The sequence below is a fragment of the Glycomyces niveus genome (genome assembly GCF_017592475.1).
Lineage (GTDB): Bacteria > Actinomycetota > Actinomycetes > Mycobacteriales > Micromonosporaceae > Glycomyces > Glycomyces niveus.
On record NZ_JAGFNP010000013.1, the window covers coordinates 1 to 115,343 of the forward strand.

The 115,343-nt window shown below is 70.3% G+C and carries 96 protein-coding genes, 2 tRNA genes, 1 other RNA gene, 5 pseudogenes and 2 riboswitches (1 of these 106 running past the window's edge); of the genes and pseudogenes, 66 read left to right on the forward strand and 38 right to left on the reverse strand.

The features are described from left to right. The 5 genes and pseudogenes from J5V16_RS19860 to J5V16_RS19875 form a co-directional block, all read left to right on the forward strand. A partial coding sequence (locus tag J5V16_RS19860) for a non-reducing end alpha-L-arabinofuranosidase family hydrolase (protein WP_208498724.1) occupies positions 1–1,054 on the forward strand: 1,054 nt, incomplete at its 5' end. A 508-nt stretch (positions 1,055–1,562) separates the two neighbouring features. Then, positions 1,563–3,770: pseudogene (locus J5V16_RS19865) on the forward strand (beta-xylosidase family glycoside hydrolase); the annotation flags it as partial. Positions 3,771–3,902: 132 nt separating this feature from the next. After that, positions 3,903–4,451, forward strand: a pseudogene (locus tag J5V16_RS25895) (RICIN domain-containing protein); the annotation flags it as partial. A 137-nt stretch (positions 4,452–4,588) separates the two neighbouring features. After that, positions 4,589–5,521, forward strand: a complete 933-nt coding sequence (locus tag J5V16_RS19870; protein WP_208498726.1) for a hypothetical protein — start codon at positions 4,589–4,591, stop codon at positions 5,519–5,521. 209 nt (positions 5,522–5,730) lie between these two features. Next, a complete protein-coding gene (locus J5V16_RS19875) occupies positions 5,731–6,957 on the forward strand; it encodes a PP2C family protein-serine/threonine phosphatase (protein ID WP_208498727.1) in 1,227 nt (408 codons plus the stop codon). 6 nt (positions 6,958–6,963) lie between these two features. Here J5V16_RS19875 and J5V16_RS19880 read toward each other — a convergent pair whose 3' ends face one another. Then, positions 6,964–7,689, reverse strand: a complete 726-nt coding sequence (locus J5V16_RS19880; protein WP_208498728.1) for an SDR family oxidoreductase — start codon at positions 7,687–7,689, stop codon at positions 6,964–6,966. 75 nt (positions 7,690–7,764) lie between these two features. Here J5V16_RS19880 and J5V16_RS19885 point away from each other — a divergent pair, with 75 nt between their 5' ends. The 6 genes from J5V16_RS19885 to J5V16_RS19910 all read left to right on the forward strand — a co-directional run bounded on the left by J5V16_RS19885 (position 7,765) and on the right by J5V16_RS19910 (position 14,059). Next, positions 7,765–8,121, forward strand: coding sequence for a MerR family transcriptional regulator (locus J5V16_RS19885; RefSeq protein ID WP_243901488.1), 357 nt, complete (start codon positions 7,765–7,767; stop codon positions 8,119–8,121). A gap of 39 nt (positions 8,122–8,160) precedes the next feature. Beyond that, entirely contained in the window at positions 8,161–8,847 is a 687-nt protein-coding gene (locus J5V16_RS19890; RefSeq protein ID WP_208498729.1) for a TetR/AcrR family transcriptional regulator, read from the forward strand. A gap of 154 nt (positions 8,848–9,001) precedes the next feature. Beyond that, positions 9,002–10,198, forward strand: a complete 1,197-nt coding sequence (locus tag J5V16_RS19895) for an alpha/beta hydrolase (RefSeq protein WP_208498730.1) — start codon at positions 9,002–9,004, stop codon at positions 10,196–10,198. Between the two features lie 31 nt (positions 10,199–10,229). Next, positions 10,230–10,919: an aspartate/glutamate racemase family protein gene (locus J5V16_RS19900; protein ID WP_208498731.1), complete on the forward strand. Its 690-nt coding sequence runs from the start codon at positions 10,230–10,232 to the stop codon at positions 10,917–10,919. A gap of 196 nt (positions 10,920–11,115) precedes the next feature. Further along, positions 11,116–12,678, forward strand: a complete 1,563-nt coding sequence (locus tag J5V16_RS19905) for a pectate lyase family protein (RefSeq protein WP_208498732.1) — start codon at positions 11,116–11,118, stop codon at positions 12,676–12,678. A 97-nt stretch (positions 12,679–12,775) separates the two neighbouring features. Further along, positions 12,776–14,059: a DUF2786 domain-containing protein gene (locus J5V16_RS19910; RefSeq protein ID WP_208498733.1), complete on the forward strand. Its 1,284-nt coding sequence runs from the start codon at positions 12,776–12,778 to the stop codon at positions 14,057–14,059. A 10-nt stretch (positions 14,060–14,069) separates the two neighbouring features. Here J5V16_RS19910 and J5V16_RS19915 read toward each other — a convergent pair whose 3' ends face one another. From J5V16_RS19915 to J5V16_RS25620, 6 genes are all read right to left on the reverse strand, one after another. Next, complete coding sequence (locus J5V16_RS19915; RefSeq protein ID WP_208498734.1) at positions 14,070–15,005, reverse strand: aminoglycoside phosphotransferase family protein; 936 nt, start codon at positions 15,003–15,005, stop codon at positions 14,070–14,072. Positions 15,006–15,101: 96 nt separating this feature from the next. Continuing rightward, the gene (locus J5V16_RS19920; RefSeq protein WP_208498735.1) at positions 15,102–15,443 is read right to left on the reverse strand and encodes a hypothetical protein; all 342 of its coding nucleotides are present in this window, start codon (positions 15,441–15,443) and stop codon (positions 15,102–15,104) included. A gap of 336 nt (positions 15,444–15,779) precedes the next feature. Further along, complete coding sequence (locus tag J5V16_RS19925) at positions 15,780–16,679, reverse strand: carbohydrate ABC transporter permease (RefSeq protein ID WP_208498736.1); 900 nt, start codon at positions 16,677–16,679, stop codon at positions 15,780–15,782. 2 nt (positions 16,680–16,681) lie between these two features. Beyond that, on the reverse strand, positions 16,682–17,656 hold the full coding sequence (locus J5V16_RS19930; RefSeq protein ID WP_208498737.1) for an ABC transporter permease: 975 nt from the start codon (positions 17,654–17,656) through the stop codon (positions 16,682–16,684). Further along, positions 17,653–19,320: a twin-arginine translocation signal domain-containing protein gene (locus tag J5V16_RS19935; protein WP_208498738.1), complete on the reverse strand. Its 1,668-nt coding sequence runs from the start codon at positions 19,318–19,320 to the stop codon at positions 17,653–17,655. Before J5V16_RS19935 ends, J5V16_RS19930 begins: the two co-directional genes overlap by 4 nt. Positions 19,321–19,622: 302 nt before the next feature. After that, on the reverse strand, positions 19,623–20,630 hold the full coding sequence (locus J5V16_RS25620; RefSeq protein ID WP_208498739.1) for a hydroxyacid dehydrogenase: 1,008 nt from the start codon (positions 20,628–20,630) through the stop codon (positions 19,623–19,625). A 372-nt stretch (positions 20,631–21,002) separates the two neighbouring features. Here J5V16_RS25620 and J5V16_RS19945 point away from each other — a divergent pair, with 372 nt between their 5' ends. The 3 genes from J5V16_RS19945 (at position 21,003) to J5V16_RS19955 (ending at position 26,388) form a co-directional block, all read left to right on the forward strand. Next, positions 21,003–25,268: a putative Ig domain-containing protein gene (locus tag J5V16_RS19945; RefSeq protein ID WP_208498740.1), complete on the forward strand. Its 4,266-nt coding sequence runs from the start codon at positions 21,003–21,005 to the stop codon at positions 25,266–25,268. A gap of 105 nt (positions 25,269–25,373) precedes the next feature. Then, a complete protein-coding gene (locus J5V16_RS19950) occupies positions 25,374–25,769 on the forward strand; it encodes a VOC family protein (protein WP_208498741.1) in 396 nt (131 codons plus the stop codon). A gap of 151 nt (positions 25,770–25,920) precedes the next feature. Next, the gene (locus J5V16_RS19955; RefSeq protein ID WP_208498742.1) at positions 25,921–26,388 is read left to right on the forward strand and encodes a low temperature requirement protein A; all 468 of its coding nucleotides are present in this window, start codon (positions 25,921–25,923) and stop codon (positions 26,386–26,388) included. Positions 26,389–26,533: 145 nt separating this feature from the next. Here J5V16_RS19955 and J5V16_RS19960 read toward each other — a convergent pair whose 3' ends face one another. Continuing rightward, positions 26,534–27,007 carry a GNAT family N-acetyltransferase gene (locus J5V16_RS19960; RefSeq protein WP_208498743.1) on the reverse strand — a complete coding sequence of 158 codons (474 nt, stop codon included), beginning with the start codon at positions 27,005–27,007 and terminating at the stop codon, positions 26,534–26,536. An 86-nt stretch (positions 27,008–27,093) separates the two neighbouring features. On the opposite strand from J5V16_RS19960, the gene J5V16_RS19965 reads away from it, so the two are divergent. After that, complete coding sequence (locus tag J5V16_RS19965) at positions 27,094–28,773, forward strand: metallophosphoesterase (RefSeq protein WP_208498744.1); 1,680 nt, start codon at positions 27,094–27,096, stop codon at positions 28,771–28,773. Here the strand turns inward: J5V16_RS19965 and J5V16_RS19970 are convergent. Next, positions 28,770–30,338 (reverse strand): peptide MFS transporter, encoded by a 1,569-nt coding sequence (locus J5V16_RS19970; protein ID WP_208498745.1) that lies wholly within the window; start codon positions 30,336–30,338, stop codon positions 28,770–28,772. The two genes, J5V16_RS19965 and J5V16_RS19970, sit on opposite strands and share 4 nt — an antisense overlap. 181 nt (positions 30,339–30,519) lie before the next feature. Between J5V16_RS19970 and J5V16_RS19975 the strand changes: the two genes are divergently transcribed. From J5V16_RS19975 to J5V16_RS20000, 6 genes are all read left to right on the forward strand, one after another. Further along, complete coding sequence (locus J5V16_RS19975) at positions 30,520–31,455, forward strand: hypothetical protein (RefSeq protein WP_208498746.1); 936 nt, start codon at positions 30,520–30,522, stop codon at positions 31,453–31,455. Positions 31,456–31,681: 226 nt separating this feature from the next. Beyond that, positions 31,682–33,307 (forward strand): chaperonin GroEL, encoded by a 1,626-nt coding sequence (gene groL, locus J5V16_RS19980; RefSeq protein WP_208498747.1) that lies wholly within the window; start codon positions 31,682–31,684, stop codon positions 33,305–33,307. 378 nt (positions 33,308–33,685) lie between these two features. Continuing rightward, positions 33,686–35,563, forward strand: a complete 1,878-nt coding sequence (locus J5V16_RS19985) for a right-handed parallel beta-helix repeat-containing protein (RefSeq protein ID WP_208498748.1) — start codon at positions 33,686–33,688, stop codon at positions 35,561–35,563. A gap of 24 nt (positions 35,564–35,587) precedes the next feature. After that, a complete protein-coding gene (locus tag J5V16_RS19990) occupies positions 35,588–35,788 on the forward strand; it encodes a hypothetical protein (protein ID WP_208498749.1) in 201 nt (66 codons plus the stop codon). 69 nt (positions 35,789–35,857) lie between these two features. Then, positions 35,858–38,155, forward strand: a complete 2,298-nt coding sequence (locus J5V16_RS19995) for an AAA family ATPase (RefSeq protein WP_208498750.1) — start codon at positions 35,858–35,860, stop codon at positions 38,153–38,155. Positions 38,156–38,461: 306 nt separating this feature from the next. Continuing rightward, complete coding sequence (locus tag J5V16_RS20000) at positions 38,462–39,511, forward strand: glycosyltransferase (protein ID WP_208498751.1); 1,050 nt, start codon at positions 38,462–38,464, stop codon at positions 39,509–39,511. Between the two features lies 1 nt (position 39,512). Here the strand turns inward: J5V16_RS20000 and J5V16_RS20005 are convergent, their stop codons facing one another. From J5V16_RS20005 to J5V16_RS20035, 7 genes are all read right to left on the reverse strand, one after another. Continuing rightward, positions 39,513–40,535, reverse strand: coding sequence for a GNAT family N-acetyltransferase (locus J5V16_RS20005; protein ID WP_208498752.1), 1,023 nt, complete (start codon positions 40,533–40,535; stop codon positions 39,513–39,515). A gap of 424 nt (positions 40,536–40,959) precedes the next feature. Then, complete coding sequence (thrC, locus tag J5V16_RS20010) at positions 40,960–42,222, reverse strand: threonine synthase (RefSeq protein WP_243901490.1); 1,263 nt, start codon at positions 42,220–42,222, stop codon at positions 40,960–40,962. A gap of 14 nt (positions 42,223–42,236) precedes the next feature. After that, positions 42,237–42,352, reverse strand: a riboswitch (SAM riboswitch). A gap of 154 nt (positions 42,353–42,506) precedes the next feature. After that, the gene (folP, locus tag J5V16_RS20015; RefSeq protein WP_243901504.1) at positions 42,507–43,304 is read right to left on the reverse strand and encodes a dihydropteroate synthase; all 798 of its coding nucleotides are present in this window, start codon (positions 43,302–43,304) and stop codon (positions 42,507–42,509) included. Between the two features lie 95 nt (positions 43,305–43,399). Next, positions 43,400–44,509 carry a hypothetical protein gene (locus J5V16_RS20020; RefSeq protein ID WP_208498755.1) on the reverse strand — a complete coding sequence of 370 codons (1,110 nt, stop codon included), beginning with the start codon at positions 44,507–44,509 and terminating at the stop codon, positions 43,400–43,402. 37 nt (positions 44,510–44,546) lie between these two features. Beyond that, a complete protein-coding gene (locus J5V16_RS20025; RefSeq protein ID WP_208498756.1) occupies positions 44,547–45,437 on the reverse strand; it encodes an HAD family hydrolase in 891 nt (296 codons plus the stop codon). A gap of 451 nt (positions 45,438–45,888) precedes the next feature. Beyond that, a complete protein-coding gene (locus J5V16_RS20030; RefSeq protein WP_208498757.1) occupies positions 45,889–47,064 on the reverse strand; it encodes a DUF5667 domain-containing protein in 1,176 nt (391 codons plus the stop codon). A 319-nt stretch (positions 47,065–47,383) separates the two neighbouring features. Beyond that, complete coding sequence (locus tag J5V16_RS20035) at positions 47,384–48,178, reverse strand: ECF subfamily RNA polymerase sigma factor, BldN family (protein WP_208498758.1); 795 nt, start codon at positions 48,176–48,178, stop codon at positions 47,384–47,386. 412 nt (positions 48,179–48,590) lie between these two features. On the opposite strand from J5V16_RS20035, the gene J5V16_RS20040 reads away from it, so the two are divergent. The 6 genes from J5V16_RS20040 (at position 48,591) to hemB (ending at position 54,914) form a co-directional block, all read left to right on the forward strand. Further along, entirely contained in the window at positions 48,591–48,839 is a 249-nt protein-coding gene (locus J5V16_RS20040) for a glutaredoxin family protein (RefSeq protein ID WP_208498759.1), read from the forward strand. A 327-nt stretch (positions 48,840–49,166) separates the two neighbouring features. Beyond that, positions 49,167–49,889: a redox-sensing transcriptional repressor Rex gene (locus J5V16_RS20045; protein WP_208498760.1), complete on the forward strand. Its 723-nt coding sequence runs from the start codon at positions 49,167–49,169 to the stop codon at positions 49,887–49,889. 30 nt (positions 49,890–49,919) lie between these two features. After that, positions 49,920–51,326 (forward strand): glutamyl-tRNA reductase, encoded by a 1,407-nt coding sequence (locus tag J5V16_RS20050; RefSeq protein ID WP_208498761.1) that lies wholly within the window; start codon positions 49,920–49,922, stop codon positions 51,324–51,326. A gap of 14 nt (positions 51,327–51,340) precedes the next feature. After that, positions 51,341–52,282, forward strand: coding sequence for a hydroxymethylbilane synthase (hemC, locus tag J5V16_RS20055; protein ID WP_208498762.1), 942 nt, complete (start codon positions 51,341–51,343; stop codon positions 52,280–52,282). 33 nt (positions 52,283–52,315) lie between these two features. Further along, positions 52,316–53,896: a bifunctional uroporphyrinogen-III C-methyltransferase/uroporphyrinogen-III synthase gene (locus J5V16_RS20060; RefSeq protein ID WP_208498763.1), complete on the forward strand. Its 1,581-nt coding sequence runs from the start codon at positions 52,316–52,318 to the stop codon at positions 53,894–53,896. A gap of 31 nt (positions 53,897–53,927) precedes the next feature. Next, complete coding sequence (hemB, locus tag J5V16_RS20065) at positions 53,928–54,914, forward strand: porphobilinogen synthase (protein WP_208498764.1); 987 nt, start codon at positions 53,928–53,930, stop codon at positions 54,912–54,914. A gap of 57 nt (positions 54,915–54,971) precedes the next feature. Here hemB and J5V16_RS20070 read toward each other — a convergent pair whose 3' ends face one another. After that, positions 54,972–56,036 (reverse strand): UDP-N-acetylmuramate dehydrogenase, encoded by a 1,065-nt coding sequence (locus tag J5V16_RS20070; RefSeq protein ID WP_307793025.1) that lies wholly within the window; start codon positions 56,034–56,036, stop codon positions 54,972–54,974. A 47-nt stretch (positions 56,037–56,083) separates the two neighbouring features. On the opposite strand from J5V16_RS20070, the gene J5V16_RS20075 reads away from it, so the two are divergent. From J5V16_RS20075 to J5V16_RS20105, 7 genes and pseudogenes are all read left to right on the forward strand, one after another. Continuing rightward, complete coding sequence (locus tag J5V16_RS20075) at positions 56,084–56,830, forward strand: hypothetical protein (protein WP_208498765.1); 747 nt, start codon at positions 56,084–56,086, stop codon at positions 56,828–56,830. Between the two features lie 229 nt (positions 56,831–57,059). Continuing rightward, positions 57,060–58,154, forward strand: coding sequence for an ABC transporter ATP-binding protein (locus J5V16_RS20080; RefSeq protein WP_208498766.1), 1,095 nt, complete (start codon positions 57,060–57,062; stop codon positions 58,152–58,154). A gap of 137 nt (positions 58,155–58,291) precedes the next feature. Then, a complete protein-coding gene (gene amrS / locus J5V16_RS20085) occupies positions 58,292–59,473 on the forward strand; it encodes an AmmeMemoRadiSam system radical SAM enzyme (protein ID WP_208498767.1) in 1,182 nt (393 codons plus the stop codon). 23 nt (positions 59,474–59,496) lie between these two features. After that, positions 59,497–60,303 carry an AmmeMemoRadiSam system protein B gene (gene amrB, locus J5V16_RS20090; protein ID WP_208498768.1) on the forward strand — a complete coding sequence of 269 codons (807 nt, stop codon included), beginning with the start codon at positions 59,497–59,499 and terminating at the stop codon, positions 60,301–60,303. Between the two features lie 291 nt (positions 60,304–60,594). Continuing rightward, positions 60,595–62,052 (forward strand): lysine--tRNA ligase, encoded by a 1,458-nt coding sequence (lysS, locus tag J5V16_RS20095; protein ID WP_208498867.1) that lies wholly within the window; start codon positions 60,595–60,597, stop codon positions 62,050–62,052. A 252-nt stretch (positions 62,053–62,304) separates the two neighbouring features. Next, the gene (locus J5V16_RS20100; RefSeq protein ID WP_208498769.1) at positions 62,305–62,661 is read left to right on the forward strand and encodes a histone-like nucleoid-structuring protein Lsr2; all 357 of its coding nucleotides are present in this window, start codon (positions 62,305–62,307) and stop codon (positions 62,659–62,661) included. 391 nt (positions 62,662–63,052) lie between these two features. Beyond that, positions 63,053–65,563, forward strand: a pseudogene (locus tag J5V16_RS20105) (ATP-dependent Clp protease ATP-binding subunit); the annotation flags it as partial. Between the two features lie 248 nt (positions 65,564–65,811). On the opposite strand, the gene J5V16_RS20110 reads toward J5V16_RS20105, so the two are convergent. After that, positions 65,812–65,899: transfer RNA gene (locus J5V16_RS20110), tRNA-Ser, on the reverse strand. A 125-nt stretch (positions 65,900–66,024) separates the two neighbouring features. On the opposite strand from J5V16_RS20110, the gene ffs reads away from it, so the two are divergent. Further along, positions 66,025–66,118: signal recognition particle sRNA small type (ffs, locus tag J5V16_RS20115), an RNA gene on the forward strand. Further along, positions 66,116–66,188 (forward strand) — tRNA-Thr (locus tag J5V16_RS20120). Before ffs ends, J5V16_RS20120 begins: the two co-directional genes overlap by 3 nt. A 50-nt stretch (positions 66,189–66,238) precedes the next feature. Here J5V16_RS20120 and J5V16_RS20125 read toward each other — a convergent pair. After that, on the reverse strand, positions 66,239–67,405 hold the full coding sequence (locus J5V16_RS20125) for a sensor histidine kinase (protein ID WP_307793027.1): 1,167 nt from the start codon (positions 67,403–67,405) through the stop codon (positions 66,239–66,241). Between the two features lie 11 nt (positions 67,406–67,416). Continuing rightward, a complete protein-coding gene (locus J5V16_RS20130) occupies positions 67,417–68,073 on the reverse strand; it encodes a response regulator transcription factor (RefSeq protein ID WP_208498772.1) in 657 nt (218 codons plus the stop codon). Between the two features lie 129 nt (positions 68,074–68,202). Here J5V16_RS20130 and J5V16_RS20135 point away from each other — a divergent pair, with 129 nt between their 5' ends. The 4 genes from J5V16_RS20135 (at position 68,203) to J5V16_RS20150 (ending at position 71,842) form a co-directional block, all read left to right on the forward strand. After that, a complete protein-coding gene (locus J5V16_RS20135) occupies positions 68,203–68,733 on the forward strand; it encodes a hypothetical protein (protein WP_208498773.1) in 531 nt (176 codons plus the stop codon). Beyond that, positions 68,733–69,815 (forward strand): peptidoglycan-binding protein, encoded by a 1,083-nt coding sequence (locus tag J5V16_RS20140; protein ID WP_208498774.1) that lies wholly within the window; start codon positions 68,733–68,735, stop codon positions 69,813–69,815. Before J5V16_RS20135 ends, J5V16_RS20140 begins: the two co-directional genes overlap by 1 nt. Further along, a complete protein-coding gene (locus tag J5V16_RS20145) occupies positions 69,812–70,516 on the forward strand; it encodes an ABC transporter ATP-binding protein (protein ID WP_208498775.1) in 705 nt (234 codons plus the stop codon). The genes J5V16_RS20140 and J5V16_RS20145 overlap by 4 nt, the downstream gene beginning before the upstream one ends. Before the next feature lie 96 nt (positions 70,517–70,612). Further along, positions 70,613–71,842, forward strand: coding sequence for an ABC transporter permease (locus tag J5V16_RS20150; protein ID WP_208498776.1), 1,230 nt, complete (start codon positions 70,613–70,615; stop codon positions 71,840–71,842). A gap of 47 nt (positions 71,843–71,889) precedes the next feature. Here the strand turns inward: J5V16_RS20150 and J5V16_RS20155 are convergent, their stop codons facing one another. Continuing rightward, positions 71,890–73,359, reverse strand: a complete 1,470-nt coding sequence (locus J5V16_RS20155; protein WP_208498777.1) for an RICIN domain-containing protein — start codon at positions 73,357–73,359, stop codon at positions 71,890–71,892. A 282-nt stretch (positions 73,360–73,641) separates the two neighbouring features. Here J5V16_RS20155 and J5V16_RS20160 point away from each other — a divergent pair, with 282 nt between their 5' ends. The 8 genes from J5V16_RS20160 (at position 73,642) to J5V16_RS20195 (ending at position 83,190) form a co-directional block, all read left to right on the forward strand. Beyond that, positions 73,642–75,606, forward strand: coding sequence for a DNA polymerase III subunit gamma and tau (locus J5V16_RS20160; protein WP_208498778.1), 1,965 nt, complete (start codon positions 73,642–73,644; stop codon positions 75,604–75,606). A gap of 480 nt (positions 75,607–76,086) precedes the next feature. After that, entirely contained in the window at positions 76,087–76,425 is a 339-nt protein-coding gene (locus J5V16_RS20165) for a YbaB/EbfC family nucleoid-associated protein (RefSeq protein ID WP_208498779.1), read from the forward strand. A 42-nt stretch (positions 76,426–76,467) separates the two neighbouring features. Beyond that, a complete protein-coding gene (gene recR / locus J5V16_RS20170) occupies positions 76,468–77,064 on the forward strand; it encodes a recombination mediator RecR (protein ID WP_208498780.1) in 597 nt (198 codons plus the stop codon). A gap of 264 nt (positions 77,065–77,328) precedes the next feature. Beyond that, positions 77,329–79,071 (forward strand): ABC transporter substrate-binding protein, encoded by a 1,743-nt coding sequence (locus J5V16_RS20175; protein ID WP_408612502.1) that lies wholly within the window; start codon positions 77,329–77,331, stop codon positions 79,069–79,071. A 21-nt stretch (positions 79,072–79,092) separates the two neighbouring features. Beyond that, complete coding sequence (locus tag J5V16_RS20180; RefSeq protein WP_208498782.1) at positions 79,093–80,100, forward strand: ABC transporter permease; 1,008 nt, start codon at positions 79,093–79,095, stop codon at positions 80,098–80,100. Next, positions 80,097–81,059, forward strand: coding sequence for an ABC transporter permease (locus J5V16_RS20185; RefSeq protein ID WP_208498783.1), 963 nt, complete (start codon positions 80,097–80,099; stop codon positions 81,057–81,059). The genes J5V16_RS20180 and J5V16_RS20185 overlap by 4 nt, the downstream gene beginning before the upstream one ends. Next, positions 81,059–82,135, forward strand: coding sequence for an ABC transporter ATP-binding protein (locus tag J5V16_RS20190; RefSeq protein ID WP_208498784.1), 1,077 nt, complete (start codon positions 81,059–81,061; stop codon positions 82,133–82,135). The genes J5V16_RS20185 and J5V16_RS20190 overlap by 1 nt, the downstream gene beginning before the upstream one ends. After that, on the forward strand, positions 82,132–83,190 hold the full coding sequence (locus J5V16_RS20195) for an ABC transporter ATP-binding protein (protein ID WP_208498785.1): 1,059 nt from the start codon (positions 82,132–82,134) through the stop codon (positions 83,188–83,190). Before J5V16_RS20190 ends, J5V16_RS20195 begins: the two co-directional genes overlap by 4 nt. A gap of 273 nt (positions 83,191–83,463) precedes the next feature. Here J5V16_RS20195 and J5V16_RS20200 read toward each other — a convergent pair whose 3' ends face one another. The 7 genes from J5V16_RS20200 to J5V16_RS20230 all read right to left on the reverse strand — a co-directional run bounded on the left by J5V16_RS20200 (position 83,464) and on the right by J5V16_RS20230 (position 90,821). After that, entirely contained in the window at positions 83,464–84,696 is a 1,233-nt protein-coding gene (locus J5V16_RS20200; RefSeq protein WP_208498786.1) for a metal-dependent hydrolase family protein, read from the reverse strand. A gap of 99 nt (positions 84,697–84,795) precedes the next feature. Continuing rightward, a complete protein-coding gene (locus J5V16_RS20205) occupies positions 84,796–85,524 on the reverse strand; it encodes a ComEA family DNA-binding protein (RefSeq protein WP_208498787.1) in 729 nt (242 codons plus the stop codon). Positions 85,525–86,074: 550 nt separating this feature from the next. After that, complete coding sequence (gene sucD / locus J5V16_RS20210; RefSeq protein ID WP_208498788.1) at positions 86,075–86,962, reverse strand: succinate--CoA ligase subunit alpha; 888 nt, start codon at positions 86,960–86,962, stop codon at positions 86,075–86,077. A 4-nt stretch (positions 86,963–86,966) separates the two neighbouring features. Continuing rightward, positions 86,967–88,145 carry an ADP-forming succinate--CoA ligase subunit beta gene (gene sucC, locus J5V16_RS20215; RefSeq protein ID WP_208498789.1) on the reverse strand — a complete coding sequence of 393 codons (1,179 nt, stop codon included), beginning with the start codon at positions 88,143–88,145 and terminating at the stop codon, positions 86,967–86,969. A 579-nt stretch (positions 88,146–88,724) separates the two neighbouring features. Beyond that, complete coding sequence (locus J5V16_RS20220) at positions 88,725–89,156, reverse strand: cobalamin B12-binding domain-containing protein (protein WP_208498790.1); 432 nt, start codon at positions 89,154–89,156, stop codon at positions 88,725–88,727. Between the two features lie 115 nt (positions 89,157–89,271). Further along, positions 89,272–90,264 (reverse strand): hypothetical protein, encoded by a 993-nt coding sequence (locus tag J5V16_RS20225; RefSeq protein WP_208498791.1) that lies wholly within the window; start codon positions 90,262–90,264, stop codon positions 89,272–89,274. Between the two features lie 128 nt (positions 90,265–90,392). Continuing rightward, positions 90,393–90,821: a MarR family winged helix-turn-helix transcriptional regulator gene (locus J5V16_RS20230; RefSeq protein WP_208498792.1), complete on the reverse strand. Its 429-nt coding sequence runs from the start codon at positions 90,819–90,821 to the stop codon at positions 90,393–90,395. An 86-nt stretch (positions 90,822–90,907) separates the two neighbouring features. Between J5V16_RS20230 and J5V16_RS20235 the strand changes: the two genes are divergently transcribed. Beyond that, complete coding sequence (locus tag J5V16_RS20235; protein WP_208498793.1) at positions 90,908–92,356, forward strand: MFS transporter; 1,449 nt, start codon at positions 90,908–90,910, stop codon at positions 92,354–92,356. Between the two features lie 77 nt (positions 92,357–92,433). Here J5V16_RS20235 and J5V16_RS20240 read toward each other — a convergent pair whose 3' ends face one another. From J5V16_RS20240 to J5V16_RS20250, 3 genes are all read right to left on the reverse strand, one after another. After that, positions 92,434–94,887: an FtsX-like permease family protein gene (locus tag J5V16_RS20240; protein WP_208498794.1), complete on the reverse strand. Its 2,454-nt coding sequence runs from the start codon at positions 94,885–94,887 to the stop codon at positions 92,434–92,436. 157 nt (positions 94,888–95,044) lie between these two features. After that, on the reverse strand, positions 95,045–95,812 hold the full coding sequence (locus tag J5V16_RS20245) for an ABC transporter ATP-binding protein (RefSeq protein WP_243901491.1): 768 nt from the start codon (positions 95,810–95,812) through the stop codon (positions 95,045–95,047). Further along, positions 95,809–96,033, reverse strand: coding sequence for a hypothetical protein (locus tag J5V16_RS20250; protein WP_208498795.1), 225 nt, complete (start codon positions 96,031–96,033; stop codon positions 95,809–95,811). Before J5V16_RS20250 ends, J5V16_RS20245 begins: the two co-directional genes overlap by 4 nt. Positions 96,034–96,225: 192 nt before the next feature. On the opposite strand from J5V16_RS20250, the gene J5V16_RS20255 reads away from it, so the two are divergent. Genes J5V16_RS20255 through J5V16_RS20270 form a run of 4 tightly spaced genes read left to right on the forward strand, consistent with a single transcriptional unit; the run spans position 96,226 to position 98,744 of the window. Beyond that, positions 96,226–97,533, forward strand: a complete 1,308-nt coding sequence (locus J5V16_RS20255) for a sensor histidine kinase (RefSeq protein WP_208498796.1) — start codon at positions 96,226–96,228, stop codon at positions 97,531–97,533. Next, positions 97,521–98,168, forward strand: coding sequence for a response regulator transcription factor (locus tag J5V16_RS20260; RefSeq protein ID WP_208498797.1), 648 nt, complete (start codon positions 97,521–97,523; stop codon positions 98,166–98,168). Before J5V16_RS20255 ends, J5V16_RS20260 begins: the two co-directional genes overlap by 13 nt. Positions 98,169–98,202: 34 nt before the next feature. Then, complete coding sequence (locus J5V16_RS20265; protein ID WP_208498798.1) at positions 98,203–98,424, forward strand: hypothetical protein; 222 nt, start codon at positions 98,203–98,205, stop codon at positions 98,422–98,424. After that, complete coding sequence (locus J5V16_RS20270) at positions 98,424–98,744, forward strand: type II toxin-antitoxin system PemK/MazF family toxin (RefSeq protein ID WP_208498799.1); 321 nt, start codon at positions 98,424–98,426, stop codon at positions 98,742–98,744. The genes J5V16_RS20265 and J5V16_RS20270 overlap by 1 nt, the downstream gene beginning before the upstream one ends. A gap of 51 nt (positions 98,745–98,795) precedes the next feature. Here J5V16_RS20270 and J5V16_RS20275 read toward each other — a convergent pair whose 3' ends face one another. After that, complete coding sequence (locus J5V16_RS20275) at positions 98,796–99,233, reverse strand: thermonuclease family protein (protein WP_208498800.1); 438 nt, start codon at positions 99,231–99,233, stop codon at positions 98,796–98,798. A gap of 115 nt (positions 99,234–99,348) precedes the next feature. On the opposite strand from J5V16_RS20275, the gene J5V16_RS20280 reads away from it, so the two are divergent. Next, positions 99,349–100,734: a cell division protein PerM gene (locus J5V16_RS20280; protein ID WP_208498801.1), complete on the forward strand. Its 1,386-nt coding sequence runs from the start codon at positions 99,349–99,351 to the stop codon at positions 100,732–100,734. Continuing rightward, positions 100,721–101,332, forward strand: a complete 612-nt coding sequence (gene purN, locus J5V16_RS20285; RefSeq protein ID WP_208498802.1) for a phosphoribosylglycinamide formyltransferase — start codon at positions 100,721–100,723, stop codon at positions 101,330–101,332. The genes J5V16_RS20280 and purN overlap by 14 nt, the downstream gene beginning before the upstream one ends. A gap of 104 nt (positions 101,333–101,436) precedes the next feature. Here purN and J5V16_RS20290 read toward each other — a convergent pair. The 3 genes and pseudogenes from J5V16_RS20290 to J5V16_RS20300 form a co-directional block, all read right to left on the reverse strand. Beyond that, a pseudogene (locus J5V16_RS20290) lies at positions 101,437–101,889 on the reverse strand (aminotransferase class III-fold pyridoxal phosphate-dependent enzyme); the annotation flags it as partial. A gap of 63 nt (positions 101,890–101,952) precedes the next feature. Then, the gene (locus tag J5V16_RS20295) at positions 101,953–102,396 is read right to left on the reverse strand and encodes a PIN domain-containing protein (protein WP_208498803.1); all 444 of its coding nucleotides are present in this window, start codon (positions 102,394–102,396) and stop codon (positions 101,953–101,955) included. After that, entirely contained in the window at positions 102,393–102,620 is a 228-nt protein-coding gene (locus J5V16_RS20300; RefSeq protein ID WP_208498804.1) for a hypothetical protein, read from the reverse strand. The genes J5V16_RS20295 and J5V16_RS20300 overlap by 4 nt, the downstream gene beginning before the upstream one ends. Positions 102,621–102,679: 59 nt before the next feature. Between J5V16_RS20300 and J5V16_RS20305 the strand changes: the two are divergent. The 3 genes and pseudogenes from J5V16_RS20305 to J5V16_RS20315 all read left to right on the forward strand — a co-directional run. Further along, positions 102,680–103,168, forward strand: a pseudogene (locus J5V16_RS20305) (VanZ family protein); the annotation flags it as partial. A 78-nt stretch (positions 103,169–103,246) separates the two neighbouring features. After that, positions 103,247–103,411: riboswitch (ZMP/ZTP riboswitch) on the forward strand. A gap of 26 nt (positions 103,412–103,437) precedes the next feature. Then, positions 103,438–104,979, forward strand: coding sequence for a bifunctional phosphoribosylaminoimidazolecarboxamide formyltransferase/IMP cyclohydrolase (gene purH / locus J5V16_RS20310; RefSeq protein ID WP_208498806.1), 1,542 nt, complete (start codon positions 103,438–103,440; stop codon positions 104,977–104,979). Positions 104,980–105,151: 172 nt separating this feature from the next. After that, complete coding sequence (locus J5V16_RS20315; RefSeq protein WP_208498807.1) at positions 105,152–105,616, forward strand: hypothetical protein; 465 nt, start codon at positions 105,152–105,154, stop codon at positions 105,614–105,616. Positions 105,617–105,658: 42 nt separating this feature from the next. Here the strand turns inward: J5V16_RS20315 and J5V16_RS20320 are convergent, their stop codons facing one another. Continuing rightward, positions 105,659–105,991 carry a hypothetical protein gene (locus J5V16_RS20320; RefSeq protein ID WP_208498808.1) on the reverse strand — a complete coding sequence of 111 codons (333 nt, stop codon included), beginning with the start codon at positions 105,989–105,991 and terminating at the stop codon, positions 105,659–105,661. 193 nt (positions 105,992–106,184) lie between these two features. Between J5V16_RS20320 and J5V16_RS20325 the strand changes: the two genes are divergently transcribed. Beyond that, a complete protein-coding gene (locus tag J5V16_RS20325) occupies positions 106,185–106,550 on the forward strand; it encodes a TFIIB-type zinc ribbon-containing protein (RefSeq protein ID WP_243901493.1) in 366 nt (121 codons plus the stop codon). A 62-nt stretch (positions 106,551–106,612) separates the two neighbouring features. Here the strand turns inward: J5V16_RS20325 and J5V16_RS20330 are convergent, their stop codons facing one another. Then, positions 106,613–107,185 (reverse strand): 2'-5' RNA ligase family protein, encoded by a 573-nt coding sequence (locus J5V16_RS20330; protein ID WP_208498809.1) that lies wholly within the window; start codon positions 107,183–107,185, stop codon positions 106,613–106,615. A 2-nt stretch (positions 107,186–107,187) separates the two neighbouring features. Beyond that, positions 107,188–108,204: a tryptophan--tRNA ligase gene (gene trpS, locus J5V16_RS20335; protein WP_208498810.1), complete on the reverse strand. Its 1,017-nt coding sequence runs from the start codon at positions 108,202–108,204 to the stop codon at positions 107,188–107,190. A 118-nt stretch (positions 108,205–108,322) separates the two neighbouring features. Here trpS and J5V16_RS20340 point away from each other — a divergent pair, with 118 nt between their 5' ends. The 7 genes from J5V16_RS20340 to J5V16_RS20370 all read left to right on the forward strand — a co-directional run. After that, the gene (locus tag J5V16_RS20340; RefSeq protein ID WP_208498811.1) at positions 108,323–109,144 is read left to right on the forward strand and encodes a DeoR/GlpR family DNA-binding transcription regulator; all 822 of its coding nucleotides are present in this window, start codon (positions 108,323–108,325) and stop codon (positions 109,142–109,144) included. Next, the gene (gene galT, locus J5V16_RS20345) at positions 109,141–110,238 is read left to right on the forward strand and encodes a galactose-1-phosphate uridylyltransferase (protein WP_208498812.1); all 1,098 of its coding nucleotides are present in this window, start codon (positions 109,141–109,143) and stop codon (positions 110,236–110,238) included. The genes J5V16_RS20340 and galT overlap by 4 nt, the downstream gene beginning before the upstream one ends. Then, positions 110,235–111,206, forward strand: a complete 972-nt coding sequence (gene galE / locus J5V16_RS20350) for a UDP-glucose 4-epimerase GalE (RefSeq protein WP_307793028.1) — start codon at positions 110,235–110,237, stop codon at positions 111,204–111,206. Before galT ends, galE begins: the two co-directional genes overlap by 4 nt. After that, positions 111,193–112,350, forward strand: coding sequence for a galactokinase (gene galK / locus J5V16_RS20355; RefSeq protein WP_208498814.1), 1,158 nt, complete (start codon positions 111,193–111,195; stop codon positions 112,348–112,350). The genes galE and galK overlap by 14 nt, the downstream gene beginning before the upstream one ends. Positions 112,351–112,449: 99 nt before the next feature. Beyond that, a complete protein-coding gene (locus tag J5V16_RS20360; RefSeq protein ID WP_208498815.1) occupies positions 112,450–112,797 on the forward strand; it encodes a hypothetical protein in 348 nt (115 codons plus the stop codon). 243 nt (positions 112,798–113,040) lie between these two features. Next, positions 113,041–114,108, forward strand: a complete 1,068-nt coding sequence (locus J5V16_RS20365) for a BMP family lipoprotein (RefSeq protein WP_408612505.1) — start codon at positions 113,041–113,043, stop codon at positions 114,106–114,108. Positions 114,109–114,136: 28 nt separating this feature from the next. After that, positions 114,137–115,343: the 5' portion of an ABC transporter ATP-binding protein gene (locus J5V16_RS20370; RefSeq protein ID WP_208498817.1), read on the forward strand. It continues 425 nt past the right edge of the window; only the first 1,207 of its 1,632 coding nucleotides appear in the window; its start codon is at positions 114,137–114,139; its stop codon lies off the right edge, out of view.

Below are 115,343 nucleotides of genomic sequence, written 5' to 3' on the forward strand. Positions count from 1 at the left end.
CCAGAACGCGGCGACCAACGACGGCGCGGCCGTTGTGCAGTTCAGCGATTGGGGCGGGGCCAACCAGCAGTGGCAGCTCGTCCGCGTCGACGGCGGCGGCGCCGCCTGCGGCCTTCCGTCGACGTACCGCTGGACATCGACCGGCCCCCTGGCGCAACCGAAGGCGGGGTGGGCATCGCTCAAGGACTTCACCGCCGTCGTCCACAACGGCCAGAAGGTCGTCTACGCCACGACGCACGGCGCGTTGCCCTATCCTGACGGCAACTGGGGTCTGATGTCCTTCAGCCCCTTCACGAACTGGTCCGACATGGCCAACGCCACGCAGAACACGATGCCCTTCGGTGCCATCGCACCGACGCTGTTCTACTTCGCCCCGAAGAACATCTGGGTGCTCGCCTACAACGGGGGCGGGCAAGGCACCTTCTCCTACCGCACCTCGAGCGACCCCACCAACCTCAACGGCTGGTCCACGCAGCAGGAGCTGTTCACCGCGTCCCTTCCCCCCACGGACGACGGGAGACCCCGGGGCGGGTACGACGTGACCCTCATCGGCGACGACACGAATATGCACATGTTCTTCGTCGACGGCGAAGGCAGTGTCTACCGGGCCAGTATGCCCCTCGGGAACTTCCCGGGCAGCTTTGGTTCGTCGTACACGGAGATCATGCGCGACACGGCGCTCAACCTGTTCGAGGCGGTCGAGGTCTACAAGGTCCAGGGGCAGAACCAGTACCTCATGATCGTCGAGGCCCAGAACTACACAGGGTTCGGTCGCTACTTCCGCTCGTTCACGGCCACCAGTCTCGACGGCACGTGGACCCCGCAGGCCGGGGCCGAGACCGTGAACAGCCCCTTCGCCGGGAGTGCCAACAGCGGCGCGACCTGGACCCGGGACATCAGTCACGGCGATCTGGTTCGCACCAACCCCGACCAGACCAAGACCATCGACCCCTGCAACCTGCAGTTCCTCTACCAGGGGCGCGACCCCAGCACTGACGGTGGGGAGTACGGCACGCTGCCCTATCGGCCGGGTCTGCTGACCCTGCAACGTTAGCGGCCCTACGCAGGTCCGGCTCGGGTGTTCCTGAGGTAGCGGGCGGGCTCGGTGCGAGAACCGAGCCCGCCCGGATCTGATCACTACGGCCACCTGTCCCGCTGGACCCGAGGCATGGCCGCGCTCGCGGCGGCCTCCGTCGACTGACCGATCCGGGATCGGACCGCGGCGCAGCAGCCAGTCGGTCCGCCCCACCCCTAGCAATGAACCCGCATCTCCATGACCCGACGCATCAGCAAGGTCTGGGGAGCGAACCTCGACTAAGGAGACCAGCATGGCCTGGATGGAAATCCCGAAGAGCCGCAGGCGGATGCTCATCGGCGGCGCCGGCGTGTTCGCCGGTACCGCCGCCGCGACCGCACTCGACCCGTTCACCGCAGCCGCCCAAGCCCAGCAGATGCGTGTCGACGTGTCCGGGTCGACCGGCGCCGCCCAGGCCGGGGAAGCATGGAATCCCGATTCGTCGTATACGACGACGGACACCGGCGACGGCTCCTACACGGTTCCCATGCTGAACTCCGACGTGCCGGATGTCAGTGTCGAGCGCGTCCCCGCCTCGCAGAACGATGAGAGGCGCGACATCTACTACATGGTCAGCACGACGATGCATCTCAGCCCGGGCGCACCGATCATGAAGTCGTACGACCTCGTCAACTGGGAGATCGTGAGCTACGCGTTCGACCGCCTCGACATCAGTGATGCCGCGTCCTTGCGCAACGGCTCGAACTCCTACGGGCAGGGGCAGTGGGCGTCGTCGATCCGCTTCCACGAAGGCACCTTCTACGTGCTCATCAATTCGCTGAACCTCGGCGGCGCCTTCCTCTACCGCACCGACGACATCGAGAACGGAGCGTGGACGAAGACTGCGTTCGGTCGCGGCTTCCACGACCCATCGCTCTTCTTCGACGACGCCAACGGCGGAACGCCGTACATCATCTACGGTGGCGTCAGCGCGGTGCGGCTCAACCCGACGCTGACAGCGGTCGAGCAGGATTTCGCTGACTTCATCCGGCGCAGCGACTACGCAAGCGAGCCGTACGTCGGCAGCGATGGGATCTTCGAGGGCGCCCAAGTGTGGTTTATCGACGGCTATTACTACGTGGTGATGATCACCTGGCGCAGCAACGGTCGACAGGTCGTCATGTTCCGCTCGACCGAACTGCTCGGACGCCTCGCGGACACCCCAGTGGCTTACGAGTCCTATGGAGCGCTGGCCTCGAACGGATTCGCGCAAGGCAGCCTGGTGCCCATCTCGAATGAAGCGGGCGACGACGACTGGTACGGCTTCTTCTTCCGCGACTCGTATCCGGTGGGTCGCATCCCTGCGCTGATCCCGGCGACCTGGAGCGACGGGTGGCCGACCTTCGGCGACAACGGCGTCGTGCCGGTCGACGGCGCCTTCGAGAAGCCGATCAGGCTCACCCCGGAGCAGGAGCGCTTCGAGCGGCTCAAGAGCATCGTCGTGTCCGACGACTTCGACAACGATGCACCGCACCGCGCCTACCAGGACGAGCAGTGGACGCTGCCGACACCGCCCGACATCGATGAGGAACTGGTCGGGGTCGAACTCTTCGGCAATCCCGGCGTCGAGTCCGGCAACACCGAGGGCTGGATCGCCAACGACGGTGCGACGCTCTCGACGACGACGGACGCGCACAGCGGCTCGACGGCTATCGCGGTCACCGGGAGGAGCGCCACGGGATCAGGGCCGGCGCAAGACGTCACCGGCAAGGTGCAGCACGGCGTCACGTACGACATCTCGGCTTGGGTCAAATACGAGAACCCCGCAAGCCCGGCGACCAAGCCGTTCATCATCACCGCCCGGTACGGCGGCGGCAGCACGACCTACGCCAACCTCACGCCCCAGACGGTGGTCCCCCGCGGGACCTGGGGCAAGGTGTCCGGGTCGTTCACGATTCCTGCATCCCAGGCGCTCTCCGACGTGCGCATCTTTATCGAGACTCCCTGGGTGAGCAATCCGTCGACCGACCCCGACACGCACCTCATGGACTACAAGGTCGACGACGTGTCACTCATCGGGAGGGCTGACGCCGTCGAGCTGCCGCATCCCGATGAGATCGCCCCGAACGGGTCGAACCTCGATCTGGCCTGGGAGTGGAACCACACGCCCGACAACCGGTACTGGTCGCTCACCGACCGCGAGGGGTGGTTGCGGTTGACGGCCGGCAAGGTCGTGACCGGTGCGTACACGCACCGCGACTCCGGTGGCGAGCTCACCTGGCTGGAAGAAGCGCGCAACACGCTCTCGCAGCGCTCCTTCGGACCTCGGCAGTCGGCCGAGACGAAGCTTGACTTCTCGGGCATGAACGACGGCGACGTCGCCGGACTAGCTGCATTCGGCCAAGACTTCTCGTATGTCGCGGTCCAGCGCGTGAACGGGGAGAACACGGTGGGGGTCGTCCATCGCGGCCGGCCCTTCACTGCGCCGGTCGACCAAGCGGCGATCGAGAGTTTTCTGCCTGGAGCCACTGCGGAACTCGGGGATGCCACGGAGGTGCACCTCAAGGCGGATCTGGACTTCACCCGGAGCGAGGGGCAGCTCTTCACGACCTTCTATTGCAGTCTGGACGGGATCGATTGGACCCAGCTCGGCAACACCGTCGGACCGCTCGAGTTCGGCGGATCGATCCACTTCATGGGACACCGGGTCGCACTGTTCAACTACGCGACCCAGCAGACCGGCGGCCACGTCGACTTCGACCACTTCCTGCTGAGCGACACCCTGACATCGCAGAACCAGCCGCTCGACAAGGGCGACCTGGAGGCAGCGATCGCGTACGCCGAATCACTGGGCTCGGGGGACTATCCCCCCGAAGCGTGGGCGGCGATGCTCGACGCGCTCGCCGAGGCGCGAACAGTGGCGGCAGGTGTGGTCGGCACGCAGAACCAGATCGATGCCCCCGAGCGAGCGCTCAGCTATGCGCTCGCCCGCCTCGGAACGTTGAAGGGGCCGGACCCCACAGCCTGGTACGTGCTGGTGAACCGCAACAGTGGCAAGGCCCTGGACGTCAGCGGCGTGTCCACTGCAGACGGAGCCCGGCTCCATCAGTGGACCCGCACGAACGCCCAGAACCAGCAGTTCCAGTTCGTGGATGCCGGCGGCGGCTACTACAAGATCAAGGCGCGGCACTCGGGCAAGGTGCTCGACGTGTCCGGCTGGTCGACCGCCGACGGTGCCGGCATCTGCCAGTGGACCGACCACGGCGGGGCCAACCAGCAGTTCCGGCTGGTCGACTCCGGCGGCGGCTACATGCGCTTGATCAACCGCAACAGCAACAAGGCGGTCGAGGTCCAGAACGCGGCGACCAACGCCGGCGCCATCGTCGTGCAGTACAGCGACTGGGGCGGGGCCAACCAGCAATGGCAACTCGTCCGCTGACCTGAGCGGCACGGACTCCGCCGGCCCGGGTCCGGGGCTTTTCGGGCCTCTCAGCCTCTCGCTCCTGATAGGCGTCTTGCCTGGTAGTGGCAGGTTGTGGTCGAGAAGCTTGTAACCCGCCTCCCTTAAGCGGGTTGCACACGAATGCAGGCGCACCTGGCCTCGTCCAGGGCGTCGCCCTCTCCATCCGTAAGCGGACCATCTCGCAGGCCAGCGGCCTGCGTCAGCGGTCCTCCATCTGGGCAGCCCGGACGGTAGCGGTCATTGCGACCGTCTTCGGGCTCCTCCGGGACAAAGTGACTCCCGCTGCGGCGTCACTCGTTGGACGGCTCCGCGAGACCGCGGCGCCCGCCATCGAGCGAGCCGAACGGCTGGTCGCCAAGGTCGTCGACCGATTCGGCATGCGGGTGACCGTCATGGGCGCGGCCACCGCGATCTTCGTCGGTTCCACCAGCGGCACCGCTATGGCCATCGGCAACCTGGACACCGAAGCCGCCGTCCAGGCGCAGACCGGCGTCGCGGCAGCCGAGGCCGCGCTCTCCGAGGAGTCCGCGTCGGCGGCCGCCGAATCGATCGCAGAAGACCAGCGTGCGGCGGCGGCCGCGGCGGCGAAGGAAGCGGCCGAGCCCAAGCCCGTCGGCGGGATCAGCAAGCTCCAGATGGCCAACGCCGCCGCCATCATCGAGGCCGGCGAGGACGAGGGCCTCGACCAGAAGGCCTGGGCGATCGCGTTGGCGACCGCCATGCAGGAGTCCAAGTTCCGGAACTACGCGAATGTCAACGTCGCGGAGTCCTACGACTACGAGTACCAGGCCGAAGGCGCTGACCACGACTCGGTGGGCCTCTTCCAGCAGCGTCCCTCCTCGGGCTGGGGCAGCGTCAAGGAGCTCATGGACCCGAAGACCTCGGCCTCCAAGTTCTACGACTCGCTCAAGAACGTCGACGGCTGGCAGGACATGCCCGTCACCACGGCCGCGCAGACCGTTCAGGTCTCGGCGTTCCCGGACGCCTATGCCCAGTGGGAAGACCTGGCCTGGGACATCATCGGCGCCTACAACGCCCGCTGACGTCTGCGTCGAGACGCGAGCGATTGATCGGCCCCGCCGAGTTCGGCGGGGCCGATCGTCGTCTGCGACACCGTCATCAGGGGCCGATTGCGGCCGGCGTCGGGTTTCAACTGCGATCAAGGGTGTATCCGCAGGTGAGGGGAGGTAGCGTAACCCCTGGGGGTCGAAAGCTCGTGGACAGGACGCGTGGGGTGCAGCATCGGTCGGCAGTGACCGACCTGGACTACGCCGCGCTCTTCGAGGCGACGCCGAGCCCGTGCGCCGTGCTCGGCCCGGACCTGGTGATCGTCGAGGTCAACCGGGCCTACCTCAAAGCCGCCGGCCGCACCCGCGACGACCTGCTCGGGCGGAACATCTTCGACGCCTTCCCCGAGAACCGCGCCGACGCGCAGACCGACGGGATGGCGCAGCTGCGGGCCTCGCTCGCCAGGGTCCTCCAGTCGCGCGAACCGGACACGATGGCGCTCCAGCAGTACGACATCCCCCTCGGCCGGCCCGGCGTGTTCGAAGAGCGCTGGTGGCTGCCGGTCAACACGCCGATCCTCGGCCCGGACCGCGAGGTCAAATGGATCGTCATCCGGGTGGAGGACGTCACCCCGTTCATCAAGACGATCGCCGCAGACAACGGGCCCTCGATCGAGCGGGCCGCGGAGGAGACCGAGCTGTACGCCCGCGCCCTCGAGCTGAACCACCTCAACCAGGAACTGCGGCTGGCCCACATGCGCGAGCACGAAATGACGGTCACCCTGCAGCGGACCATGCTCATGACGCCGGATTTCGAGCACCACGACGACGTCGCGGTCCGCTACCTGCCCGCCGACGACTCCCTGGCCGTCTCGGGCGACTGGTACGACCTGATCGACCTGAAAGGCGGACGCTTCGCGGTGACGATCGGCGACGTCGTCGGCCACGGACTCGAGGCAGCCGCCGTCATGGGCATGCTCCGCAGCGTGCTCAACGCCGCCGTCCGCACCTTGGAGCGGCCCGCCCACGCCCTGGAGGTCCTCGGCCTGTTCGCCCGCTCGATCGAAGGCGCCATGAACACCACCTCCATCAACGCGCTCGTGGACCCCGACAGCCGGCTGATCACCTACAGCAACGAGGGGCACCCGCCACCCGTCCTGCTGCACGCCGACGGCGAATGCGAACTCCTGAACCAGGTCCTCGACCCGCCGCTCGGCGCCCGCCCCCAGCACGTCCCCTGCTCGCAGGCCGGGCACCCCTACCTCCCCGGCGACACGCTCGTGCTCTACACCGACGGGCTGATCGAGCGCCGCGGCGAGGACATCGACGTCGGGCTCGACCGCCTCATCGCGACGCTGCGACGCCACCGCACCCGCGACCCGGAACTCCTCGCCGACGCGCTGATGTCCGAACTCGGCGTGGGCAGCGGCCTCGCCCGCGACGACATCGCCCTCATCGTCGTCGGGCTCTGACCGCTGCTAATCGCGTCGACGTCCCGCAGGCGCCGCGAGCTCGGGATAGGTCACGCCCGGATCGGCGTTCAGGATCGCCTTGAAGTCCTTCGACACCTGGTCGGCCAGGACCTCCAGCGCGCCCGACTCGATACCGTCCAGCCCGGCGCGGACCACGTCCGCAGGGTCGGCCTTCACCGCCGGAATGTCCTTGAGCATGTCCGTGTCGACCCCGCCCACATGCAGCCCGGTCACCTGCGTCCCCTGCGCGGCCAGCTCGAGCCGCGCCCCGTTCGTGAGACTCCACGACGCCGCCTTCGCCGCCGAATACGCGTGGCCGAGACCCGCCGAACGCCACGAGAGCACCGACAGGATGTTCAGCATCGCGCCGCCGCCGTTCGAGCCGAGCACGGGCGCGAAGGCGCGCACCATGTTCAGCGTCCCGAAGTAGTTCGTCTCCATCTCGCTGCGGATCGCGTCCTCCGAGCCGGAGACCAGGTTCGCGAACGTCGCGATCCCCGCATTGTTGACCACCAGCGTCGCGTCGGAAGCGACCGCCGCGGCCGCCGCGACCGAAGCGCGGTCGGTGATGTCGAGCGGCACGACCTCCACACCGGGAATATCGACCCCCTCGACGCGCCGGACCCCGGCATAGACCTTGGCCGCGCCGCGTTCTAGGAGTTGCCGCGCGAAATGGCGGCCCATGCCGCGGTTGGCGCCGGTGACGATTGCGATCGATCCTTTGATGTCCATGCGGTCGACGCTAAGACCTCACGCCAGCGTCAGAGGCAAGGAGCCGTGGCCGAAGCCACAACAACGATGGAGAGGATGCGGATGCGCATCGGGGAACTGGCCGAAGCGACCGGCGCGACCGTGCGCGCCCTCAGGTACTACGAGGAGCAGGGCCTCCTGCATCCCGAACGCACCGCGAGCGGGCAGCGCGTCTACACCGACGACGCGGTGGCGCAGGTGCACTGGATCCGCGCGCTCCTCGCGACGGGCCTGCCCAGTAGGGCGATCGCCAAACTCCGCCGCTGCAACAGCGTCGACGAGGTCACGCCCGAGCAGCGCGCGGTCCTCCACGCCGAGCACGCCCGCATCGAGGCCGAGTACCAGGCCGCGGCGGCGGTCAGGGACCGGTTCGCGGCCGTGCTCGCGTTCATCGACGAGCCGCCCGTCCGCTGAGCCGCAGCGTTGCGCACGGTGTGCGCTAGGGTGTGGCGCATGAGTGAGGCGATTCCGTCGGTGTGGGTGCGCGAGGCGAAGGCGCCTGGTCTGAGCCGGGACCGGATCGTCACCGCGGCATTGGAGCTGCTGGACGCAGAAGGCCTGGGCGCGTTGAGCATGCGCTCCCTGGGAAAGCGGCTCGACGCGGGCGCGACCTCGATGTACCGGCATGTGGCGAACAAGGACGAGCTCATTGAGCTGGTCGTCGACGAGGTGTACGGCGAGGTCGCGGTGCCGGGCGCCGAGGAGCCGTGGCGCGAGGGGGTCGCGGCCGCGGCCGGGAGCCTGCGGGCGATGGCGCTGCGGCACCCGTGGGTCGCCGGTGTGCTCGGGCAGGTCGGTCTCGCGTACCTGGGGCCGAACCTGGCGGCGGTGTCGGAGCGGATGCAGGCGCTGTTCCTGGCGGCGGGGCTGCGTGACCTGGAGGCGCAGCAGGCGATGGCCGCTGTGACGTCCTATGTGGTCGGCACGGTGACGAGTGAGACGGCCTGGCTCGCGCTGGTCGCCCGCAGCGGGCGGACCGAGCAGGAGCTCGTCGGTGATCTGCAAGCCTCGCAAGCGCATCTGAACGAGACGCCCGCCGCGCGGGAGTACGTCGACCCGGCCGCGTTCCGCGAGGACGGGTTCGCGTTCGGTCTCGCGCTGATCCTGGACGGGCTCGAAACCCGTTTGCGACAGGGCTGACCAGGGAAGACACGATGAGGGCGGTGCCGACGGCGCCGCCCTTCCCTGTTGCCCCACAAGGAAACCGCGAGGGGGGCTTGCCAGCGCCGCATCCGTATGAGTACAGTGTTCGCATGACGCGCACAGTGTGCGCAGCGAAGACTGAGGAGCGATCATGACCGACACCGCCACCCCCGAAACGCCCCGCGCGGCACGCAAAGCAGGACGGCCCGCCCGGATCCTGCGCGGACTACTGCGCGCGAGCGCCTGGACCGTCGCGGTCCTGGTGCTGCTCATGGCAATCGCCTTCTTCGGCGCGCCGCTGCCGCTGGGGCCGCTCGAAGACACCGCCAGCGTCATCGCGATGCTCGTGCCCTGGACGACCGGGCTCCTCCTCGCCTTCACCGCGATCCTTGCCGCCGCCGCGGTCCTCGCCCGGCGCCGACGGAGGCTCGCAACGGTCGCGGGCATCGCCGGCCTCGCCGCCCTCGGCATGATCGCGACCCCCTGGGCCGCAACCGCTCGCGAGACCGACGTGAACTGGAGCGCATACTTCGCCGCCGCTCCCGCACCCCAGCCGGACGCGACCGACACCTACGCCTCGATCGACGGCCACGACCTCAAAGTCGACGTCTACCTGCCCGAGACCGCCGAACCCGCCCCCGCCGTCGTCTACGTCCACGGCGGCGGCTGGTCCGGCGGCTCCCGGAGCGAAAGCGCCCCTTGGCAGCAGTGGCTCAGCGACCAGGGCTACGCGGTCTTCTCCATCGACTACCGCCTCGCCCCCACACCCCGCTGGGAGGACGCCGTCGGCGACGTCAAATGCGCCCTCGGCTGGGTCCGCGCGAACGCCTCCGAGTACGGCGCCGACGCCGGAAACGTGTCCATCGCGGGTGACTCCGCGGGCGGGCATCTGTCCATGATGGCCGCTTACACCGTCGGCGACCCCGCGCTCGCCCCCTCCTGCGCCGTCGACGAGGCACCCGTCGCGTCCGTCATGAGCTGGTTCGCCCCCACCGACCTCGCCTCCCTCGAAACCGACTCCGACATGCCCGACAGCGCCCGCGGCTACCTCACCGAGTTCCTCGGCGCCGGACTCGCCGAAGAGCCGAGCCGGTACGAGGCCGCCTCGCCCCTCACCTACGCCCGCCCCGGCCTGCCGCCGACCATGATCGTCCAGGGCGGCGCCGACCGGCTCGTGCCGCTGGAGCAGGGCGAGGCGCTGGCCGCCTCCCTCGAGCGGGCGGGCGTGCCCGTCGCGACGCTCGACCTGCCCTGGGCGCACCACGGCTTCACCGGCCAGTGGGGTTCGTGGGCCTCGCAGGCGCTGCGGCCGGCGGTCGTCGACTTCCTTGCCGAACATGCGCACTGACCCTGGGGCACCCGCACGGCACAATGGGTCGATGCGCACCATCGGGTTGATCGGCGGGATGTCCTGGGAGTCCTCCGCCGAGTACTACCGGCTCATCAACGAGGACGTCAGGGCCCGCCTCGGCGGGCAGCACAACGCCCGCAGCCTGATGGCGACGGTCGACTTCGGCGAGATCGAGGCGATGCAGCGGGCGGGGGACTGGGACGGCGCGGGGAAGGTCCTCGCCGAGGCGGCGGCGGTGCTCGAGCGCGGCGGTGCCGACTTCATCGGCTTGTGCACCAACACGATGCACCGGGTGGCGGACCGGATCGAGGCGGCGGTCGCGGTGCCGTTCGTCCACTTGGTCGACGCGACCGCGGACCGCATCCGGGCGGCCGGGATCGACCGGGTCGGCCTGCTCGCCACCAGGTTCACCATGGAGATGGGCTTCTACGCCGAACGCATGGCGCGCCACGGGATCGAGGTCGCCGTGCCACCGGCCAAGGACCGCGCGGTCGTCCACGAGGTCATCTACGGCGAACTGACGCTCGGCGTGGTGACCGACGCGTCCCGAGACGCCTACCGCCGCATCATGGCCGACCTGGCCGCAAGCGGCTGCGGGGGCATGATCTACGGCTGCACCGAGATCACGCTGCTGGTCGACGAGACCGACACGACCGTGCCGGTCTTCGACTCGACCCGCATCCACGCCGAGCGCCTCGTCGACCTCGCCCTGGCTTGAGCCCGGCTCGCTGACGGCCGCGCCGATCGGTGCTCCCGCTCGTGCGGTGCCGGCCGATCCGGCGTGTCGAGACTGGAGCGCGCTAATGCGAAAAGTTTCTGCAATCGGTTGCATTCGAGGTATTGACCACGGGAAAGCCCTTTCCTTAAACTCATTGAAATATTTCGATCTCTACTCAATGAGGGAGAGCTCCCAGATGAGACGAACAGTCGCACGTAGACTCGCCGCGGTGCTGGCCACCGCGGCCGTGGTCGCCGCGGGGGTCGTACTGTCGATCACCCACGCCACCGCGGCAACCGGCGGCGTCACCGGGTACGCGACCCAGAACGGCGGCACGACCGGCGGCGCCGGCGGCGCCACCGTCAGGGCCACCACCGGCACGCAGATCAACCAGGCCCTGTGCAACCGCGCCAGCACGAGCACGCCGATCATCATCCAGGTCGAGGGCACCATCAACCACGGCAACACCGCGGACGTCTCGGGCACCAGCTGCGACGTCGGCAATACGCTGATCGACCTCAAGGGCGTCAGCAACGTGACGATCGTGGGCGTGGGCGCCGGTGCCGTCTTCGACCAGATCGGCATCCACATCCGCGAGTCCAGCAACATCATCATCCAGAACGTCACGGTCAAGAACGTCAAGAAGTCCGGCTCGCCCACCTCCAACGGCGGCGACGCGATCGGCATGGAGTCGGGCGTGCGCAACGTCTGGGTCGACCACACCACCCTCGAAGCCTCCGGCGGGGAGGCCGAGGGCTACGACGGCCTGTTCGACATGAAGAACGACACCAAGTACGTGACGCTCTCGTACAGCATCCTGCGCAACTCCGAGCGCGGCGGCCTGGTGGGCTCCAGCGAGACCGACCTGACGAACAGCTTCATCACCTACCACCACAACCTGTACCAGAACCTGAACTCGCGGGTGCCGCTGCTGCGCGGCGGTACCGCGCACATCTACAACAACCACTACTCAGGGATCGTCGAGTCGGGCATCAACTCCCGCGCCGGCGGCAAGGCCAAAGTGGACAACAACTACTTCGAGGACTCCAAGGACGTCCTCGGCACCTTCTACACCAGCGAGCGCGGCACCTGGCAGACCAGCGGGAACATCCTCGACAACGTGACCTGGTCGGCCACCGGCACCGACAACTACCCGGCCGGGCCGAGCATGCCGTCGACCACCACGATCAGCGTCCCGTACAGCTACCAGCTCGACAACGCCTCGTGCGTCCCTAGTGTCGTGGCGAAGACGGCGGGCGCGAACAAGGGCAACCAGGTCTCGGACGGCAGCTGCAACGCGCAGACGCCCTCGCAGAGCCCTTCGCAGACGCCGTCGCAGAACCCGACCACGCCGACCACCGGCCCGACTGACCCCGGCACGTCCATCCCTCCGGGAGGGACCAACCTCAGTCTCGGGGCCGGCGCCGACGGCTCCAGCAAGGCCAGCGGGACCAGCTACGGCAACGTCATCGACGGCTCGATGAGCACCTACTGGTCGCCGAGCGGCACGACCGGGCGCGTCTCGGTGAAGTGGACGAGCGCGAAGACGGTCGACACGGTGCACATCCGCGAAGCCGCGGGCGCTGAAGGCAACATCGACGACTGGCAGGTCGTGAACAACGACACCGGCGCGGTGCTCGCCTCCGGGACCGGCGCGGGGGTGATCTCCTTCACCGCGGTCGCCACGACGAAGATCAACTTCGTGGTCACGAGCGCGAGCGGCACGCCAAGAGTCGCCGAATTCGAGGTCTACGCCTAGTCGCGTCGCCCCGCGCGGCCTCCGGGCCGCGCGGGGTGGCCCGACCCACCCTTCCAGCATTGGCCTCGTGACCTGCGGATTTGATACAGTCGCCGGAGTGCTCGCGGGGCTTTCCGTGCAGCGCGGATTCGGGGGAACGGTGAACCAGGACGAGCTCGACGCGCTGCCGCTCGCGGGGCGCGCCCGCTACGCCGTGCTCGGCGTCCTCCAGGAGGCCCAGCGCACCCGCATCGACTGGGTCGACGCCGCCTCCGACCTCGAAGCCGCCTCCGCCGACCCCGGCTGGCCCGCGGCCCTCGCCGGCGTCTTCGACGAACTCGGCGGCGACGCGGCCCTGCGCGCGTGGGAATGGGGCTGGATGCCCCGGGAAGCCTTGAGCGCCTTGCGGAAGTCGCTGAGCAATGAAGCAGTGCGAGCCGGCGCGATCATGATGCGCGGCCAACTCACCCGCTACCAGGACCACCAACTCAGCGACCGCTGGCGGGCCCACCGCGACGAACTCGCGGACACGGCCCCCTTCGCGGGCATGGCGAAAGCGAGCAGCGGCCTGGGCCGCTGGGACCGCATCGTCCTCTGGGGAGCGACCCTCGAAGTCCTCCAGTTCCTCAACGCCCTCCCCAAGATCCCCAAGGTCGAACCGCTCCCGGGCGACCTCCTCATCACCCACGGCATCGGCATCGCCGAGTCCTCCCGCGTCTACGAGAAGATCCGCGCCCTCCTCGCCAAAGCCGAGTCCACCGACTCCGACGCCGAAGCCGAGGCCTTCACCGCCAAAGCGCAGCAGCTCATCGCCCGCCACAGCATCAACGAAGCGCTCCTTTCAGAAGCAGGCCAAGGCAAACGCGACCCCGAAGCCCTCCGGGTCCTCATCGAGCGCCCCTACGAGCAGCCCAAATCCGAACTTCTCGCCCAGATCGCCGACGCCAACCACTGCCGCTCCGTCTACTGGCCCGAGGGCGGCTTCACCACCGTCATCGGCGACCGCGCCGACCTCCGCTCGGTCGAACTCCTCTTCAACTCCCTCCTCGTCCAAGCCACGGCCGCCATGACCCGCGTCGGCTCCATCGCCGCCAAGCGCGGCAAATCCCAGACCCGCTCCTTCCGCCAGTCCTTCCTCGCCTCCTTCGCCATGCGCATCGGCGAACGCCTCCGCGAATCCGCCGCTGACACCGAACGCGAATACACCGCCGCCACCGGCACCGACCTCGTCCCGGTCATGCGCCAACGCGACGAACGCGTCGACGCCCGCACCACCGAGCTCTTCCCCCGCCTCAAACTCGGCCGCGGCACCCGCATCACCAACTACGAAGGCCACATCGCCGGCCTCGAAGCCGCCGACAAAGCCCGCCTCACCGCCCCCGAACCCATCACCCGCCGCTAAAGGTCTCGGGTCACACCAGCCGCTCGGCGACTTCGAGATGCTCACGGCCCCAAGCCGCCCCGAACTCGAGCACGTACAGTCCGGTCGCCACGCGCTCGAGAAAACCCCACTCCCAGATGGCGTCGCCGTGGAGGCCGCTGTGTTCGGCGAGCAGGCCGCACCGGCGCCGGACCAGTGACCGGGTCGAGCCCTGGAGGAACTCCCTAGTCCAATCCCGCAGCACGACGCCGAGGTCGTAGGCCGGTTCGGCGACGAACGCCTCGGGATCGACGAAGACGAAGCCCGACGCCGCGCCCGCGCGCGGCGAGCGCACCCGCATCGCGTTGCCTGCGTGCGGGTCGCCGTGAACGGCCACGCACCGGTCCTCGCGGTACGCGGCGGCGCGGCGCTCGGCATAGCGCAGTGCCGTATCGACCACCTCCCTGGAACAGGGCCGATCCAGTCCCCTCCAAGCACGGTCGATCAAACCAGCCAAGTCCCGCGCCTTGGAAGCCCCGGTCTGCGCCGGAACGGTCCCGGGCAACTCGACCTCCCATGCCTGCCGAAGCGTCGCGCAGACGGTCGTGACGACTTGCTCTGGCGCCCAACCGAGCTGACCCATCGACGGACCCAAAGCCTCCATCAGCATCGCGTTCCGACCCGGATCGGCGGCGAGCAGCCGCGCATAGCCGCGCCCGGCGGCCTGTTCGAGTCGCTGGATCTCATGAGCCGCCCAAAAGTGGGGCAACGCCAGTTTTAGCACGGCCTCACGACCGTCGGCCGTTCGCGCATGCGCCACATAGGAGGAGGTGCCTCCGGTGATCGGTCCGCCGACCGTGATCGACCACTGCTGCTCCATCTCGGCGATGAGGTCGTCCAGCCCTGCCAGCCAGGCCAGGCCGGGCTCCCCGAACGACTCGGCTTTAGCGCGGACGAGCGGCGGCACCGCCACGGGAGCGTGTTCCATCGGGTTGATGCTGGCCCAGGGCGCGCCGCCGGTCAAGCAAGTTGCCAAGCGCTGCGACAAAAACCCCCCGGCGCTCAGCGCCGGGGGCCGTCTCGCCTAGAGCCGGTGCATTGGCCGTTGCCTTCGGTTCGCGTGCAGGAGGTCGCAGTGGTCGAGGCGCCAGCCGTGTCGTGTGGCGCGGAAGGTGAAGGTCATCGCCTGGTGCGCGGTGCCGTTCTCGACCATCGCGACGATCTCGGCGGTGTCCAGCGTCGGGCAGTCGGCCCGCACCACCCGCACCTGCTTGAACCGCGCCGGCACCCGCCGCTGCACCCTCGTGAACGCCAGCCACCCGGCGTTAGTGGCGAGCAGGCGGGCCTCGGCGGCCGACTTGCGGCCGGTGAGGACGTTCAGGAAGAAGGTCGAGTAGGAGATGGCCTGACGCGGCGAAAGTCGCATGGTCCCAACGGGGAAGTCCTTGGGGCACATAGTGTTTCCTCCATAATTCGATCGGTGGGATCGGATTCAGGAGAGAATCTATGCATCACTTTAGGTGAAGTCAACAACACGATTCGTGATTGCGGGTCGTTGCGGGCCGCCGAATTGTAGGGTCCGCACGATTTCCACCGGCGAAGCGCCGCCACGTAAACGACAAGCACGCGGCGGTTAGAAAGGCGCTATTGACGATCCCTACAAAAATCAGGAATATCGCGCCGACCCGCCCGGGCCTGTCGCCTATCGCTGAAAAAGGCCGGTCCGGCGAACGCCGGACCGGCCCTTTCTCTGGGAGGTGAATCAGCCCTTGATAGCGCCGGTGAGGACGCCGGAGGTGAAGTAGCGCTGGAGGAACGGATAGACGATCAGGATCGGGAGCGTCGCCAGGACGATCACCGCCATCTGGAGGGTGACGCCGGGCGGCGGGGGCTGATCGGGGGAGACCACTGCGCCCGGGATGGCGACGCCCGCCAGGACGTACTGCTGGAGCACGACCTGGATGGGCCACTTCTCGGCGTCGTTGATGTACAGCAGGGCGTTGAAGTAGGTGTTCCAGTAGCCGACCGCGTAGAACAGGCCCATCACGGCGAGCACCGGCTTCGACAGCGGCAGCACGATCTGGAGGAAGATCCGCCACTCGCCGGCCCCGTCGATCCGCGCGGCCTCGATCAGCTCTTCGGGCAGTCCTTGGAAGAAGTTCCTGATGACGATCATGTTGAACGCCGAGATGAGACCCGGGATGATCAACGACCAGGTCGAGTCCAGGAGCCCGAGGTACTTGATGAGCATGAAGTTCGGGATGATCCCCGCCCCGAAGAACATGGTCGCGAGGACCATGATCAGCACCGCCTTGGCGCCCGGGACCTGGCGAGTGCGGGCCAGGCCCCAGGCGAGCATCGAGGTCGCGGCAAGGGACAGCAGCGTGCCGACGACCGTGATGAACAGCGAGTTCAGCAGACCCTGGGTGACCGTGCCGCCGTTGAAGATCGCGCGGTACGCGTCCAGCGAGAACTCGGTCGGGAACACCACTCCGGCGCGGGCCTGGGACGGGGCGGCGAAGCTCATCGCGATGACGTAGACCAGCGGGTAGATCATGGTGATCACGATCAGCACGATCACGATCGCCTTGACCGCCCGGACCCAGATCGAGGGCGGGCTCATCCACGGCGGGATGCCGGTGCGCCCCTTGGCGAGTGTCATCATCAGAAGATCCCCTCTCCACCCATGCGCTTCGCGAGGCGGTTCGCCGAGAGCACCAGAACGGTGCCGATGACGCCCTTGAGCAGGCCCGCCGCAGTCGCGACCCCCCACTGGCCGCCGAGCACGCCGCGGAAGTAGACGAACGTGTCCAGCACCTGCGCGGCTTCGGCACCGACCATGGGCTGCTGCAGCAAGAGCTGTTCGAAGCCGACCGTGAGGATCGACCCGATGTTGAGGATGAGCAGGAGCGTCGCGACCGGGACCAGCGCCGGCAACGTGATGTGCCAGGTGCGCTGCCACGGCGTCGCGCCGTCGATCGCCGCCGCCTCGTAACGGTCGGACGGAATGCCCGCGATCGCCGCGAAGAAGATGATCGTGCCCCAACCGACGTCCTTCCACATGCCCTGGGCCACAACAAGAAGCTTGAAGGTGTCGGCGTTCGTCATCGCGTCGAACCCCGGCATCCCCATCCCGTCGAGGACACCCGCGACGAGACCGCCGCCACCGAGGACCTGCTGCCACACCGAGATCACGATGACCCACGACAGGAAGTGCGGCAGATAGACGATCGTCTGCACGAACCGCTTCACCTTGTCGGAGAGCAGCGAGTTGAGCAGCAGCGCGAGCGCGATCGGGGCCGGGAACGCGAAGACCAGCTGCAACACCGCGATGATGAGCGTGTTGCGCAGGGCCTGCAGGATTTCCGGATCGGTCCAGATCGCGTTGAAGTTCGCGAAGCCCACCCACGGCGAGCCCTCGATCCCGCGGAACGGCGAGTACTCCTGGAACGCGATCACGTTGCCCGCCATGGGCACATACGCGAACACCAGGAAGAACAGCGCCCCGGGGACGATGAACGTGTAGGACCAGCGCTCGCGCCAGACGCGCTGACGCAGTGTGGTCTTGCGCTTGGGCGCGGAAGGCCCCGAGGCCCGCGCGGTGCGGGTCTCGGGGCGTGCGGCGGTTTTCACGCTCACTTGCCGGCGTCCTTGAGGGCCTGGGTGTACTCGTCCTTGACCTGCGTGCCGCCCTGCGACATGTAGTTGGAGACGAACGACTCCAGGTCGTCGATGCTCTCGCGGCCGGTGATGACCCCGCTCTCGAAGTCCGTCCACAGCTGCTTGAGCTGCGCGCCCTTCGTGATGAACGTGGGGGACGCGCCTTCGAGGCCTTCGAGCGGGCGCACGATGGAGTTCTGCGCCATGGACTCCATGACCGCGACGAACGAGTCCGCCCAGGGAGCGGCGTTCGGGTGGATCCGGTACGAGTTGTCACCGGACGTGACCCCGACGTACTGGACGCCCATCTCAGGCAGGTTGTCGGCGTTGGGGATCGGGATGCCGTGCTCGTCGAAGTCGAAGTTGCGGCCCTCGATGCCCGAGTTGACGAACAGGTGCTCCTCCGATCCGTACGGGGCCGAGAAGTAGTCCAGGACGTTGAGGATCTGGGTCAAGCGCTCCTCGTCCTCGGCCGCCGCGGCCGAAACGCAGGTCGAGCGGCCGTAGGGCACGTTGCGCACCACGAGCTGGGCGGAGCCGTCGAAGCCGGGCATGTCGAAGAAGTCGAACTTCGCGCCGGGCAGGTCCGCCTCCCACTGCGACAGGCCGGCCGCGCCGATCGCCCCGCCGACCGCGTCGTAGCGGATCGCGGCGCCGGAGACGATGTCGGTCGGGGTGGGGGACATGGAGACCGGGTCGAAGATGCCCTCGGCCCAGGCGCGGGCGAGCCATTCGAGCATGAGCTTGTAGTTCTCGGTCTGGGTGATGTGGACCAGGTCGCCGTCGGCGTTGTGCTGCCATTCGGGGCCGGTCTTGAACAGCCGCTGGAACATCGACGCGGTCCCGGGGTGGGCGTCGTACTTGTTGAGCCCGTACACCTTCTGGCCGCCGGGGCCCGTGCCGAGCGCGGAGACCTCCTTGAGCATGGTGAACAGCTGCTCGGCGTCCTTCGGCGAGCGTCCGATGGAGGTCTGGTCGACCAGGTCGGCGCGCATCACCGGCAGGTTCGTGAGCGCCCAGACGGTCGAGGGGATCTGGTAGATGCGGCCGTCCTTGAGGCTGGCCTTCCAGATCTCCTCTTTACGTGCTGCCAGGTTGGGCCATTTCAGGATGTTGTCGCCCGACAGCGTCTCGGAGAGGTCGGCGAACGCGCCGTCGCGGATGCCCTGCAGGTTCACCGCCGACTGGTCGTTCACGAAGACCAGGTCCGGGACCTCGCCTGAAGCGAGCATCGTGGCGAACTTCTGGTCGAACACCGGCTGCGGCACGAACTGCGGCTCGAAGCTCACGCCGAGGCGGGCGTTGAGCTCCTGCCAGTACGGGTTCTCGTCCAAGGGCTTCGAGGGGTCGCCCCAGGTGAGCTGGAAGCTCGTGACCGTCCCGCCGGAGGCGGGCTCGCGGTTGACGGACTTGAAGTACGTCTGCACCTGCTCGGTGTAGACGTCCTCCATGCCCTCGGTCTCGGTGGCGTAGAACGGCTGCACGTCGAGCTCGGGCGCGGGCTGGAACGTGGGCAGGTCGTAGTCGCCGCCGGCGCTGCCGCCGACGTTCTCCGAGCAACCGGCGGCGGTCGCGCCGACCGCGGCAGCGGCTCCGGCGGCGCCGACCGCGCCGAGGAACTTGCGGCGAGTGAAATCGACCATGAGGGGCCTCCTTAAATCAACGTTGATGCAGGGGTGAGGGATGTGGCGGGTGTGAAAGTCATGGCGGCGTCCGGTGGCGGTGGCCTGCCGGGTACTGCTCCAGGTCGCCGGGGAGATAACGGTATCATCGACCATGGAAATGAGTCAATGCTTGACGTCTCGGAATCTCGGTTCTCGGCGTTTTCTGTTCGGTTGCCGCACAACGTAATCGCAGTACGATACGATTTCGATACCTAATCCTGAGGATGTTGACGGGTCGAGATCGATCGCGATACGGACGGATAACGGTTTCTATCTGTCGGTCAGGCCTGCCTCCACAGCGTCTCGTGGTCCACGCGGTGCAGCAGCGGCTCGCCCGCGACGTACCGCTCGGCGTCCTCCACCATGAACTGGCCCATCCGGGAGAGCTCGTTGCCGTGGGAGCCGGCCACATGCGGGGTGAGGAAGACGTTCGGGAGGTCGTAGAGCGGCGAGTGCGCCGGGAGCGGCTCGGGGTGGGTCACGTCGATGACCGCCGAGAGCCGCCCGCTGAGCACCTCGGCGGTGAGCGCATCGGTGTCGACGAGCTTCCCGCGGGCCGTGTTCACCACGACGGTGCCGTCCCGCATGAGGGCCAGGCGTTCGGCGTTGATGAGATGCTCGGTCTCGGCGAGGTCGGGGGCGTGGACGGTGACCACGTCGGCGCGGGCCACGAGCTCGTCGAGCGACACGAGGGCCGCGCCGAGCGCGGCCGCTTCGGTCTCCTCCACGTACGGGTCGGCGAGCAGGACCGTGAAGTCGAAGGGGCGCAGCAGTTCCACCACGCGCCGCCCGATTTTCGAGGCGCCGATGATCCCGATGACGCGGCCGAAGTTGCCGACCTCGGGGTGGATGTAGCCGAGCGTGAAGGTCCGGTCCTTGCGGAAGTCCTCGCGCAGCTGGAAGATGCCCTTGCCCGCCATGAGGATCGAGGCGAGCGTGTACTCGGCGACCGGCAGCGCGTTCGCGCCGGCCGCGCTCGAGACGGCCAGGCCGCGCTCCCAGCCGCTCTTGCCGATGATCCATTTGACCGTTCCGGCGGCGTGCAGCACCGCTTTGAGACTCGGCGCCCCGGCCAGTGCCTCGTCGCTCAGGTGCGGCGCGCCCCAACTGGAGACGATGACCTCGGCCTCGGCCAGGGCCGCCTTCGCGGCGGGCTCGGTGAAGTCCCGGGCGATGAGGTCGGGGTCGAAGTCGAGCACGGCCGCCAGGCGCCGCATGAGCGGTTCGGGGAAGAGCTGGTGGAGGAACACGGGGTCCATGGCCAGGAGGGCTCGCGGTCGGTCTGCCACTCGGGGTCCTTCGGGGTCGCCGGATAGATATCGGTTTCTAAGTTAGATCTCGATCCGCAGTTTGTCGAGACCTCTGCATCGATCAATCCCGATCGGTCGTGATGCCGAGTCCCGAAGATCATCATGATGATACTGGTAGACAAGGTGATAGAACGAAATAACGATTCGGTAACGTGTGGTGACGAGGCTGCAGCCGCCTCGGGACCTAGTGGATAACGTTATCTGTCTGAGCCTTGATTCTCGTCTTCGCAACCGCTATCGTCCGCATAGACGGACACCGATATGCAGCTCCCGGCCCCGCGGCCGGCCGCGCCGGCGTCCGCATCCCGCATCGGCGGACCCGGAAGGCCCCCCTTCGAAAGGACTCCTGCAATGACGCAAGTCGGGCATCGAACGCGGCCGCGCCTCACAGCGCTGACCGCCGCGCTCGCCGCAGGGATCGCGATGGTCGCGGTCCCGCCTGCGGCGCAGGCCGAGACGAGCTACGACGACCTGCTCACCGCGCACGTCGTCGAGATCAACGAGACCGTGAGCGACGCCGGGTTCGTGCACCCCGGCGTGGGCCTCTCGGCCGACGACCTCCGCAACGCCCAGGCCATGGTCCGCTCGAACCAGGAGCCTTGGGCCTCCTACTTCGACGCGATGACCCAGGTGACGCCGTGGGCCGCACCGGGTTACACGGTCGACAACATGGTGCGCGGCAAACCGGACGTGCCCGTCACTGACACGTTCACCCAGGGCGGCATGCGCAACCGCCTCACCCGCGACTCCTTCGGCGTGCTCACCCAGGCGCTCATGTGGACGATGACCGGCGACGAGGTCTACCGCAAGGGCGCCATCATGGGCCTGCGCACCTGGTCGAACATGAAGGCCGACGGGTACGCGTACTTCCCGGACGCGCACGTCCACACCGGCAAGCCGCTCTCGCAGTTCCTCATGGCCGCCGAGATCATCCGCGCCACCGAACCGGTCGCCGACGACACCCCCGGCACGCACGACGGCTACAACGTCGAGTGGAGCGCCGAAGACGACGCGAAGCTGCTCGGCAACTTCGCGGAGCCGATCGTGAACGTCTTCAACTTCTCCAACGAGAAGTGGATGAACCAGCACAACTTCGGGCTGTACGGCCGCATCGCGACCGCCATCTACGCCGACGACGCCGAGGGCTACGCCAAGGGCGTCGAGTGGTTCACCGTGAACTCGACCTTCGACGACTACACGAGCGGCAGCATGGCCGCCCAGTTCCCGGTGATCGAGGCCGACGACCCGCTCAACCCGTACGGCTACGACTTCGTGCAGCTGCGGGAGATGGGCCGCGACCAGGCGCACGCCGAATGCAACATCGACAACTTCGCCGCGCTCGCGCGCTTCCTCGATGTGCAGGGCACCAAGGTCGACCCCGTCGCCGGCACGGTCTCCACGGCCGACGACGCCGTGACCGCGTACGGCTTCCTCGGGAACCGCCTGCTCAAGGGCGCCGACGCCTTCGCGGGCTTCATGATGGGCGACTGGACGCCCTATGTGGACGAGCGCAACACGGGCGGGGCCATCTCCCAGGCCTACCGCGGCCGCATCTTCAACGCCCTCTCCGAGCTGTACTACCAGTACACGTACGTCGAAGGCGTCGACGTCGAGACCGAGGCCCCCTGGCTGGCCGAGCTCCACGCGCGCATGGACGGCCCGCTCTACCAGTACGGCACCGGCACCGCGAACTTCTGGGCACCGGGCGACAAGAGCATCGAATACTGGGTGGCCTTCCCGCAGGAGATCGCCGGCACCGAACCGCGCCCGGCCGCCGACACGGCCCTGACCTTCGGCAACTACGGGCTCGCGCTCGACGACGGCACCGCGATCACCACCGAGGACGGCCACGCCTTCGCCCGCGCCACCGCCGACGCCGACGGCACCACCAGCGTCATCAGCCGCGTCATGTTCCCGGCCAACAGCCGCATGGGCGTGCTCGTGCGCACCGACGGGCCCGCGACCCTCGAGGTCCTCGACAAGGAGGAGCCGAACGCCGCCAACCCGGACGAGACCGCCGCGAAGATCATGGCGAGCATCGAACTGCCTGACACGCAAGGCGAATGGCGGTACGTCACCTACCCGGCGGGCGGCCTCAACACCCACTTCTTCCGTGTGAAGGGCGACGGCGCGACCGTCGACCTCGACAAGCTCATCTTCAACGCCCAGACCGCGCTCACCCCGCCGGCCTTCGAGCAGACCCGCGACCGCTACTACCTGTGGGCCGGCAACGAGGCGAGCTTCGACCTCTCGGCCGCCGACACGGGCGGATCGGTCGCGTACACCGCCGCCGGCCTGCCTCGCGGCGCGACCCTCGACGCCGCGACCGGCACGCTCACCTGGAAGCCGGGCGACCGCCAGCGCGGCGTCCACCAAGTGCAGGTCGTCGCCGACGACGGCGAGTCGATCACGGCCCGCACCTTCGAACTGTCGGTCGCCCGCAACCGCCCCAAGATGATCGAGGCGGCCGTGGCCGACGGCGTCGACGCCGAGGCCGTCTACACCACCGTCACCCGCGAGCCCTACGAAGCCGCACTCCATGCGACGAGGGACGCCTCCGAGTCGGGCACCGACGCGGAGTTCCGCACCGCCTTCGAATCGCTGCTCGACGCAATCGAGAACCTCGATCTCCTCAGCGCGCGACTCGCAGACGGCACGCTCGACTACACCGGCATGGCCGTCCCGCAAGGCATCTCGACCGGCGGGCTGAACGCCCTCGCCGACGGCGACAACACCAGCAGCTTCGGCGACGTGCGCCTGGGCTCGGTCACGCTCGACTTCGGCACCCGCTACCGGGTCGCGGTCGACGAGTTCGACTTCCGGGCCCGGTTCTCGTTCCCGATGCGCTCCGAGGGCACCAACGTGTACGGCTCGAACGACGGGCTGTCGTGGACGCTCCTGACCGAGCGGGACACCGCGAACACCAACGACTGGGAGTCGATCCCGGTCGTCGCCGACCAGCGCGGCAAGGAGTGGCGCTACCTCAAGCTCCAGGTCGACGACCCGGGCGTCCCGATCGACCCGGCCTACCCGGGCCTGTGGTCCATCGGCGAGTTCCGCATCGGCGGCGACCGCGTCGAGGTCCCGGGCACGATCGACACGCTGACCGTGACCTCGCCGGACGCGTTGGCGGGCAGGGTGACCGCGGGCGACACCGCCCAGGTCGCCTTCACCAGCCCGGAGCCGATCAGCGACGTGACCGCCGCGATCGGCGGCCAGAACATTCCGGTGACCAGCACTGACGGCCTGTCGTGGACCGGCTCGGTCGAGCTCGGTTCGCTCAACGGCGGCGGCCGCCTCGGCCTCACCGTGGACCACACCACGGCTGACGGCGACCAGGCCGCCACCGTGCACGGCTCGACCGACGGCACCGCCCTGTACGGCTCGGACGAAAGCAATCTCGTCGACCTCGCCGACGCGCAAGTGATCAAAGTGGACGGGTCGATCGACGCAACGAAAGCCGCGCAGTCCGCGTTGATGCTCGACGGCAACGCCGCCACCTTCAGCGACGTGGCCGCCGTCGACGGCGAGTTCTACCTCATCTGGGACTTCGGCGAAGGCGCCGAGGCCACGGTGGACCGCGCCGACTTCCTGGCCCGCCAGGACAACAACGGCCTGGTCCGCATGGACGACCAGGTTCTCCAGGGCTCCAACGACCTCCGGAACTGGACGACCCTGACCGACCCGACGTTCAAGACGCTCGCCTGGCAGAACCTCCCGTCGCAGAGCGACGAAGGCTTCCGCTACGTTCGCATCGCGAACAACGTCCTCATCGACATCGCGGAACTCCGGCTCTTCGGCGCCGTCGCCTACGACCTCGACCCGATCCTCGCGCGGGCCGACGCGGTCGACCTGGCCGCCCACTCGCGCGGCTCGGCGATCCTGTTCACCCGCGAAGTGGAGGCCGTGCGAGCGGCCGCCGCCGAGGCCGGCGCCGACGAGTCCGCGCTCGCGCAGCGCCTCCTCGACGCCTGGTCCCTGCTCGAGGACGCCGCGACCACCGCCGCAGCGCCCCTCGACCAGGCGTGGGTCACCGCCAGCTCGGCATCCTGGGACGGCACCAAGAACGCGGCCGCCAACGGCTGGGCCATGTTCGACGGCAACACCGGCACGTTCACCGACACGACCACGAAGAACGGCTGGGTCTCGGTGATCCCGAGCGACGGCACCGCCTTCACGGTCGAGGCCGTGAAGTACCACCCCCGCGGCGGAGCGGTCCCCCGCGCCAACAACGTGTCCCTCCAGGGCTCGAACGACGGCGGCGCGACCTGGACCACCTTCGCCTCCACGGGCATCGCGGTCGCGGGCTGGAACACGGTCACCCTGTCCGCACCGGTCCGATACGAGGCCCTGCGCATCAGCGGCACCGACGGGTACACCAACTTCGCCGAAGTGCAGTTCCTCGTCTCAGCGATCGACAAGACCGGCCTCGACCTCTACCTCACCGAAGCCGGGGCCCTGTCCGAATCCGGCTGGACCGCCGACTCCTGGACCGCCTTCACCACCGCCCGCGACGCCGCCCAAGCAATCGCGAACGACAAGGGCGCCACCCAAGAAGAAGTCGACGAAGCAACCGACGCCCTCGCGGCGGCCACCGCCGGCCTCACCAAGGCATAACCGCTCGACACCAAGGGCCCCAAGCGCAACCGCGCTCGGGGCCCTTTCGCGTGCGCATTCCCGAAACGCCGACGCCCGCCGCCGCGCGCCGATACCCTCGGTCCCATGGCCTCCCCGCGACTCGCATTGAACGCGATCACCGTGACCGCACCTGACCCGCGCGCCCTCGCCGAGTTCTACGCTCGCCTCCTCAGCCTCCCCGTCACCGCCAGCGAACCACCGCGACCCCACGAACCGTCCGAAGCGGGCTGGGCGCAGATCCGCACCGCCGACGGCCTCATCCTGGGCTTCGAGTACGAACGCCACTGGCACCGCCCGGTCTGGCCCGCCGAACCCGACGCCCCGCACGCCACGCAGCACCTCGACATTCAAGTCGACGACCTCGACGCCGCCGCCGACCACGCCGTGGCGCAGGGCGCCGCACTCGCCGAACACCAACCGCAGGACGACGTGCGCGTCCTCTTCGACCCGGTCGGCCACCCCTTCTGCCTCTACCGCTGAACCGCTGGGCGGCAGCGAACTGCGGTGATCCCCGGTTCACGACCGCCGAGACGTAGGGGCGCAAAGCCTGCGGCCCGACCCGATGCCGGCGCGGCGCGAGCGGCCCTCCGATCGAGCCCGCGAACCGTTCGCCCACCGCTACGATCAGGCGGTGAGCATCACGGCCGGGAGCGTCGCCGCGGCGGCGCTCGGCATCGCGACCATCGCCGTCCTCTGGCGGCTCTCACGCGACCTCCGCCGCGGGCGCGGGGAACACGCCGCCGAGACGCCGCGCCCGGCACTCGTCCTCACGGCGGCCGGCGCGGTCGTCGCGGCACTCGGCGCCGCGCTCGTGCTCGCCGACCCCTGGGACACCGCCGACGCCGTCACCATCGGCACGGTCCTCGGCGGTCCCGCGATCGCACTCGTCGGCGATCTCGTCGCCGAACGCGCCACGACCGGTCGGATCGTCGCCTCGCGGATCATCGCCCTCGCCTGCCTGGCCGTGCTCGCCCTCATCGCATTCGCCCTGCCCGCCCTGGTCCTCGCGGCGCTCGCGTTCGCGGCGCTCCTGCTCCTCGCGCTCGCCGCGGCAGGCTGGTTCCGCCTGCCCGCGATGGACGTCGACGATCAGCGATGACCGTGCCGATCAGCGGCCGAGCCGCATCGCCCCGGCCGTGCTCGCGCATCGCCGCCGCACCGCACGTGCCCGTCCTCGTCGCGAGACTCGCGCCGCTCCTGACCACTCGCACCCTCGGGCCGGCTCCGGCCGCCTCACTTGAGCGTCAACGACGGTACGAGTTGAACCGCATCGCCGGTTCCGGCGACACCGTGAACCCCAGTTCCTCGTAGAGCCCTTGGCCCTGATCCGACGCCAGCAGTTCCAGGACCTGCACGTTCTGGTCCTCGAACCAGGCCAGGAGTGCCGTCGTGCACACCCGGCTGAACCCGCGCTTGCGCCACTGCGGATCGGTGACGACGTTGAAGATCCACCCGTAGCGGCCGCTCGGGTTGAACGGGCCCGGCAGCCGCTCGCTGATCGTCCCCACCGCGCACGCGGCCAGGCCCTCGCCCTCCGGCGCGTCGATCACGGTGATGCCGATCGTCGGCTTGTCCTCGCTCATGCGCCGCCGCAGGACCTCGACGGTGGCGGGCTTCCAGCTCTCGTCGGACATGTCGATCCAGTGCGAGAGCATGACCTCGCGGAGGCGGACGATCTCGGGGACGTCGTCGATTTCGGCGTGGCGTGCATTGGTCATGCCGGGAGCATACGGGCGCGAAGGCCCCGCCGCCCAGCCCGTTTCGCGGGTTCCCTCGGCGCGCAGAACGTGCCATGATGTGGTCTATGTCCCACCGCCCCAAGGACCTCAGTCCCGAACAGCTCCGCTTCCGGCCGCAGGGGCCGGTGCGCTGGCTGTCGCCGCGCACGCTCCTGGACACGAGCATGCGGTTCGGGCTCGCGCGCGTCTTCGGCGGCTATGTGGACAAGCGCGAGATCATCGGCGGCCGCCCGCAGGGCGTGTACAACCACGCCGACCGGGACGAGCTGTGGATCGACTACGTCGCCGACATCGGCGACGGCTTCAACGCCACCTACTCGATCGCGTACCTCATGGCCCAGGACCAGATCGAGGTCGGCGGGGAGGTGCTGCCGCGCGGCTCGGTGCTCATCATGGGCGGCGACGAGGTGTACCCGGCGGGGGACTGGCTCGAGTACGAGCAGCGCATGAAGGGCCCGTACGAGGCGGCGAACCCGGCGCATCCGGTGTCGCTGTACGCGATCCCGGGCAACCACGACTGGTTCGACGGCCTGACCGCGTTTGCCCGGCAGTTCACCGAGGGCCGCTCGGTGGGCGGGTACAAGACCGCGCAGAAGCGGTCCTACTTCGCGCTCGAGCTGCCGCACCGCTGGTGGCTGTTCGCGGTCGACGCCCAGTTCGACACCCACCTGGACCAGACCCAGATCGAGTACTTCCGGCACGCGGCCGAGCGAATGCGCGAGGGTGACCAGGTGATCCTGTGCGTGCCGCAGCCGTCGTGGCTGTGGACCGAGGACGACCCGCGCTCGTTCGACCGGATCGACCACTTCATCCGTGACGTGGTCGCCGCGCGGGGCGCGCGCGTGCCGCTCGTCGTCACCGGCGACCGGCACCACTACGCCCACTACCAGGAAGTGGACGGCTCGCGCCATCTCGTCACCGCGGGGGGCGGCGGCGCATACCTCTCGCCGACGCACACGCTGCCGGAGGAGCTGACGGCGCCGCGCAAGTCGGTGCCCGAACCCGATGCGCGCGAACGGGACTACCGGCTCACGAAGGAGTACCCGTCGAAGGCGAAGTCGATGGGGTACGCGTTCGGGATCTTCGCGCGCCTGCCGTGGCTCAACCGCGGCTTCGTGGCGCTCATGGCCGCGGTCGGCATCATCGCCACAGTGTCCATTCTGGAGGGCACAGGCACGTTCGTGGCGGTCACCGTCGTGCTCCTGGCCGCCGGGGTCGGCTTCGCGCACCCCGGCCAGGGCTCCCGCACGTCACGCCATTACATGCTCGGCGGCCTGCACGGTCTCGCGCAGGTCGCGCTGTGGTGGAGCGGGGCGCAGGCCATCACCATGCTCCACGACGTGAACCTGTGGACGTACCTGGCGTACCTGCCGGTCGCCGGGCTCGTCGGCACCTGGCTCGTGGGGCTCTACCTCGTCGTGGCGAACCGCGCGGGCGTCAACGCGAACGAGCTCTTCGCCGGGCTCAACGTGATCGACCAGAAGTGCTTCCTGCGCATCAGGGTCGCCGCCGACGGCGCCACCGTCTACCCGATCGGCCTCGACCGGGTCGGCCGCCGCTGGGTCGCCGACCCCGGAGGGGGGCCGAGGGCCTCGTTCGTCAAACCGGTCGACCCGCTCAAGCCGCGCCTCATCGAGCCCGGCTTCGCGGCCCTCCACCCCGGGCCGCGCCGCGAGGAGCTGCCCCCGCAGAACCCCGTGCGCCGTCTGGTCGCCCAGGCGAACGAGTGGTTCCGCGGCGACTAGCCCCGACCGTCCCCGCCGGTCGAGCCCCTGCCGAACTCGGGTTCCGGCGGCGCCTCCAGGGTCGCGTCCGGGCCGTGCCCGCCGCGGCCCATGAGCCGGTGCAGCGCCGGGCTGAACACGGCCAGGACCACCGAGGTGAGGATCGCGATCCCGGCGAGGATGTAGAAGAACGCGGCCTCGCCCACCCGCGGCACCAGGAACGCGAACGCCTGCCCGCCCAGCGGTGTGCCCACGGCCGGGCCCAGGAACCACACGCCCATCATCTGCCCCTTGAGGTTCGGCGGCGCCAGCTGCGTCGTCACGCTCAAGCCCACGGGCGAGACGCACAGCTCGCCGAACGTGAGCAGCAGGTACACCCAGGCCATCCAGCCGAGCGCGACGAGGGCGCCGTCGTCGGCGCGGGTCTGCAGCCAGCCGAGGAACACGTACGAGAAGCCCACGAGGAACACGCCGATCGCGAACTTGTACGCCGTCCCGAACCGGGTGCCGAGCTTGAGCCAGACGACGCCGAAGATCGGCGAGAACACCAGGATGAAGATCGAGTTGAAGTTCTGCACCCCGCCCGCGGGCAGGTGGAAGCCCCACGAGTCGAGGTCCACCGAGTTCGACGCGAACGCCGTGAGCACCGAGCCCATCTGGAGGTACAGCATCCAGAACACGACCGAGGCGATGAACAGCCCCACATAGGCGCGCAGGCCCGCCTTCTCGGCGGGCGTGATGCCCTTGGCCTCGCCGAAGATGTACACGAAGTACCAGACGGCGGCCGCGATCGACAGTCCCGTCACCACGGTGGGGACGGTGGCGAGCGTGAGCGTCCCCGTCCACGCCCAGATCGCGATCGCCACCGCCGCGATCGCGAGCGAGATGACGAGGATCTTCCGGGTCTGCTGCTTCTCAACTTCGCTCAGCGGACGCGCCGGGCCGATCCCGGCGTGCGTCAGGCGCGGCCAGCCGCGCACGTACCAGAGCAGGCCGAACGCCATGCCGACCGCGGCCGCGCCGAAGCCGAGATGCCAGCGGTCGTCCCCGGCCAGGTACGGGGTGATGAGGATGCCGAGGAACGCGCCGAGGTTGATGCCCATGTAGAACACCGAGAAGCCCGCGTCGCGGCGGGCGTCGGTGTCGTCGTCGTAGAGCTTGCCGACCATCACCGAGATGTTCGGCTTCAACAGCCCCGAGCCGGCGACGACGAGGAACAGCCCGAAGAACACCATCGCCGGGTTCTTGATCGGGATCGCCATCGAGAGGTGGCCGGCCATGATGATGATGCCGCCGATGAGGACGGCGCGCCTCGGCCCCAGGATCCGGTCCGCCAGCCACCCGCCGGGCAGCGCCGTCAGGTACACCAGCCCCGAGTACAGCGAGGCGATCGGGACCGCGACCGTGTCCGGGAGCCCGAGGCCGTTCTGCGCCGTGTCGGCGACGAGGAAGGTGAGCAGGATGCCCTGCAGGCCGTAGAAGCTGAACCGCTCCCACATCTCGGTCCCGAAGAGGACGGCCAGGCCGCGGGGATGGCCGAAGAACTGGCGATCGCGGCCGACGGGACGCGTTTCGCGGTGGGACATCGGCGCTCCCAAGATGCTCGACTGCGTGATCTGCAAGCCCGGCGCGACGTGCGCCGATACCTGCGTACCGTAGTGGCTCCCGCCGGGCCGGGCGGCCGAACGCGCCAACGTGTCATCCCCGAACGGATGCGTTGCGACCGTTTGTCTGATATGCACTGATCGCTGGTCTACGATCCGCCCTATGAGTGACGATCCATACTGGAACTCCGGGCAGGACGAGCCCTCCGGCCGCTTCTCCGGCGGCGACCCCCTCGTCACCGACACCTTCGAACGCTGGTGGCACGCCTCCATGGACGTCGTCCAGCGCTCCTGGCGCACCGTCGGCCTCATCCTCCTCATCGGCGTCGTCCTCCCGCGCTGGATCGTCGGCGCCTACAACAACACCGTGCGCACCCCCGACCTCGACATGACCCGCACCGAATGGGGCACCGTCGTCAGCGAGTACAGCCCCAGCGTCGCCGTCGGCGTCATCGGCGCGCTCCTCTCCCTCGCCGCCCTCTACGTCGCCGGCTCCGCCGCGCTCGCCGCCGTGCGCACCGCCGCCGCCGAGGCCGCGGGCGGCTTCCTCGCCCTCGGCGAGGCCTTCTCCTTCGGCTTCAAACGCGGCGGCACGTTCTTCCTCTGGCTCCTGCTCGCCTGGCTCACCGTCGCCGTCGGCCTCGTCCTCTGCGTCCTGCCCGGCCTGTGGGCGATCTTCGCGCTCAGTCTCATGGCCCCCGCCGCCGTCTTCGAAGCCCGCCGCAGCCCCTACGCCCGCTCCATCCAGCTCACGCACTCGGCGTTCTGGCCCGCCCTGGGCCGCATCATCATCGTCGTGCTCGTCGCCATCGCCGCGAACCTCGTCATCGCCCTCGTCGGCGTCCTCCTGGCCGGACTCTGGCACGGTGTCTTCGCGCCGTGGCTCGCCACCGTCCTCACCGTCCTCACCGAGGCGTTCATGGCCCTGCTGCTGCTCGTGCCGATGATCTGGATCGTCGCCGCGTCCCTGTGCTCCTACGCCTGGCTGCGCGGCCGCACCGAATCGGTCTCCGCCACCTCCCTCTCCGCCGAGGCCGCGGGCGTCGCCATCGACCCGGCCGAACCCGGCGAACCCGGCCATCCCATGCCGAACGAGTAGACCGCAATGCCGAGGCCCGGGCTCGAGCCCGGGCCTTCTTGGTCTTCACCACTTGTTTCGCGCCCCGGATTGGCACTCTCAAGGCGAGAGTGCTATACCTGGAGCTGGCACTCGCGACTGGCGAGTGCTAAACGCGATGAGGTGGTCGAGCCTCCAGAGGTTCACCGTCGCGGGAATGCCGCCTCACCGTCGACCACGAACGTTATCCGAAAGGAAGCCATCGACCATGGCGAAGATGATCGCATTCGACGAGGAGGCTCGCCGCGGGCTCGAGCGAGGCATGAACACCCTCGCCGAAGCCGTCAAGGTGACCCTCGGCCCGAAGGGCCGCAACGTGGTGCTCGACAAGAAGTGGGGCGCGCCGACGATCACCAACGACGGTGTCTCCGTCGCCAAGGAGATCGAGCTCGAAGACCCGTACGAGCGCATCGGCGCCGAACTGGTCAAGGAAGTCGCCAAGAAGACCGACGACGTCGCCGGTGACGGCACCACCACCGCCACCGTGCTCGCCCAGGCCCTCGTCAAGGAAGGCCTCCGCGCGGTCGCCGCCGGCGCCAACCCGATCGCCATCAAGAAGGGCATCGAGAAGGCCGTCGCCGCCGTCGTCGAGCACCTCCAGTCCACCTCCACCGAGGTAGAGACCGAGGAGCAGATCGCCTCCACCGCTTCGATCTCCGCCGGCGACGTCACCGTCGGCGCCATCATCGCCGAGGCGATGGAGAAGGTCGGCAAGGAAGGCGTCATCACCGTCGAGGAGTCGAACACCTTCGGCCTCGACCTCGAGCTCACCGAGGGCATGCGCTTCGACAAGGGCTACCTGTCCGGTTACTTCGTGACCGACCAGGACCGCATGGAGGCCGTGCTCGAGGACCCGTACATCCTCGTCGCCAACCAGAAGATCTCCGCGGTCAAGGACCTGCTCCCGACCCTGGAGAAGGTCACCCAGACCGGCAAGCCGCTCCTGATCATCGCCGAGGACGTGGACGGCGAAGCCCTCCCGACCCTCGTCGTGAACAAGATCCGCGGCATCTTCAAGTCGGCCGCCGTCAAGGCCCCCGGCTTCGGCGACCGCCGCAAGGCCATGCTCGGCGACATCGCCATCCTCACCGGCGGCCAGGTCATCTCCGAGGAGATCGGCCTCAAGCTCGAGAACACCGACCTGTCCCTCCTGGGCCAGGCCCGCAAGGTCGTCATCACCAAGGACGACACCATCATCGTCGACGGCGGCGGCGAGGAAGAGGCGATCCAGGGCCGGATCAACCAGATCCGCGCCGAGATCGACAACTCCGACTCCGACTACGACCGCGAGAAGCTGCAGGAGCGCCTCGCGCGCCTCGCCGGCGGCGTCGCCGTCATCAAGGTCGGCGCGGCCACCGAGGTCGAGCTCAAGGAGCGCAAGCACCGCGTCGAAGACGCCGTGCGCAACGCCAAGGCCGCGGTCGAAGAGGGCATCCTCGCCGGCGGCGGCACCGCGCTGGCCCAGGCCGGCGCGATCGCGTTCGACAAGATCGAGGCCGAGGGCGACGAGGCGACCGGTGTCGAGATCGTGCGCCGCTCGCTCGGCGCGCCGCTGCGCGCCATCGCCGAGAACGCCGGCCTCGAGGGCGGCGTCGTGGTGGAGAAGGTCCGCAACCTGCCCACCGGCCACGGCCTGAACGCCGCGACCGGCGAGTACGTGGACATGCTCGCCGCGGGCATCCCCGACCCGACCAAGGTCACCCGCTCGGCGCTGCAGAACGCCGCGTCGATCGCCGCGCTGTTCCTGACCACCGAGGCCGTCGTCGCCGACGCCCCGGAGAAGGAGTCCGCCGGCGGCGCGCCCGACATGGGCGGCATGGGCGGCATGATGTAAGCAGCCCGGCAGGGTTGCTCGCTCAGGCCGACTGAGTACTGCGAGGGAGGACCGCTCACTGTATCGTGAGTGGTTCTCCCTTTCTCTGTACTGGCTTGCAGTGCAGACGGCGTAGTCCGCTGCGCGAGCGCGGCATACCGCCCCCTCCAGGGGCGGTATGCCGCGTCTGCACGCTCCCCGCGCACTCTTTCGGGTGACACATTTCCTTACGACGGTAAGAACCGGGGTTTCCTGTCGGACCCCCGCGAAATACTTGAGCAGGGGACGCCCCCCTGGGAGGGCGGGGGACTGCCCGGAGCCGGAACGCCACTCGAACCGGCTGCGCCCCAGCAGCTTCCAGCCCTTCACAGACCGTCCGGGCCGGGCTACCCTGAGGCCGTGCCCCCCGCGCCCCGCAGCGAGAACCGCCTCGCGGCCGCCGTCTTCCTCGCGGTCGCCCTCCTCGGCCTGGGCGCCGCCGCGTTCCTCGCCGGCATCACCGCCGAGAGCCGCGCCCCCGACCCCCCGACCGACGACACGACCACCGCCTTCGCGCCGCCCGCCCACCGCGACACCGGCCCCGCCGTCCTCGTCTGCCCCGCCGACCCCGAGACCTTCGCCGCCGCCAACGAAGGCGTCAACTACAACGACCGCATCATGAACGAGCAGCACTACGAAGACTGCCTCGCCGGCGGCCACCACGACCTCGCCGCCGCCATCGCCGCCGCCGCACCCGACGCCCGCATCCTCGTCCTCCCCGGCACCTACGAAACCGACGAGACCATCACCGTCGACGGCCGCACCGGACTCCAGATCGAAGGCCTCGGCGACACCCCCGACGACGTCCACTTCACCGCAGGATTCCACGCCGACACCGTCTTCGAAGCCCGCGCCGCCGACGGCCTCCACCTCAGCGGCATCGCCTTCGGCCAAGCCCGCGACACCGCCCTCCTCCTCACCGGCACCACCGGCGCCACCCTCGACCGCGTCGCCGCCACCCAGACCGGCGCCTACGGCCTCCGCATCACCGACTCCACCTCCATCGCCCTCACCGGCTGCCGCGCCGAAGCCGCCGACCTGGCCGGCATCGCCCTCGACACCGTCGACGGCGCCGTCACCGGCTGCGAAGCCACCGGCAACCTCGTCGGCCTCCTCGCCACCGGCGGCGACACCCTCGACCTCGCCGAGAACCGCCTCCACGCCAACACCACCGGCCTCGCCGCCACCGGCCACGACGTCGACGTCACCGCGAACCTCGTGCACGGCAACAACACCGACCACTACGACCGCCTCGACACCCCCGCCTGCGGCCCCCTCGCCGACCGCGACTGGACCGCCGGCATCTGCCCCGCCCGCACCTACCCCTCCGGCATCGGCATCCTCATCACCGACGGCGTCGGCGTCGACGTCACCCAGAACCGCCTCTGGAACCAGCAGTACGCCGCCATCGCCACCTGGGGCACCCCCGGCCTCGAAGGCGACGGCGGCGACCGCAACCGCTTCACCGCCAACACCTTCGGCGTCCGCGACGACGGCCAGCGCCAGCGCAACCGCCTCGACCTGTGGTGGGACGGCGTCGGCGCCGGGAACTGCTTCTCCGAACCGGACGCCTTCCGCACCGCCCCCACCGCCCTGCCCGCCTGCGACATCGTCTCCGAGCCCTCCCGCCTCCTCGCCGACCCGCTGCGCACCGCGAAGCTGTGGCAGTGCGGCATCGGCGACACCGCCGCGGGCGTCCCGGCCGGCTGCGACTGGCTCGGGGCGCGCTTCACCGACCGGCTCGAGTTCCAGGCCGCCGTGGCGTTCGCGGCCGGGCTGCTGTTCCTCACCGGCGCGGGCTGGCTGGCGGCCGCCCGCACCGACGACCCGCCGCGGGCGGGCCGGATGACGTTCTCCGCCTTGGCGACCGGTGCGGGAGGGCTGCTGCTCGTGCTCGCCGTCTGGTCGGGCCGGGCCGATTACGAGGCGCTGGCGATCGGCCTGTGGGGGTTCGGGTGGATCCTGGCGGGGCGGTCGTGGCGGCAGTGCGGGATGCCGGTGTTCGGGTTGTTCACGGGGTTCATCGGGGCGACGGCGGTGCTCGACGCGATCGACCGGGCGGTGTGGACGGTGCCGTTCGTGCCGGTCTCGCCGGCGTGGTGCTGGCTCGCCCTGCTTCCATTGTGGACTTTGGTGGCGCTGGGGCTGGCGTTCGGGCCGCGCCGCCGCGAGCCCGAGCGGCCCCCGGTGGAGCGCACGCCGGTGACGGCGCCGTCGCACGACCGCTTCGACTGGTGACGCTCGGTCGCGTAACCTTGCTCCATGACTTGGACCTGGAAGCTCGAAGACGCCGACGGCAATGCGATCGACACCCCCGACAGCGACCTGGGCAGCCAGGGCGACGCGGAGTCGTGGCTGGGCGAGCGGTGGCGCGACTTCGCCGACCAGGGCGCGACGGCCGCGATCCTGCTCGAGGACGGCCGCCAGGTCTACCGCATGGAGCTCTCTCCGGCCGAGGAGTAGGGCGCTGCGGAGGGTGCCCCGTCTTTCGTGTGTCGCCGCTTGCGGCCAGCCCGTAATAGGCTGGGCGGTGTGACCGACGCTGGCTCCCTCACTCTGACCGCGACCCGTGCGAAGGCCGGGCTCGACGCCCGGCGCGGGATCGTGCGCCTCCACCCCGAGGCCCTGACCGCGCTCGGCCTGCGTCCGGGGGACGCGGTCGAGGTGACGGGGCGGCGCGCGACGGCCGCGATCGCGCTGGCCGCCGACCGGTACGCGTCCCGGCGGGCGCTGTACGCCGACGATCTGACGCTGGGGAACATCGGTGCGCGCGACGGCGACCCGGTGCGGCTCGCTCCGGTCGACCTCGTGGCGGCGGACCGGGTGGTGCTGTCGGGTCCGGCGTCGGCGGTGGCCGTGGTGGATCCTGACACGCTGCGGCTGGCGCTCCTGTCGAAGGTCGTGGGCGAGGGCGACGACGTGTCGCTGCTGCCGATCGAGTTGGGGGACGCGCAGCGCGAGATCGTCGCGGCGACGCGCCGCACCCTCAACAACACGCTCGGGATCGGCTGGACCACGATGGTGCTCAACGTGGTCGAGGCCAGTCCGGCCCATGGCGCGATGGTCACTTCGGACACGCGCGTGGAGTGGGAGTCGGCGGTGCCGGCCGCTGTCGAGCTGCCGCTGGAGTCCGGCCGGGTCGCGAACCTGGGCCGCGCCCGCGCCCCGATGCCCGCTTCGTACGCGGCCGGTGAGGTCGCCGCGGTCCGTCCGCGCGCCGAGGCCGCGGGCCCGGTGCGGGCGCCGCGGGCCGAGGCGCAGCCGGGTGTCGCGCCGATCCCGTATGAGGAGCTGGCCGGGGCGAAGATTCCCGCCGAGGAGCTGCGGGAGCTGCTCGACCTCGGTTTCAACCACCGCGAGGTCCTGAAGGTGGTGGGCACGGACATGGCGCTGGGCGTGCTCGTCTCGGGCCCGTCGGGCGCGGGCAAGGCCACCGTGGTCCGCTCGGTCGCGGCGGCCGTGGGCGCGCGCGTCAGCGAGGTCTCCGGTCATGATCTGGCCGCGCTCGAGGCGAACGCGGCGGCCGACCAGCTCCGCGCCGCCGTCGCCGCCCTGGCCGTCCCGGGCGTGCTCCTGGTGCGCGGCGTCGAGGCGATCGCGCCCGCGGGGAAGCGGACCTCGTTGGGCACCATGTTCACCCGGCTCGTGGACGAGGTCCTGGAGGCGCCGGGCGAGCACGCCGTGGTGTGCACGACCGCGCGCGTGGAGGACGTCGACACGGCGCTGCGCTCGCGTCTCGAGCACGAGGTCGTGGTGCCGATGCCGGACGCCGACGCCCGCCGGGACCTCCTCGTCTACTTCACGCGCGGCATGAAGGTCGCCGAGGACGTGAAGCTGGAGTCGGTGGCGCACCGCGCGCCCGGTTACGTCGCCTCCGACCTCGCGGTGATGGTCCGCGAGGCGGGCGTGCGGGCCGCCATGCGCGCCAAGGACGGCGGCGCGACCGCCCTGCAGGTCGCGGACTTCGACGGCGCGCTCGAATCGGTGCGGCCGACGAGCATGTCGGGCGACTCGGTGGAGCTCGGCGGGCTCACCCTCGCCGACGTGGGCGGCATGGAGGACCTGAAGCAGACCCTCACCGAGACGGTGCTGTGGCCGCTGACCTACCCGGACGCGTTCACGCGCCTGGGCATCGAGGCCCCGCGCGGCATCCTCCTCTATGGACCTCCCGGGTGCGGGAAGACGTACATCGTGCGGGCGGTCGCGGGCGAGGGCCATGCGAACGTCTTGAGTGTCAAGGGCTCCGAGCTGCTGAACAAGTGGGTGGGCGAGTCGGAGAAGAACGTGCGCGAGCTGTTCCGCCGCGCCCGCCAGGCCAGCCCCACTTTGATGTTCTTCGACGAGCTCGACGCCCTCGCGCCGGTGCGCGGGGCCGGGACCGACGGCGGCACCGCCGACCGCGTGGTCGCCGCTCTGCTCACCGAGCTCGACGGCGCCGAGTCCTTGCGCGACGTCGTCGTCGTGGGCGCCACGAACCGGCCCGACATGATCGACCCGGCGCTGCTGCGCCCCGGCCGCCTCGAACGGCTCGTGTACGTGCCGCCGCCGGATTCCCAGGGCCGCGCGGACATCCTGCGCGCCAACGCGAAGAACGTCCCGTTCGCCGACGACGTGAACCTCGACGAGGTCGCCGACGAGCTGTGGCTCTACTCGGCCGCGGACTGCGCCGCGCTCGTGCGCGAGGCCGCGCTCACCGCGATGCGCGAGTCCCTCGACGCCAGCATCGTCACCGCTGCCCATGTGGCGCAGGCGATGGAGCGCGTCCGTCCCAGCCTCGACCCCGAGCAGCTCGAATACCTCGAGAACTACGCGGGCAACCGCGAGGGCTGAACACCCGATCGGTGAACGCGGACGGCCCGCCACTGGGCCCGGTCGCCGCGTGGTCCCACCGATCCGGGCGACCGTATGGCGGGGCTGGAGCGGCGGCTGGAGGAGATCCGCGCGATCCTGCTCGAGTTCTCCGGCGAGCTCGCCGCGCTCCAACCCGCGTCCCGCGCGCGCCCGGAGGGCAGCGCCGGCGGCGCACCGCTTCCCTCTCTGTTCCCCCGATGTTGGTGCGGCCGTTACCGAAACGCACTAGCCTGCGCGGTGGCGCGCCATCGCGGCCCGCCGCACCCCGCCCGGGAGGGAAGCCCCATGCGACTGACGCGACTGCTGCCCGCGAGGCTGCGCCGCAGGCTCCGCGCCGCCGTGCCCCGCGACGCCCACGGCCCGCTCCCGGCCTCCTCGGAGCTGCTGCACGTCATCGCCACCCGGCACGGCATCGGCGTGTTCGACGAGCAGTGGTTCGCCTACCGTCAGCTCCTGCTCGAGCAGCTCACACTCGCCTCGCTCGACGCCCAGTCACACCGCGACTTCGTGTGGTACATCGCGATCGACCGCGACATGCCGCCCGAAGCGCGGCGGCGGCTCGACGCGCTCGCCGCCTCGCGGCCGTGGATCCACCTGGCCGAGACCGAGCTCAAACGCGACTTCGTCCCCGACCTCGTGGCCTGGACCCGCGAAGCGGCCCGCGCCCGCGGCAAGGGCTGGGCGCTGACGACGCGCCTGGACGACGACGACGCGGTCCACCGCGACCTCGTCGGCCGCCTCCACGAAGCGGCCGCCGCCTACCTCGCCGAAGGCCGATCCGCGCCCGCGATCCTCTCGCCCACGTTGGGCTGCAACTGGGTCCCGGCGGAGGCCGCCGGGCACCGCACCTACCACCACAGCCCCTCGATCGGCCTGAGCCTCCTCGAGCCGGCCGCGCGGGCGCTCAGCGTCTACCGCCGCAACCACTCCACCCTCGCCCAGAAGCTCGTGCCCACCGGTGTCAGCGTCAGGCACATCGACGGCGAGACCATGTGGTGGCTCTACGCCCACACCGGCCTCTCCGACCAGCAGCGCGAAGGCTCCGAGCGGATGTCCAAAGTGGCCGACCACCCGAACGCGGTCGCGCTGGACGCCGACGCCCTCGCCGAGTTCGGCATCTCCGCCGAGGGCCTGCGGCTGCTGCGGCGCACGCCCGAACCGCAGCCGCACGAGACCCTGCACCTGCTCAACCGGCGCGGCCTCGACGTCGAACAGGAGATCCACGACCTGCGCGAGGCCATGTCGCGCAGCGGCGACGGCGACGCGGCGCTGCGCGAGAAGATCGCGAAGCTCCACGCCGAGCGCCGCCGCATGCACGAGAAGCTGATCCGCTGAGCTACCGCTGCTTCTGGAAGACGGCCTCCTCGCACACGTACCGGTAGCCGACCGCTTCGTTGATCGCGATCATGTGGTCGTTCGAGACGGCGTTCCCGGTCCACACGTAGCGCATCCGGGGCCGCCACGCGCGGACGAGCCGCTGGTTCGCGATCTTGAGGAGCGTGCCGAGCCGGTGCCCGCGGAAGCGCGGGTCCACGATCGTGTCGCCCTGCGAGCAGTGGGTCTCCTCCCCGCCCTCGATGACGATCTCGGTGAACCCGGCGACCTCGCCGCTCTCCTGGTGCACGGCCGCGACCTGGAGGTGCAGTTCGCCGCGCAGGCGGCGCATGTCGGACCAGTCGCGCAGCCGCTCGCGGTCGATGGCCGCCTCCTGCAGATCCCATTCGCCCAGCGGCATGTCGGTGTACATGCGCCCGTGGAGATACGCCATCCCGTCGATGATCCGCTCCGGCGCCAGCCCCTCGAACGGGACGAACTCGAACCCCTCGGCCTTCGCCGCGGCCTCGTCCCAGAGCCGGTCCAGCGCCTCCTCGTCGACGGTGTCGAGGTCGACGGCGCGGATCGCGCAGCTCAGGGACCGCTTGTAGCCCTTGGCGACCGCGAACGCGCCGCCCACCGCGCTGATGCCGGTCGCGCCGTCGCCGGGCTCCAGCACCCACGTCGAGCACGCGGTGCGCCCCTCCTCGGCCGCGCGCTCCTCCAAGTGGCGCAGCAGGGCCGAGCCGACGCCGCGCCGCCGCTCGTCGGGGTGCACGCCGAGGTCGAAGTAGGCGGCGTGGGTGTTGTCGAGCAGCGGGAGGTTCACGTCGAGGAAGCCCAGGACGCGGTCGTCGCACACGGCGACCCAGCGCTCATCGCGCACATCGGCGCGCCCCACCAGGATCCGGGAGAGTTCGCGCGCGGGGTTGAGGGGGCGGGTGCCGGTGTGGTCGTGCGCGTCGACCGCTGCCATGACCGCGAGCCGGGACCGGACCTGCCGCTGATCGCCGGGGTCGACCGGCACGATGTCGAAATGCGTCATGGCCCGAGTCTGGCCGAGGCCACCGACACAGGCAAGCGCATTGCGCGCGCATTTCGCACGGAAAGGTTTGGGGGAGAGGCGATCCGGGTAAGCATCCACCGGGAGACGGGCCGCAGGCGCAGGCGAAACCTGTCGCGCGCACTAGGGGGGATTGGTCGGGAGACCGCAGTTCCTGACACCGGCTGGCGCTGCTCGACACGTTCTAGCCCCAGGACTCGCAGTCAACCGGGTGAGTGGCGACAGGGCGTCTGCGGCCTCCCGCAAGAAGAATTCTTACTTATTCAGTGAATAGGGTCAAGACCCGACGAGCGATCAATTTCTGTCGGGTACCCGACACAACCCTTCACAACGGTCACACTGAGTGATAATTTCGGGAGTTCGGAAAGCGTTTTACAAGTCCACTCTTCCTAACTCCCCTCTCCACTCAGGACTCCAGGAGTCCCGCTTCCTTCGCCGCCTTCAACGAAGGCTTCACGGTGTGCGTGGGTCCCACCAGGGACGACACCGCATCGAGGGTTTTGAGTCCCTCACCGGTGTTGTAAATGACGGTCTCGGCCTCCGGGTCCAACTGTCCGGACTCCAGAAGCTTACGGAGCGTAGCGACGACCACGCCGCCGGCCGTTTCAGCGAACACGCCGGTCGTCGAGGCGAGCAGCCGCACGCCCTCACGGATCTCGTCGTCGGTCACCTTCGCCATGCCGCCGCCCGTCGAGCGGCACGCCTCGATCGCGTAAGGCCCCGCCGCCGGGTCGCCGATGTTCAGGCTCTTCGCGATACCGGTCGGCTTCACCGGGGTGATCACATCGGTGCCCTCGGCGAACGCGTCCGCGATCGGGCTGCACCCGGCCGACTGCGCGCCGAACACCCGCACCTTGCCCGGCTCGACCAGGCCGATCTCCGCCGACTCCTCGAACGCCTTGTGGATCTTCGTCAGCAGCTCGCCCGACGCCATCGGCACCACGACCTGCTCCGGCAGCCGCCAGCCCAGCTGCTCGGCCACCTCGTACCCGAGCGTCTTCGAACCCTCGGCGTAATACGGGCGGATGTTGACGTTCACGAACGCCGTCGACTCGAAGTCGTCCGTCTCCGTCAGCTCCGAGCACAGCCGGTTCACGTCGTCGTACGAGCCCTGCACCGCGACCAGCGTGCCGCCGTAGATCGCCGACTGCACGATCTTCCCCGGCTCCAGGTCGTGCGGGATGAACACGATCGACGGGACGCCCGCCCGCGCCGCGTGCGCGGCCACCGAGTTCGCCAGGTTCCCCGTCGAAGCGCACGCGAACCGGTCGAAGCCGAGCTTGATCGCGGCCGAGACCGCGGTCGACACCACGCGGTCCTTGAACGAGTGGGTGGGGTTCGCCGAGTCGTCCTTCACCCAGAGCTTGCGCATCCCCAGGGCCTTCGCCAGGTGCTTCGCGTCGATGAGCGGGGTCAGGCCCGGGTTCAGGCTCACCCGGTCCTCGGGGTGGACGCCGACGGGCAGCAGCGGCGCGTACCGCCAGATGTTCTGCGGACCGGCCTCGATCTGCTCGCGCGTGACCTTCGCCAGCTCCGCGAGGTCGTAGTCGACCTCGAGCGGACCGAAGCACTGCCAACAGGCGTGCTGGGCGACCAGGTCATAGGTGGCGTTGCAGTTGCGGCAGACCAGGCCCTTGGCCGGGCTGTCAGCGAAAAGCGCATTGGACATACGAGAAGGCTCCTCCCTCATCTTCCCCGCGCAGCGGGCCGGAATTGGCACCTGCCGCCCGCCCAGGCGGGCGGACCGGTGGTTGCCGCAGCGTCGCAGGGCCGGACCCCTCAGCTGCTCTGGATGAAGTACGAGGCGAATGCTACGGGTGTGCAAGCCCCACCCGCAACCGGTGTTCCAAGTTTCGAGATGGCCCCGCCCTCCCGCCGATCAGCGCCGCCCCAGGTCAAGGCAGCCCGAAACCTCGCGCCACGTCCGCGCGATGTCCGTGATCTGTCAGGAGCTCAACGCGCGCGGCGCGTCGCGAGCCACACCGCCCGCGCGTCCGCCGTGCCCGCCACGTCGTGCACCCGCACGCCCCACGCGCCCGCCTCGAACGCCAGCAGCGAGGTCGCCAGCGTCGCCGCCTCCCGCTGCCCCACCGGACGCGGCTTCCCGCTCTCGTCCTCCAGGAGCTTCCCCAGGTACGACTTCCGCGACGACCCGAACAGCACCGGGTACCCCAGCGCCACGAACTCGTCCAGGTGCGCCGAGAGCCGCCAGTTGTGCTCCGCCGACTTCGCGAACCCCAGCCCCGGGTCCAGGATCAGCCGCGAGCGGTCCACACCGGAGTCCAGGGCCGCCTCGACCCGGTCCTCCAGCTCGGCCTTCACATCCGCCACCACGTTCTCGTAGTGCTGCAGCCGCTGCATGTCCGCCGAATGCCCCCGCCAGTGCATGAGCACCCACCGCACGCCCGTGTCCGCCACGACCCGCGCCATGTCCGGGTCGGCCAGGCCGCCCGACACGTCGTTCACCACGCTCGCCCCGGCCTCGACCGCCGCCGCGGCCACCGCCGCCCGCGTCGTGTCGATCGAGACGGCAAGGCCCCGTTCGGACAGCGCCGCCACCACGTCCACCACGCGCGCGATCTCCGTCGCCGCGTCCACCCGGTCCGCGCCCGGCCGCGTCGACTCGCCGCCCACGTCGATGATGTCGGCGCCCTCGGCGGCCATCTGCTCCCCGTGCGCGACCGCGTCGCCGAAGTCGAGATACCGCCCGCCGTCGGAGAACGAGTCGGGCGTGACATTGAGGACGCCCATGATCTCGGGCCGGGCCGGCTCCTGTGGTGCGCGGGGGTCTGGCGGTGTGGTCACGGCGTCGACGTTACCCGGGCCCGGTGCGCGATCGCCTCGCATTAAGCGAGGTCCGTGAGGTCCAGCACGTGCCAGACCAGCAGCTCACCCGTCCCCGTCGACCACCACAGCGACCGCGCGTCCGCGCCGGTCTCGCCCGCGCTCGACGCCACCAGGTACTCGGCGTCCCCCTGGAGGTCGAACAGCGTCACCGTCGTCCCGTCCCCGGTGGCCGCCTTGGACTCCGCGAGCGGCTCGAACCGGTCGACGAGCCCCACGTCCGGCGACACCGCCGACGTGAACCCCTCCGCCACGGTCACCCGCTCGCTCCCGTCTGGACGGACGAGGTCCACCCGCGCCCCGTCCTCGGCGTTCACGATCAAACGGCACCACGTCGCCGAGCACAGCGTCAGCTCGTCCGACCCGGAGAACACCTTCACGCCCGCACCGGTGTCGGTGCGCACGAGCTGCGCCCCGCCGAGCGAGTCGGAGCCGGCGCTGGCGAGCCACGGCCACGCCGCGGCCTGCCACGCGCCGCGGTGGCCCACGACCTCGACCTCGCCCCCGTCGACGCTGATCGACCGGTGCTCGGTGACGAGCGCTTCGCCGCGCGCGGTGGCGAGCCAGTGCAGGCCTTCGGCGGCGAACTGGAGGTCGAAGGCGCTGCCGGCGGTGATCACGTCGCCGGTGTCGGCGGTCAGCAGCGCGGCCTCGCCGGGCCGGCCCTCCGCGTCCCGTTCGGCGGTCCACAGCTCGGAGACGACCCTGCCTTGCGCGTCGGGCACGGACTGGAGCCAGGCGATGCGCTCCTCGGTGGCGGCCACGGCGACCACGCCGGGGACGCCGCCGGGCTCGGCGACGACCTCGACCTCCGCTTCGCCGTCGGCGGGCCGCTCCACATAGAGCAGGTCACCGGCGTCGTCGGTGCCCAGGAGCGCGCTCGCGTCCCGGTCGGTCCCGAGGACGGCGAGAGGCGTCCAGGCCCGGCCGTCGATGAGGCCGGGCAGGTCGACGGGCTCGGCGTCCCAGGTCTCCCACACGGTCGGCACGGCCGCGGGGATCTCGGCGGCTTCGGGCCGGTCGGGGGAGGGCCAGGCGAGCCAGGCGAGGGCGAGCACGGCCGCGCCCGCGAGGGTGAGCCGCTGCGCCGCGTCGTCCATGCGCCCTGTCATCCGCCCATTCTGCTACCGGCCCCGGTCGGGGTCGCGGCTAGTCCCGCTCGCGGGACTTGTACAGGTATAGCAGGCCCGCGCCGGCGCCGACGGCGGCCGCGGTCGGCAGCGCGAGCTTCGCGGCGCGGCGCCCGCGCCGGTAGTCGAGGACGGGCCAGCCGTAGTGGCGGGCCTGCCGGGCGAGGCGCGTGTCCGGGTTGACGGCGATGGCGCGGCCGACCTTGCGCAGCATCGGCAGGTCGTTCGCCGAGTCCGAGTAGGCGGTGCACTGCTCGAGGTTGAGGCCGCGCTCGAGGGCGAGCTGGGCGATGCCGTCGGCCTTCGCGGGGCCGTGCATGAGGTCGCCGACGAGGCGGCCGGTGTAGCAGCCGTCCTCGATCTCGGCGATGGTGCCGAGCGCCCCGGTGAGGCCGAGGCGCGAGGCGAGGACCCCGGCGAGTTCGACCGGGCTGGCCGTCACGAGCCAGACCTCCTGGGCGGCTTCGAGGTGGCGTTCGGCGAGGCGGCGCACGGGCGCGAGGATGCGCGGGGAGATGTCGCGGTCGACGACCTCTTCGCAGAGCTTGCGCATCTCGTCGACGGGGAAGCCGGCGACGAGTTCGAGCGCGGAGGACTTCACCGAGGAGATGTGGCCGTGGTTCTCGGCGCCGAACTTGAAGCGGGCCTGCTTCCACGCGAAGCTGAGGATGTCGCGGCCGGAGAGCACGCCGTGCTTGGCGAGCGCGCGGGCGAGCCAGTACGTGGACGCGCCGTGCATGAGGGTGTTGTCGACGTCGAAGAAGGCGGCGGTGGGGAGGTGGGCGAGCTCGTCGCCGCCCGGCGCGGCGGGCTCGACGACGACGGCATGGGTCGGCGAGGAACCGCCGGCCCGAACGGTTCGTGGACGGGGTGTGGCGGAGGCGCTGGAGGAAGCCTCGATCTCAGACACGCTAAAAGCCTACAAGCCTCAGGCAGACGCCCTGTAACGCCAGGACGCGAGCCCGGTGAATTTCCAGTGTGGCCCTGGTTATATGGGCGCCTTGCGGTGTGATGGGAACCGCTGCGCCGCGGTGAGCGGTTTGGCCGGACCGGTCCCCGCGCGAAGCGCGCCGGTCCCGCCGGCGGCCGCCGCCCGCGCCCCCTTTCGGGTGACAGCGGCGCCGCGACCCCCTCGTGCTGTCGTACCCCCGCGCCCTCATGGACCTGCGGTCCGCGGGGCGGGTGGGGGTCAGCGGTGGTATTCGGCCTACAGCACCATATGCGGCGGGCCGGGAAACCACTCGGCTTCCCGGCCCGTTACTCCACACCTTGCATGTATACGGCTCAGCAGGCTTTCGCCGAGGCCGCATTCCTGCTCGGCCGACATCGGCCGTGTGAGGCGTACCCCGAAGGGCGCCTTGTCATTCCCCGAAGAGGTCCGAGATGATCCCCGTCAGCTCGCCGAGGACGTCCTCGTCCTCGGTCTGGCCGGTCGGCTCGCCGGTGGTCGCCGGGTCGGTCGCGCCGCCCGTGGCCGGGTCCGTCGCCGGCTCCTCGGCGCCGGCGGCGGTCTCGCCGCCGGTCGCGGGCGCGGAGGCGCCGTCGGCTTCACCGGTGGCCTCGCCGCCGCCGGTCTCGGATGCACCGGTCTCGGCGCCGTCGCTGCCGCCCGGTTCGACCGGGGCGGTCGCGTCGACGGCGTCCTTGGCGCAGCTGCCGGGGACCGGACCGAGCTCGTCGGTCTCGCCGCCCGCCTCGGTGCAGTCGAGCGCGCCGCGCAGCTCCACCGAGCGGACCGCGGCGGCCTCGAGCACCGCGACGAGTTCCTCGCCCGCGGTCAGGGCCTCGCCGTCGAGCTCGGCCACCAGGTCCTCGAGCACCCAGCGGTACTCGTTCGTGAACAGGTCCACGTAGTCGAGCGGCGCGGGGTCCCCGTGCTCCACGGCGATCTCGCCCAGCAGCGACGTGCCGCTGCGCAGCTCCCCGGCGGCGTCGCCGAGCGCGCTCGCGACCGCGGCGTCGTCGCCGACGACCTCGGCGGCCTCCTGGATGCGCGTGCGCGCGAACTCCAGATACAGCTGCGCCCGCCCGAGGTCGTTGCCCGCCAACGCGAGCTGCGCCTTCTCGGTGGAGCGTTTGACGCCGTACAGCGTCTCGCCCGGCAGCGCGTCGCCCGAGGCCGCGGAGACCCCGGAGACGGCGACCGTGCCGGTGAGCAGGGCCGCGACGATCGCGAGCCGCCGCCCGCCGCGCGGGCGGCGCGGGAACATGTCGTCGTGCACCGGGGCGCGCTTGGTCTCGGGCACGGCGGCGCTGGCGCGGGCCCGCGCGGTGACGCCGATGCCCTCTTCCGCGGCGACGGCCATGAGCCGCCGCCTGGTCGCGTCCTGCCAGTGCTGCGACGGCCGACTCGCGGCCATGAGCTGGTGGCCGAGGCCGCCGAGCCGTTCGGTGACGCCGACGAGTTCGGCGAACGCTTCTGTTGACGCGTCCGGTGTGTCAGCGTTGCGGCGCTGGTGAGGGAGGGCGGGGTCCTCGGAGTCAAGCAGCCGTGCGAATTCCTCCGCGCGGCGGCGCTCCATAGGGTTCAAAGTCACCGGGCACACCCCCTCTCACTGCATGGATCCTGCTCCTGTACTGAGAACAACGCACGAGTAGCCCCTGAGGTTACGGTTCGCCGGGCACCTTGCGACGCGGACCACTTTGTCCGCCTCGCGGCGCGGTTGCACGGCGGCAGAGGGCCGGTGAACGGCCCTGACCTGGCAGTGTCGGTCCGGCCCGGCGGTGCCGGGCGGATCGCTGATGACGGGTTCGCGGGTCGATCCCCGCGGAGACGGGTTTTTGTCGTGTTTCCGACAGCAGCCTGAGCCGTCGGTGGAAGGGAAAGCGGTGGAGAAGGGATCGGAAACGCCTGCTTCAGCCTCGGAAGCCGTCCGGCAGCAGCCGCGCGAGGGTGCGCACGGCCCGGTACTGGAGGGCCTTGACCGCGCCTTCGTTCTTGCCCATGGTGCGGGCGGTCTCGGCGACGGTGAACCCCTGGAGGAACCGCAGGACGATGCATTCCTGCTGGTCGGGGTTGAGCTTCTTGACCGCGGTGAGGAGGGTGGCGTTGGTCAGCTTCTCCAGCGCGGCGGTCTCGGGCGAGGTGGTCGGGTCGGTCTCGGGGGAGTCGGACCCCAGGACGTCGGGTTTGACGATCTCGAGCCGGTAGCGGCCCGACTTGAAGTGGTCGACGACCAGGTTCCGCGCGATCGTCACCAGCCAGGCCCCGAAGGCCCGGCCCTGCCAGCTGAAGCTGGAGATGCGCCGCAGCGCGCGCAGGAAGGTCTCGGAGGCGAGGTCCTCGGCCAGCTGGGCGTTGTTCACGCGGAAGTAGATGTAGCGGTAGACGGTCTCGCTGTAGCGGTCGTAGATCTCGCCGAACGCGTTCGGGTCGCCGTCCTGCGCCCGCGCCACCAGGTCGGCGACCTCGTCGCCGTCCACCTGGTCGGTGCTCGGGTCGTGCTGGTCGGGCCCGGCGGCCTCGGTGGCGCCGCCCGCGCCGGCGCCGCTGCCGGAGCGCACGTGGCGCTGCTCGGCGGTGCCGGTGTCGAGGCTGAGGACCGTCCAGACGGCCTGCCGGAGCCGCTCGAAGGTCGGGGCGGGCAGCCGCGTCAGCGCCTCGACGAGGGCGCTGCCGTTGAGGTAAGGGGCGAAATCTGCGTTGAGCATCGCGGTGTTGCGGTTCGCGTAGGGCGACCTTGGCGAAGCTTGCGAGCCATACATGGGCACAGACATTGCTGGTGCAATACCGGGCACTAGTGGCCTCCTCGTGTGAGGGGTCGGGCCGAGTCATGCGATCGGGTCCCGCAGGGACTGACCCGCCTGAGTCTAGAAATCAGGAGGGCCGCCGACGCGTATTTGCGTTCGGCGTGTCGCGTTCGGTGACGGCTTGGCGACGGGTGATGTCGGCGTTCGCCCGGCGCACCGACGTACCCTTCTTCGCGGGGGCGGAATCCCACCATTACCTCCCCAAATGTTTGGAGGTCCGCGTGCGCGGACCGGTTCTGGCTCAATAGTGATCGAGGAATGACGGAGGGTGTCGCACAACTTGTGCGATCTTGCGTTCCGGGGATGGAGCAGGGTGAACAGACTGACGCTGCTGACTACAAGGGATTGCCATCTGTGCGGCGCGGCGCGGGCCGACCTCGACCGCGTGGCCCGCGAGACGGGCGCCGAGTGGGCCGAGATCGACGTCGCCGACGACGCTGCGTTGGCACGCGAATACGGGGACCGCCTGCCCGTGGTGCTGCTCGACGGGCGCGAGCACTCCTACTGGGACGTGGACGTCCCGCGCCTCAAACGCGATCTCGAGGCTTCTTCGAATTCGTGATCCCGGGGACGACGCGCCGAAAAACTGTGATTTGCGGGCATCCGCGGCTTTTTAGGGCAAAATCGTTCCGGACGGCGGCTCGACGGGAGACACCGGGTCTCGGTACAGCTGGGCTTCGCCCAGTGATACGGGGGTGTACCGCACCGGTCCCGCGAGCCGCCGAGTCGCGCCCGGCCCCGCCGCCGGACGCCCCGCCGCCCGCCCCCGGTCAGCGGCCCGGTCCGAGTTAGCGCCGCCTCTGCGAGCTCCCGCACCACCCACCTCCTAAGCTGGGTTGCGCGCCGGTGAACGGCGCGCGAAGGAACTAGCGGACCTGGAGTTCCACCATTGACGACCACCGGCGAAGGCACAGGTGCGGGAGGCGCGGCCGGGCCTGAACCGAGCGCCGCTCCCGCGGCCACGGCCGCCGACCTCCCGGCGGCGACGGTCAGGCGCCTGCCCGAGTACCTGCGGGCGCTGAGCTCCCTGGGCGAGTCCGGCGTCGAAACCGTCTCCTCCGAGACCCTCGCGGCCGCCACCGGCGTGAACTCGGCGATGCTCCGCAAGGACCTCTCCCAGCTCGGGGCCTCCGGGATGCGCGGCGTCGGCTACAACGTGGCCGCCCTCGCCGCCTACATCGCGGGTGTGCTCGGACTCACGAAAGACTCCCGCGTGGCCATCATCGGCCTGGGCCACCTGGGCCAGGCGCTGGCCCGGTACCCGGGATTCTCCGAACGGGGGTTCGACATCGTTGGCCTCTTCGACGCCGACCCGGGCATCATTGGGAAGGACTTGGACGGGATCCAGGTGCGCGACGTCGCGCTCCTCGCCGGCGCGGTACGTGACGAAGGCATCAACATAGGGGTCATCGCCACACCGGGCGCGGCCGCCCAACACGTGGCCGACCTCCTCGTAGATGCTGGTGTCACAAGCATTCTCAACTTCGCGCCGTGCGTCCTCGCCGTGCCGCAGGGCGTGGCGGTCCGCAAGGTCGACCTGGCCGTCGAGCTGCAGATCCTCTCCTTCCACGAACACCACAAGACCATCGGCCAGGCGAACGCAGCGATGTGACGGAAACGGCCGAGAGACGGGAACGGTGAAGTGAACCTCCTGGTAGTGGGCATCTCGCACCGCAGTGCCGCGGTGGAGACCCTGGAACGGCTCGCGGTGGGCCCCGAGGCCGCCGCCGACCTCTCGCGCGCGCTCCTGCGCGGCGGCGAGGTCCGCGAGGCCGTGGTGCTCTCGACCTGCAACCGGGTCGAGGTGTACGCCACCGCCGCCACGTTCCACGGGGGCCTGTCCGCGATCGTCGACGAGCTCCACCGCGTGTGGGGCCTCGGCGAAGCGGACGCCGACCTGGACTTCGCCTCCTGCGGGTACGTGCGCCACGGCGCCGACGCCGCCGCCCACGCCTTCCGCGTCGCCGCCGGGCTCGACTCGATGGTCGCCGGCGAGCCGCAGATCCTCGGCCAGCTGCGCGACGCCTACGACACCGCCCGCGAGGCCGACCAGGTCGGCCGCCACCTGCACGAGCTGTTCCAGCAGGCCCTGCGCGTCGGGAAGCGGATCCACGCCGAGACCGACGTGGACGCCGCCGCGCCCTCGGTCGTCACCGCCGCCCTCGAGCTCGCCGAGCGCTCGCTCGTCCGGTCCGGGTTCGTCGGCCTCGCCCAGGCCCGCGCCGCCGTCGTCGGCGCCGGCGCCATGGGCAGCCTCGCCACGGCGACCCTCGCCCGCTCGGGCGTCAAGTCCCTCAAGGTCGCCAACCGCGACCGCGAGAAGGCCGAGCGCCTCGCCGCCGTCTGGGACGCCGAGGCCGCCGACTACGACGACCTGACCTCCCTTGCCGCGCAAGTGGACCTGCTCGTGTGCGCGACCGCCTCGCCCGAGCCGGTGCTGCGCGCCGAGCACCTCGCCGGGCGCACCGCGCCGCTCGTCGTGTGCGACCTGGCCCTGCCCAAGGACGTCGCCGAAGCGGTCTCCCGCCTCGAGCACGTGCACGTCGTCGACATCGCCGAGATCCAGCGCGCGGACGCGGCCGGCGCCGCCGCCGACACGCTCGCCGAGGTCGAGGCGCTGCTCGCCGAGGAGATCGCGGCCTACAACGAGGCGCTGCGCGCCGACGCCGTCACCCCGACCGTGGCCGCCCTGCGCGCCGCGGCCGCCGACATCGTCGACGCCGAGCTCGCCCGCGTCGCCCGCCGCGGCGACTTCACCGACGACCAGCGCGCCGAAGTCGCCCGCACCGTCCACCGCGTGGTCCAGCGGCTCCTGCACGAGCCCACCGTGCGCGTGCGCGAGCTCGCCGGGCAGCCCGGCGCGCCCGACTACGCCCGCGCCCTGCGCGACCTGTTCGCGCTCGACCCGGCCGCCGTCGCCGAACCGCAGACCGGCGACCTCGCCGACGCCCTCAAGATCAACCCCGTCGCGACCGATCCGCTCGGCGCCGACGGCACCCTCGGCACTGCCCCAAAGCCGCCCGGAGCGTCTTCGCCGCGCCGGCCTTAGGAAGGGAAAGACCTGTGATCCGAGTAGGGACCAGGGGATCGAAGCTCGCGCTCGCGCAGAGCGGGATGATCGCGGACGAGATAGCGCGCCTCTCGGGGGAGCAGGTCGAACTCGTCGAGATCAAGACCACAGGGGACGGCACGACGGTGCCGGTCGCCCAGCTCGGCGTCGGCGTCTTCGTCAACCAGCTGCGCGAGGCGCTCGAGCGCGAGGACATCGACATCGCCGTCCACTCCTACAAGGACCTGCCGACGGCCCAGCCCGAGCACCTCGTCATCGCGGTGCCCCCGCGCGAGGACCCGCGCGACGTGCTCGTCGCCTCCGGCGGCCGCACCCTCGCCGACCTGGGCCCCGGCGCGAAGATCGGCACCGGCTCGCCCCGGCGCATCGCGCAGCTCAACGCCATGGGCCGCGGCTTCGAATGCGTGCCGATCCGCGGGAACATCGACACCCGCATCGCCCGCATCCACGACGACCTCGATGGGGTGATCCTCGCTGCCGCGGGCATCAAGCGCATCGGGAGGCAGGCGGAGATCACGGAATACCTGGACCCGCTAGTGATGCTTCCCGCCCCGGCACAAGGGGCATTGGCGGTCGAATGCCGCAAAGCCGACATGACATCTGCGCGGATCTCAAGTAAGCTCAACGACCGGTACGCACAGGCCGCCGTCGCCGCCGAGCGCGCCCTTCTCCAACGACTCGAAGCCGGATGCAGCGCACCCGTCGCCGCACTCGCCGATGTCGCCGAAGGCGCCTCGCCAGACGAGGTCGACCTGTATCTGCGGGGGGCCGTCGGTGCCGAGGACGGCTCCGTCATCGAGCGGCTCTCGACCACCGCCGCTCTCCCCGACACTGGCGATGCGGGCGCCGCCGACCTGGCCGCCCGGGCCGCCGCCGTGGGGCGAGCGCTGGCCGAGGACCTCCTCGCGGCCGGTGCCGAGCAACTATTGAAGTAGACCCAGCTCTAGACGACTGTTGATGGAGAGAACATGACCAGTGCCCGTAAGCCGGTGGGCCGCGTGCGTTTCGTCGGGACCGGCCCAGGCGACCCGGGACTGCTGACCAAGCGCGCCCTCGACGCGATCCGCGAGGCCGACCGGGTCTACTACGACCGGTCCCTCCCGCAGTCGCTCATCGAGACCGCCAAGGAGCTCAACGGGGACGACTCCCGGATCAAGCTCATCGAGTCCTCCCCGAGCGACCAGGGCAAGCTCATGGCCGCCGCCGCGCGCGAGGGCGAGAACATCGCCCGCCTCATCGTCGGCGACGCGTACCCGAACCGGCTCGCCAAGGCCGAGATCAAGGCCGCCAGCGCCGAGCAGGCCCGCTTCGAGGTCATCCCGGGCATGAGCCACGCGCAGGCCGTCGCCGTGTACGCGGGCATGCCGCCCGGGGAGATCCGCACGGTCATCGACATCGACGACATCGCCTCCATCGAGCCGCTCATGATCGCCGACGCGATCAAGCGCGGCAGCCTCACCGTCACCGCCGACGTCTCCGACCTGTCGTCCCTGCGCGACATCCTGCTCGCGGGCGGCGTCTCCGGCGAGACCGCCGTGGCCGTCACCGGCGACGCGACCGGCGAGACCGAGTACACCACCACGTCCTCTGTGGACACGTTCGTGGAGGCCGCGCTCGGCTACGCCGGCCAGGTCGTGCTCACCATCGGCCCCGGCGTCGACGACCGCCACGAGCTCGCCTGGTGGGAGGGCCGCCCGCTCTACGGCTGGAAGGTCCTCATCCCCCGCACCAAGGAGCAGGCCGGCATCATGTCCGAGCGCCTGCGCGCCTACGGCGCCATCCCGTGCGAGGTCCCGACCATCGCCGTCGAACCGCCCCGCACCCCCGCCCAGATGGAGCGGGCCATCAAGGGCCTCGTCGACGGCCGCTACGCCTGGATCGTCTTCACCAGCCAGAACTCCGTGAAGGCCATCTGGGAGAAGTTCAAGGAGCACGGCCTCGACGCCCGCGCGTTCGGCGGCCTGCGCATCGCCTGCATCGGCGAGGCCACCGCGGACGCGGTGCGCGAGTTCGGCATCGAGCCCGAGCTCATCCCCACCGGCCAGCAGTCCTCCGAAGGCCTCCTCGAGGTCTTCCCGCCGCACGACCCGATCCTCGACATGGTCGGCCGGGTCCTCCTCCCGCGCGCGGACATCGCCACCGAGACCCTCGTGTCGGGCCTGACCGAGCGCGGCTGGGAGGTCGACGACGTCACCGCCTACCGCACCGTGCGCGCCTCGCCGCCCGCCGCGGACATCCGCGACGCCATCAAGTCCGGCGGCTTCGACGCGGTCCTGTTCACCTCGTCCTCCACCGTGCGCAACCTCGTCGGCATCGCCGGCAAGCCGCACCAGCGCACCGTCGTCGCCTGCATCGGCCCGGCCACCGCGGACACCGCGACCGAGTTCGGCCTGCGCGTCGACGCCAAGCCCGACAACGCCTCCGTCCCGGACCTCATCGAGGCCCTCGCGGAGTACGCCATGGAGCTCAAGCAGCGCCTGGCCGAAGGCCCGATCAAGACCCGGCGGGGCCAGAAGATCCAGGGCCCGACCGCCCTGCGGTTCCGTTGAGAGACGACGATTTAAGGAAGAAGTGGTCGCAGTGCCGAACAGTCCTGAGTTCCCGGTCATCCGCCCTCGGAGGCTGCGACGCACTGCGGCCCTTCGCCGTCTCACGGCCGAGACGCGCGTCCACCCGTCCGACCTCGTGCTGCCCGTCTTCGTCAAAGAGGGCCTGACCGAACCGGTCGAGATCGCCACCATGCCCGGCGTGTACCAGCACTCGGTGGACTCGGTCCGCAAGCTCGCGGTCGACGCCGCCCGCGCCGGACTCGGCGGGATCATGCCGTTCGCGGTCCCGCTGGTGCGCGACGCGATCGGTTCGGCCGCCACCGATCCGAACGGCATCCTCAACGTCACCACGCGGGCGATCAAGGAGGAGATCGGCGACGACCTCGTCGTCATCCCCGACCTCTGCCTCGACGAACTCACCGACCACGGCCACTGCGGCGTCCTGCGCCCCGACGGCTCCGTGGACAACGACGCGACCCTCGTCCGCTACGGCGAGATGGGCCTGGCGCTGGCCGAATCGGGCGCGGACCTGCTCGGCGCGTCGGGGATGATGGACGGCCAGATCGGTTACGTGCGTGCGGCATTGGACGCCGCGGGCCACACCGACACGGGCCTGCTCGCCTACGCGGTGAAGTACGCCAGCGCGTTCTACGGACCGTTCCGCGAGGCCGTCGAGTCGCAGCTCCAGGGCGACCGCCGCACCTACCAGCAGGATCCCGCGAACGCGGCCGAGGCGATCCACGAGCTCGAGCTCGACCTCGAGCAGGGCGCCGACATCGTCATGGTCAAGCCGGCCCTGCCGTACCTCGACATCCTGCGCACCGTCGCCGACCGGAGCCCGGTCCCCGTGGCCGCGTACCACATCAGCGGTGAATACGCCCAGATCGTGGCGGCGGCCGAGCGCGGCTGGATCAACCGCGAGGCGGCCATCATGGAGTCCCTGACCAGCATCAAGCGGGCCGGAGCCGGCATCATCGCCACCTACGCGGCGATGGAGGCGGCGGCCCTCCTCCGCTAGGAGCCCGCACCCCCGGCCGCTTCGAGCGCGCCTCGGTTCGTGTTTCCTTGCGCGCGTTCAGAAGTCGGCGTTGACGGTGACCGGTTCGGGGTGCAGGCGGACGCCGAAGTCCGCTTCCACCTTGTCGGCGACTGCCGTTGCGAGCGCGAGGAGTTCGGCCGCGGTGGCGCCGCCCCGGTTGGTGAGCGCCAGGGTGTGTTTCGTGGAGAGGCCGACGTTCCCTCTCCGGTAGCCCTTCTCGAAGCCCGCGGCGCCGATGAGCCACGCGGCCGAGACCTTGACCTTGCCGTCGGCCGTCTTCCAGTGCGGGGGTTCGCCTCCGGCCTTGTCGGCCAGCTCGTGGTAGACGTGCGCGCCGATGATCGGGTTGGTGAAGAACGAGCCGGCGCTCCAGGTGTCGTGGTCGTGCTCGTCGAGGACCATGCCCTTGCCGCGCCGCAGCTCCAGCACCGCATCGCGGACGAGGCCGAGCGGCGCCCGGTCGCCCACCTCCACCTCGAGGCGCTTCGCCAGCTCCGCGTACGCGATCGGCTGGGACGTCTCGGCCCGCTCGAGCCGGAAGTCGACGCTCAGCACCAGGTACCGGTCCGAGTGCTTGAAGACGCTGTGGCGGTAGGCGAACGCGCATTCGGCCGGGGTCCAGTCGCGGATCTCGTCGGCCTCGCGGTCCCAGACCCGCACCGCCTCGATGGTGTTCGCGACCTCCTGGCCGTACGCGCCCACGTTCTGGATCGGCGTCGCACCGGCCGAACCGGGGATGCCGCTCAGGCACTCCACGCCCGAGCAGCCGTGGGCGACGGTCCACGCGACGAACTCGTCCCACACGTGCCCGGCCTGGACCCGGACCAGCCCGTCGCCGGCCTCCTCCACGCCGCCGCCGCGCAGCACCACCACGGTGCCGTCGAAGCCCGCGTCGCCGATGACGACGTTCGAGCCGCCGCCGAGCACCAGGGTCGGCCCCTGCGCGCCGCGCAGCACCTCCACGGCCTCCTCCGAGGAGGCCGCCTCGATCAGTTCCCTGGCAGGACCCCCTATCCTCAGCGTCGTGTACTCGCTGAGTGATTTGCCCGGAATGCGGCTGTCGGCGGCCTGCTCGCGCGGTGTCGGACTGGCGTGTGTCACACCGGAAAGCCTAAGCTTTACGCAGGCTACGAGGAACGGCGGTCACCATGGCTAAGCTGCGCATCACCGACTACCTCACCGAGTTGAAGACCGAGGCCGCGGGCCTGCGCTCGGCGTGCGGACCCGACGTCCTCGACCGCATCGCGCCCTCCCGCCCCGACACCACCGTCGCCGGCATCCTCCTCGAACTCGCCCGCGAGTACCGCTGGGCCGTCGAAGCCCTCTTCACCCCTCCCCACCACGACGACGACCTCCCCCAGCCACCGCCCGTGACCGCCGCCGGCACCGCCGTACTCGACGTCTTCGACCAGGCCCTCGCCGCCGTCCTCGACGCCGTCGAGTCCCGCGGACCCGACTCGCCGGCCTGGACGTGGGCGCCCGTCGAATGGCGCGCCGAGTTCTGGCACCGGCGCGTCGCCGTCGCCACCGGCCTCGCCCGCTGGGACGTGCAGATGGCCGCGGGCGCGACCGCGCCCGTCCCCGCCGCCCTCGCCTCCGAGGCGATCAGCGAGGTGTTCGAGGCGTTTCTGCCCGTCGGCGCCCGCCGCGGCACCCACCCCGAAGCCACCGGCCTCGTGCAGCTGTTCGCCCAGGACGCCGATGCGACCTGGTTCGTGCGCCTGCGCGGCGGCCGCGTCGCCCTCCTCGACCAGCCCGACTCCCGCACGGAATTGCAGGCCCGCGCCGCGGGCTCGGCTTCGGACATCGCGCTGGCGCTGTGGGGCCGGCTGCCGTTCGGGATCTGCGATGTGGCCGGGGACGAGCGGCTGCTGCAGGCCCTGCGAGTGGAATAACGTTTCGGTAAACCTTCGCGGGAAACCGGACAAACGTTCGGCAGCGACTTGGCAAAGGCATTCCCGCGCGGCTAGGCTCACCACACGACCGCACGGTGCTGCGCATCACGCGTTCGTGTCGCAGCGCAGGGTCGCGCCGCCCCGGCGAAGTCCTGCTCTGTGATGGCTACAACCGCCTTTTACCACGGATCGTCTGGCACGTACCTGCCAGTGAAAGGGACAGAACATCATGGCAACAGTGACGTACGCGGGTGCTACGCGCATCTACCCGGGCACCGACAAGCCCGCCGTCGACAAGCTCGACATCGAGATCCAGGACGGCGAATTCCTCGTCCTCGTCGGCCCCTCCGGCTGCGGCAAGTCCACCTCCCTCCGGATGCTCGCCGGCCTCGAAGAGGTCGACGAAGGCTCGATCTTCATCAACGACACCGACGTGTCGAACCTCCCCCCGAAGTCCCGCGACATCGCGATGGTCTTCCAGAACTACGCGCTCTACCCGCACATGTCCGTCTTCGACAACATGGCGTTCGCCCTCAAGCTGCGCCGCATGCCGAAGGCCGAGATCAAGCAGCGCGTGGAAGAGGCCGCGAAGCTCCTCGACCTCACCGACTACCTCGGCCGCAAGCCGAAGGCCCTCTCCGGCGGCCAGCGCCAGCGCGTCGCCATGGGCCGCGCGATCGTGCGCGAGCCCCAGGTGTTCCTCATGGACGAGCCGCTGTCGAACCTCGACGCCAAGCTCCGCGTCCAGACCCGTTCGCAGATCGCCTCGCTCCAGAAGCGCCTCGGCATCACCACCGTCTACGTCACCCACGACCAGGTCGAGGCGTTGACGATGGGCCACCGCATCGCGGTCATGAAGGACGGCCTGCTGCAGCAGTGCGACACCCCGCGCACCCTGTACGACAAGCCGGGCAACACCTTCGTCGCGGGCTTCATCGGCTCCCCGTCGATGAACCTCAAGACCGTGTCCCTGACCGAGGCCGGCGGCCTCTTCGGCGACGTGACCCTCCCGCTCTCGCGCGAGGTCCGCGACGCCGCGACCCAGGACGGCGGCGACAAGCAGGTCACCATCGGCATCCGCCCCGAGCACTGCAAGCTCGGCTCGGAGTCCTCCGGCGGCATCCCGATCGAGGTCGACCTCGTCGAGGAGCTGGGCTCGGAGGCCTACGTGTACGGCCACGCCGCGTACAACGGCTCCTCGGAGCGGTTCGTCGTGCGCACCGAGTCGGCCAACGTCCCGCGTCTCGCCGAGACCGTGTACGTCGTGCCGGAGCCGGGCCACGAGCACGTCTTCCACGCCACCACCGGTGAGCGCCTGAACTAACGTGAAAGGGCCTGTAACGGCCCGATCGCAGCAGTACCTGAAGGGGCCGCGCGTCAGCGCGGCCCCTTTCCACATGCAAGCGCTTCGTGTCGATGCCGCAACACAGCGGCAACAACGCGGGCGCTACGGTGGTGGGTATGGCCACCCTCACTCCCCGTAGGCCACGGGTCGAAGGCGCAGACGAGTTCACCGTCGGCACCGGTTTCCACCGCGCCCTCGACGACGGCCGCCTCGAGTGCACCGTCTGCCCGCGGGCCTGCCGCCTGCGCGACGGCCAGCGCGGCCTGTGCTTCGTGCGTGCCCGACACGGCGACGAGATCGTCCTCACCTCGTACGGGCGCTCCTCGGGGTTCTGCATCGACCCGATCGAGAAGAAGCCTCTCAACCACTTCCTGCCCGGCACGCCCGTGCTCTCCTTCGGCACCGCCGGCTGCAACCTGGCCTGCCGTTTCTGCCAGAACTGGGACATCTCCAAGTCCCGCGAGATCGACACGCTCGCATCGGAGGCCGAGCCCGAGACGCTGGCCACGACCGCGAAGCGCCTGGGCTGCAGGTCGATCGCGTTCACCTACAATGACCCTACGGTGTTCCTCGAATACGCGGCCGACTGCGCGGACGCGGCCCGCGACGCCGGCCTCAAGGCCGTGGCCGTCTCGGCGGGGTACATCAGACCCGAAGCGCGCCGAGAGCTCTACGCGCACATGGACGCCGCGAACATCGACCTCAAGGCGTTCACCGAGGAGTTCTACCGCAAGATCGCGTTCGCTTCACTGAGGACTGTCCTCGATACACTCGAATACCTGGTGCACGGGACGGACGTGTGGACCGAGATCACCACGCTGCTGATCCCCGGCCACAACGACTCGGACGAGGAGATCGCGGCCGAATGCGACTGGATCGCGGCACACCTCGGCCCCGATGTGCCGCTGCACTTCACCGCGTTCCACCCGGACTTCAAGATGCGCGACGTGCCGCCGACTCCGGTCGCGACACTCCGCCGGGCCCGGCGGATCGCGCACGACGCGGGGCTCCGGCATGTCTACACCGGCAACGTGCACGACCCCGAAGGCCAGACCACGACCTGCTCGAGCTGTGGCGAAGCCCTCATAATGCGTGATTGGTACCGAATTGACCGGTATGCAGTGTCGGATAGCGGACACTGCAACGGTTGCGGCGCGTCCGTTCCCGGAGTTTTCGAGGGACCGGCGGGAGACTGGGGTCCCAAGCGGCAACCGATCCGCCTGGCCCCGCCGTCCAACAGACGAGCACCGGCACCAGACCACGCACAGGCTCACCGACCAGAGCCGCACCGACCATAGGAACCACCACCGGAAGACCTGCGATGCCTTCGATCAAGTCAGACACCGTACGGCCCACCGCCGTCGCCGGACGCTTCTACCCGGCCGACCCCGGGCAGCTCCGCGCCGACATCGAGCGACTGCTCGACGCCGCCGGCCCGGTCAGCGAACCGCTCGCCGCCGCCTACATCGCGCCGCACGCCGGATACCGCTACTCCGGCCCCGTCGCCGCCCAGGTCTACGCCCGCCTCGCCGCCCACCGCGGCCGCGTCAAGCGGGTCGTCCTCGTCGGACCCTCGCACCACTACCCGCTCCGCGGGCACGCCGCCGCGCCCTACGCGCGCTGGGAGACCCCGCTCGGGGAGGTGAACGTGGCCGCGACGCACGTGGTCGGCTCGTCGCGGCTCCCGCACGAGCACGAGCACTCGCTCGAAGTGCAGCTGCCGTTCCTGCAGGTCGCGCTCGGGCCGGACATCGAGGTCACGCCCGTCGCCTTCGGCATGGGCCTGACCCCGGACGGCGCCCGGCTCATCGCCGCGCTCCGCGAGGAGGCCGGGGAGGACGCCGTGGTCATCTGCTCCACGGACCTCTCCCACTACCACGACCAGGCGACCGCCGAGCGCCTCGACGCCGTCACCGCCGAGGCCATCCGCAGCCTGCGCCCGCGCGAGATCGCCCCGCAGCACGCCTGCGGCGTCTTCGCCCTGCGCGCCACGCTCGCCTGGGCCGACGCCACCGGCCGCCGCCCCCGCCAACTCGCCCTGGCCACCTCGGCCGACACCGTCGGCAGGCCCGACCGCGTCGTCGGCTACCCGGCCTTCGCCATCGAAAGGGCGATCCTGGCCGATTAGCGAGCGCGAAGACGTCTCGCATCCGAGATCATGTCGGACCCGTGTGGGACCGTGGTCGCATTTCTCTGGTTGGTAGGAGGCGGATGCGGGTGGGAAGGGGCACGCCCTACGGCCGCCGCCGGGCGCGCCGCGCCAGCGGCGCAGCCGCCCGCCGCACCCGCCCGCAGGGGCGGTGTGACACGGTGCGATGAGGGGAAACTCGCATGCTGTGCCGCGGGGGCGACCTCTACGCTTGGAGGCGTGACCGAGCACGAGCAGAACACCGACAGCGGCGACGACCTTCCCGAGCAGATGCAGATCCGGCGCGAGAAGCGCGCCGCCCTCCTCGCCGAAGGCAAGGAGCCCTACGCGCTCGGCTACCCGCGCACCCACACCCTCGCCGAGCTGCGCGAGCAGTTCGCCGGCCTCTCGGAGGACGGCGAGTCCTCCGGCGTCACGGTGGGCACCACCGGACGGGTGATCTTCGTCCGCACCGGCGGGAAGCTCTGCTTCGCCCGCCTGCGCGACGGCGACGGCACCGAGTTCCAGGTCATGATCTCCCTCGCCCAGGTCGGCGAGCAGGCCCTCGCGGACTGGAAGCGCCTGGTCGACATCGGCGACCACATCGGCGTCACCGGCGAGGTCATCACCTCCAAGCGCGGCGAGCTGTCGGTCATGGCCGACTCGTTCGACATCACCGGCAAGGCCCTGCGCCCGCTGCCCGTGGCGCACAAGCCGCTCGCCGAGGAGACCCGGGTCCGCCAGCGGTACGTGGACCTCATCGTGCGCCCGGAGGCGCGCGCGAACGCCCGCAACCGCGCGAAGGTCGTGCGCTCGCTGCGCGAGCAGCTCGACCACCGCGACTTCGTCGAGGTCGAGACCCCGATGATGCAGGTGCAGCCGGGCGGGGCGACCGCGCGGCCGTTCGTGACGCACATGAACGCGTACGACATGGACCTGTACATGCGCATCGCCCCCGAGCTCTATCTGAAAAGGTGCGTCGTCGGCGGCATCGACCGCGTATTCGAGATCAACCGGAACTTCCGCAACGAGGGCGCCGACTCGTCGCATTCGCCGGAGTTCGCGATGCTGGAGGCCTATCAGGCCTACGGCGACTACCGCACGATCGCGGGGTTGACGAAGTCGCTCATTCAAGGCGCGGCGCGTTCGGTGTTCGGCACTGAGACCGTGGAACTCGCGGACGGCACCCAGTACGATCTCGGCGGCGAGTGGGCCGAGATCACGCTCTTCGGGTCCCTTTCCGAAGCGCTCGGAGAAACAGTGACGGTGGACACGCCGCTGGAGACGCTGCGCGCTTACGCGGAGAAAGTCGAACTCGGCGTCGACCCCAAGTGGGGGGCCGGGAAACTCGCGGAGGAATTGTTCGAGCTGCTGGTCTCCGACCACATCACGGCGCCGACCTTCGTGTTCGACTACCCGGAGGAGACCTCCCCGCTCACGCGCGGTCACCGCACCACTCCCGGCCTCACCGAGAAATGGGACCTGTACGTGCGCGGCTTCGAACTCGCCACCGGCTATTCGGAGCTGATCGACCCGGTGATCCAGCGCGAGCGGCTGGAGGCGCAGGCCAGACTGGCCGCGAAGGGCGACGACGAGGCCATGGGCGTCGACGAGGACTTCCTGCGCGCGATGGAGTACGGCCTCCCGCCGCTGTGCGGGATGGGCATGGGAATCGACCGGTTGCTTATGGCGCTCACCGGACTCGGTATCCGAGAGACCATCCTCTTCCCGCTGGTGAAACCCGAATAGCAAAGCCAAAGGAACCGCGCCGGATGGCCGCCCTCTTTTTTCAAGGGCCCCTCCGGCGCGGTCCCTTTTCGCCCGGAACCCGGGAGTCCCGGGGCCCATTCGAGTGGGCAGGTGACCTGGACGGTAGCCGCGTATTCACAAATAGATGTGCCCACCCTCTTTCCCTTCGCTAATGGACTCGTATATGCTCTGGCACTAGCAAGACGGTTGTACCGGCAGCGGTGAGTCGCTACAGTTCGAGAGGAATTTGCCATGGCGAAGAAGACACAGGTCATCCTGATCGACGATATCGACGGCAGCAAGGCTGAGGAGACCGTCAAATTCGCTATCGACGGGCAGGCCTACGAGATCGACCTCTCGGCGGGACACGCCAAGGAACTGCGCGACGCTCTGGAGAAGTTCCAGGAGGCCGGCACCCGACTCGGCCGTTACAGCCTGGGCGCCCCCCGCGGCCCGGTCCGCGGCGCCGTGGCCCCCCGCCGCCAGACGGTCGACCGCGAGCAGAACAAGGCCATCCGCGAGTGGGCCGAGCGCAGCGGCAAGCGCGTCTCGCCCCGCGGCCGCATCCCGCAGGCGATCGTCGAGGAATACAACGCCGCGCACAACTAGTCCGGCCGCCGCGAACCGACTTCATGCCCGCTCCCCTCAGGGGGCGGGCATTTCGCGTACAGCGAACAAGGGCGGGGGCGTACCGCGAACAAGGACACCGGGCGTTCCGGGAAGAAGAGCGCAGTTCCTTGGACGATCGGGACCCCACTGCGTTCCAAAGCGCGGGACTTGTCGTACCCGTGCGGCACCATTGGGATTGCCGCGGCGGGGGCGCGGGTATTGCGCTCACAGCGAACCTGTTATCACCGGGAATGGTCGAAGAGGCACGCTTGTTGTCACCCACGTGGCACCCGTCGTCCGCGGACCCGGGAGATAAGGTGTACCCACAGGGTTTTGCAAGCCACGACCAGTAACGACGACAAGTAGCGGCGGACGCGAGGAGCAGAAGCGCATGTTTGAACGGTTTACGGACCGTGCCCGACGCGTGGTCGTCTTGGCTCAAGAAGAAGCCAGGATGCTCAACCACAACTACATCGGCACGGAACACATCCTGCTCGGCCTCATCCACGAGGGCGAGGGCGTGGCGGCGAAGGCCCTGGAGAGCCTGGGCATCTCCCTCGAAGGCGTCCGCCAGCAGGTCGAGGAGATCATCGGCCAGGGCCAGCAGGCCCCGTCCGGGCACATCCCCTTCACCCCGCGGGCGAAGAAGGTGCTCGAGCTGAGCCTGCGCGAGGCGCTGCAGCTCGGCCACAACTACATCGGCACCGAGCACATCCTGCTGGGCCTGATCCGCGAGGGCGAGGGCGTCGCCGCCCAGGTCCTCATCAAGCTCGGCGCGGACCTCAACCGCGTCCGCCAGCAGGTGCTGCAGCTGCTCTCGGGCTACCAGGGCAAGGAGCCCGCGGGCGCGACCTCGGGCGGAACCTCCCAGGAGGCGCAGCAGTCCGGTTCGCTCGTGCTCGACCAGTTCGGCCGCAACCTGACGCAGTCCGCGCGCGACGGCAAGCTCGACCCCGTGATCGGGCGCCAGCGCGAGATCGAACGCGTCATGCAGGTCCTGTCCCGCCGCACCAAGAACAACCCGGTGCTCATCGGCGAGCCCGGCGTCGGCAAGACCGCCGCCGTCGAGGGCCTGGCGCAGGCGATCAACAAGGGCGAGGTCCCCGAGACGCTGAAGGACAAGCAGCTCTACACGCTCGACCTCGGCGCCCTGGTGGCCGGCTCCCGGTACCGCGGCGACTTCGAGGAGCGCCTGAAGAAGGTGCTCAAAGAGATCAAGACCCGCGGCGACATCATCCTGTTCATCGACGAGATCCACACGCTCGTCGGCGCGGGCGCGGCCGAGGGCGCGATCGACGCGGCCTCGATCCTCAAGCCCATGCTGGCCCGCGGCGAGCTGCAGACCATCGGCGCGACCACCCTCGACGAGTACCGCAAGTACCTCGAGAAGGACGCCGCCCTGGAGCGCCGCTTCCAGCCGATCCAGGTGGCCGAGCCGTCCTTGGCGCACACCATCGAGATCCTCAAGGGCCTGCGGGACCGCTACGAGGCCCACCACCGCGTGTCCATCACGGACGGCGCCCTGGTGCAGGCCGCGACGCTCGCCGACCGGTACATCTCGGACCGGTTCCTGCCGGACAAGGCGATCGACCTCATCGACGAGGCGGGCGCGCGCATGCGCATCCGCCGGATGACCGCACCGCCGGACCTCCGCGAGATCGACGAGGAGATCGCGGAGACGCGCCGCCAGAAGGAGTCGGCGATCGACGCCCAGGACTTCGAGGCCGCCGCGCGCCTGCGCGACACCGAGAAGCGCCTCCACGAGAAGCGCGCCAAGCGCGAGCAGGAGTGGAAGGCCGGCGACCTGGACCAGGTCACCGAGGTCGACGAGGAGATGATCTCCGAGGTCCTCGCCAACTGGACCGGCATCCCGGTCTACAAGCTGACCGAGGAGGAGACCTCCCGCCTGCTGCGCATGGAGGAGGAGCTCCACAAGCGCATCATCGGCCAGGAGGACGCGGTCAAGGCCGTCTCCAAGGCGATCCGCCGCACCCGCGCCGGGCTCAAGGACCCGAAGCGGCCGTCCGGCTCGTTCATCTTCGCCGGCCCGTCCGGTGTGGGTAAGACCGAGCTGGCGAAGGCGCTCGCGGAGTTCCTGTTCGGCTCCGAGGACTCGCTGATCCAGCTGGACATGTCCGAGTTCCACGACCGCTACACGGTCTCGCGCCTCGTCGGTGCGCCTCCCGGCTACGTCGGCTACGACGAGGGCGGGCAGCTCACCGAGAAGGTCCGCAGGAAGCCGTTCAGCGTGGTCCTGTTCGACGAGATCGAGAAGGCCCACCCGGACGTGTTCAACACGCTCCTGCAGATCCTCGAGGACGGCCGCCTGACCGACGGCCAGGGCCGGATCGTGGACTTCAAGAACACGGTGCTGATCCTGACGACGAACCTCGGCACGAAGGATGTCGGCAAGGCCGTGTCGCTGGGCTTCCAGGCGGACGCGTCCGAGGGCGGCGACTACGACCGGATGAAGGAGAAGGTCTCGGAGGAGCTGAAGAACCACTTCCGCCCCGAGTTCCTGAACCGCATCGACGACACGATCGTGTTCCCGAAGCACACGCAGGAGGCGATCGTCGCGATCGTCGACCTCATGGTCAAGCGCATCGAGGACCAGCTCGCGAACCGCGACATGGCCCTGGAGCTCACGGACAACGCGAAGCTGTACCTGGGCCACAAGGGCTACGACCCGGTCATGGGCGCGCGGCCGCTGCGCCGCACGATCCAGCGCGAGATCGAGGACACGCTCTCGGAGAAGATCCTCTTCAACGAGTTCACCCCCGGTCAGATCGTGATCGTGGACGTCGACGGGGACCCGAAGGACGTCGAGAAGACGCACCTGACGTTCCGCGGCGCCGACAAGCCCGCGGGCGTGCCGGACACGCCGCCGGCGGAGCTCGCGGGCGAGCGGGCCCCGAAGAGCCCCGGAGCGGGCACGGGCACCATGCCGCCGAAGAGCCCGGGCGCCGGGCCGCGCGGCGGCCAGGTGGGCCAGGGCGGCGCCGCTTAACCGCGGAGCCTGACGCACGCAGACAGGGGCGGGACCGCACGGTCCCGCCCCTGCTGTGTACCCGCCCGAACGCGCCGACTCGTCCCCGCCCGAGGGCACGAAAAAAGCCGGAGCATTGTGCTCCGGCTTCCTTCAACTCCTGGTGGCGGAGGATAGGGGATTCGAACCCCTGAGAGCTTTCACTCAACACGCTTTCCAAGCGTGCGCACTAGGCCACTATGCGAATCCTCCGCCGAGTACCTTACCCGACGCCCCGAACCGCCTCCAACCGGGATGCGAGAGGTGACCTGCGTTGCATCAGGCCGCTGGGGGTGCTCCCGGTTCCGGAATCGCGCCCCGCGTGCGGTAGGCTGTTGGGCGTCTCCCATGCGGCGTCATCTTGTGAACCTCCCCAGGGCCGGAAGGCAGCAAGGATAAGCGGGCTCTGGCGGGTGCGTGGGGGACCCAGCCGCCTTAGCTCAGTCGGCAGAGCGATTCACTCGTAATGAATAGGTCGACGGTTCGATTCCGTCAGGCGGCTCAAAGCCGAAAGGCCCCGGTTCCCACCGGGGCCTTCGTCGTTCCCACGGCTCAATCCGGGGCGGCCGGGAGGGTCACCGTGACCGTGAGCCCGCCTTCGGGGCGGGCCGCGGCGGTCGCGTGGCCGGCGTGGGCGGTGGCGACGGCGCGGACGATGGAGAGGCCGAGGCCGGCGCCCTTGGAGGCGGTGGCGAGGCGCTCGGTGCCGAGACGGCGGAACGGCTCGAACAACCCCTCGACCTCGAAGGCGGGCACCACGGGCCCCGAGTTCGCGACCTCGAGGACGGCGGTGTCGCCGTCGCGGCGGGTCGTCACGCGCACCCAGCCGTCCGCGGCCGTGTTGTAGCGGATCGCGTTCTCGACGAGGTTCTGCGCCAGGCGCTCGAGCAGGACCGGCTCGCCCCGGGTCGGGGCCTCCTCGCAGTCCGCCGTCACCGCGACCCCGCCGGCGGGAGTCTGCGCGGCCACGTGCTCCGCGACGTCCGCAAGATCCATATAGGAGCGTTCGGCGAGTTCGCGGTCGGAGCGCATGAGCAGCAGCAGCCCCTCGATGAGCCGCTCGTGCCGCGCGTTCACCTCCAGCAGCGTCTCGCCCAGCAGCCGCACGTCCGCCGAAGCGTCCTTGCGGTGCACCGCCACCTCCAGCAGCGCCCGCGTCACCGTCAACGGCGTCCGCAGCTCATGCGAGGCGTTCGAGACGAACGCGCGCTGGCCGTCGAAGGAATGGTCGAGGCGCTCGAGCATCCGGTTGAACGTCTCGGCCAGGTCCCGCAGCTCGTCGCGCGGCCCGCTCACCTTGATCCGCTGGTGCAGGCCCTTGTCCGCCGCCGGGGACTCGGCGATCTGCGCGGCCGTGTCCGTGATCCGCTGCAACGGCCGCAGCATCCGCCCCGCGACCACCCACCCCAGCCCGAACGTGCCCATCCCCACCACCGCGAGCGCCTGTATCCCCTGGTTCCGGAGCGTGTCGAGCGCCTCCTGCCACAGCTTGCCCGTCGCGAAGATCCGCAGGTTCTGGCTCTGCACCAAAGGATCCTCATCGGGCAGCGGCACCTCCTCCCCGCTCTGCTTGAACCCCTGGAAGATCTGGTCCCCGTCCGGGATCGCCTGCTGCACCATGCTGTACGTCAACGCCAGCAGCAGCGCGCCGCCCGCGATGAACAACCCCCCGTACACCAGCGTCAACCGGGCCCGGAGCGTGAGCCTGATGCGCCCCACCTGCCGTGCCTTCACCTGATCCGGTACCCCACTCCCGGCTCCGTCAGGACCACGGGCGGCTCGCCGAGCTTCCGCCGCAGCTTCAGGATCGTCATCCGCACGGCCTGCGTGAACGGATCCGTGTGCTCGTCCCACGCCTTCTCCAGCAGCAGCTCCGCCGAAACGGGCGCGCCGTCCGCCCGCAGCAGCTCCGCGAGCACCGCGAACTCCTTGCGGGACAACGGCACATACCGGCCGTCCCGGAACACCTGGTGCAGATGCACGTCCAAGCTGATCCCGGCCCGTTCGAGCACCGGCGGCGCCGCCGCCCGCGCCCGCCGGCCCAGGGCCGCGACCCGCGCCGCGAGCTCCCGGAACGCGAACGGCTTCGGCAGATAATCGTCAGCGCCCAACGCGAGACCCGTCACCCGGTCGTCGACATCCGACGCCGCCGTCAACATGAGCACCCGCGTCTCCCCGTGCCCGGCGCTGATCGCCCGGCACACCTGGTCCCCGTGCACGCCCGGCAGGTCCCGGTCCAGGACGACCACGTCGTAGTCGTTCACCCCGAACCGCTCCAGCGCCGCCGCCCCGTCGAACGCGACGTCCACCGCATGCGCCTCACCCCGCAGCCACTCGGCCACGGCATCGGCGAGCAGCGGCTCGTCCTCCACCACCAGGATCCTCATGCCCCCATCATGGCCCGCCCGGTATTGCCGCGGCGTTGCCGCTTCGCCTTACGGCCGCGCAATGCCGCCGCGACTGTACTGGAGCCGCCGCCGGGACCTTCCCGGCAGCGACGAAAGGACAGAACCGCCATGCGGCGACACACGATCGCACTCCTCATAGGCCTGCTGGCCCTCGCAGCGGCCGCCTGCAGCAGCGAAGACGACGGCGGCGGCGGCGACGGCGGGGGCGGCGGCCCCGAAGACATGGAGCAGCAGGCGCTGGCCTACTCCGAGTGCATGCGGGACAACGGGATCGAGGAGTTCCCGGACCCGGATCTCGACGGCGAGGGGCGGATGGGGCTGTCCCTGCCGGAGGGACTCGATCCTGAGAGCGAGGAGTTCCAGGCCGCCGAGGACGCCTGCGAGGACCTCCGGCCGGGTCCGGGCGAGGACGCGACGATCGACCCCGCGATCTACGAGGCGCTGCTCGAGTACGCGGCGTGCATGCGCGAGAACGGCATCGAGTCGTTCCCCGACCCGGAGCCGAACGGCGGCATCATCATGAACGGCGACATGGGCTTCGACCCGCAGAGCGAGGAGTTCCAGCAGGCCGACGAGGCGTGCGCGGAGCTGCGGCCCGAGCGCGGCGACGGCCCCGAGACCGATGGCGGGGACGAGTGATGGCCCGCCAGCGCCGCAAGGGCGGCGCCGTCGTGGCCGCGGCCGCCGTCGCGGTCGCCGCCGCCGGGGCCGCCGCTGCGGCCCTCGGGTTCGATCCGCGGGCGTTCTTCGAGGAGGCCGAGGCGGGCGCGTCGCAGGAGACGCCGGCGACCGCGGAGGTCGAGCAGCAGACCTTGACCGAGACGGTCACGGTCGCCGGGGACCTCGGGTACGGGGACGTGATCGGCCTCGACTGCCTGCGTTCGGGGACGTTCACGGCCCTGCCGTCGGCGGGCGACGTGATCGGCCGCGGCGGTGAGCTGTACGCGGTCGACGACGAGCCGGTGACGCTCCTGTACGGGTCGCTGCCGGCGTATCGGACGCTCGCGTCGGGCGCCGAGGGCGCGGATGTGGAGCAGTTCGAGGAGAACCTCGCGGCGCTCGGCTATGAGGGGTTCACGGTGGACGGCGAGTACACGGACGCGACGGCCGAGGCGGTCGAGGCGTGGCAGGAGGACCTGGGTGTGACCGAGACGGGCGCGGTCGCGCTCGGCCAGGTCGTCTACGCGCCCGGGGAGGTCCGGGTGGACACGGTCGGCGTGGAGCCGGGCGACCCGGCGCAGCCGGGCTCGCCGGTCCTCGACTACACGGGCCTGGGAAAGGTCGTCACGGTCGAGGTCGAGTTGGAGGACCAGGAGCTGGTGGCGGTCGGCGCGGCCGTCGCGATCACGCTCCCGGACGGGACGGAGGCGACCGGCACGGTGGCGGACGCGGCGACGCTCGTGTCCGAGGAGGACGCGCAGAGCGGCACCGAGGCCACGACGTATCTGGAGGTGACGGTCGAGGCGGACGATCCGGCCGTGTTCGACGGGCTCGACCAGGCCGCGGTCGACGTGGGCTTCGCGGGCGACACCGCCGAGGACGTGCTCACGGTCCCGGTCGAGGCCCTGCTGGGCCTCTCGGGCGGCGGGTACGGGCTGGAGATCGCGACCGGGTCCGCGACCGAGGTGATCGCGGTGGAGACGGGCCTGTTCGCCGACGGGACCGTGGAAGTGAGCGGCGAGGGCCTCGAGGCGGGCATGGCCGTGGTGGTGCCCTCATGAGCGTCCTCGCCGGAGCCGCGGCGGCCGGTCCGGGGACGGGGCCGCGGCCGGTGGTCGAGCTCGACGGCGTCTCCAAGACCTATCCGGGCGGTGTGCGGGCGCTGCGCGGGGTCACGTTGCGGATCGACGCGGGGGAGATGTGCGCGATCGTCGGCCCGTCCGGTTCGGGCAAGTCGACGATGCTGCACCTCATCGGGACGCTCGACCGGCCCAGTGAGGGCACGGTCCGCATCGACGGGTTCGATGTGGCGCGGCTGCGCGACAAGCAGCTGTCCGCGCTGCGCGCCACCAGGATCGGGTTCGTGTTCCAGCAGTTCCACCTCGCGGTGGGGCAGCGGGTCCTCGACAACGTCGCGGACGGCCTGCTCTATTCGGGGCGGCGCTCCCCTGAGCGGCGGGCGCGCGCCGCGGCGGCCTTGGACCAGGTGGGGCTCGCGCACCGCTTGCACCACTTGCCGAACGAGCTGTCGGGCGGCGAGCGGCAGCGCGTGGCGGTGGCCCGCGCGATCGTGGGCGAGCCGGCGGTGCTCCTCGCCGACGAGCCGACGGGGAACCTCGACTCCGTGTCCGGCTCCGGCGTGATGCGGCTCCTCCACGAACTGCACGCGGCCGGGACCACGGTCGTGGTCATCACGCACGACCAGGACATCGCGAAGTCCCTGCCGCGGCAGGTCGCGATGCGCGACGGGGAGGTGGTCTGAATGGACGCGCCCCCCGATGAGCCCGGCGGAGCACCGCCGAGACCAACATCCCCATTGGACGGCGTGGAGGCGAAGCGGCGCAACGGTTCGCCGCGGATGCGGTCGCTCCGACCCGCACCCGCCGACGCCGTGAAGACGCTCAGGGCCGCGAGGATGCGCCCGGGCGACGTGCTCCGGGTCGGCGCGACCGGGCTGCGCACCCGCCCCTTGCGGGCGTGGCTGTCCGCGTTGGGCATCGCGATCGGGATCGCGGCGATGATCGCGGTCGTCGGCATCTCGTCGTCGAGCCGCGCCGAGCTCGACCGGCAGCTCGAGTCGCTGGGCACGAACCTGCTCACGGTCTCGCCGGGGACGTCGATGATGAGCGGCGAGGTCGGGGTCCTCCCGTACGAGGCGGTCGCGATGATCGCCCGGATCGGCCCGGTCGAGCGGGTCGCGGCGGTCGGCCAGGTGCCGGACGTGCACGTGTACCGCACCGACCGGATCCCGGAGGCGCAGTCCGGCGGCATGACCGTGTGCGCCGCCGAGCTGGGCATCCTCGGCACCGTGGGCGCCGAACTCGCCGACGGGGTGTGGCTGAACGAGGCCACGTCCCGGTACCCCGCGGTGGTGCTCGGCGCGAGCGCCGCCGAGCAGCTGGGGGTGACCGGCGCGGGCGTCGAGGTGTACCTCGGCGGGCAGTGGTTCTCGGTGGTGGGCGTCCTGGAGCCGGTGGTGCTCGCCCCGGAGCTCGACCTGACCGTGCTGGTCGGGTGGGCGGCCGCGGAGGCGTATCTCGGCTTCGACGGGCACGCGACCACGGTCTACACCCGCGCGCAGGACGCCTACGTGCTCGATGTGGCGGGCGTGCTGGCGGCGACGGCGGACCCGTCGGCGCCGGACGAGATGTCGGTGTCGCGGCCGTCGGACGCCCTCGAAGCGCAGCAGGCGGTGGACAGCGCGTTCACCGGGATGCTCCTGGGCCTGGGTGCGGTGGCGCTGCTCGTGGGCGGTGTCGGGGTCGCGAACACGATGGTGATCTCGGTCCTGGAGCGGCGCAGCGAGATCGGGCTGCGGCGGTCGCTGGGGGCGACGAAGGGACAGGTCCGCACCCAGTTCCTGGCGGAGTCGCTCCTGCTGAGCGCGCTGGGCGGCCTGGGCGGGGTGCTCATCGGGACCGTGGTCACGGTCGGGTACGCGTCCTCGCAGGGCTGGCCGGCGGTGGTCCCGTACTGGGCGAGCGCCGGCGGTGTGGCGGCGACGCTGTTCATCGGGGCGGTCGCGGGCCTGTACCCGGCGGTGCGGGCGTCGCGGCTGTCGCCGACGGAGGCCCTTGCCGCGCAGTGAACACGACGGCGGCCGCCCGGCGAAGGGGCGGCCGCCGTCCTATGCGGCTAGAGGTACTGGCGGAGGACCGGAGTCAGCAGGCCCGCGATCTTCGCGTGCCCGGCGTCGTGCGGGTGGACGTTGTCGCTCGTGTCGGTCGCCGGGTCGACCCAACCGCGCGTGTCGACGTAGTGGACCTTCGAGTCGCCCGCGTTGTTGCGGTTGGCGACCGCGTTCTGGACCTCCGTGAGCAGCCGCTCGCGGAAGACGCCCATCGCCAGGATCTCCGCGTTCGGGTACGACTGGCGGACCCGCTGCAGCATCGTGATGTAGTCCGCCTGGAACTGCGCCGCGGACACCTTGTTGTTGGTGCCCAGGTTGATCACGACGATGTCGGTCTCGTACGTGTTGAACTCCCACAGGTCGTTCGCGTCCTGGTTCGTGGTGCGCAGGAACCAGTCCATCATGCCGCGGCAGTCGGTCGGCGAGACGCACGCGCCGCCCTCGGCGACCTGCATGTGGGAGGCGCCGACCGCTTCGGCCGAGTTCCACGCGTACGTCGAGAAGGGACGGTTCGCGTTGGGCTGGCCGACGGTGATGGAGTCGCCGATGAACTCGATGTGCGTGCCGGGGCGGACGGTCGAGCTGGTCGCGCCGCCGGAGCCGAGGATGAACCCGCCGAAGGAGGGGTCGCCGGTGTAGGAGCCGGCGCGCTCGCGGAAGCCGATGCGGATGGTGTGGGTGCCGGAGAGGCCGCTCCTGACGGTGACGTTGCCCGAGACCGCGCGCATCCACGTCTCGGCGCCGCCGTCGATCGAGTACCACATGTCGATGGTGCCCCGGAGCTTCACGCCGATGGTGGCGCCGCTGAAGGCGGTCTCGACGTAGCCGCCGGCCCAGCCCATCTGGTACCAGGCGGCGTCGTCGCGGTCCCAGCGGCCGTAGAACTGGACGTTCGGGTCGGTGAGGGAGCCGTTCCCGGCGGCGCTCGAGCCGACGGGCACGAGCTTCCAGTGCTGGGTCTCCTCGTTGTTGCGGGTGTACTGGGAGACGCGGCTGCCGGCGGTGGTGGCCCGCTCCCAGTTGTCGAGGGCCTTGCCGGAGTTGCGGTTCACGAGTTCGACGCTGCCGTCGGACTGGGTGTTGACCTGCCACTGCTGGTTGGTGCCGTTGTTGTCGGACCACTGGACGATGTCGGCGCCGTTCGCGGTGGACTTGGCGTAGACGTCGAGTACCTGATTCGAGTGCCGGGCCTGGATCCGGTAGTAGCCGCCGCCCGAGTCCACGAAGCGGAACTGCTGGTTGGTGGCGCTGGAGGCGGTGGCGAGCACGGACTTGGCGCCCGCGGTCGTCGAGCCGCTCTCGATGCTGACGGCGAGGCCGGAGTAGTCGTTGACGATCCGGTACCAGACGTTGGTCTCGACGGCGGCGGCCGGCGCGGCGGTGAGGGCGGTGAGGCCCGCGGCGGCGCAGACGGCGACGACGGCCGCGGCGAGCCAGCGGACCAGCGGGCGGCGGGGTGGAGCGGGAGCGCGCAAGGGGGAACTCCTTAGATTGAAACGTTTAAATGTCTTGCTACCGTTGTAGGATACCGCTTACACGTGAGCGGGGCCACCCCTCGATACGCCCGAAATCAACGAGTTCGCGACACCACCCGACAACGTCGCCCAACACCACCCGACAACCCCGGACCCGACCTGAACCCGCCCCCGCCCCGCCCGCTGTGCCCCCCGCACCAACTCCACCGGTCGCGCCGCCGAATGTCAGACCCACGCCGTACCCTGACAAGGACCGATACGCCCGGCCAGCAGGAGGAAGACGTGGCACTCGCGCTGTACCGCAAATACCGGCCGCAGACCTTCGCCGAGGTCGTCGGCCAAGAACACGTCACCGAACCCCTCATCAACGCCATCCGCGCCGGCCGCCTCAACCACGCCTACCTCTTCTCAGGCCCCCGCGGCTGCGGCAAGACCTCCTCCGCCCGCATCCTCGCCCGCTCCCTCAACTGCGCCCAAGGCCCCACCCCCGAACCCTGCGGCGAATGCCGCTCCTGCAAAGCCCTCGCCGCAGACGGCCACGGCTCCGTCGACGTCATCGAAATCGACGCCGCCAGCCACGGCGGCGTCGACGACGCCCGCGAACTGCGCGAACGCGCCGTCTTCGCCCCCGTCGACTCCCGCTTCAAGATCTACATCATCGACGAAGCCCACATGGTCACCGCCGCAGGCTTCAACGCCCTCCTCAAACTCGTCGAAGAACCCCCCGAATACGTCCTCTTCATCTTCGCCACCACCGAACCCGACAAAGTCCTCCCCACCATCCGCTCCCGCACCCACCACTACCCCTTCCGCCTCATCGCCCCACCCGCCATGCGCGACCTCTGCCGCCGCCTCTGCGACGAAGAAGGCGCCATCGTCGCCGACGACGTCCTCCCCCTCGTCGTCCGCGCCGGCGGCGGCTCCGCCCGCGACACCCTCTCCGTCCTCGACCAGCTCATCGCCGGCGCCGGACCCGAAGGCGTCACCTACGAACGCGCCGCCGCCCTCCTCGGCGTCACCGACGCCGGCCTCCTCGACGAAATGTGCGAAGCCTTCGCCGCCGCCGACGGCCGTGCCGTCATGGAAGTCGTCGAACGCGTCGTCGAAGGCGGCCACGACCCCCGCCGCTTCGCCGGCGACCTCCTCGAACGCCTCCGCGACCTCATCGTCCTCCACCAAGTCCCCGACGCCGGCACCACCGGCCTCGTCGACGCCCCCACCGACCAGCTCGCCAAGATGACCAGCCAGGCCACCCGCATGGGCACCTCCACCCTCACCCGCATGGCCGAAGTCATCGCCGCCGGCCTCGCCGGCATGCGCGGCGCCACCGCCCCCCGCCTCCTCCTCGAACTCGCCTGCGTCCGCGCCATCCTCCCCGGCTCCGACGAATCCATGGCCGGACTCACCCAGCGCCTCGAAACCCTCGAACAACGCGCCGCCGGAGCCGCCTTCGCCGCCCCGGTCCGCGACCTCCCTGTGTCCAGCGGCCCTCCCGCCGCCGCCCGCGCCGCGCTGGCGAAGGCCGCCGAGCCCGCCCCGGTCGAGGAAGCCGCCGCTCCGGCGGCCGTCCCGCCGTGGGAAGACGAAGTCGAGCAGGCCAAACCCGCTGCGGCCGCACCGGAACCGGTGGCGGCGGCCCCGGCTCCCGCCCCCGCGGACGACTGGGCCGACGCCGAACCGTTCCCCGCAACGGAGTCCGCATACACGCCGCCCGCCGACGCCGGGGGCGTGACCGCCGCTTCGATCCGGCGCCAGTGGGACCGGATCATGATGGCGGTCAAGGACAAGAAGCGCACTACGGCGGCGCTGCTGCAGGACGCGACGATCGCCGACGCCACCGACAACGAGGTGGTGCTCGCGTTCAAGCACGCCTTCCACGCCGAGAACCTGCAGAAGGAGCCCGCGTACGGCATCGTCGTGGGCGTCTTCAACGAGGTGCTGGGCGGCAGCTGGAAGATCCGGTGCGAGGTGGGGGAGGCCGGGAGCCTCCCAAAAGCGGCCACGGGACCGGCGCCTAGCCCGGCGCCGAGCCGCCCCGCGCCCGCCGCGGCTCCGAGCGCCAGCCCGCAGGCCGCCCCGGCCCGCCAGGCCACCGCACCCGCCGCGGAGTCCTTCGAGGAGCCTCCGGCCGATGACTTCGACGAACCGAGCGCGGACGACCCGGTGGCCCCGGGCGGCTTCGGCACGAGCGAGGAGCAGGCCGTCAAACTCCTGACGACCGCCTTCAGCGCCAAGCAGATCGCTTAGGCACCCCTCGCAATAGTTATCCACAGGCAAGAAACTCATCGTTGCCGCTCTGCAACCGGCCGTGACATCGTTGAGGCATGCGCCGAACAACCGCCATCACCAGCCACTCGACCACGAAGGTCCACAAGGCTGCGGTGCGCGCTGCATCACTTCCTATCGGAGTTGTCCACAGGCGGGAACTTGCTGTTGTCGAGCAATTTCGAAGCGTGTCAGCCTTGAGACAAAAACGCCATCGGGCATCAGCGGGATGGCGGCGACAGAAGGGGATTCGCGAACGTCGCCATACCGAGGTCGCGCGCGGGAAGCCACCCGCGCGCGGCCCCCGCCCAGATGCCCCACCGCCCCTCGCTCCCGCGGGGGCACGATCGGGCGGCCGGACACACCGGTCCGGCCGCCCGCCACAACACGGTTGTCGCCCGAGACGGATAGGCTGGCGGGACACCAAGGAGACCGGAGCCGACGGCGAGGAGTGACATGGACATGTTCGCAGGAGGAGACCTGCAGAAGATGCTGCAGCAGGCGCAGCAGATGCAGGCCGACATGATGCAGGCCCAGGCCGAGCTGGCCGAGTCCGAAGTCACCGCCTCCGCCGGTGGCGGCCTCGTGAGCGCCACGGTCACCGGCGACGGCGAGCTCAAGGGCGTCAAGATCGACCCGAAGGCCGTCGACCCCGAGGACGTCGAGACCCTCGAAGACCTCATCCTCGCCGCGGTCCAGGCCGCCAACGCCGACGCCAAGCGCCTCGCCGCCGAGAAGATGGGCCCGCTCGGCGACGCCCTCGGCGGCATGACCGGCGGCCTCGGCATCCCCGGCATGTAAGCCTGAATCGAACACCGACTAGCCGCAGGAAAAGAGAGATCCTTGTACGACGGGGCTTTGGGCGACCTCATTGAAGAGCTGGGCCAGCTTCCGGGCATCGGGCCCAAGAGCGCTCAGCGGCTCGCCTTTCACCTGCTGGCTTCCGAGAGCGCCGACGTCGAGCGGCTGACCTCGGCGCTCGAGCGGGTCAAGGCTCAGGTGCGGTTCTGCGAGACCTGCGGGAACGTGACCGAGTCGGAGCAGTGCGGGATCTGCCGGGACCCGCGGCGGTCCGAGACGCTCATCTGCGTGGTCGAGGAGCCGAAGGACGTGCTCGCGATCGAGCGCACCGGGGAGTTCCGCGGGCGGTACCACGTGCTCGGTGGCGCGATCAATCCGCTGGAGGGCATCGGTCCGGATGATCTGCGGATCCGGCAGCTCATGGTGCGTCTCCAGAAGGGAGAGACCAAGGAGCTGATCCTCGCCACGGACCCGAACACCGAGGGCGAGGCGACGGCGACGTATCTGGCGATGCTCGTGAAGCCCATGGGGTTCAAGGTGACCCGGCTCGCGAGTGGCCTGCCGGTGGGCGGGGACCTGGAGTACGCGGACGAGGTGACGCTGGGCCGGGCGTTCTCGGGCCGGCGCGACGTCGACTGAGGGGAGTCGGCGAGCGGGGGCGAACCTCTTGGGGCACTGCGGACTGTAGTCGGCGCGTGGTGCAGCGTAGCGGCGCTCCTGAGCGTGGCGTTTTTGTATTCCCTTGCGGCGCAACGGGTTTCACTTCGTAGCGATCCTGGCGATTTGGGTAACAATATTCGCCGAAACGGTCACGATCACATAACGCTTAACAGTGGTGTAACTCACCTGGATCTAGGCTGTCTCTACCTCCGAATACCCAACGACCGACGGGTGAGACAACCTATGCGCACGTCACCAACCCCAATCAGGCGCGCCCTCGCCGCGGCGGCAGGCGCCGCCATGGCAGTGGGCCTCTTCACCGCCTGCGGCACCGAAGGCGACGGCGGCGGGGACGCCGACACCGCCGAGGACTTCGACTTCTCGTGCCCTGAGCGCACCGACGGCGAACCCGCCATCGACACCGCCCGGAACGAATCGCAGCCGTTCGTCTTCGGAACCCCGGGCGACCCCACCAGCCTGGACCCCATCCTCGCCTCCGACGGCGAGACCTTCCGCGTCAACCGCCAGGTCTTCGACACGCTCCTCGACGCCGACTGCACCGACACCGTCCCCGGTCTCGCCGAGTCCTACGAGCAGAACGAAGAGGGCACTGAGTGGACGTTCCACCTTCGTGAGGGCGTGACCTTCCACGACGGCCAGCCCCTCGACGGCGCCGCCGTGTGCAAGAACTTCGACCGCTGGGCGAACTTCAAGGGCGGCTACCAGTCCCCGAACTTCACCTACTACTACTCCGCGGTCTTCGGCGGCTTCGCCGAGAACGACCCGGCCATGGGCATCGAGACCGAGTCGATCTACAAGGGCTGCACCGCAGACGGCCTCGACGCGACCATCAGCCTGAGCAAGTACACCTCGAGCTTCCCCGGCGCGTTCACCCTCGAATCGCTCTCGATCATCAGCCCGGCCTCCATCGACGCCGTCGCCGACGCCGCGATCCCGACCGCCGACTCGCCGCTCCCCGAGTACACCCAGACCGTCGGCACCCTCGCCGGCACCGGGCCCTACAAGCTCGAGAGCTGGGACCACAGCTCACAAGAGGTCGTCCTCACTCGCAACGACGAATACTTCGGCGAGCCCGCCAAGGTCAAGACGGTCATCTTCAAGACCATCTCCGACGAGACCGCCCGCCGCCAGGCCCTCGAAGCCGGCGACATCCACGGCTACGACCTCGCCGCCCCGGCCGACGCCCAGGCGCTCACCCAGGACGGCTACCAGGTCCCCGTCCGCGGCGTGTTCAACCTGCTCTACCTCGCGTACACGCAGAGCCACGCCCCCCTCGAGGACCACGCCGTCCGCGAAGCCCTCTCCTACGCCGTCGACCGCCAGCGCATCGTCAACTCGGTGCTCCCCGCGGGCGGCCTGGTCGCGACACAGTTCCAGCCCCCGAGCCTCGAGGGCTACTCGGAGGACGTCGCCACCTACGACTACGACCCCGAGAAGGCCAAGCAGATGCTCGCCGACGCGGGTGCGGAAGACCTGACCATCACGTTCTGCTACCCGACCGACGTCACCCGGCCCTACATGCCGGCGCCGAAGGACATCTTCGACATGATCTCCTCGGACCTGCAGGCCGCCGGCGTCACGGTCGAGGCCCGGCCGATCACCTGGGTCGACTACATCCCGACCACGCGTTCGGGCGAATGCCCGCTGTACCTGCTGGGCTGGACCGGCGACTTCGCCGACCCGTACAACTTCCTGGGCACCTGGTTCGCGACCGAGTCCACCGAGTGGGGCTTCGACAACCAGGAGGTGTTCGACGCGATCGCCGCCGCGAACACGGAGCCTGACGAGGCGAAGCGCGTGGAGCTGTGGAAGACCGCGAACGAGGCCGTGATGGCCGAGCTGCCGGGTCTGCCGATCTCGTCGTCGCCGCCGTCGATCGCGTTCGCGCCGGACGTGTACCCGCCGGACGTCTCCCCGCTGACGCGGGAGGACTTCTCGCAGGTCTCGTTCACGACCGGCTCCTGACCGGATCGATTACAGCAACATATGCTGCGCTACACCGTTAAGCGCCTCCTGCAGTTGTCCGTGGCGCTCTTGGGACTCTCGCTGCTGCTGTTCGCGTGGTTCAAAGCCCTGCCGGGCGGACCCGAGAACCGGCTGCTCCCCGAGAACGCCACGGACCAGCAGCGGGAGGCGCTGCGGGCCGCCCTGGGTCTGGACGAGCCGGTCTGGACCCAGTACGGCGAGTTCCTGTCACGGATCGTCCGCCTCGATTTCGGCTCGTCGCTGTCGAGCGGGCGTCCGATCGCGACGGAACTCGCCGACCGCCTGCCCGCCACCGTCGAACTCTCCCTGGCCGCCATGCTGATCGCGGTGGGCCTGGGTATTCCCCTCGGGTACTTGGCGGCGAAGCGCCGCGGGACCTGGGTGGACTTCGGCACGGTCTCCGGTTCGCTGCTGGGGACGTGCATTCCGATCTTCTTCCTGGCCGCCATGCTGAAAGTGGTGTTCGCGCAGGAGCTGGGGTGGCTGCCGACCACGTTCCGTCTGACGGCGGGCGCCGATTTCACCGAGGTGACGGGCCTGCGCGTGTTCGACGGGCTGATCACGGGCGAGTTCGACATCGCGTGGGACGCGGTGAAGCACTTGATCCTGCCCGCGATCGCGTTGTCGTCGATTCCGCTGGCGGTCATCGTGCGCATCACGCGGGCGAGCGTGCTCGACGTGGTGGGCGAGGACTACGTGCGGACGGCGGACGCGAAGGGGCTCAAGCCCGCGACGATCCGGGGCCGGCACGTGATGCGGAACGCGATGCTGCCGATCGCGACGATCATCGGCCTGCTGCTGGGCAGCCTGTTCGCGGGTGCGGTGCTCACCGAGAGCGTGTTCGCGTTCGGGGGGATCGGTTCGTTCGTGTACCAGGCGACGACTGAGCGGGACTACCCGGCGCTCATGGGCTTCATCCTGGTGATCGCCGTGTTCTACGTGGTGATCAACCTGCTCGTGGACTTGTCGTACGGGCTGCTCGACCCGAGAGTGCGGGTGCGGAAATGACCATCGCGAAGATCGAGAAGCTCGACCGGCTGGTCGCGGCGACGGTGTCGGCGCGGGACGCGCGGACGGGTTCGCTGTGGCGGCAGTCGATCCGCAGGATGCGCCGGTCGCCGATGGCGATCACGGGCGCGGTCATCGTGGGCCTGTTCGTGGTCGTGGCGGTGGTGGGACCGTGGGTCGCGCCGTACGATCCGACGGCGCAGACGTGGGGCCGCGAGGTGTTCTTGAACCAGAACATCTTCCCGGGGCCGCGTCCGGAGAACTGGTTCGGTCTGGACCATCTGGGCCGGGACATGTTCTCGCGCATGATCGTGGGGGCGCGGCAGACGCTGCTGGTGGGCGTCGTGGCGACGCTCATCGGGTTCGTCGCGGGCGCGTTCATCGGCGGCCTGGCGGCCGCGGCGGGCACGTTCGGGGGCCGGTGGGGTGAGCGCTTCGAGGCGGTCATCATGCGGGCCGTGGATGTGGCGCTGGCCATTCCGATGCTGCTGCTGGCGTTGAGTGTGGCGGCGCTGCTGGGTCCGTCGCTGCGGACGGTGATGATCGCGGTGGGGGTGGCGCAGATTCCGATCTTCGCGCGGCTGCTGCGCGGTTCGATGCTGGCGCAGGCGCATTCGGATTACGTGCTGGCGGCGATCGCGATCGGTGTGCCGAAGGGGCGGATCGTGGTGTCGCACATCCTGCCGAACTCGTTGGGGCCGGTGATCGTGCAGGCGACGCTGGTGCTGGCGACGGCGATCATCGAGGCGGCGGCGTTGTCGTACCTGGGTCTGGGCAATCCGGACCCGGGCAGTGCCGAGTGGGGGACGATGCTGGCCGATGCGCAGCGGTTCCTTTCGGGCGCACCGCAGTTGGCGATCTACCCGGCGGTGGGCATCATCGTGACGGCGCTCGGGTTCACGCTGCTGGGCGAGGCCATGCGCGAGTCGCTGGACCCGAGGCTGAGGAGGCAGGAATAGTGTCGCTGCTCGAAGTCGAGGACCTGCGGGTCGCGTTCGGCGCTTCGGTGGCCGTGGACGGCGTGTCGTTCTCGGTCGATGAAGGCAAGGTCGTGGGGCTCGTGGGCGAGTCCGGTTGCGGCAAGTCGGTGACGAGCCTGGCGGTGATGGGGCTGCTGCCGAAAGGCCGCGGCCGCAGGGCGCGGCAGCCGGTGCAGGCGGCGGTGTCGGAGCCGGTGGACGGCGGTCTGAAGACCGCTGCGGCTGCACCGCAGGCGATTCCGGCCTCGGGTGGCCGTGGCGGCCGGGGCGGCGCCGATGTGCAGGGGCGGGCCGTGTTCGACGGCGTCGACCTCTTGTCGTTGGCGCCGGCGGCGATGCGTCGCCGCCGCGGCAAGGATCTGGCGATGGTGTTCCAGGACCCGCTGTCGAGTCTGAACCCGGTCGTGCCGATCGGGCGTCAGATCACGGAGGTCCTTGAGCGGCACCGGGGTCTGAAGGGCGACAAGGCGTCGAAGGAGGCCGCGCTCCTGCTCGACAGGGTCGGCATCCCCGACCCGTACCGCCGCCTCAGGGAGTATCCGCACCAGCTTTCGGGCGGGATGCGGCAGCGCGTGCTCATCGCGATCGCGGTGGCGTGCGCGCCGCGGCTGCTGATCGCGGACGAGCCGACGACGGCGCTGGACGTGACGATTCAGGCGCAGATCCTCGAGCTGCTGCGGGACCTCGTGGAGACCGAGGGGACGGCGCTGCTGATGATCACGCACGACCTGGGTGTGGTCGCGGGGATGTGCGATGAGGTGAACGTGCTGTATTCGGGCCGTGTGGTCGAGTCGGCGCCGGTGCGCGAGCTCTTCCGCAAGCCCACGCATCCTTACACGATCGGTCTGCTGGGTTCGATTCCGCGGCTCGACCTGCCGATCCATGAGCCGTTGACGCCGATCCGCGGTTCGATCGCGGACGTGATCCGCTGGCGTGACGGGTGCGCTTTCGCGCCCCGCTGCGACCGGGTCGCGTCGCCCTGTGTGGACGGTGAGCCCGCTTTGGTGGGGGCCGTGCACGCCCACCGCTGTGTGATGGCCGAGGAGGTCGCATGAGCACCGAGCAGACGGACCCGCACGTCCCGGCGCAGCGCACCGAGGAGCCCGACTTGTCGAGCGCCGTGAGCGACGCCGCGGCGCCGCCGCTGCTGGAGGTGGAGGACCTGAAGGTCCACTTCCCGATCCGGCGCGGCATCGTCGTGGAGCGCACGGTGGGTCATGTGCGGGCGGTGGACGGGGTCGGCCTGTCGATCGACGCGGGCGGCACGTACGGCCTGGTGGGCGAGTCCGGTTGCGGCAAGACCACGTTCGGGCGGGCGGTGTTGCGTCTGGAGGAGCCGACGGCGGGCCGGGTGCGGCTCGGCGGCGACGAGGTGACCGCGCTCAAGGGCGAGCGGCTGCGCCGCTACCGCTCGAAGATGCAGATGGTGTTCCAGGACCCGCTCGGTTCGCTGAACCCGCGGCACAATGTGGACATGCTCTTGTCGGAGCCGTTGAAGGTCCACGGGGTCGGGTCGAAGGCCGAGCGACGCAAGCTCGCGGTCGAGACGCTGGACGCGGTGGGCCTGCCGAAGTCGGTCCTGGAGCGGTTCCCGCACGAGTTCTCGGGCGGCCAGCGCCAGCGCCTCGGTATCGCGCGGGCGTTGATGCTGCGCCCGGATCTGATCGTGTGCGACGAGCCGGTGAGCGCGTTGGACGTGTCGATCCAGGCGCAGGTGATGAATCTGCTCGACGAGCTGCAGGACGAGTTCGGGCTGACGTATCTGGTGATCGCGCATGACTTGGCGGTGGTCAGGCACCTCTCGGACCGGGTCGGGGTCATGTACCTCGGGAAGCTCGTCGAGGAGGCGGACTCCGAATCGATCTACGAGCACCCGCGGCACCCGTACACGAAGGCGCTGCTTTCGGCGGTGCCGCAACCGGACCCGGAGGTCGAGGCGGGCCGTGAGCGGATCATCTTGAAGGGCGACCTGCCGTCGCCGGCGAATCCGCCGTCGGGCTGCCGGTTCCGGACCCGCTGCCCGTGGGCGGAGGACATCTGCGCGGAGGTCGAGCCGGAGTGGCGGGAGGCGGCGAGCGGCCACAAGGTCGCGTGCCACTTCGACCTGTGATCGTTGTCCACAGGCATTGATCAGGCATTAAAAGTCCTGCTCACGAAGTTATCCACAGGTTGAAAAAGGCGTCTTGAGTGTCTTGACTTCTTGTGGGAGGCTGGCTTCAGTTTTGGTGTAGGTGAGGCGGTTGGTAGGGGACCGCGCGGACCGCCGAAAGACTCGAGCGCGGGGTTGGCTCCCGCGCTCGGGCACCTGCATCGAAACCCCCGCGGGAGTGGGGGCGACCGGCCCGGCCAAGGCCGGCCGCCTCCACTGCGAATTCTCGGGCGTTCAGCTCCCGAGGCGATCGGATTTGATGTCGCCGTTCTGCATGATCAGCTGGAGGTTCGCTTCGGGGTCGGTGAGCACCTCGAGGTCGGTGAGCGGGTCGCCGTCCACCACCAGGAGGTCGGCGAGCGCGCCGGGGATGATCTGGCCGAGGCGGTCTTCCTCGTTGAGGAGTTTCGCGGCGGTGGTCGTGGCGGAGCGGAGGACGTCGGCGGCGGGGATGACGGCGCCGCGGATGGTGAATTCCCGCAGCTGGTGTCGGCGCATGCCGCCGAGGAGGTCGGAGCCGTAGCAGATGTTGACGCCGGCCCGGTGGGCGAGTTCGAGGGCGTGGAGTCCGGCGTCGAGGACGATGGGGTTCTTGGCGATGCTGGCGGCGGGGAGGCCGTGTTCGGCGCCTTCGACGGCCATGCGCTGGTAGGTGACCAAGGTGGGGACCAGGAACGCGTCGTGCTCGAGGAACAGGTCCACACTGGATTCGTCGAGGAGGTTGCCGTGTTCGATCGAGCGCACGCCCGCCGTGAGGCCGCGGTTGATGGCGCGGGCGGTGTAGGCGTGGCCGGCGACGTACCGGTTGGCGGCCTCGGCTTCGTCGACGATCGCTCGGATCTCGTCGATCGAGAACTGCGTCGAGTCGATGCGGTCGGTCGGGGACGCGACGCCGCCGGACAGCATGATCTTGATGTGGAACGCGCCGGTGCGGAGTTGTTCTCTTGCGGCCCTGCGGACTTCGTCGACGCCGTCGCACACGAGGCCGAGGTCGGGGCAGCACTGGTGGTCGTCGCGGACTGAGCGGCCGCGCGGGCGCATGTCGACGTGGCCGCCGGTCTGGGAGAGGGCCTTGCCGCCGAAGTAGAGGCGCGGGCCGTCGATGAGTCCTTCGCTGACGGCCTGGTGGAGCCCGAAGTCGGCGCCGCCGGGGTCGCGGACGGTGGTGAACCCGCGGTGGAGCATGTCGCGCATCTCGTTGGCGGCCTTGATGGCGACGTATGCGGGCGATTCGTCGCCGAGGCCGGACAGGTCGGCGCTGTGGGCGTTGACGTGCACGTGGCAGTCGATGAGGCCGGGCATGAGGGTCTTTCCGGCGAGGTCGATGCGGCGCGCCCCGGCGGGGGCCTGGAGGTCGCCGCCGACCGCTTCGATCGTGTTGCCGCGCACCAGCACCCGCTGGTCGCGGACCAGTGTCCCGGCGGCGGTGTCGAGCACGTTCGCCCGTTCGAACAGGGTCTCGGTCATCGGTCCTCCTCTCGCCGCGACCGGACTGGCCGCGCGGCTAGTGCACGACCAATATGCCCGATGGCGTGCGCGTCGCGGCGGTCGCCCGGGCGCCGGTGCTCAGGGGAGGAGGATGACGTATTCGCGGAGGTGGCGTTCGAACCCGGGGGCGACGTCGATCTCGAGGATCACCTCGTCGAGGCTTTGGAACGGCCCCAGGCGCTCCACGCGCTCGCGCACCCGCTCGGCGAGCGCCGCGTTGAAGCCGGGCAGCTCCTTGAGGACGGCCGCGGGCGCGTGGTTGAGGTCGACGAGTCCGCCGTCGTCGTTGCTGCGCGGGAGGTCGGGCCGGCCGATGCGCAGCCGCTTGGCCAGCATCGGGTCGCCCTCGGCGATGCGCCGTGCGGCGATGCGGAGGTGGAGCGCGTGGGCGAGCGCGGGGACGCCGTCGGCGGGCAGCGGCCGCTGCTGGGCGGGGACGTGGACGGGGGCGGGCGGGGCGGTCCAGAGTTTTCGGCGGATGGCGAAGAGGTGGCCGCTCGCGCCGAATGTCGCGGCGAGCGCCGAGAACATGGTGAGGTAGTCGGCCCACGGCGGCATGTCGCTGCCGTAGTCGACCACGGGCCCGCAGTACCCGAACACCGCTGCGGTGTAGGCGATCAGGGGGATGATGGTCGCGGGGGAGGGCCGGTGCGCGGCGCCGACGCCGAACGCGATCGGGGCGCCCGCGCCCGGGATGAGGATCGGCAGGAGCGCCCACCAGACGGTGGCGGGGCCGGGGCGGTCGGCGGGCGGTTCGGCCGGGAGCGGGTCGCGAGACTCGGGGTCTTCGGCACGGCGAGGGGGCATCGGCCGATGATATCCGCGCAGCGCACGGACCCGGTCGGTGCAGCGGGACTGCTGCGGTGAAGTCGTTGCGGCGCAGCGGCTTCGGCTGCGCTGGCGCACCCCTCGACGGCTGGCCGGACACGCGTGTCGGGCAAGGCGGGGCGGTCAGCGCCGAACCGCGGCCCGGGGTCGATGAGGGCGGCGACGGACCTGGTCGGGAGGGGCGGGAGAGCTATCACCGATCTTCCGCCGCGGCCGGCCCCGGGGAAGTCGCCGCCGAACGGCGGCGGTGGCCGGGACGCTGGTGAAGCAGCTGGACGGCTACCGATGAACGCCGCCGCGGCCCGGGGTCGGTGAGGGCGGCGACGGACCCGGTCGGTGAGGGCGGGACGGCCACCGGCGATCTCCGCCGCAGCCGGGGGTCGATGGGGCTGCGATGGTCCCAGTGAGGTCGCCGCCGAAGTGGACGGTGGACGCCGGTGAGGCGGCTGGACGGCGTGGGTCGACGAGCGCGGCGGCAGACGGAAGGGCCGGGCGGCCATGCCGCCCGGCCCTTGTCGCTAAGCGCTGCTTAGAGGTTCTCGATGACCTCGCGCATGAGGCGCGCGGTCTCGCTGGGGGTCTTGCCGACCTTGACGCCGGCGGCCTCCAGGGCCTCCTTCTTCGACTCGGCGGTGCCGGCCGAACCGGAGATGATGGCGCCCGCGTGGCCCATCGTCTTGCCCTCGGGCGCGGTGAACCCGGCGATGTAGCCGACGACCGGCTTGGTCACGTGGTTCTTGATGTACTCGGCAGCGCGCTCCTCGGCGTCGCCGCCGATCTCGCCGATCATGACGATCGCCTTGGTCTCCGGGTCCTCTTCGAACGCCTTCAGGCAGTCGATGTGGGTGGTCCCGATGACGGGGTCGCCGCCGATGCCGACGGAGGTCGAGAAGCCGAGGTCCCGCAGCTCGTACATGAGCTGGTAGGTCAGCGTGCCCGACTTGGAGACGAGGCCGATCGGGCCGGTCCCGGTGATGTCGGCCGGGGTGATGCCCGCGTTCGACTTGCCGGGGGACGCGATGCCGGGGCAGTTCGGGCCCACGATGCGGGTCTTGTTGCCCTTGGACTCGGCGTAGTTCCAGAAGGTCACGGAGTCGTGCACCGGGATGCCCTCGGTGATGACGATCGCGAGCTCGATCTCGGCGTCGATCGCCTCGATCACGGCGGCCTTGCAGAACGCCGGGGGCACGAACACGACGGAGGTGTTCGCGCCGGTCTCGGCGATCGCCTCGGCGACGGAGGCGAACACCGGCAGGCTCACGCCGTCGACGTCTACCTTCGTGCCGGCCTTGCGCGGGTTGACGCCGCCCACGATCTCGGTGCCGGCCTTGAGCATGCGGCGGGTGTGCTTCATGCCCTCGGAGCCGGTCATACCCTGGACGATGACCTTGCTGTTCTCGTTGAGGAAGATCGCCATTGGACTAGGCCCCCTTGTTCGCGAGCTCGGCGGCCTTGTCGGCCGCGGCGTCCATGGTCTCGACCACGGTGATGAGCGGGTGGTTCGCCTCGGCCAGGATCTGGCGGCCGGCCTCGGCGTTGTTGCCGTCGATGCGGGCGACGAGCGGTTTGGTGACGTCCTCGCCGCGGTCGGCGAGGGTCTGGAGGGCGCCGAGGATGCCGCGGGCGACCTCGTCGCAGGCGGTGATGCCGCCGAAGATGTTCACGAACACGGACTTGACCTGCGGGTCCGACAGGACCACCTCGAGGCCGTTCGCCATGACCGCGGCCGAAGCGCCGCCGCCGATGTCGAGGAAGTTCGCGGGCTTGACGCCGCCGTGGTTCTCACCCGCGTACGACACGACGTCGAGGGTGGACATGACGAGGCCGGCGCCGTTGCCGATGATGCCGACGGAGCCGTCGAGCTTCACGTAGTTGAGGCCGGAGTCCTTGGCGCGCTGCTCGAGCGGGTCGACGGACGACTTGTCCTCGAACTCGGCGTTCTCGGGGTGGCGGAAGTCCGCGTTCTCGTCCAGGGTGACCTTCGCGTCGAGCGCGAGGACCTTGCCCTCGGGCGTGCGCACGAGCGGGTTGACCTCGACGAGCGTCGCGTCCTCGGACACGAACGCGCCCCACAGCTTCACGAACACGTCGACGAGCTGGTCGCGCAGGTCCTCGGGGAACCCGGCCTTGCTGACGATGTCGTTCGCGATCTCCGGGGTGACGCCGACGCCGGCGTCGATCGGGAGCTTCACGACCTTCTCGGGCGCGGTGTGCGCGACCTCTTCGATCTCCATGCCGCCCGCGGTCGAGGCGATGCACAGGAAGGTGCGGTTCGCCCGGTCGAGGAGGTAGGAGAAGTAGTACTCCTCGTCGATGTCGGCGGTCACGGTGAGCATGACCTTCTCGACGGTGTGGCCCTTGATGTCCATGCCGAGGATGTTGGTGGCGTGGGTCTTGACCTCGTCGACGTTGTCGGCGAGTTTGACGCCGCCCGCCTTGCCTCGGCCGCCGACCTTCACCTGTGCTTTGACGACCACCCGGTCACCGAGGCGCTCAGCGAGCTCCACGGCCTCCTGCGTGGTGGTGGCGACGCCGCCGTCCAGTACCGGCACGTTGTGCCGGGCGAACAGTGCGCGGCCCTGGTATTCGTACAGATCCACTGTAGAGTCCGCTCCACTAGCTAGTCTTCTTTGACCGGGTCGGCCCGACCTTCCCGCCGGTGGGCGGGAGAGGGTGCAGGTGCCCGTTCTCGCAGGGTAACCCTTAGCGGGCGGGCGAAGCGTGCGACGGGCGCCCGGTGTGACGAGGTCGAAGATCGCACGAGCGGCGCGGCGGCCCGTGAGGGTGGAGCGTGCCGGCGATGCGGGGCGGGAATGGGGAAAGAGGCGGGGACCGGACGCACCCCTCAGGCGTCCGGTCCCCTTAGCGGGAATCAAGCCCACCCCTCAAAGGCTTGACTCCCTTAGGCACGATGCCCTATCGCCACCCCTCAATCGACAGGGCATCGGCAGTTTGTGGCACAGCTCTACAAACCGTGCGATATTGCCGCGATCCGAACCGGGAGTGAACTCCCGGTGGCGCGGCGGCCTTTCGCAATAGCGGCCTTATTGGCCCGCTGCCGATGCGTCTTCCGCGGTATTCCACTGCGTCCGACACTATTAAGAACGAGGGCGCTCGCGGGCGGTTACGGTCTTCTCAGAGAATTTTTTAGCGGGGCTGTTTCCGCAGGTCAAGGCCGATTAAACGGATGCGGGGCGGCCCTGATCGGGTGAGGGCACATGGTCGCGCACCCATTCGGCGATCACCTGCGTCGAGGCGCCGGGGCCGAATATCTCGGCCACTCCGGCGGCGCGCAGTTCGGCGGCGTCCTCGTCGGGAATGATGCCGCCGCCGAAGACGATGATGTCGCGCGCATCCGCGTCGTCGAGTAGTCGCAGGACTCGCGGGAACAGCGTCATATGCGCGCCGGAGAGAATGCTCAGGCCGATCGCGTCGGCGTCCTCCGCGAGCGCGGTCGCGACGACCTGCTCGGGGGAGTTGTGCAGGCCGGTGTAGACGACCTCCATGCCCGCGTCGCGCAGTGCTCGCGCCACGACCTTCGCGCCCCGGTCGTGTCCGTCGAGCCCGACCTTCGCGACGACCACCCTGATCGGTGTGCCGGTAGCGGACATAGATGTACCTCCTCGTACAGGAGGCCGCGGCACCCACGGCGCTCTTGGCGAACCGTGCGTGCCGCGGCCGTTGCTTACGAGTGAGCTTAGTCGCGACCGGCGTGAGGCGGTAGGCCTAACCGCCGTACGGGGCCTGCGGCGGCTGCTGGCCCTGCTGCGGGTAGCCCGGAGGCGGCGGCGGGTACGCGCCCGGCTGCTGGGGCTGCTGCGGCTGACCGTAGCCGGCCGGGGGCTGCTGCCCGTACGGCTGCTGCGGCGCGGGCGGCGGGTAGCCGCCGGGAGCCGCGGCGGGGGCGCCCTTGATGTAGTCCTTGACCTCCTGCTTGGTGAGGTACAGGAAGCTGGCGTAGCCGTAGACGCCCGCGTTGATCAGGTACATGACCAGCATGAGCGGGAAGAGGAACGAGCCGAGGACCGCGAGGAGCGAGCCGCCGGCGCCGATCATCATGAGGATGACGCCGGTGAGGCGCAGCCCGGGCGAGGTGATCTTGCCCTTGGGGAGCGCCCAGCCGTAGTAGGCGAACGCGCCGCCGATGAGCACGCTGATGACCAGGCCGCCCATTGCGATGAGCGGGCCGTAGACGGCGACGTTGACGATGCTGAAGACGACGCCGACGCCGGCGCCGATCATCGCCATGAGGCCGATGTGCTTGATGCCCTGCGGCGCTTCGCCCTGCGGCACGCCGGGCTGGCCCTGCGGGTAGCCGGGCTGCGGGGGCGGGCCGGGGAACGGCTGCGGCTGCTGGCCGTAGGGCTGCTGGGGCGGCTGCGGGATGGGGCCGGAGCCGAGCGGGTTCGGCTGCGGGGGCTGCGACGCGGGCTGGAACCCGGTCTGCGAGCCGCCCTGCTGCGGCATCACCGTGGTCTCGGCGAAGGACGCGACGTTCGGCTCCGCCGGGCCGGTCGGGTTGCCCAGCGGCGACGGCGGCGGGGGCGGGGTCGAGGCCCCGGCCGGGGCGCCGCCCTGGCGCTGGATCTTCATCGTGCGGTCGAGGCCGGACTCGTCGCCGGACGGGGCGGGCGCGGGCGCACCGCCTGCGGCGCCGGGCTTCAGCTTGAAGGTGCCGCCGTCCTCGTTGTCGGGCTGTTCGTTCTCTGGGGGAGTCATTGCATCCACGCTCCACGGGCCGGATCGGTTGTGACTGCTCTCGCCTTCACCATACCGACCGAGGCTGGGGGTCGGGGAAAGCCGTCCAGCCCGGAGCGTGATCGCCACGCGCCCAGCGGTATCGAACGCTACCGGGAGCAGGCGGCCGCCGGCTGCGACGCGGTGGTGTCGACCAGGTGCTTGACGAGGACGGCCCGGTGCGTGGGCTTGGCGGCCTCGAACCGCTCGAGCCCGGCGGGGGTGAGCATGAGGAAGTTGGCGCGGCGGTCGAAGTCGCAGGCGGCGCGCGTGACGAGCCCGGCCTTCTCGAGGCGGGTGACGGTGCGCGAGAGGGCGCTCTGGCTGAGGTACATCTCCGCTTCGATGTCCTTCATCTTCGCCTTGCCGCCGGCGGCGGCGCCGCATTCGCGCGAGAGGATGAGGAGCACCTCGAACTCGCTGCGTCCCAGGTCGTGCCGGGACTGCAGCTCGTTCTCGAGCTCGCAGGATGTGTTGTGGTACACGCGAAGTGTTTCAGACCACTTGGCGCACACGTCGACGTCGGTTTCAGCCTCCATGACCAGGAGATTACCATGTCAAGACATTTAATGTCCACTCATTAGATGCGTTGACATCCAATGCGCGTGCATGTAAGGTTCTCGGCATGACGATCACCGAGACCCAACCGCGCACCAACGACCTCCCCGACACCCCCGATCCCGAATCACATGCCCCGAGCCGATGGGGGCCAAAGCTCTGGGCCGTCCTGTTCGTCGCCGGCCTGGCGATGTTCCTCGACGCCCTCGACGTCTCCATGGTCGGCGTCGCGCTCCCGTCGATCGGCGCCGAACTGGGCCTGGAGACCAGCTCGCTGCAGTGGATCGTCAACGGCTACATCCTCGGCTACGGCGGCCTGCTCCTCCTCGGCGGCAGAATGGCCGACCTCCTCGGCCGCCGCCAGGTCTTCCTGACCGCGCTCGTCGTCTTCGGCATCGCCTCCCTCGTCGGCGGCCTCGTCGACAACGAGGGCCTCCTCATCGCCTCGCGCATCGTCAAGGGCGTCGCCGCCGCGTTCACCGCCCCGGCCGCGCTCTCGATCATCACCACCACCTTCAAGGAAGGCCACGACCGCAACAAGGCGCTGTCGATCTTCACCGTCTTCGGCGCCACCGGCTACGCCTCGGGCCTCATCGCCTCCGGCCTGCTCACCAGCGTCGACTGGCGACTGACCTTCTACGTGCCCACCGTCGTCGTCGCGGGCGTCGTCATCGCCGCCTTCGTCGTGGTCCCCAAGACCACCGACCGCGAACGCGGCTCGATCGACTTCGCCGGCACCGTGACCCTCACCGGCGGCATGCTCGCCGCCGTCTACACGATCGTCACCGCCCCCGAGACCGGGTTCACGCCGCTCGTCACCGCCACCGCGGTCCTCGCCGTCGCCCTGCTCACCGCGTTCTTCATCATCGAGAACAAGGTCTCGCACCCGCTGGTGCGCCTGAGCATCTTCAAGGTCAAGTCGATCGTGCGGGCCAACCTCGCCGCGCTGGCGATCTTCGGCTCCTACATCAGCTTCCAGACGATCGTGTCCCTGTACCTGCAGAACACGCTCCAGTGGGAGCCGATCCAGATGGCGCTCGCCCTGGCCCCCGCCGGGATCATCGTCGCGATCCTCTCGCCGATCGCCGGCAAGTTCATCGACCGCTACGGCACCAAGTCGATGATCATCGCCGCGCTCGCCTCGTTCGTCCTCGGCTACCTGTGGTTCATCCTGCGCGGCGGCAACCCCGAGCCGAACTACTTCGCCGACTACCTGCCCTCGTTCCTGCTGCTGGGCCTCGGTTTCGCCATCGGCTTCTCCGCGGTCATGGTGCAGGCCACCGAAGGCATCGCGGACGACGAGCAGGGCCTGGCCTCCGGCCTCGTCCAGACCTCCGGCCAGATCGGCGGCGCGGTCGTCCTCGCGATCGTCACCGGCCTGATCTCCGGCGGCGTCGCCACCAACCTCGACCAGTACCGGCCCGGCCTCTACATGGTGACCGTGGTCGCGATCGTCGGCCTGCTCGCCAGCGCCACCGCGCTGCTGGGCCGCCGCACCGCGGTCGAAGCCGCGTAGCCGAAGCCGTCTGACCGCATCAACACCCGCACGAGTGGGGCCGCCGTAATCGGCGGCCCCACTCGCTGTTTCCCGGTTCAGTCCACGGCTGCGAGGAGCATGGTCGGCGGGGTCTTGAGCGCCTGGCGGGTGGGGATCGCGATGGCGGCGTAGGCGATCAGCGTGGTGAGGGCGGCAGCCGCGGGGACGACCCAGAGCGGGCCCTGCGGCCAGGGCTGCCCGGTGAACCCGAAACCGAGAAGGGACATGGGGAGGACGGAGATGAGGAGTCCGGCGGCGACGGCGACGGCGGCGGTGATGAAGGCTTCGCGTCGGACCATGTGGCGGATCTGGTGCGGGGTCGCGCCGATGACCCTCAGGGCCGCGAATTCGCCGCGGCGCCTGGTGGTGGAGGCGGCGAGGCTGTTGCCGACGCCGAGGAGCACGTAGCCGGTCATGGCGGCCATGACGAGGACGTTGACCCACTGTTCGGGGCTCATCCCGGACGGCGCGCGGAGGGCGGTGTCGCCGGGTGCGGCCGCGGTCCCGGGTCGCGTTGCGGCCCAGGCGGTCGCGGCGGCGGGGTCGCCGGCGACGAGGACGGTGTCGTAGAGGCGGGGGCCGCTGTGGGCGGCGAGGAGGTCGGTGGAGGCGATGACGCCGCCGAATCCGAAGCCGCGCTCGTAGACGGCGACGACCGCCGCTTCGGTGCGGGTGCCGTCGGCGAGGACGAGGTCGATGCGGTCGCCGACGCCGGCGTTCCAGAGACCGGCGGTGGCGGTGCTGAGGGCGACGGTGTCGCCGTGCAGGTCGGCGAGGCTGCCTGCGGTGACGCCGGGGTCGATGACGTGATCGGCGCCGGGGCCGAGCGCGAGGGTCGGAGTGGCTTCGGCTTCGGTGTCGCCCATGACGTGGCGTTCGCGGATGACGCTGGTGGCGACGAGCGGCACGGCAGCGTCCACTCGGGTGGCGAGGTCGTCGATGTCGGCGGCGGTGACGGGGCCGGTGACGGTGGCGTCGGCGCGGGTGCCGGCGGCGAGTTCGTCGGCGATGGTGCGGGTGAGCGTGGTCTGACTGAACACTTGGGTGGTGGTGAGGCCGATGGCGAGGGCGAGGACGGTGACCGATCCGGCGGTGCGCAGCGCGTACGCGTGGCTGTTGTTGACGGCGAGCCAGACGGGTGCGGCCGTGCCGGGGTGCAGGCGTCGGCGGATGCGGCCGGTGACGGCTTTGACGATGACGGGTCCGGCGAGGGCGAAGCCGATGACGGCCGTCATGGTGGCGGTGGCGGCGGAGATGAACGCGGCCTCGCTGCGCAGGAACAGCGGCAGGATCGACTGCGCGAGGGCGACGGCGAGGAGCGCGAATCCGGTGGCGGTGCGGGCCGCGCCGGGGCGGCGGGGTTCGACGCGGGATTCGGCGACGGCTTCGGTGGGCGGCATCGTGGAGGCCCGGCGGGAGGCGCCGCGGGCGGCGATCTGCACGGTGGCGAGGAGGAGGACGGCGGCGGCGAGGCCGCTGATGGGGGTGAGCGCGAGCGGGAGCGCGGCGGGGACGAGGGCGGCTTCGGTGAGGATCGCGATGAAGCGCTCGGCGATGAGGTAGCCGAGGGCGATGCCGGGGATGAGCGCTGCGGCGGCGGCGGCGCTGGCCTGGGTGGCGATGAGGCGCCGGACTTGGCGGGGGGTGGCGCCGACGGCGCGCAGGAGGGCGAGGTCGCGGCGCTGGCCCGCGACGGAGACGGACAGTGCTCCGGCGGTGATGAAGCCGACGAGGAGGACGACGGTGCCGGAGAGGGCCCCGGCGAGAGCGATGAGTTCGCCGCGGGCGGTGCCGCCGGCGAGGTGTTCGGCGTCGCCGCGGTCGTCGCCGGAGACGATGTTGAGGCCGTGCCCGGTGAGGGCGGTGGCGAGGTCGGCGGCGACCTGGTCCGGGTCGGCGCCGTCGGCGAGGGTGACGGCGATGAGGTCGACGCCGCCGCCGGGGTGGGCGGCGAGCGCAGTGGCGGTGGCGGGGTCGAAGTGGGCGCCGGGGGTGTCGGTGAGGGCGGTGATCGTGTAGTCGCCGGTGCCGGTCGCGGTGGTCAGGGTGACGGTGTCGCCGAGGTCGAGGCCTTGTGCTCGGGCGGTCGCGGTGTCGAGGGCGAGTTCGCCGGGGCCGTCCGGGGCGTCGCCGTCCACCGGGCCGGCGGCTGCGGTCTGCCAGTTGTGGCCGTCGAGGACGGGGCCCGCGCCGAGGTGGACGGGGAAGGTGAGGTCGGGGACGGCGGCGGCGACGCCGTCGACGTGCGCGGCCTGCGCGGCGAGTTCGGCGGGGACGGGGACGCGTTCGGCGTAGGGCAGGTCGGGGTTCTCGGGGATGGCGTAGGCCTGGTCGGCGGTGACAAGGAGGTCGGCGGCGGCGAGCCGGTCGACGGGCAGGTGGGAGGTCGCACCGGTCTCGGCGAGGACCGCCGTGGCGGTGACCATCGCCGCCCCACCCGCCACCGCGCACGCGACGGCGACGAGGCCGCCGATGCGCTTGCGGGCCATGGAGAGCGAGGGCCGAAGCATCGGGAAGTGGAATGTCTTCGCGGCTGGGGACCGGTCCGCTTGCGGGTGTCGTCGGGTGGTCCGCACGGTCAGGGCCTCCGTAGTCCGGCCGGAGTGGCCGGTGCGGTGTGGGGCGGCCGGTTCGCGACCGGGCGCTCGTGTCGGGTGTGCGGCACGGTCAGCGCCTCCGGAGGCCGGCGAGGAGCGCGGCCAGGTCCTGGGCGCTCGCGTCGGGCAGGTAGTGCTCGATGCGGCCGTCCGCGACGACGGCGGTGGCGTGCGCGCGGGCGGCGGCGGCCGGGTCGTGGGTGACCATGACGACCGTCTGCCCCGAGTCGTCCACGAGCTCCCGGAGGAGGTCGAGGACTTCCGCGGCGGTGTCGAGGTCGAGCGCGCCGGTCGGCTCGTCGGCGAAGACCACCTCGGGGCGGGCCGCGAGCGAGCGGGCGATCGCCGCGCGCTGCTGCTGGCCGCCCGAGAGCTCCCCGGGCCGCCGGTGCAGCAGGTCCGCGATGCCGACGCGTTCGACCAGGTCCTGCAGCCAGCGGCGGTCGGCGGGGGTCCCGGCGAGGCGCAGCGGCAGCGTCAGGTTCTCCTCCACGGTGAGCGAGGGCAGCAGGTTGTAGGACTGGAACACGAACCCGATGCGGCTGCGCCGCAGGCGGGTCCGCTGGTTCTCGCTGAGCCCGGCGATCTCGGTGCCGCCGATCAGGACCTCCCCGGAGGTGGGCGTGTCGAGGCCGGCCGCGCAGTGCAGCAGGGTCGACTTCCCGGACCCGGAGGGGCCCATGATGGCCAGGAACGAGCCGCGCCGCACTTCGAGTGAGACGCGGTCGAGCGCGGTGTGGGCGCCGTCGTAGACCTTGGTGACGTCGCGCAGCAGCAGCGCGGGGGGCCGCCCGGTGTCGGTGCGCAGGTCGGGGCGGGGTGCGGCGAGGGTGCTCAACGCTGCCTCCGGTTTTTGACGGCCCGCACGATGAGCGCGATGCCGCAGGCGAGGGCGATCGCGCCGAACGGGACGGCGAGGAGGTGGAGGCCGACGGCCTGGAGGCCGGTGTTGAGGACGGCGCCGGCGACGACGCCGGTCCACAGCACGGCCGTCATGATCGTGAAGTGGCCGACGGTCGGCGGCGGCGGCGGGTCGGTGATGCGGTACTGGTCGTTCATGTCGTGCTCCCCACGGGATCGGTTGAGGAGAACGCTATGGCGAAAGGGCCTGCGGCCCAATGCGGCTGGCTTGCCGATTCGGGGTGGGGCCTGGTGGAGGCCGCTTGGTACAGCCAGCGGTACCGACGATCCGGGGGGCGGCGGGTAGCTTTCAAGACCGGCTCGGCACCGGGTTCAGGGAAGGGGGCGTGGATGGTCCGCGAACGGCTGCGGCAGGCGAAGGCCTGGCTCGACGAGCAGCTGCGCCCCGAAGGGGAGGCGGCCGACCTGCAGGCGCTGCTGCTCGTGTCGCTGCGCGCGACCGGGTACGGCGTGGTCGGGGCCGGGTTCGCGTTCCTGGCGCTGTACACGATCCCGCTGCTGCTGCTCTCGCTCGTGCTCGCGTTCCTCGGGATCGGCCGGTTCCTCATCAGGCCGATGATCCGGTGGGTGCGGACGATCGCCGGGCTCGAGCGGGGGCGGCTGCGCCGCCTCGGCCACGAGGTCAAGAACCCCTATCTGGGGCCGTACGTGGACGTGCCGCGCACGTTCAAGGAGATCAAGGCCGACCCGAGCGTGCGCCGCGACCTCGTCTGGCTGGTCGTCCACGGCACGTGGGGGCTCGTCCTCGGGGCGCTGCTGCTGCAGATGCCGTTCACGACGATCCACGACATCACGTACCCGCTGTGGTGGTACTTCGCGCCGGAGGGGGAGCAGCGGATCCTCAACGGCTTGGTCGAAGCCGAGACCGCCACGGCCGCACTGCTCGGCTGCGCGACCGGCGTCGCCGTGTTCGCCCTGTGGATCCTCTTCGGCGCCAAGATCCTCGAGCTGCAGACCAAGCCCGGCCTGGCGTTCCTCGGCCCCGACCCGGAGATGGACCTCTCCGAGAAGGTCGCCCGGCTGACCGCGACGCGCGCCGCCGCCCTGGACGCGCACGCGGTCGAGCTGCGCCGCATCGAGCGGGCGCTGCACGACGGCGCGCAGAACCGCATCGTCGGCGTCAACGTGCTCATCGGCGCGGCCCGCCGCGAGATCCAGCGCGACCCGGCCCGCGCCGACCAGATCCTCGAACGCGCCCAGGACACCGTCGAAGGCGCGCTCGCCGAACTCCGGGCGGTGGTGCGGTCGATCCTGCCGCCGGTGCTGGAGGACCGCGGCCTCGCCGGGGCGCTGAGCGCGCTCGCGTCGGACTGCGCGGTGCCGTGCACGCTCGAAGTGGCCGTGGAGGGCCGGTGCCCGGCGAGCGTCGAGGCCACCGCCTATTTCGTGGTCGCCGAGTCGTTGACGAACGTGGCCAAGCACTCCCGTGCGTCCAGTGCCTCGGTGGAGGTGCGGCGCAAGGGGAATACGCTCAGCGTGGCCGTGTCGGACGACGGTCGCGGCGGCGCCGACGCCGCGGGCGGGTCCGGCCTGGCGGGGATCGCGCGCCGCGTGGAGGCGCTCGACGGGACCGTGGCCGTCCGCAGCCCGGTGGGCGGGCCGACCGAGATCAGAGTGGAGCTGCCGTGCGGATCGTGATCGCCGAGGACGACTTCCTCCTGCGCGAGGGCCTCAACCTGGTGCTGCAGGGGGAGGGCTTCGAAGTCGTGGCCTCCGTCGGCGGCCCCGAGGAGTTCCTCGCCGCCGTCGAGGAGCACCGGCCCGAGATCGCGGTCGTCGACGTGCGCATGCCGCCGACGCACACCGATGAGGGCATCAAGGCCGCCGTCGCGGCCCGCCGCGCCCACCCGGGCCTGGCCGTGCTCGTCCTCTCCGCGTACGTGGAGCAGAGCTTCGCCACCGACCTCCTCGCCGACGGCGCCCGCAGCGTCGGCTACCTCCTCAAGGAACGGGTCGGCCGCGTCGACGCGTTCGTGGAGGCCCTCCACCGGGTCGCCAAGGGCGGCACCGCGATCGACCCCGAGGTGGTCGCCCAGCTGTTCGCGCAGCGCCGCGCCGACGACCCCGTCGAGCGGCTCACCCCGCGCGAGAAGGAGGTCCTCTCCGTCATGGCCGAGGGCCTGGGCAACCAGGCGATCGCGCAGCGCCTCTTCATCACCGAGAACGCGGTCCACAAGCACATCCGCAACATCTTCCTCAAGCTCGACCTCACCCCGGACGACCAGACCGACCGCCGGGTCGCCGCGGTCCTCCACTACCTCGAACGTGCCTGAACGCACGTATTATATTTTGTGTTACACTCGTCGTATGTCAATGCTCAACGTGCGTACCGACGAGGCGATGGACATCGCGATAGCCGAGTTGACCGCCGATGGCAAGACGAAGACTGAGGCGGTTCGGGAAGCCTTGCTGCACGCTTATCGCGAGAAACTGCTCAAGCAGGCGAAAGCAGACGCAGACCGAGTCGAAGCCGCCCCTGATGACCGCGCGGAGATACTGGCGATCCAGCGGTACATGGGTGTCGCGTAGTGATCTTCCGAGGCGCGATCTACGAGATCAAGCCGCCGAAAGAGTCCACCGGTCATGAGCAGCAGGGAAGGCGTCACGGTGTCGTGATCCAGTCCGACGCTTTCGCGTGCAGCACTATCACCGTGGCGCTGACGTCGACCAGTGCTCACCGGACCATCTACCGCCCAGAGATCGATTTCCTCGGAACGACGACCCGAGTGCTCACGGACCAGATCTACTCGGTAGATCATGGACGGCTGGGCGACTTCATGGGCGCCTTGGATTTTGATGAGATCGAAGACCTCGACCGGGCGCTGCTGCTCAAATTCGCGCTGGCCTGAGCGAAGGCCGACGGGCGCCCCCACCTTTGAGGGAGCGCCCGTTCGCGTGCGTCAGTCGTGGGCTTTGGACGCCCACATGCCGCGCCGCTCGGCCTTGGCGAGCTTCTCGGCCTTGCGGAGCGTGTCGCCGATCGTGAGCTCCTGGTGCCCCAGGATGTAGGCGTGCGCCATGCCCTCGGCGACCGCGAGGACCCCGTAGTTCATGCCGTTCTCCATCACCACGTGCATGAGCAGCCGGTCGTACTGGTCGTAGGCCGGGTCGCCCGGGTCGGTGAAGAGGTGCACGGTGCGGCCCTGGAGCTTCTTGCGCGCGTACAGCTTCGCCTCGGCGCCCCAGTCCTCCTCCTCGCGGAAGCCGCCGGACTCGGGGGAGTTGATCCCCATGATGCGCACGCGGACCTTCTCGCCGTCGATCACGGCGCGGAACGTGTCCCCGTCGACCACGTCGACCACGTCCACCGTCGCGTAGAAGTCGCCCGGACCTTCCATGTGCTGCCTCCTCCCGGCCGGCCCCAGTAGCCGGACGTTCGAACGCCATCCTCGCATTGCGAACCCGTGGACGGGAACCGTCCTCGGCGTGCCCGGCTGTGACAGACTGGTCGGCGTGGAGCGACGACCGAACCGACGCCCTGGCGGAGCAGGGTCCGCGCAGCGGGACACCGTCCGCATCACCGTGCCCGAAGAGCGCTCCGCCGTCGACGCCCCGCCGCGCGGCCGCACCGCCGACACCGAAGTGGTCGACACCGCCGCGTACGCCAAGCGCGCCAAGCCCAAACGCCCCCGGGCCCTGCTCGCGTCCGCGCTGGCGACGACCGTCTGGGCGGTCACGGTGGTCGTCACGCCGATCCTCGTCGCGGTCATCCTCGGCTGGTGGCAGGCCGGCGCCGAAGGCTCGGTCGCCACGGTCGCGGCCGCCGCCGGGGTCGCGTGGCTCGCCGGGCACGGCGTGCCCGTCGACATCGGACCGATGCACCTGAGCGTCGCCCCGCTCGCGCTCACCGTCCTCGTGTGCTGGCGGCTCGCCAAGGCCGCCGCAGGGACCACCCGCGCCATCGGCGGCCGCGACGCCGCCGCCGTGCGCGCCGCCGCCGGACTCATCACGATCCTCTACACCGGACTCGTCGCCGGGGCCGCCGCGCTCTGCACCACCGGCCCGTTCACCGTCGAGATCCTCCCGGCGCTGCTGCACGCCGTGCCGCTCGTCATCGCCGCCACCGCCTTCGGTGCGGCGCGTGAGGCCGGGGTCCTGCCGTGGGACACCGCGTCGGTGTGGATGCGGCGCGGCCTGCGCACCGGCATGATCACCGCCGGGGCGCTCCTCGCCTGCGGCGCGGCCGCCACGGGCGTCGCGTTCGCCGTGCGCGGGCCGGTCGTCGCGGACACGCTGGCGCTGTACGGCTCCGAGTCCTGGATCGTCGCGCTCCTGAGCCTCGTCTACCTGCCGAACTGCGCGGTCTGGGCCGCCGCGTACATCACCGGCCCCGGCTTCGCCGTCGGCGCGGGCACCGCCGTCCAGACCTCCATGGTCGAACTCGGGCCGCTCCCGGCCTTCCCGGTCTTCGCGGCCGTACCGAACGCGCCCCTGCCCGACTACGCGACCATCCTCATCGGACTCCCGCTGATGCTCGCGGCCGTCTTCGGCGTCATCCTCACCTACCGCTCGCCGGACCTGCGCGTCCCTCGCGTCACCACCGCCGCGACCGTCGCCGCGGCGACGGCGGCCGCCGTCCTCGGCCTCCTCGCCTACCTCTCGCGCGGCGCGGCGGGCGTCGACCTCATGGCCGACCTCGGACCCGACCCGCTCGCGGTCGCGGGGATCGCCGCCGTCCAGTTCCTCATCGGCCTCGCCGGGGCCGCGCTCATCGCCCGCCTCTTCGCCGTCCACCGCCGCGCCGCCGAGGCCGAGCTGGTGCGGAGGGACACGGTGGTCATCCCCGAACCCGCGCCGAGCCGCGACGACGCGTTACCGTACTCACGTGACCTCACCTAAGCGGCTCGTCGTCCTCGTCTCGGGCTCCGGCTCGAACCTCCAGGCCCTCATCGACGCCTGCGCCGACCCCGCCTACGGCGCCGTGATCGCCGCCGTCGGCGCCGACCGCGAGGGCACCTTCGGCGTCGAGCGCGCCGAGAAGGCCGGCATCCCGACGTTCGTGCACCGCGTCAAGGACTACGCGACCCGTGACGAATGGGACCGCGCGCTCACCGAGGACGTCGCCTCCTACGAGCCCGACCTCGTCGTCTCCGCCGGGTTCCTCAAGCTCTGCGGCCCCCGCTTCCTCGAGGCGTTCCCCGGCCGCTACATCAACACCCACAACTCGCTGCTCCCGGCCTTCCCGGGCATGAACGGCCCCGGCGAGGCCCTCGCCGCCGGCGTGAAGCTCGCGGGCGCGACCCTCTTCATCTGCGACTCCGGCGTCGACACCGGCCCGATCATCGCCCAGTGCGCGGTCCCCGTCGAGGACGACGACACCGTCGACACCCTCACCGAGCGCATCAAGGAAGCCGAACGCGCCCAACTGGTCGCGTCCGTCGGCCGCATGGTCCGCGACGGCTGGAAGGTCGAAGGCCGCCGCGTGCGGCTCGGCTAGGCGCCGTCCACCGTCCCCAGGGCGATCCCGCCCGCCCCGGATCGGGTTCCCCGCGGGAGCGCCCGGTCGCGTTGGCCGCGACCGGTTCCCGCGCGGCACGGCGGCTAGTCCACGAACTCGTCGGCCTCGCCCAGCGCCTGGTCGAGGACGGCCAGGCCGGTCGCCGCGTCCGCGTCGGTGATATTCAGCGGCGGCGCCACATGGACGCGGTTGCCGAGGACGAGTGTGAGCAGGCCGCGGTCGCGGCACGCCCGCGTGAACGCCGCCATCGGCGCGTTCGCCTCCCCGGTCGCGCCGACCGGCACCAGCGGTTCCCGGCTTCGGCGGTCGCGCACGAGCTCGATCGTCCACAGTGCGCCGATGCCGCGGACGTCGCCGACCGACGGGTGGCCCTCGGCGAGCGCCGCGAGTCCGGGACCGAGGACCGCTGTGCCGAGCCGGGCGGCCGCCGCGGCGGTGCCTTCGTCGTGCATCGCCCGGAGCGCGCCGATGGCGGCGGCGCACGCGAGCGGATGCCCGCTGTAGGTCAGGCCCGCCGGGTAGGGCCGTTCGGTGAACGCCGGCCCGTTCGCACTCCTCCGCGGGGCTGCTCGACGCGAACGCGGCCGTATGCGGTTCGGCTAGCCGCTCTGGTCGTCGGGAAGGAGCCGAAACGCGGCATCCGGCCCGGTGAGTGGCGCGACCGAGCGGAAATGGCGGCGGTCGAGGCTGAGGATCGAACTCGTGAGAAAGCGCGCCGCCAAGACGACATTGGCGGCATCGGTGAGTCCGATGGCGAGCGCGCGGTACTGAGCCCGGAGATGCTTGGTCGCCGCGAGCAGGTCGGCATCGATCGGGGCCACCATGTAGCGGCCTTCGCGTGCTTTCGAGGCGATGTGGTCCGCGACGGCTATCGCGGTGTCTTCGCCCATGTGCTCGGTGACCAGGTAGTCCAGTTCGGCCAGGACGAGCGGCGAGATCACGAGTCGACTCGCGGTCGCCAGCGCCTTGCGGCACGATTCATGCTCGGGGTCATCAGTGTTGATGGTCGCGAGCAGGCCGGAGGTGTCGGCGATGATGATCAACGGTCGGCGCCGAACCCCTTGAGGAGGTCGTCCGTCTGCGCAGCGAGTGGCCGGCCCGCACTGGCGGTCGGCATCTCGCAAACGCCCATCGGCGTGTCGTGCTGTGCGAGGACGAGGTCGACCGCTTCACGGTGAAGATCGGCCTCGGTCCGCCCGAGGCGGGCGGCCGTTTCCTTCAAGGCGGCGACCTGCTCATCTCGCAGGTAGACGGTGGTCTGAAGCATGAACATATTGTACATGTATAGGTAGCGGTCGGGGCGGCGTTCGGCTAGGTTTCGGGAGCATGACCCCGCCCCTCGCCGTCAACACCCTCGAAGCGAACACCCTCTACGTCGCCTTCGCGCTGCTGCCGTTCGCGTTCGCCGCCGCCTGGGCGCTCGCGGCCTGGCGCATCCGCCGCGGCCGCCCGCGCCGCGAGGCCCGGCTGTACTCGCTCGCGGAGGTCGGCGCGGTCGTCGGCTCCGTGCCGCTGCTGTTCCTCGGCCTCACCTCCCGCGAAGGCGCGAACGCGCTCCAGCTCGTCCCGCTCGTGGACCTCGCCGACCTCGCGGGGGCCGGACCGCGCCGCATCGTCGAGCAGCTGGCCGGGAACCTGTTCGTGTTCGCCGCCGCCGGGTGCTTCCTGCCGGTCCGGTTCAAGCTCGGGCTCGGCGCGATCACCGCCGGCGCCCTCCTCGCCGCCGTCACCCTTGAGGCCCTGCAGTTCTCGCTCCTCACCGGCCGGGTCGTCTCGGTCGACGACGCCCTCATGAACGCCGCCGGCGCGGTCCTGGCCGCGCTCGCCTCCCGGCCCTGGTGGCGACGCTCACGCGCGGTCGCCGGGCCGGAACCCGACCCGGCCGTGTTACGCTCGGCCGGTCGCGACTGGCGAGTGACGTCTTTCGAGGTTTCCCGTGGCACGGACCGGGCAGCTCGTTGTTGAGGGGGGACCTTCAGAAGACGTTCGCAGGTGGAGCACCACCAGGGAGCGGCACTGCTGAACCTGTTACTGCGGTCGAACGCCTGGGCCGCAGTCATTAGACCATCAGGAGCAGTGCATTCATGTCCGAGCGGAAGCGCATTCAGCGAGCCCTCATCTCTGTGTTCGACAAGACCGGCGTCGTCGAACTGGCCGCGGACCTCCACCAGGCAGGCGTATCGATCGTCTCCACGGGTTCGACCGCCGCGCGCCTCGCCGAGGCCGGCATTCCCGTCACCAAGGTCGAAGACCTCACCGGCTTCCCCGAGATCCTCGACGACCGCGTCAAGACCCTCCACCCGAAGGTCCACGCCGGCATGCTCGCGGACGTCCGCCGCGAATCCCACCGGCAGCAGCTCGACGAGCTCGGCATCGAGGCGTTCGACCTGTTCGTGGGCAACCTCTACCCGTTCCAGGACACCGTCGCCTCCGGCGCGGGCTTCGACGACATCGTCGAGAAGATCGACGTCGGCGGGCCGTCCATGACCCGCGGCGCCGCCAAGAACCACGCGAACGTCGCCGTCGTCGTCGACCCCGCCGACTACGACCTCGTGCGCACCGCCGCCGTCGAGGGCACCACCGCCGCCGAGCGGCTCCGCCTGGCCGCCAAGGCCTTCGCGCACCTCGCGACCTACGACGCGGCCGTCGCCACCTGGCTCGCCGAACAATCCACAGAGGATGCGCTGCCGGACTTCCAGGCCGTGCCCATGACCAAGCTCGCGGACCTCCGCTACGGCGAGAACCCGCACCAGGCGGCCGCCGTCTACGCCGCCCCCGGCGCGGCCGGGCTCGCGCAGGCCGAGCAGCTGCACGGCAAGGCCATGAGCTTCAACAACTACACCGACGCGGACGCCGCCTGGCGCGCCGCGCACGACTTCACCGCGCCGTGCGTCGCGATCATCAAGCACGCCAACCCGTGCGGCATCGCCGTCGGCGACTCCATCGCCGCCGCCCACCGCGCCGCACACGAATGCGACCCGGTGAGCGCCTTCGGCGGCGTCATCGCCGCGAACGGCGAGGTCGACGCCGAGGCCGCCGCCCAGATCGCCGAGATCTTCACCGAGGTCGTCGTCGCGCCCTCGTTCACCGACGAGGCGATCGCGATCCTCTCGGCGAAGAAGAACATCCGGCTGCTGCGCGCCCCCGGATGGGCCCCGGCCGACATCGAGCTCAAGCCGATCTCCGGCGGCGTGCTCGCGCAGCGCCCCGACCGCATCGACGCCGCGGGCGACGACCCGGCCAACTGGACCCTCGCCACGGGCGACGCCGCCGACGAGGCGACCCTCGCCGACCTCGCCTTCGCTTGGCGCGCCGTTCGCTCGGTGAAGTCGAACGCGATCCTCCTCGCCTCGGGCGGGGCCTCGGTCGGCGTCGGCATGGGCCAGGTCAACCGCGTCGACTCCGCGAAGCTCGCGGTCGAGCGCGCGGGCGAGCGGGCCGCCGGCTCGGTCGCCTCCTCCGACGCGTTCTTCCCGTTCGCCGACGGCCTGCAGATCCTCATCGACGGCGGCGTCAAGGCCGTCGTCCAGCCGGGCGGATCGCTCCGCGACGAGGAGGTCATCGCCGCCGCCAAGGAAGCCGGCATCACGATGTACCTCACCGGGACGAGGCACTTCACGCACTGACGAAGGCAGCACGTGGAGCATGGGGCGCAGTACGCACCAGCACCGTTGAGGTGACCTGAGACTCGTTGGCGGGCAAGGAATTTCCATGATTCCCTGCCCGCCTTCGGCATCTTCGGTGAGCCGCGCCGGCGTATGGGGTGGGAGAACCTTCGCACAACCGAAAGGCGTTCCCATGCGCAGAAGAGCGTTCGCCGCGGCCTCGGCCGCCGCCGTCGCCGGGGTCGTCGGCGGCATCGCCGCCGCCTCCTCGGCCTCCGCCGACAACAGCCTCCCGGCCGCACCGGCCGGCAGCGCCAACGTCCACGCGACGGACACGCCGGTCGTCTCCGTCATGGGCCTCGGCGGGGCGACCTACCACCTTGTCGAGCCGGCGAGCTTCCGCATCTCCGAGTTCAGCTCGGTCGGGGGCCTGGAGTGGTTCCAGTGGGGTCCCGACGTCGCGATCGCCACCGGCCACCTCCGCGGCCTGTGGATCGAGAACGAGGAGGGCCAGTACGACGACGTCACGGTCACCCTCTTCAACGTCCAGAACGGCTTCTTCACCGAGTTCTGGGTCACCGGCCCGTTCGAGCAGCCCGAATACCCGAACGACTTCACCCACGGGTACTTCTCCACCCACCCCGAGGGCGGCTCCTGATCTGCCGGGCCGGCCGCCGGTTCCGGCGGCCGGCCCCCATGTTCACGAAGCCCAGGTGACGCAGGCGCTGGGGACGTAGCCCCAGTCGTCGCCCGCGTAGTTCACGTACGCCCACTGGCTCGTGGTCGCCCCGCACGCGGTGTACGACTGGCCGGGGACCAGGGCGCAGTCGGCGTCGTAAATGCGGCCGGCGACGACGGAGCCGACCGTGCCGCCCGAGGTGCCGGGCTGGGCCCACACCGCGCGGTGCTCGTCCGCGACCGCCGCGCAGATCGCGGCCGCCTCCGGCGCCGCGGCCTGGGCCGCGACCGCCGTGCCCGCGGTGAGCGCCGTCGCCGCCGCGCAGGCCATGAGCGCCATCATCATTCGTTTCACGGTCCACTCCGTTTCTGTCGAGATGCGGGGATTGCCCGCACCAGGACGACGCTGGCAGAACCGTGCCGCCGTGTCGACGGTTGGACACCATTCGTCGGGTTTCTGACGCCCGGCGTTCCAGCTGAGAGAACTCACAGGTGGAGCGCCCGGTTGTGGTTGGGCATCCATGCGCGATTCACGATAGGTTGTTGTCATGATGCAGATGCTCTGTCCGAAATGTCAGAACCCGATGCACCAGTACGAGCGCAATGGCGTGGTCGTGGAGCAGTGCTCCGAATGCAAGGGCATTTTCCTCGACCGCGGCGAGCTCGAGCACCTGATGAAGTTCGAGCAGTCGTTCCACGCTGGTGGCGGTGCGCCCGTCGCCGCCGCTCCCGCGGGCCCGCCGCCGCGCGATCCCCGCTATGACGACCGTCGCTACGACGACCGCCGTCACGACGATCGCCGCTACGACGACGACCGCCGTCGCGACCACCACGACGACCACCACCGCAGGGACGACTACTACTACAAGAAGAAGAAAAAGAAGAGCGTCTTCGAGGACCTCTTCGACTTCTAGGCGGCGAGACGCGAAGGACCGAACGGCGAAGCCGCTCGGTCCCTGTCGTCTGTCCCGAGCGTTCAGCCCGTGAGCTGGTAAACCGCCCGCGGCGTCCACGGGATCGGCGCGCCCGTCAGCGTCTCGGAGGTCCAGTCGCCCGGGCTCGGGTGCGTGTACAGGGTGAACGAGTCCACCCGGAACCGCGCCTCGAAACCGGCCAGCGCCGCGAAGACGCGGTCGAGCGCGGCGGTGCCCACGTTCTGCGCGATCGTCACGTGCGGGTGGTAGGGGAAGTTCCGCTCGCGGCGGGCGGGGCCCTGCCGGATCGCGGATTCGAGCTGCTCGCAGATGGCGATGCCGTCGACGACGGCCACGAACACGACCTCGGTGACGGGCCGGAACGAGCCGGTGCCGCGCAGGTGCAGGTGGAACGCGGGGCAGGCCGCGGCGACGCCTTCGAGGTGCGCCCGGTAGCCGTCGAGGGAGTCGGCGGGGATCTCAGTGGGGCCCAAGAGGGTCAGGTGGGCGGGGACGATGCCGCCGAGGGGGTCGCCGGAGGCGGTGCGGGCGTCGTCGAGGATCTCGCGCCAGGGCGAGGGCACGGGGATCGCCACGCCGACGGTGACGCGCCGCGTGGTCGAACCGTGCGGCACCACTAAAGGGCCACCGGCGGGTAGAAGCCGACCTTCTTGTACGCCTTGGCGAGCGTGCGGGCGGCGACGTGGCGGGCCTTCTCGGCGCCCGCGGTGAGGATGCGGTCGAGTTCGGCCTTGTCGGCGAGGAACTCCTTGGTGCGCGCGCCGATCGGGGCGAGCGCGTCGGCGACGACGTCGGCGAGGTCGCCCTTGAAGTCGCCGTAGCCCTTCCCGGCGTATTCGGCCTCGAGCTTCTCGACGGTGGTGTTGCCCAGTGCCGCATAGATGTTGAGCAGGTTGGAGACGCCCGGCTTGGCCTCGGTGTCGTAGCGGACCTCGGCGTCGGAGTCGGTGACGGCGCTCTTGATCTTCTTGCGCACCTGGCCCGGCTCGTCGAGGAGGTAGACGCAGCCGCGCGGGCTGGTCGAGGACTTCGACATCTTCTTCTCGGGTTCGGCGAGGTCCTTGATCGTCGCGGTCTCCTTGACGATGTGGGGCTCGGGCACGACGAACGTCTGGCCGTAGGTGCCGTTGAACCGGATCGCGAGGTCGCGGGTGAGTTCGAGGTGCTGGCGCTGGTCTTCGCCGACGGGGACCTGGTCGGTCTGGTAGAGCAGGATGTCGGCGGCCTGGAGGATCGGGTAGGTGAAGAGCCCGACGGTTGTGCGTTCTTGTTTGGCCGACTTGTCCTTGAACTGGGTCATGCGGCTGGCCTCGCCGAAGCCGGTCTCGGCGCCGAGGATCCAGGCGAGCATCGGGTGCTCGGGTACCTGCGACTGGACGAACAGGGCCGACTTCTCGGGGTCGACGCCCAGGGCCAGGAGCTGCGCGGCGCTGACGCGGGAGCGCTGGTGCAATACCTTGGGGTCGTGATCGACGGTGATCGCATGGAGGTCGACGACGCAGTAGAACGCGTCCGCGGTGTCCTGGAGGGCCACCCACTGCCGCAGCGCGCCCAGGTAGTTCCCGATGTGGAAGGAGTCCGAGGTCGGCTGGATCCCGGAGAGGACGCGGGGTTTGCGGTCGGCAGTGGTCATGGACCGATTCTGACATCCGGGCGGAGACGGCGACCACCCGGTATTGCGGGGCCGCCGATCCTGATGTTTAATTGTGTTGGATCTTGAGCACTCTGCTCTCGAAACCTGAGGAGGCGGCATGCTGGCGCAGCAGCGACAGAGCCGGATCGCCGAACGCGTCCACCGGACCGGCGCGGTCCGGGTGGCGGAGCTGGTCGAGGAGTTCGGCGTGTCCGACATGACCATCCGCCGCGACCTCGAGACCCTCGCCGACCGCGGCCTCGTCGCCAAGGTCCACGGCGGCGCGACCGCCGTCGACTTCGGCTCCACCACCGAACCCGGTTTCGCCGTCAAGCAGGTCCGCCAGGAGGCCGAGAAGCAGGCCATCGCCGACGCCGCCGCGACCCTCGTCGGCCCCGGCCAGGCCATCGCGCTCTCCGCCGGCACCACCACCTGGACCCTCGCCCACCGCCTCACCGACGTCCCCGACCTCACCGTCGTCACCAACTCGGTGCCCGTGGCCGACGTCTTCTACCGCGCCGGCCGCGCCGACCAGACCGTCATCCTCACCGGCGGCGTCCGCACCCCCTCCGACGCCCTCGTCGGCCCCTTCGCCGTCGCCTCCCTCGAGAAGGTCAACGTCGACACCGTCTTCCTCGGCGTCCACGGCATGTCGCTGCGCGCCGGGTTCACCACCCCCAACCTCCTCGAGGCCGAGACCGTCGCGACCCTCGCCTCGAAGGGCCGCCGCCTCGTGGTCGTCGCCGACCACACCAAGTTCGACGTCGTCGGCATCGCCACGATCGCGTCCCTCGACGACGCCGACGTCATCGTCACCGATTCCCTCCTCGACGAGGAGTCCCGGCGCCAGCTGCGCGAACACGTCGACCAGGTCGTGCTCGCACCGGTCCCGGCCGCACCCGGCCCCGGGAGACGCACCAACACCGAGAAGAGACCATGACACCCGCGTTCCACACGGAGTCCGGCAGCCTCGCCGACGGCCGCCAGATCCTCTACTACTCGACCGAGCCGGGCGCCGGCCGCGCCGCCTACGCCGACAAGCGTGACCTCGGCGGCCGCGTCAGCGCCGGCGAGCTCCGCTACGACGTGCTCCGCGACGAATGGGTGGCCGTCTCCGCCGGGCGCTCCGGGCGCCCGAACCTGCCCGTCGCCTGCCCGCTCTGCCCCAGCGAAGGCGACGAGCTCACCGAGATCCCCGCCCCCGACTACGAGGTCGCGGTCTTCGAGAACCGCTTCCCGTCCTTCGGCGGCTTCGACGAGCCCGGGCCGCTTGCGCCCACCGCGATCCCCGAAGGCTTGGAGAGCTCGGTCCCCGCCTCGGGCCGCTGCGAGGTCGTCGTCTTCTCCGACGACCACGACTCCTCGCTCGTCGACCTCACCCCCGAACGCGTCGCCCTCATCGTCCGGGCCCTCGCCCAGCGCACCGCCGAGCTCTCCGCCCGCGGCGACATCGCACAGGTCTTCTGCTTCGAGAACCGCGGCGTCGAGGTCGGCGTGACCCTGCACCACCCGCACGGCCAGATCTACGGCTACCCGTACGTCACCCCGCAGACCCGCAAGTACCTCGCCGCCGCGAAGCGGCACCGGGAGACCACGGGCCGCGACCTCTTCGACGACATCATCGCGTCCGAGTCCGCGGGACCGCGCGTCATCGCCGAGAACGACCACTGGATCGCCTTCACCCCGTACGCCGCGCGCTGGCCCTTCGAGGTCCAGGTCTACCCCAAGGCCCGCTTCGCCGACCTGGCCGAGCTGCCCGAGGAGTACATCGAGGCGTTCGCGCCGCTCTACCTCGACCTGCTCAAGCGCTGCGACGCGGCCTACCCCGGCGAGCAGATGCCGTACATGGCCGGCTGGCACCAGGCCCCGGTCGGCGACGGCCGCGAGTTCGGGCGCCTGCGCCTGGAGCTCGTCTCGATCCGCCGCGGCCCGGGCCGCGTGAAGTTCCTGGCGTCCTCGGAGTCCGTCATGGGCGGATGGGTCCACGACCTCGGCCCCGAGACGTCCGCCGACATCCTCAAGGGAGCGTTGTGAAATATCTGGTCACCGGCGGCGCCGGCTACATCGGTTCGATCGTCGCCACGATGCTGCTCGAAGCGGGCCACGACGTGGTCGTGCTCGACAACTGCTCGACCGGCTCGGCCGAGCGCGTCCCGGACGGGGCGACCCTGGTGCGCAAGGACGTCAAGGACGCCGCCGAGGTCCTCGACCCGAGCTTCGACGGGGTCCTGCACTTCGCGGGCCTCATCGCCGCGGGCGAGTCGATGGTCAAGCCCGAGATCTACTGGGAGGCCAACACCACGGGCACGTTCGCGCTGCTCGACGCCATGCGCGAGGCGAACGTGAAGACCCTCGTGTTCTCCTCGACCGCCGCGGTCTACGGCAACCCGCTCGAGGTGCCCATCAAGGAGGACGCCGTCAAGGCCCCCACCTCCACGTACGGCGCCACGAAGCTCGCCAGCGACATGGCGATCGCCTCCGAGGTCACCGCGCACGGCCTCGCCGCGGTCTCCCTGCGCTACTTCAACGTCGTCGGCGCCTACGAGGACCGCTCGGGCGTGTGGCACGGCGAGAACCACGAGCCGGAGACGCACATCATCCCGATCGCGTTCGAGGCCGCCGCCGGCAAGCGCGACTCGTTCGGCCTGTTCGGCGAGGACTACCCGACCCCGGACGGCACCTGCGTCCGCGACTACATCCACGTCGCCGACCTCGCCGACGCGCACCTGCTCGCCCTCCAGGCCGCCGAGGCCGGCGAGCACAAGATCTACAACCTGGGCAACGGCAACGGCTTCTCCAACAAGGAGGTCGTGGCCACCGTCAAGCGGATCACCGGGACCGACTTCCCGGTGACCATCGGGCCCCGCCGCCCGGGGGACCCGGCCGAACTCGTGGCCTCCTCGGAGCGCGCCAACATCGAACTCGGCTGGAAGCCCAGCCGTGACACCCTCGACCGCATGGTCGCCGACGCCTGGAAGTACTACCAGCATGCCCACTCCTGACATTAACGCCGTCGAACTCGCCGAGACCGCCGCGGCGGCCTTCCGCGAAGTGTTCGGCGCCGAGCCCGAAGGCCTCTGGGCCGCGCCCGGCCGTGTGAACCTCATCGGCGAGCACACCGACTACAACGAGGGCTTCGTGATGCCCTTCGCGCTGCCGTTCTACGCGGTCGCCGCGGTCGCCAAGTCCGAGACCTGGGAGTTCCACTCCACGTACGGCGAGGGCGACACGGTCCGCGCCGACGTGCTCGGGACCTCGGCCGAGGACGGCGTCGCGGGCTGGGCGGGCTACCTCGCCGGGACCGCGTGGGCGCTCAACGAGTCGGGCTACCCGGTCGGGCCGGTGCGCGTGGCGATCCACTCGGACGTGCCGCACGGGGCGGGCCTGTCGTCGTCGGCCGCGCTCGAATGCGCGATCCTGATCGCGCTCGCGGACCTGTACGGCCACGAGATCGACCGGGGCGAGGCCGCGCGCATCGCGCAGAAGGCCGAGAACGAGTACGTCGGGGCGCCCACGGGCGTGCTCGACCAGTCGGCCTCGCTGCTGTGCACCGAGGGCAACGTCATGTTCATGGACTGCCGCGACCTTTCCCGCGAGCAGGTGCCGTTCGACCTCGCGTCCGAGGGCCTGCAGATGCTGGTCATCGACACGAACGCGCCGCACCGGCACGCCGACGGCGAGTACGCGTCGCGCCGCGCCGACTGCGAGGAGGCGGCCCGGCTGCTCGGCGTCCCGTTCCTGCGGGACGCGCCGAAGGACGCGCACCTGGACGACGACCGGCTCAACCGGCGCCTGCGGCACATCGTCACCGAGAACGCGCGCGTCCTCGACACGGTGAAGGTCCTCGAAGGCGGATCGGTGGCCGGGATCGGCGACCTGCTCACCGCCTCGCACGCGTCGATGCGCGACGACTACGAGATCTCCTGCGCCGAGCTCGACTCCGCAGTGGACGCCGCGCTCGGCGCCGGCGCCCTGGGGGCGCGCATGACCGGCGGCGGCTTCGGCGGCAGCGCCATCGCCCTTGTAGAGGGCGCCGCGGCCGCGAAAGTGGAGGCCGCCGTGATCGAGGCCGCCGCCGCGAAGGGCCTGCCGACCCCGCGCGTGTTCGTCGCCCGCGCCGCCGCAGGCGCACACCGCATGGCATAGAACAGCATTGCAGTGGCGTGAAGCCACTGGTGTGACAGTGATCCGGGGACCGGTCGCGCGCAGGCGCGGCCGGTCCCCCGCTCTGGAATACTCCGCGGCATGGAACTCGTCCACTTGCTGCTCCGCTACCTCCACCTGCTCGGCTTCGCCGCGGTCTTCGGCGGCTGGCTCGTCGCCCTGCTCTCGAAGCGGCTCAACTTCAACTCGGCGATGCTGTACGGCATCGCGACCCAGCTCGCCACCGGCATCGTGCTCGCCGGCCTCGCCAGCGCCGAACCCGACGCGAACCACGCCAAGATCGGCGTGAAGGCCGTGCTCGCCCTGCTCCTGGGCGTCATGATCGCGATCCCGGTGTGGAAGAAGCGCGAGAAGGTCGCGGCCGGGCACTTCTACGCGACCGGCGCGCTCATCGCGGTGACCGCGGGCGTCGCGGTCTTCTGGACCTAGCGGGCGCCCCGGCGGCGGGGCCGAAAGCGGCCGCTTGGCGACCCTCAGCGGGCCGGGAAGCTGCAATCACGCCGTAGCTCGAGTGAAACACCAGTTCATCACTGGTCTCAGTCATAGGATGTTTCGGTAACGAAATCATCAAGGTCAGTGTCAAAGGCTATTGCGTGCGGCCATGATTATGCGGGTATCGACTTACCCCGTGGATTGTCAAAGGAGACCGAGATGGCTGTCAAGCCGTTCAAGATGGCCCTGGCGGGCTTCTCCGCCGTCGGCCTCGCCGCCCTCGCCGCTTGCGGTGAGGCCCCGTCCGAGAACGGCAGTGGCGACAACGCCGACGCGTCGTTCCTCGCGTGCATGGTCACCGACTCCGGTGGCGTGGACGACAAGTCGTTCAACGAGTCGTCCTGGGCCGGCATGGAAGCCGCCGCCGAGGAGAACAGCGACATCAAGGTCGAGCTCAAGGAGTCCAGCTCCGAGACCGACTACGACCCGAACCTGCAGGCCACGGTCGACGACGGCTGCAACTTCATCGTCGGCGTCGGCGGGCTCATGACCGAGAACGTCAACGCGGTCGCCACCGAGAACCCCGACATCGCGTTCGCCACGGTCGACGGCTTCTCCGAGGTCGAGAACGTCTACTCGATCCAGTTCGACACCGCCCAGTCGGCCTTCCTCGCCGGGTACGTCGCCGCGTCGCAGACCAAGACCGGCACGGTCGCCACCTGGGGCGGCATCCAGATCCCGCCGGTGACCATCTTCATGGACGGCTTCGCCGAGGGCATCAAGAAGCACAACGAGGACAAGGGCACCGACGTCCAGCTCCTCGGCTGGGACGTCGAGGCGCAGACCGGCACGTTCGTCAACACCTTCGAGGACGCGGCCGCCGGCAAGAGCACCTCGGACACGTTCATCACGCAGGGCGCGGACATCCTCTTCCCGGTCGCCGGCCCCGCCGGCATCGGCGCGCTGACCGCCGCCTCCGAGAACGAGGACGTCACCGCCATCTGGGTCGACACCGACGGCTACGAGTCCACCGAGTACGGCGCCGAGCTCATCACCTCGGCCGAGAAGGGCCTGGAGACCGCGCTCAAGGACTCCGTGCTCGCGGCGTACGACGCCGCCAACGGCGGGGAGGCCATCACGGGCTCCTACGTGGGCACGCTCGCCAACGGCGGCGTCTCGCTCGCCCCGTTCCACGACTTCGACGCCGCCGTCTCGGACGAGACGAAGGCCGAGCTGGACGCGCTGACGCAGCAGATCATCGACGGCACCCTCGTCGTCGAGTCCGCCGCCAGCCCCAAGGCCCAGTAACAAGCGGAACGAAGTCAAAGGACACGCATTGCGACTCGAACTGAAGGGCCTGACGAAGAAGTTCGGCTCGTTCACCGCCGACGACGACATCGACCTGGTGGTCGAGCCCGGGCAGATCCACGCCGTCCTCGGCGAGAACGGCGCGGGCAAGTCGACGCTCATGAACATGCTCTACGGGATCCTGACGCCCACCAGCGGCGAGATCCTGATCGACGGGGAGCCGGTCTCCTTCAGCGGTCCCGGCGACGCGATCGCCGCCGGGATCGGGATGGTGCACCAGCATTTCAAGCTCGTCGGGCCCTTCAGCGTCGCTGACAACGTGCAGCTGGGCCGGGAGCACACCCAGCGTCTGGGGGTGCTCTCGGCCAAGGCCGCGCGCAAGGCCGTGCTCGACGTGTCCGAGGAGTACGGCCTCAAGCTCGACCCCGACGCGATCTGCGAGGACCTGCCCGTGGGCGTCCAGCAGCGCGTCGAGATCGTCAAGGCCCTGTCGGGGCCGAAGACGGAACTGCTCATCCTCGACGAGCCGACCGCGGTGCTCACGCCCGCGGAGATCACCGAGCTCCTGCAGATCATGCGGAACCTCGCGGACGCGGGCACGTCGATCCTGTTCATCTCCCACAAGCTCAAAGAGGTCCAGGCCGTCGCGGACACCGTCACGGTGATCCGCCGCGGCAAGGTCGTGGCCGAGCTCGAGCCGACCGCTTCGGAGGCCGAGATGGCCTCGGCGATGGTCGGGCGCGCCGTCACGCTCCAGGTCGACAAGACCCCGGCCGAGCCGGGCGAGGCGCGCCTGGAGGTCACGGGCCTCACCGTCGTCTCGGACGCGGGCGTGAAGGTCCTCAACGGCCTCGACCTCACCGTCCACTCCGGAGAGATCGTGGGCCTCGCGGGAGTCGAGGGCAACGGCCAGACCGAACTGGCCCGCTCGATCCTCGGCCTCGTCAAGCCCGACTCCGGGCGCATCGCGATCGACGGCGAGGACGTGCACGGCGCGAGCCCGGCCGCCCGCATCGCCGCCGGCCTCGGCTACATCCCCGAGGACCGCGGCCGCGACGGCGTCGTCGCCGAGTTCTCGGTCGCCGAGAACATCGTGCTCAACCAGTACCGCGACGCCCCGTTCGCCAAGCGCGGCGCGGTGAACGCCGGCGCGGTGCGCAAGCGCGCCGCCGACTCCATCGCCGAGTTCGACATCCGCACCCAGTCCCCGGAGGAGCCGGTCTCGGCGCTCTCGG

What these genes read in the sequence shown, in the direction of transcription:
- J5V16_RS19880 (WP_208498728.1), bottom strand. Translation starts at nt 7,689, where the DNA reads ATGGACATCAAAGGATCGATCGCAATCGTCACCGGCGCCAACCGCGGC.
- J5V16_RS19885 (WP_243901488.1), top strand. Translation starts at nt 7,765, where the DNA reads ATGCGGATGCGCATCGGGGAACTGGCCGAAGCGACCGGCGCGACCGTG.
- J5V16_RS19890 (WP_208498729.1), top strand. Translation starts at nt 8,161, where the DNA reads ATGAGTGAGGCGATTCCGTCGGTGTGGGTGCGCGAGGCGAAGGCGCCT.
- J5V16_RS19895 (WP_208498730.1), top strand. Translation starts at nt 9,002, where the DNA reads ATGACCGACACCGCCACCCCCGAAACGCCCCGCGCGGCACGCAAAGCA.
- J5V16_RS19900 (WP_208498731.1), top strand. Translation starts at nt 10,230, where the DNA reads ATGCGCACCATCGGGTTGATCGGCGGGATGTCCTGGGAGTCCTCCGCC.
- J5V16_RS19905 (WP_208498732.1), top strand. Translation starts at nt 11,116, where the DNA reads ATGAGACGAACAGTCGCACGTAGACTCGCCGCGGTGCTGGCCACCGCG.
- J5V16_RS19915 (WP_208498734.1), bottom strand. Translation starts at nt 15,005, where the DNA reads ATGGAACACGCTCCCGTGGCGGTGCCGCCGCTCGTCCGCGCTAAAGCC.
- J5V16_RS19920 (WP_208498735.1), bottom strand. Translation starts at nt 15,443, where the DNA reads ATGCGACTTTCGCCGCGTCAGGCCATCTCCTACTCGACCTTCTTCCTG.
- J5V16_RS19925 (WP_208498736.1), bottom strand. Translation starts at nt 16,679, where the DNA reads ATGACACTCGCCAAGGGGCGCACCGGCATCCCGCCGTGGATGAGCCCG.
- J5V16_RS19935 (WP_208498738.1), bottom strand. Translation starts at nt 19,320, where the DNA reads ATGGTCGATTTCACTCGCCGCAAGTTCCTCGGCGCGGTCGGCGCCGCC.
- J5V16_RS19945 (WP_208498740.1), top strand. Translation starts at nt 21,003, where the DNA reads ATGACGCAAGTCGGGCATCGAACGCGGCCGCGCCTCACAGCGCTGACC.
- J5V16_RS19950 (WP_208498741.1), top strand. Translation starts at nt 25,374, where the DNA reads ATGGCCTCCCCGCGACTCGCATTGAACGCGATCACCGTGACCGCACCT.
- J5V16_RS19960 (WP_208498743.1), bottom strand. Translation starts at nt 27,007, where the DNA reads ATGACCAATGCACGCCACGCCGAAATCGACGACGTCCCCGAGATCGTC.
- J5V16_RS19965 (WP_208498744.1), top strand. Translation starts at nt 27,094, where the DNA reads ATGTCCCACCGCCCCAAGGACCTCAGTCCCGAACAGCTCCGCTTCCGG.
- J5V16_RS19970 (WP_208498745.1), bottom strand. Translation starts at nt 30,338, where the DNA reads ATGTCCCACCGCGAAACGCGTCCCGTCGGCCGCGATCGCCAGTTCTTC.
- J5V16_RS19975 (WP_208498746.1), top strand. Translation starts at nt 30,520, where the DNA reads ATGAGTGACGATCCATACTGGAACTCCGGGCAGGACGAGCCCTCCGGC.
- groL (WP_208498747.1), top strand. Translation starts at nt 31,682, where the DNA reads ATGGCGAAGATGATCGCATTCGACGAGGAGGCTCGCCGCGGGCTCGAG.
- J5V16_RS19990 (WP_208498749.1), top strand. Translation starts at nt 35,588, where the DNA reads ATGACTTGGACCTGGAAGCTCGAAGACGCCGACGGCAATGCGATCGAC.
- J5V16_RS20000 (WP_208498751.1), top strand. Translation starts at nt 38,462, where the DNA reads ATGCGACTGACGCGACTGCTGCCCGCGAGGCTGCGCCGCAGGCTCCGC.
- J5V16_RS20005 (WP_208498752.1), bottom strand. Translation starts at nt 40,535, where the DNA reads ATGACGCATTTCGACATCGTGCCGGTCGACCCCGGCGATCAGCGGCAG.
- thrC (WP_243901490.1), bottom strand. Translation starts at nt 42,222, where the DNA reads ATGTCCAATGCGCTTTTCGCTGACAGCCCGGCCAAGGGCCTGGTCTGC.
- folP (WP_243901504.1), bottom strand. Translation starts at nt 43,304, where the DNA reads ATGGGCGTCCTCAATGTCACGCCCGACTCGTTCTCCGACGGCGGGCGG.
- J5V16_RS20020 (WP_208498755.1), bottom strand. Translation starts at nt 44,509, where the DNA reads ATGACAGGGCGCATGGACGACGCGGCGCAGCGGCTCACCCTCGCGGGC.
- J5V16_RS20035 (WP_208498758.1), bottom strand. Translation starts at nt 48,178, where the DNA reads ATGCTCAACGCAGATTTCGCCCCTTACCTCAACGGCAGCGCCCTCGTC.
- J5V16_RS20060 (WP_208498763.1), top strand. Translation starts at nt 52,316, where the DNA reads ATGACCAGTGCCCGTAAGCCGGTGGGCCGCGTGCGTTTCGTCGGGACC.
- J5V16_RS20075 (WP_208498765.1), top strand. Translation starts at nt 56,084, where the DNA reads ATGGCTAAGCTGCGCATCACCGACTACCTCACCGAGTTGAAGACCGAG.
- J5V16_RS20080 (WP_208498766.1), top strand. Translation starts at nt 57,060, where the DNA reads ATGGCAACAGTGACGTACGCGGGTGCTACGCGCATCTACCCGGGCACC.
- amrS (WP_208498767.1), top strand. Translation starts at nt 58,292, where the DNA reads ATGGCCACCCTCACTCCCCGTAGGCCACGGGTCGAAGGCGCAGACGAG.
- amrB (WP_208498768.1), top strand. Translation starts at nt 59,497, where the DNA reads ATGCCTTCGATCAAGTCAGACACCGTACGGCCCACCGCCGTCGCCGGA.
- lysS (WP_208498867.1), top strand. Translation starts at nt 60,595, where the DNA reads ATGCAGATCCGGCGCGAGAAGCGCGCCGCCCTCCTCGCCGAAGGCAAG.
- J5V16_RS20100 (WP_208498769.1), top strand. Translation starts at nt 62,305, where the DNA reads ATGGCGAAGAAGACACAGGTCATCCTGATCGACGATATCGACGGCAGC.
- J5V16_RS20130 (WP_208498772.1), bottom strand. Translation starts at nt 68,073, where the DNA reads ATGAGGATCCTGGTGGTGGAGGACGAGCCGCTGCTCGCCGATGCCGTG.
- J5V16_RS20135 (WP_208498773.1), top strand. Translation starts at nt 68,203, where the DNA reads ATGCGGCGACACACGATCGCACTCCTCATAGGCCTGCTGGCCCTCGCA.
- J5V16_RS20140 (WP_208498774.1), top strand. Translation starts at nt 68,733, where the DNA reads ATGGCCCGCCAGCGCCGCAAGGGCGGCGCCGTCGTGGCCGCGGCCGCC.
- J5V16_RS20145 (WP_208498775.1), top strand. Translation starts at nt 69,812, where the DNA reads ATGAGCGTCCTCGCCGGAGCCGCGGCGGCCGGTCCGGGGACGGGGCCG.
- J5V16_RS20150 (WP_208498776.1), top strand. Translation starts at nt 70,613, where the DNA reads ATGCGGTCGCTCCGACCCGCACCCGCCGACGCCGTGAAGACGCTCAGG.
- J5V16_RS20165 (WP_208498779.1), top strand. Translation starts at nt 76,087, where the DNA reads ATGTTCGCAGGAGGAGACCTGCAGAAGATGCTGCAGCAGGCGCAGCAG.
- J5V16_RS20175 (WP_408612502.1), top strand. Translation starts at nt 77,329, where the DNA reads ATGCGCACGTCACCAACCCCAATCAGGCGCGCCCTCGCCGCGGCGGCA.
- J5V16_RS20180 (WP_208498782.1), top strand. Translation starts at nt 79,093, where the DNA reads ATGCTGCGCTACACCGTTAAGCGCCTCCTGCAGTTGTCCGTGGCGCTC.
- J5V16_RS20185 (WP_208498783.1), top strand. Translation starts at nt 80,097, where the DNA reads ATGACCATCGCGAAGATCGAGAAGCTCGACCGGCTGGTCGCGGCGACG.
- J5V16_RS20195 (WP_208498785.1), top strand. Translation starts at nt 82,132, where the DNA reads ATGAGCACCGAGCAGACGGACCCGCACGTCCCGGCGCAGCGCACCGAG.
- J5V16_RS20200 (WP_208498786.1), bottom strand. Translation starts at nt 84,696, where the DNA reads ATGACCGAGACCCTGTTCGAACGGGCGAACGTGCTCGACACCGCCGCC.
- J5V16_RS20205 (WP_208498787.1), bottom strand. Translation starts at nt 85,524, where the DNA reads ATGCCCCCTCGCCGTGCCGAAGACCCCGAGTCTCGCGACCCGCTCCCG.
- sucD (WP_208498788.1), bottom strand. Translation starts at nt 86,962, where the DNA reads ATGGCGATCTTCCTCAACGAGAACAGCAAGGTCATCGTCCAGGGTATG.
- J5V16_RS20220 (WP_208498790.1), bottom strand. Translation starts at nt 89,156, where the DNA reads ATGTCCGCTACCGGCACACCGATCAGGGTGGTCGTCGCGAAGGTCGGG.
- J5V16_RS20225 (WP_208498791.1), bottom strand. Translation starts at nt 90,264, where the DNA reads ATGACTCCCCCAGAGAACGAACAGCCCGACAACGAGGACGGCGGCACC.
- J5V16_RS20230 (WP_208498792.1), bottom strand. Translation starts at nt 90,821, where the DNA reads ATGGAGGCTGAAACCGACGTCGACGTGTGCGCCAAGTGGTCTGAAACA.
- J5V16_RS20235 (WP_208498793.1), top strand. Translation starts at nt 90,908, where the DNA reads ATGACGATCACCGAGACCCAACCGCGCACCAACGACCTCCCCGACACC.
- J5V16_RS20240 (WP_208498794.1), bottom strand. Translation starts at nt 94,887, where the DNA reads ATGCTTCGGCCCTCGCTCTCCATGGCCCGCAAGCGCATCGGCGGCCTC.
- J5V16_RS20250 (WP_208498795.1), bottom strand. Translation starts at nt 96,033, where the DNA reads ATGAACGACCAGTACCGCATCACCGACCCGCCGCCGCCGCCGACCGTC.
- J5V16_RS20255 (WP_208498796.1), top strand. Translation starts at nt 96,226, where the DNA reads ATGGTCCGCGAACGGCTGCGGCAGGCGAAGGCCTGGCTCGACGAGCAG.
- J5V16_RS20265 (WP_208498798.1), top strand. Translation starts at nt 98,203, where the DNA reads ATGTCAATGCTCAACGTGCGTACCGACGAGGCGATGGACATCGCGATA.
- J5V16_RS20275 (WP_208498800.1), bottom strand. Translation starts at nt 99,233, where the DNA reads ATGGAAGGTCCGGGCGACTTCTACGCGACGGTGGACGTGGTCGACGTG.
- J5V16_RS20300 (WP_208498804.1), bottom strand. Translation starts at nt 102,620, where the DNA reads ATGCTTCAGACCACCGTCTACCTGCGAGATGAGCAGGTCGCCGCCTTG.
- purH (WP_208498806.1), top strand. Translation starts at nt 103,438, where the DNA reads ATGTCCGAGCGGAAGCGCATTCAGCGAGCCCTCATCTCTGTGTTCGAC.
- J5V16_RS20315 (WP_208498807.1), top strand. Translation starts at nt 105,152, where the DNA reads ATGCGCAGAAGAGCGTTCGCCGCGGCCTCGGCCGCCGCCGTCGCCGGG.
- J5V16_RS20325 (WP_243901493.1), top strand. Translation starts at nt 106,185, where the DNA reads ATGATGCAGATGCTCTGTCCGAAATGTCAGAACCCGATGCACCAGTAC.
- trpS (WP_208498810.1), bottom strand. Translation starts at nt 108,204, where the DNA reads ATGACCACTGCCGACCGCAAACCCCGCGTCCTCTCCGGGATCCAGCCG.
- J5V16_RS20340 (WP_208498811.1), top strand. Translation starts at nt 108,323, where the DNA reads ATGCTGGCGCAGCAGCGACAGAGCCGGATCGCCGAACGCGTCCACCGG.
- galT (WP_208498812.1), top strand. Translation starts at nt 109,141, where the DNA reads ATGACACCCGCGTTCCACACGGAGTCCGGCAGCCTCGCCGACGGCCGC.
- galK (WP_208498814.1), top strand. Translation starts at nt 111,193, where the DNA reads ATGCCCACTCCTGACATTAACGCCGTCGAACTCGCCGAGACCGCCGCG.
- J5V16_RS20360 (WP_208498815.1), top strand. Translation starts at nt 112,450, where the DNA reads ATGGAACTCGTCCACTTGCTGCTCCGCTACCTCCACCTGCTCGGCTTC.
- J5V16_RS20365 (WP_408612505.1), top strand. Translation starts at nt 113,041, where the DNA reads ATGGCCCTGGCGGGCTTCTCCGCCGTCGGCCTCGCCGCCCTCGCCGCT.